Consider the following 115,343-nt stretch of genomic DNA (forward strand, 5'->3'; position numbering starts at 1 on the left):
GGTTAATCGATATGGTCGCTATGCGTTCGCTTACTGTATATAAAACCAGTGGTTCCATCATGCAAATAGGGTTTAGATGATCAAAGATAAGATAAATCCATTCAGGGTACATCGGCAAATTTGATGACGAGCTGTTTTACTTTATGCTGATCCAGTGCCGGTTTAACAGCGTAGCTAAATTCCCTGCTTTCCGGTTTCAAATTTGTATATAACCAGGCACTGTTTCCTTTTATCCATGCAATTGCATAGTTTTTTTTGAGTTTGAACCGGATAATTTTTTTCTGATTCGCCGTGCTGATCTTGTCATAAGTCAAAAAACTTTGCAAGACAAAAAATGCAATTGCAGTAGTAAATAGCAGGCGTTTTTTGAAACGGTACAGTGCTTCTGTAAAACAGACCAAAGTAAGGCAAAGTAGCAGTAGTTCCGTTTTATTTATCCAGATGCCTGAAATACCTGAAAATGGTAAACCGGCAATTTGATTTAAACCGGAATTGGTAAATAGGATGAGCCATTCAAATAAAGGCCCTAAGCCATCTAATCTAAACATCAGGATAAGGATGCCGACATAGATAATTATTGCGACAGGGAGCATGATAAAAAGGTTACTGGCCAAAAAAAAGAGGGGGAACTGGTGAAAATAGTAAATGCTTAAAGGATAGGTAGCCAATTGGGCAGCTATAGACATTGCGGTGGCACTCCAGATCTTATTCAGTAAAGGGTTTTTAACGGCCAGCCAGCCATAAATTTTAGGTTGCAGGTAAATGAGCCCCAAAACGGCCAAAAAAGAAAGCTGAAACCCAATGTCCCAGATCAGAAATGGATGGTACAGCAGCAAACAGAAAGCCGCAAAAGCAAGAATGTTATAACTATTGATGCTTCGGTCAAACAATCTGGCTAAAATGAATACAGAGATCATAATGGCCGACCGGAGTACGGAAGGGGAGAAGCCGGTAAGCAGGGAATAGGCCCAGATCAGGCAAAGGATCAATAAGATTTTTAGTGTTTTTAGAACGAAATTCCGGTCTAAAAAGAAAAGCAGCCAGTTTAACACCAGGTAAATCAACCCAACATGCATTCCTGATACAGAAAGGGCATGGATGGTGCCGGTCTTTGCATATATATCTAGCGTTTCCGCTGTTAAATCTGATCGGTAACCCAGGATCAGGGTAGCCGCTATGGCAAACGCATCATCATTTTTTATGATTTTCCGGTAAATGGCAATTTGTTTTTCCCTTAGCTGCAAAGCATATTTAACCAGCACATGACCTGCATTGCTGTTCAGTTTAATCAGCTCGGCCTGTTTAAAATAGGCTTGCTGATAAATGTTCTGCATGGCAAGCCAGGATTTAAAATCGAAGGATGAAGGAAGTTCAGCTCGTTCAATTTCTGATGTCCTTGCGGGAATAATCAGTTCATCTCCATATTTAAGTACAGTAGGGTTTGAAGTGTCAGGTTTCAGGGCTATCCTTATTTTTCCTGAAGCAGTTCTGGCCGTATGAATCTCTGCTCCACCCTGAAGATGCGCGGTAACATAGCCCTTCGAGACGAAAGCGCTAAACAAAATTAAATTTGGTTTTATTTTTGGTTCATCAATAATTTTTACTTTCAAGTATTTATATTTTTTAAATAAATAATAATCAGTATTTAATGATTGGTTATATAAAGTTGAATGTAAGCATCCTGACAGCAAGAGGAGGGCATGGATCATCATACCTCTGATCCCTTTATAACGGTAAAAGTTTAGCTGCTTATAACTTAAGTTTATGGTAAAAAGGAGCAGGAACAATAGGGTAACCGTCGCTGTAAGCCAATACGTAAGACCGGGTGCCTTCCATTGATATACCGCAACAATGCCCACAGAAAATGGGATCAATAACCTCAGGAAGGCAAGTTCGGCCTTATTTATCGGGAGCGAATGTGCCATCAGAACTGGTAACGCAGCTGAAATTTTACCTCAGCTTTTTGATTTCCTGCAATTTCATCCAGTCCTGAGCCTATCGTATTTGTATGATTGTAAATCGAAATCGCATACCTGGCCCAGATGTCTAAAGGTTTCATCAAACGGTACCTGACGTTTATGAAAGCACGCATACCTTTGCCAGCATACAGACCTGATCCGGCCCCGTAAAGTACATCATCTTCATAGGCATAAATCCTGCTGTTGTAGGATGCGGTATTAAAATAAGCCAGACGCATATTGCCTGCGATGTCCGAAGACATAGGGGCATAATCGATATCCTGGTAGATCAGATATCCGATCTCATTTATTTTTATACCTTTTTGATATTGAGTTATTTCCGTTCGTTGATGAAAGTTGAACTTTCGGTTTGGTTTCCAGTTCCATTCCAGCCTGCAGCTTTGTTTCAAAACCTTGTCCAGGTGATGGTAACTGCTCCCCGCGTCAGGATTTTGCTGCTTTAGTTCCCGCTTAAATCTCAGTGTGGCCTTGAAGATTTTTTTTTTGGTATAAACAAGCTGGCTGAACACTTCATAGCCCGATGAAGCGGAATCAATTCTGTATTTCAACCAGGGAAACTTAAAATAGTCGGCATATACCGACCACGTTAAGTTCTTAACCGGCAGATAATTCAGTCCCAGGTATAGGCCTTTTTCATTATTGGTTTCCGTACCCTCGCCCAGGGCTTTGCTGAAAAAATTGTGATAATCTTTATCATAGCTCCTGTAAAGTAATACTGCTGATGTTTTGGAAGATAAGGTAGCTAAGGCACCATTAACCATTGCCCAGCCAGATTGCAGACTATGGGCCATTTCTCCGTAAAAATAAATATTGTTAAAAGTATAATTGTAATGCAAACCGGTATTGCTTAAGTGTCTACCTGTAAAGCCATAAGCATTGTAAAGCTGGCTGCCAGTTACAAACAGGTGTTGATAAGCCGATCTATAACCTATCAGCCCGATATTCAGGTTGTCGGTAATGTATTGCAGGGCTGCACCATAAACCTGCTGCTTCAGGCTTTTCCTGTTCTTGAGTTCGGTGTCCGTGCGGTGCAGTCCGCTGATATTGATATTGGAAAGGCTTGCAGTTCCGTCTGGCATGAACTTTAAGCTGGCATCCAGCTTTCTGAAGGATATAAAAGGACTAATACTGATGTTTTTACCCAGGTCAAGGGTACCTGATATCCCCCTGAAAAAATAAGCTTCATTGGATGAAGTATAAGGTTTTATGCCCAGATCTTTGGCAGCTACACTGGTTACGTCTGGTCCTTTACCCAAGGCAAAGCCAGACCATAAAGTTAATCCCTGACCAAATTGCAGGCTGTAATCACCAATGACCAGGTTTTTGACCCTTCCCAGTTTATAAAACGCGAAGTGGGCCGAAATGTGATCTATGCCTGTTTTTTTGTTAAAAAGTGATTCTCCGGCATCCTTTTCCATCACCAATGCCGCCGAGATAACTTCAGAAAAATGATACCTATAGCGAAACAATAGCCTTTCCGGGGTACCTAAATACCTGCTGCCGGGCAGATCCCTGAACCCTTTTTGTTGCTGCAGCAGGGTAGTATACCTGAGCATTAGGTCATTTTTACCTTCAGTATGAAGTTGCCTGAGCCTTAATTGTTGATAAGCCGATGACGGCTTAACAGTTACAAAAGGCAGCAGTTTATTGATGGTTTCAGGATCAAAGCCCGGTACCGCCTGTAATTCCAGTACATCCAGCAGTTTATTGCCATTGGCCAGGTAACTGAAAAAGCTGCCGATTTGCAGGGGAGAAAGGAAGATCAGGCTTTTTAACTCCAGGGGATTGGTTTTGTTGAGGTTTATCGGGTGCTTACGAAAAAAATCCAGTCGCTCTGTCCATTCAGACAGATCGTCGCCATCCAATATATTTTCGGCCTGATTTTCCATCAGGTCCCGGATATTTTCGGTTTCCTGCGCCTGGATATAAAAACAACAGAGCAGAAAAAACAGGAAGCACAATATTCTCATGGTGATCGGTATAAATTGGCCCAATCACCGGATTATTAATCGAATTAAAAAATAAATTAATAATTAAATTAAATTTCTTCGTTTAGCTTTAATAAGAAGTCTTTTAGTTTTTCAAGAGAAGCGATGATCTTCTGGTTTTCTTTCACTTCGCCTGTATTGTTTTTAAGGTGTTCTTTTGCACCTTTAAGCGTGAAGCCCTTGTCATCCACCAGGTGGAAAATGATCTTTAGATTTTCGATGTCCTCTGGTGTAAATAAGCGATTTCCCTTCTTGTTCTTTTTAGGCTGTAATACATCAAATTCCTTTTCATAAAAGCGGATCTGAGATGCGTTTACACCAAACATTTCGGTAACTTCTCCCATGGTGTAATACATTTTATTTATTTCCCGTTCTTTGTAAGGCATATTTTAGTATTGATTATGAATTGATTACAGGTTTTATTTAAAGTATTCAAACTTAGGCAAAGTTAAGCAAGTATCAATGAACACTGAAAAAAAAATAATTTTATCTAAGTTTGCTCAAAATAAATCTAGAGAAGGATGACAGCTAAGGAAATCAGACAGGCGTACTTAAAATTTTTCGAATCGAAACAACATCAGATTGTGGCATCGGCACCAATTGTAGTTAAAAATGATCCAACCCTGATGTTTACCAACGCAGGGATGAACCAGTTCAAAGATTTATTTTTAGGGGAGGCACCAATTAAATATCCCCGTGTTGCCGATACACAGCGCTGCCTTCGCGTTTCAGGTAAACACAACGACCTGGAAGAGGTGGGTATTGATACCTATCACCATACCATGTTCGAGATGCTTGGCAACTGGAGTTTTGGCGATTATTTTAAAAAAGAAGCCATTGCCTGGAGCTGGGAACTGCTCACGGAAGTTTATAAGATCCCAAAAGAAATACTTTACGTTTCCATTTTTGAGGGTGATGAAAAAGAAGGGCTGCCAAGAGACACTGAAGCTTATGAGCTCTGGAAGCAATATGTGCCGGAAGATCGCATCATATTAGGAAATAAGAAGGATAATTTCTGGGAGATGGGAGATACAGGCCCCTGTGGACCTTGCTCTGAGATTCACGTAGACTGCCGCCCGGATCATGAGCGCAAAGCTGTACCAGGTAAATCACTTGTAAATGCCGATCATCCGCAGGTCATCGAAATCTGGAACAATGTATTTATGCAGTTTAACCGGCTTAAGGACGGTTCGTTACAGCCTTTACCTGCCCAACATGTGGATACCGGAATGGGCTTTGAACGTTTGGTCCGGGTCCTGCAGCAGAAATCATCCAATTATGATACCGATGTTTTTCAACCGCTCATTCAATTTATCGCTGCAAGGGCAGGTGTTGAGTATGGTACTGATGAAAAAACTGATATTGCGATGCGCGTAATGGCTGATCATATCCGTGCGATCGCTTTTGTGATTGCCGATGGACAGTTGCCTTCGAACAACAAAGCTGGTTATGTGATCCGGCGGATTTTACGTCGTGCGGTACGTTATGCCTATACTTTCTTAAACTTAAAAGATCCTTTCCTGAACGAACTTGTCCCTGTGCTTGCCGGGCAGTTCAAAGGTGTTTTTGAAGAATTGGCCTTGCAGCAGGACTTTGTTCAAAAGGTAGTGCTTGAAGAAGAAATTTCCTTCTTAAGAACTTTAGCTACCGGCATCCAGCGTTTTGATAATTACACTAAAAAGCAAGCCGGATTTCTGATGTCTGAAAATGCCATTGATCCGGAAAAATCATTTGAAGACCAATGGGTATATAGCATTTTGAAAGATCAGATGGTGATTTCCGGCGAGTTTGCTTTTGAGCTGAACGATACCTATGGCTTTCCTATAGATTTAACTGAACTGATGGCCCGCGAAAAGCGCTGGTCTGTCGATATGGAGGAATACAATAAGGCCTTGCTCAAACAAAAGGAACGGTCACGTGCCGCCACAGCTGTAGATACCGGGGACTGGATTCTGGTTAATCCGGATCTGGAAGTTGAATTTGTAGGTTACGATGATGTGGAAGCAGAAACTGAGATTGTCAAATACCGTAAGGTCAGTGCCAAAGGGAAAGAACAGTACCAGATCGTATTGAGTAAAACTCCATTCTATGCAGAAAGTGGGGGCCAGGTTGGAGATACCGGTCGTCTGGAAGACCATAGCCGTCTTTTTTTCGTTGAAATTACAGATACCAAGAAAGAAAACGGGGTAATTGTACATTATGCAGATAATTTACCGGAAGACCTGGAAGGACATTTCTGGGCGGTAATTGACGAAAATAAGCGCGTGCTGTCACAGGATAACCACAGCGCAACACATTTGTTGCATGCGGCTTTAAAAAAGGTACTGGGAAGTCATGTCAACCAGAAAGGCTCATTGGTAAACCCGGATTACCTGCGTTTTGACTTTTCGCATTTCGCAAAAGTTACGGATGAGGAACTGGCCCGGATCGAACACCTGGTCAATCAGAAGGTCAGAGAAAACATTCCTTTAAAAGAACAAAGATATGTTCCTTACGATCAGGCCATTTCAAGTGGCGTAACAGCTTTGTTCGGCGAAAAATATGGAGATTTGGTCAGGATCATCACGTTCGACGACCATTATTCTAAAGAACTCTGTGGTGGTACCCATGTACAGGCTACAGGCCAGATCGGTTACTTTAAAATTATTTCCGAAAGCGCGGTAGCTGCTGGTGTACGGCGCATTGAGGCCATTACTGCCGACAAAGCTGAGGCTTTTGTTTTAGCGCAGAACAAGGAATTGAACGAGCTGAGGGACCTGTTAAAAGGTAATAAAGACTTAACTGCAGCAGTTTCTGCTTTGATTGAAGAAAATAACCGGTTAAAAAAAGAAGCTGAAAAAGCAGTGCTTGAACAATCTGCAAACCTTAAGCATGAAATTGTGCACCACCTTAAAACCATTAACGGAATTAACCTGATTGCAACGCATGTTGACCTGCCCAATGCAGAGGCAGTGAAAAACCTCGCCTTTGCTGTAAAAGACCTCGTAGATGACCTGTTCCTTGTTTTTACCACACTTATCGATGATAAGCCGGGCATTACGGTAATGCTGGCAGAAAACCTGGTACAAGACCGGGGGCTGAATGCCTCAAACATTGTACGGGAACTGGCAAAAGACATCCAGGGTGGCGGTGGCGGACAATCTTTTTATGCTACTGCAGGCGGTAAAAACAAAGCCGGACTGGCCAGCGTACTCCATAAAGCTGAAGCAATGATCGCCTCATAGGTAGCCATGGCCAGACCGGTCCGTGCTTAAAATTCTATTCTGTAATTGAGGGTTGGAATGATGCCGCTCCATTTTGAAGCCTCAATTATCCGTTTGCTCGGATTGTAGTGCATGCCCACAGTATTCTCCCTGTTGAGCAGGTTCTGAATGTCCATAAGGATCATATGACTTGCTTTTTTGCCATTGATGCGGTAACTGGCAGAAAAATCTACACGCATATAAGGATCGGCTGTTAAGGTATTGATCTTGTTTTGGTCGATAACCTCTTCATCAAGCCGCATCGACTCGGCTACCAATACCGGGGTGTAACGTCTTCCACCAGCATATATCAGCTTTCCGTTCAGCCCAAATATATTGTTCCGGCCTGCTTTCCACTCTTTACCCAGCAGTAAATTGCCTACGTAACGCGTATTAAATGCCGTATTGAACTCCTGCTTGCTTAAAGCCTGAAATTTGGAGTCAAAAAACGAAGAGGTAACCATAAAGTAATAGCCCCTGCTCAGCGATTTCTCCAGTGAAAGCTCAATACCGTAATTTTTACCGGTTCCTTTGTTAACCAGTGCGCGGTAAGCAGAAGAGGCTATGGCAGAATTATCGGATACATTGAGCAGGGAGAAATTTACCGCAGGATCAACAGCTACAGGAACATCGTACAAATGCTGGTAATAAACCTCCGTCTTAAATTTCATGCTTCCTCCAAAAAGTTTCTCATACCCTACAACGGCCTGGGCTGATTTTGTAGGTTCCAGCTTATTGCTAAGGCTTGTACCAGGCTGGCCTGTTGGCGCATTGCCTTTGGCAAAATAATAGGACAGGGGTTCCAGGCGGCTATACAACCCCGCTCCGAAAGACAATTGCTGATCAGCAGGAAGTTCCAGGTTTAAGCCCAGACGAGGTTCTATAGTCCAGCTTTTGCTGAGGCTAAAATAATTGGCATGTATCCCGGTATTTAAAGTTAAGCTGCTGTTCAGTTCTGTTTTGTGCTGCACAAAAGCATCATAGCTGCTGGTGCTGCCTTTCTGGTTGATCAATTCTTTCAATGCCTTTAATTCGGTCTGGTATTGCCGGCCATACAGATTGTAACTTAAAAAACTGGCATTGACACCTGCGCGGATCACATTGGCAGGGTTGATGGTATAGTTCATGGTACCGGCATAACGGATGGCCGTGTTGCTGTATAGATTCTGGTGTGTGCGGCTAGCCAGGTAATCGCTGGTAAGGGTGTCCACCTGATTGGAACTGCGGTTCGCCGAAACTGAAACGACATTGTTAAAATAAAGCTTGCTGCTGGCAATGTACAGGTGTTTTAAACCGGCGCTTCCGGCGTTGTAACCGAACCTCAAATCTTGCCCATCCATTCTTTCTTCCCATTTGGTATAATCCCTGTCGGCATCTCTGCTGAGCTTACTCAGGCCACCGATCCCGAAAAGAGAGAAAGTCCCTGCTTTTTTTGTGGGGAATACCAGATTAAAAGAAAGGTCCTGATATTTGGGCACCCCCTCATCCGATACTTTAACTCCTGCTTTTTCCAGCAGGCTCAATGAAGAATAACGGTAGCTGATTAAATAGGACGCATTTCCACCCTTTTTAAATGGACCTTCCAGCGTAGCACCCGCACCCAGGATGCCGATATTAAAAGCATATTCCCGTTTGTCTGTATTGCCTTTCCTGAATTTTAAATCGAATACACCGGAAAGGGCATTGCTGTATTCTGCTGCTAAGCCCCCGGTATAAAAGTCGGAAGTACTTAAAACTGTAGTGTTGATCATGCTTACGGCCCCACCAGAAGCCCCTTCACTGCCAAAATGGTTAGGATTGATGATTTCGATCCCTTCTAAGCGCCATTGCAGGCTTTTTGGTGAATTGCCTCTTACGATGATTTCATTATCGTCGCCTCCGGCAACTACACCTGCAAAGCTCTGGGCCATTCTGGCAGGGTCAAAAAAAGCACCAGCATAACGGTTGGTCTCTTCCGGCGAAAAGGAGCGTCCACTGGTCAATGCCATTTGGTTCAGGGGTTTTTTACCTGAGTTTGCATTTACCACTACTTCGTTCAGGTTATTGGCCTGTGCTTCCATTTCCAGGTTAAAAACAGGTTCTTTACCACTGGTCACCAGAACTTCTGAAAGGGTAACTGTCCCATAGCCAGTCAGGCTGGCCTGTAATACCTGGCGTCCCAGTGGAACGCCGGTTAGCTTGAAAACACCTTCGGCATCAGTACTTACCGGTTTCACGCTGGAGTTGGACAAGAGCTTAACCGTAACACCGGCCAGCGGCAATTTGCTGCCCTTATCTGTAAGTGTTCCTTTGATGGTCTGTGAGAATTGAGGCTTATTCCGGTTTAGTGAATCTTTGTGTTGTGCCTTAAGATTTAGATATTGCAGACTAAAGCATGCAATGAGGAGAAAGAGAGATTTTATATTCATTATGGGTTTGTTTCTACTGAGACACCCGGTTTTCAGTTTACCCCTATGTGATGCGTAAATTTTTTAATACGGGGCTGGTTAAGCCCATATGAATTTTTAACCAACATGGATCAGGCATTGCAATAAAACAAAAATATTTAATTAACATTGGGACATATATTAAGTAGCTTTATTAAGAATACAACCGCAATGATTTCCTGTGATACACTTAGCGATAGTGAACTAGCTGCCTTGTTAAAACAAGCAGATAAAGCCGCTTATACAGAAATTTACAAGCGTTACTGGAAAAAAATGTTGCTGGTGGCCTGGAACCATTGTAAAGATAAAGCACAATCGGAAGATATTGTGCATGAAGTTTTTATATCCCTGTGGAACAGAAGGGAGGAGCTGGTGATCGCGAATGTTCCTGCATTTTTAACCACTGCGGTAAAATTTAATATTTTTAAACATTACCAGAAATTACAATACCGTAAACAGCTTGCCCGGCAAAACTATCAGTTTACCGAAAAGGTTTATGATGAAGATAAGCTGGACGCATTGTTCCTTAAAGAATACATCGGTGGAATAGTTGAACAGTTGCCCGAAAAATGCAGGTTAACCTTTAAATACAGCAGGGAAGAAGGCCTGAGCAATGCCGAAATCTCTGAACTGATGAATATTTCTGAGAAAGGTGTAGAGGCAAATTTAACCCGTGCATTGAAAACGATCAGGGGCGGACTTAAAGATTCAGGGCTGCTGTTACTCCTGTCTTCGGCAGTCTGGAAAAATTTATTTTAACAGGTATATAGGGTATTCTGCTTTTCATCGTACATCCGTACAATAACCCATAAATAAAACACATGCGGATGGAGCAGGAACAGGTCAACGGCTTAATAGAGAAATATATTGCAGGAAAGGCAAGCGATGCAGAACTGCTGCAATTAAACGATTGGTACCGTAGTATTGCTTACAGGGACGCCGAATATCCCGACATGGAGCTACTCGTGCAACAACGGATGCTGAGCCGGCTGGAGCAGGAAATTAAGCCGGTAAGGAAAATAAAAATTTCAATGCGCAGGCTGGCTGTAGCCGCTTCCGTTTTATGCTGTCTGGGGTTGGCCGTTTATTTTTACAAAGCCTGGTATAAACCATCAGACAGGGGAACAACCCTAACTTCCAATGACATTGAGCCGGGCGGTAACAAGGCTGTATTGACACTTGCCGGTGGAAAGAAGATAGATTTAAGTGGTACTAAAAGCGGTATAGTGATCAATGTTGCCGATTTACACTATAACGACGGAACCAAAGTTGGGCCGGGCTTAACGAGGCTTCCGGCCCAAAAAGAAATGCTGCTGAGCACACCTGAAGGTGGTACTTACCAGGTTATTTTACCCGATAGCACAAGGGTATGGTTAAACGCAGCCTCCAGTTTAAAATTTCCCGCTACATTTTCTGGTCTGGACAGCAGAAAAGTGGAGCTTAACGGTGAAGCTTATTTTGAAGTAGCTAAACTGGTACGCCGGTCAAAAACATCAGGAGAAACCCGCGTACCCTTCTTTGTAATCAGTAAAGGCCAGGAAGTAGAGGTATTGGGTACACATTTTAACATCAATGCCTATTCAGACCAGGCCAGCACAAAAACAAGTTTACTGGAAGGGCTTGTCCGTATAAAAAGTGAAAACGGAAATGCCCTGCTTAAACCTGGCCAGCAGGCCATCAGTATGGCCAGCGGGATTGAACTGCTGAGTGGAGATGCAGAAGATGCGATCGCCTGGAAAAACGGTTATTTCATGTTTGACAATGAAGATCTGGCCAGTGTGATGCAAAAACTTTGCCGGTGGTATGGTGTAAAAGTTAACTATGAAGAGGAAGCGGTTAAAAATGTAAAGTATTATGGTACAATCAGCCGTTTTGAAAAAATATCAAAAGTATTGACCAAACTCGAAACTACGGGTAATCTGAAATTTGAAGTAAAAGGAAAAACCGTAAACGTATCCCTGAAATGATTTAACCCTGCAATTCAAAATAACCAATTAAATAACCAGCTAAACAACAACGAAATGAAAAATCCAGAAAAAAAAACCTGACAGCAGGTACTGAGGGCTATAAAGAAAGGAGTGCGGAAAACACCCCTTTCTAAATCTGCTACCATTCCGGTAATACCGGCCGAACAATTGATAATTATTCATGATTCATTGCGGATGCTACTGAGGTCTTAAATCAAACAGCAAGCCGCATTAACACAGACCATCAAATGTATAAAAATTATACTAAAATTCTATGTATGCCATCTGGCTGCATAGCTAAACTGCTATTAATTATGAGGTTGACCACTGTCATATTAATCACCACCTTGCTGCAGGTTAGTGCTGCCTCTTTCGGGCAAAGAATAACTTTAGAGCGGAAAAGCATTACACTTCAGCGTATTTTTAAGGAGATCAGGAAACAGACGGGTTACGATGTGCTGTTGTCTACCAACGGCATCAGGATCAACTCGGTTATCGACGTCAGTTTCAGCAATGCTGCGCTGGATGAGGTTATGAAAAAGGTAATCCTGGGCAGGGGACTAACCTATTCCATAGAGGATAAAACCATCCTGATCAAACAGGAAAACTCATTAATAGATAAATTACTGTTTGCATTTAACGCCATAGATGTGCGTGGCAGGGTAACAGACGATAAGGGAAATGCGTTGCCGGGTGCTGCTGTTAATGTAAAGGGAACCAAAACAACAGTGGTTACCAATAATAACGGTGAGTTCTTTTTACAAGGAATAGCAGATAATGCTGTTTTAAGTGTGTCTTATCTCGGCTTTATCACCAATGAGATGAGGATAGACCGCCAGACAGTGATCACTGTAGTTTTAAAAGAAGATCAGACTGGCCTTAATGAAGTTGTGGTGGTCGGCTTCGGAACCCAAAAGAAAAGCAATCTTACCGGCTCTGTGAGTACGATTTCTGCTAAGGATCTGGCTGGAAGACCAATTACTTCAGTATCAAGCGGACTTCAGGGCTTACTGCCAGGCTTGACGGCCGTAGGGCAAAGCGGAATGCCGGGTTCGTCCGGGGCAATGCTGCGCATCCGCGGACTAACATCTTTGAACAATTCGGAGCCTTTCATATTGATTGATGGGATTCCCCAGGATCTGAACAGCATTAATCCGGAAGATATTGAAAGTGTTTCTCTTTTAAAAGATGCCGCTTCCACATCGATATACGGAACACGGGCAGCCAATGGGGTCATTCTGATCACGACCAAGTCTGGCACGTTAAACCAAAAGATCAGCATCAATTATAATGGTTATTACGGAATTCAAAAGCCAACGGCATTGCCGAAAATGCTGGGCTCAGCCCAATACATGGAACTGCTGAATGAGGCCCAGTCTAATTCTGGGATACCGCCATCTTTTACACCCGCGCAGATAGAAACGGCAAGGAATGGGTCAGATCCAAATTACTTTGCGAATACCAATTGGTTTGATGAGATCTATAAAAATAATGCACCTCAGCAAAACCATACGATCAGTTTTAACGGAGGCTCCTCAGACATGAAATATTATATGTCGTACGGACGACAGCACCAGAAAGGTTTAGCTGTAGGAGATCAGTTTGGCACAGTCAGGAACAATGCCAGGATCAGGCTCAATGCGGCAAAAATTCTTGACGTACTCGATATAGATGCCAATCTGGGTTATATCGATCGTGACATCAACCAGTCTTCTGCTGCAACCAGCCAGAACGGAGGCGTATTCTATACCGGTCTGACGATCTCTCCTTTAAGTCCGGTCAGATTTACCAATGGTTTGTGGGGCTATGGGGGTGGTTCCAGTAATCCCGTTGCCATTGCAACCGAGGGTGGTTTTGACCTGGCCAAAACGCAGCAGTTTACCGGAAGTATATCAGCTACGCTTCATTTGCTGAAAGACCTGGAGTTACAGGCGCAATACGGGCTGGATATGCACAACCAGAACAGGAATATTTTCTCGCGCAGGATAGATTATCTTTATCCGGAAACCGGTGCCATCTGGTATACCTCCAATCCAAATAATACCCTGGATGAACGTCAGTACATCAATAAGATCCAGACCTTTTCTACCCAGTTAAATTACCGTTTAAATGTAGATCAGCACCATTTCAAGGCGCTGGCCGGAACCCAGCTGGAATGGCGCCGGAATGATTACTGGCGCGCTGTTAAAACAAACTTTTTAAGTGATAATGTACCAGTTTTAAATTTAGGCACTGCCAATCCAACCAATTACGGTGATTCTTTTCAGTATGCCCTGAGGGGATATTTTGGCAGGGTTAACTATGATTTTGCAGATAAATACCTGTTTGAAGCCAATTTAAGATACGATGGAACTTCAACTTATGCGCCGGAGTCGCGCTATGGCTTATTCCCTTCTGCATCTGCAGGATGGCGATTTACACAGGAAAATTTTATAAAGAACAGCACTGCCTTAACCTGGTTAAGTGAAGGAAAGATCCGGATGTCCTACGGTTTACTGGGCAATCAGTACAATGCAGATGCTGCTGGTTATGGCGAATATTATCCGTACATACCCTCCATACTTTCTGTTGCAACTATGCCAATAGGCAATGTACTTACACAGGGCTTTGCACAAACTGTTTTAGCAAATAACGCATTAGAATGGGAAAAAGTACGGATGTTTAATATAGCCCTGGATCTGGCCTTCTTCAAGAACCGCCTGACATTTACCGGAGAATGGTATAACCGTGAAACCAGGGACATACAGCTTAAAGTTGCCCAACCCGCGGTAATCGGTGTTTCCGTTTCCGATCAGAATGCCGGTTCTGTCTCCAATAAGGGATGGGAATTAAATCTGGGATGGAGCGACCGGATCAAAGACCTGAGATATGGCTTTAGCGCACAGCTTTCTGATGTGAAGAATAAAGTGATCAACCTGGGTGGGGTAGCGCCAACCATCGCCAATAACATTCGTCTGGTAGGGTTTCCGATCAACGCTTATTATGGTTACCGGACTGCAGGCCTGGCACAGACAGCTGATTTTACAAAAGATGAAACAACCGGAAAGCTCAATCCCAATTTTCCAATATTTCCTGTAGATGCCGGTAAAGTAGCGCCGGGAGACCTGAAATTTGTAGACCTCGACGGGGATGGGATCATCTCAGCAGATAAGGACCGTACTGTAATTGGCGACCCTTTTCCACATTATACCTATTCCTTCAGGGGCAACCTTGGTTTTAAACAGGTCGATTTTTCATTTTTTCTTCAGGGGGTAGGTAAAGCTAACGGATACATCTCCGGGCCTGCCATACATCCTTTTTATGCCGATGCCGCTTTTCCCCAGGAAATGCACCTCGACCACTGGACAGCGGATAACACTGCTGCCTGGTATCCACGCCTACTCTTTAAAGATACCAGGAACACCACCAGGCAACTGGCAGAATACTGGCTTCAGGATGCTTCCTACCTGCGGTTAAAGAATGTACAGCTCGGTTATACCATTCCAGACAAGTGGATCAGTAAATGGAGGGTTGATCAGTTCAGGATCTTCATTTCAGCTGATAACCTCTTAACCAGCACAGATTTCTTTAGTGCTTATGATCCCGAGACGATAGTTCCGGGAGAGGCCAGCGGCGATAAGATCAGCAACGGCGGATTTTATCCCCAGGTTAAAACGATCATTTTTGGTATCAATTTAAGATTAAAATAATAGTCATGAAAAAAGAAAATACACCATATAAAAACCGCAGGTCATTTTTACGTGAGGCCACATCTTACGGACTGTCCTCCATAATCGCAATGCCAGCACTTTCTGCGCTGTTAAGCGGCTGTTCAAAAGATTTTTTAGACCGTCAGCCGCTTGATGCCATTACCGATGTTAGTTTCTGGGAAACAGAGGAACAACTGAAGTTAGCCGTAAACGGTTGCTATGCATATTTAAAAGGTAAAAGTGAAACTTTGCAGGACAGTTTTGTTGACCTGGAACGCTGCGGGGACAACATCATTTATCCGCCACTTTCGGATTACCTCTCCATTTCTACTGGTAATTTTGATTATAACCTTTCGGTGATCAATAACGAATGGGTAAAACAATATGCCGGAATTCGCAGGTGCAACCATTTTCTGCAAAATTACGAGAAAGCAAAAGGGGTAAAACCGGAGCTCTTAGCCCGTTATGCTGCGGAGGTAAGATTTTTACGTGCCCATTATTACAGTTTTCTGATCCTGTTTTTCGGCGATGTGCCTTTAATTACCAAAACCTTAAATATAGGGGATCCGGAACTTATGGCCGTGCAAACGCCAAGGGCCGAAGTGCTCAATTTCGTGCTGCAGGAACTGGACGCAGCAGCCCCCTCGCTGCCACCAACCTATACTGCTGTGGATTCTGGCAGGATTACAAGGGGTGCGGCCCTGGGCTGGAAAGCCAAAATAGCTTTATTTTTTCAAAAATGGGATGTAGCTGAGGTCGCTGCAAAGGCAGTGATGAACCTGGGGGTGTATAGTTTATATTCCAATGGAAATACAGCTACAAGCTATAAAGAACTTTTCACCTACAAAGGTAAAATTACCAATACCGCAAACAAAGAGACCATCCTGGCCAGGCCATATCTTGCCAATGTATCAGAACATAACCTCAGCAGGGAAAGCTGGGTACCCGATCAGGTTTCCCGCTTTAGCATTACCAAATCTCTGGTAGATACTTATTTATGCAGTGATGGAAAACCAATTGATAAATCTGCTTTGTATAGTGAAAACACCTATGCGGCCATTTTTCAGAACCGGGACCCGCGGATGATCCAGACGGTGCTCAGTCCGGGTACTGCATGGGAAGGCAAAGATGATGGCGATCAGGATTCAAATCCGAATGCCATTTTCAATTTACCAAAATGGGATGCCGATAAAAAGGGAACCGTAACCGGTACAGGTTATTATAACCTTAAATATGTAGAACCAACTGCAGTCGGTGTTTACAACAAAGACGCCAATGACATCCATTTACTGAGGTATGCCGAAGTCTTGCTCACTTATGCAGAAGCACGGATGGAACAGGGTACTTTAACCCAGGCTGATCTGGACGATACCATCAATAAATTAAGGACCAGGGTGGGGATGGTCCAGATGAAGATTACCGACCTCAATGTCTGGGGTATGGACCTTCGTACCGAGATCAGGAGAGAGCGCAGGGTTGAACTGGCACTTGAGGGGCACCGTTATTTTGACATGCTGCGCTGGCAACAAGGAAATTTACTTGCTGAGGATGTAAAAGGAATCAAGAAAAGCCTGGTGCCTGCTTATAACCAGGTTTATATCGCCACTATCCCAACCGATGCGCAGGGTTACCTCATCATCAATTCAGGTCGGAAATTTACTGCACCTAAAAATTACCTGTGGCCTGTACCCTTGCCACAAAAGGATTTAAACCCCAACCTGATACAGCCAGAGGGCTGGAAATAGTCTATTTTTTATTGCTTGCAGCGGTAAATAATTACCGCTGCAAGTTCTGTACATCAATCAAATGTCTTATGAAACAAACAGCGCCTGTCAAATGCTTTTTACCAGCCATTTTTTTACTACTGATGTTATCTTGCAGTAAGGGAAAGGGCGATGGAAAAGCGGAACAACCAGATCCGCCCAAGGAGGTTAAGGGTACAAAGGTTAAAGTGATGACTTATAACATTCACATTGGCAATCCACCCTCAAAACCTGCCGGTACCGTTGATCTGCCCGCTATTGCTGCGGTAATAAAGGCCCAGGACCCGGACCTGGTTGCACTACAGGAAGTAGATGTAAACACCAACCGTTCAGGGGCAAGCCTTGACGAAGCTAAAGAACTGGCCAGACTTACCGGGATGAACTATTTTTATACCAGAGCAATTGATTATGACGGGGGTCAGTTTGGTGATGCCGTGCTTTCCCGTTTCCCCATATTGGAAAGCCAGCGTTATGAACTGCCGGTAACTGCAAAACTTGGAGGTGAAACAAGGTCTGTAGCCCTGATCACCGTGGAGAAAGAAGGACAACGTTTTTTGTTTGCCTCTACCCATCTGGACCATCTGACCGCAGAGGATAACCGGGTTTTACAGGCCACAGAACTGGTTAAAATTGTGAAGACCCTTACCTTGCCACTGATCATTGCCGGCGATTTTAATGCGATACCGCTATCCAACCCGCTTACGATCTTAAGACAGGAACTTAGCTGGGGATGTAAATCTTCCTGCCCCTTAACTTTCTCTGCACAAAAACCCGCTTCAACAATTGACTATGTCATGATGCGCCCCGCAGAAAAATTCAATGTGCTGAGCTATGTGGCGGTGAACGAAACTTATGCCTCAGATCACCTGCCACTGGTGAGCGAGATACAACTGGTTAAATAATCAGCGATTCATCAAAAAAGCAGGATTAGCGCTGCTTAGATTAAAAAAAATGTTATGAAAAAAAATAATGTTACCGCAATAATGTTTGCTTCAGCCGTGTTTTTGGCCAGCTCCTGTTATAAAGCAGAATTAAAGCCCGGAAATGAAGCAGTACAGAACTATGGGGCAGCTCAAAGTAATTTGACCCCATTAACAACCCTGGCAGGAACTTCCATTAAAGATAGCTGGGTAGCTGTACTGGATATCACCAGTGACAAGATCAATGTTTACGATTGTTATGCCGCAAACTGGACAGCGGCGGCGTTAAAGATGAGCTGGAGCCCTACTACGGCAAGATTGTACAGTGCGACAGAGGTAAGTGCCTGGGGAGATCCAAGAGATGTAAGGATACGGCAGAGTCCCTGGGGTGGTGCATGGGCCGCTGTTGGAGGTAACCTGGCCACCATTGCGATTCAAAGCACCGGAAAAAGACAGTGGGCATTGAACCTGGGGGCAGGCGCCACGCCACATGGAGTGGAGCTTTTGGCCAACGGGAATATTGTAGTGGCAGCAAAGGATGGGAACTGGGTACGGGTGTATACTTCCTCTCAAGGTGGGAGCAGTACCAGTTATGCGCAGTTTAACATTACTGCACCCACGGCAGTGCTTTGGGACCCTGTAAATAACGTGATCCGGGTAACCGGAACAATCGCCGGAACTTCTGTCTTGGCCGCCTTAACCATTAGCGGCACTGCTGCAGCACCTACACTTACCGAAAATGTTTCTTTACGAAGTACATTGCCAACAGCAGGGGGACAGGATGTGACAGATTTTGCCGGAGATCCCAATAAATTATGGGTATGCAGCAGTACAGGTGTATATACTTACAACAAGACCAGCAAAGCATTTACTGCAATTGGAAATTATGCTTTCAGAAGTGGTGTGAAATCCTGTGTCAACCAGATCTCGGGCAGACTGATCCAGGCAGACCCGTCAAATGCTGCACATATTGATTTTTGTGCAAGCAGTGGCGTATGGCACCAATGGCAAAACCTGGCAGGCACATCAAATTACAGGGCAAGGATCTGGAAATACGATTACAGCATTGCTGCCCAGTCTGAAGAAATTACACTCATGACGTATAACATTCAGCTGGCAGGGAGTGGCTTGCAGACCATCGCAAATGTAATTACTGCACAAAATCCAGATTTGGTCTGTTTACAGGAGGTAGATAAATATACCAACCGTTCCGGTACTTCCATTAACCAGGCCGAAGAGCTGGGTAAATTAACCGGAATGTATTATTATTTCTCAAAAGCCATGGACTTTGACGGAGGTGAATATGGTGATGCCATACTCTCTAAATGGCCTTTGTATGAAATTACACGTTATGTGCTGCCTGCCGGAACGGGAGAGCCCAGACAGATGGCTGTGGTCAGGACAGAGAAAAATGGGGTCATGTTTAATTTTGCCGGTACACACCTTGACCATTTGGGTCCCGCGGCAGGGAACAGTTTATTGCAGGCAACGGCCATTAACAACATCGTAACAGGCATTAGTTATCCCTTTGTTCTGGGTGGCGATTTTAATGAAGTGCCCAGCTCTGTAACCATTGCCAAGATGAAGGAAAAGTTTAGCTTAGGGTGTATAAGCAGCTGTTCGGTAACACATCCTGCTAATGCACCAACCCGTAGTATTGATTATTTTATGTACAGACCCGGAGGTTTTAATATATTGAGCTATGGAACAATAAATACACAGGTGTCCGATCATCTTCCTGTTGTAGCCACAGTAACACTTCAATAACACCAAAAACAATTTATTTATTCAAAAAACCTTTGCATTTTGCAAGGGTTTTTTGTTTACAGCTTTATATTTGCCGCTCGAAATTTAAATGAAGATGTATTTAAAAGCTATTGTTTTGCTGGTACTATTGCGCTCTGCCATCCTTCCTGCCTATGCACAACAGGAAAAACCACTTTCATCAAGTCAGGATACTGTTCATAAACTGAACGAAGTCCTGGTAAAAGAAAACAGGATCCAATTGCCACTATCCCTACAAAACAGGAACATCTGGATCATTGACCGGGAAAAGATCAAAAACCTGCCAGCCAGGTCCGTTACAGAGCTCCTTAGTTATGTGTCCGGTATAGATGTTCGCCAGCGCGGCCCCGGAGGTCTGCAGGCAGATATCAGTATCGACGGTGGGACCTTTGACCAGTCACTGGTACTGATCAACGGCATCAAGGTTTCAGATCCGCAAACAGGCCACAACATGATGAACCTGCCCATCAGTATGGATGATATCGATCACATTGAAGTATTGCGCGGATCAGCATCCAGGGTTTATGGGATCAACGCCTTAACCGGGGCCATCAATATCGTCATGCGCAGTGCACAGCAAACGGGTATTTCGGCAAATGTATTTTCAGGCAGCAGCCTTAAAGACCATGATTCAGGCGGTAAATATTATAATTACGGCCTTCGCGCCAGCGGAAGCCTGGTATTTAAAGGGTCAAATCACCTGTTTTCTGCCGGACAGGAGGCAGGTAACGGGTACCGTTACAATACGGCTTTTAATAACCAGAAAATCTATTACCAGGGAAAATACGCCGCCGGAAAAACCGATGCCATCGAGGTTATGGCAGGTTATATCCACAATAACTTTGGTGCCAATGCCTTCTATTCCTCTCCGGGAGATAAGGAAGCAGAAGAGACCGTTAAAACCGCACTGGCGGCAGTTTCCTACACCACAAAATTTAGCGAAAACTCGACCGTTGTACCCAGGATAAGTTACCGGAATACGGTTGATGATTACCTCTATATTAAACAGACACCTGATAAGTTTCATAACCACCACCAAACCAATGTGTTTGATGCAGAGCTGAACAATATCCTGCAAACTGCCATAGGTACTTTTGGATTAGGGCTGGAAGCCAGAACCGAAAGCATCAATAGCAGCAACCTGGGAAAAAGGAACCGTAACAATGCAGGCCTGTTTGCCGAATATAGATTTGAACCTTTAAAACATCTGCTGGTTAACCTGGGCTCTTATACCAATTACAATTCAGATTATGGATGGCAGAGCTTTCCCGGTTTGGATCTTGGTTATAATTTTTACGGCAACTGGAGGGCATTTGCCAATCTTGGAACCGGACAACGCCTGCCCACTTATACAGACCTTTATTACAAAGGGCCTACCAATATTGGGAATGACCAGCTGAAACCGGAAAAATCCAGGTATGCGGAAGCTGGAATTAAGTTTAATGACGAAAATCTGGCTTTGAATGCCAGTTACTTTATACGCCGCATTGATCATTTTATCGACTGGGTTAAAAGCCTGCAAACCGAGCCATGGCAACCACAAAACTTCAGCCAGGTCAATACAAATGGATTTACCCTTAGTGCAGATTATAGCAGGAAATTAACAAGCGGAATGTTGAACACCATCAGGATTGGCGCTTCCTACACCCATCTGGATCCAAGCTTTAAAAAGACTTCAGCAACTGCGAATTTCTCCAGGTATGCCCTGGAAAGCTTAAGGAACCAGTTGAGCAGTAGCCTAAGCACTGATTTTTGCCAGCTGTTTTCCTTTAGCCTGACCACCCGGTACAACGAACGGATCAATTATAAAGATTATATGGTAATGGATGCAAGAATTGCTTTTAAGCAACAGCGTTACAGCATTTATGCGGATGCCGCCAACCTGTTTAACATACAGTATATAGAAGCAGGAGCGGTGCCCATGCCGGGCCGCTGGTTTACCATGGGGTTAAAAACTGCTTTTTAGCCCAATCGCTCTATTTCGTCGGAATCATAGGTAAATACGCCTGCCAACGGCTGGAGCGATTGTTTTAACATGGCTGATGCTACCTTTTCTATTTTAATGCTGCGGTATTTTTTTAAGCCTCCGATAAGTAACGGATTTAGCAACCGCATCAGCCCAATCATGATTCCTTCCGCGCTGCGGTGTTCCTTGCGGTCGCCGTCCAGCAGTGAAGGCCGGTAAATGTGCAGTGCTTTAAATGGAATGGTCTTCAGGTCACGTTCCACTTCGCCTTTCAGTTTGGAATAGAAGATGGCTGAACCTGGATTTGCACCCAGCGCCGATACCAGGTGATATTGTGATGCCCCGTTCTGCAGGGCAATAAATGCAATATCAAGTGGATACTGATAATCTATTTTCCGATACTGTTCCTGGTCCGGAGTTTTACTTTTCGTGGTGCCCAGGGCACAAAATACCACATCACCTTTGATGTGTTCCTGGTGATTTTCCAATCGCTCAAAATCCACTACCAATTGTTCCAGTTTTGGGTGTTGCCTGGCTATTTCTGTTCTTACAATGGCCAGAACCCTGGTATATGCCGGATGGTCCAGCAGCTGGTTCAGTAAATCAGCACCTATTAAACCAGTGGCACCTGCGATGATTGCTTCCATTCTTTTAAAGATATCATTTTTTTTTGCTAATTTATTGCCGTAAATCAGCTTTTAGCTGTTATTTGTTTTATTATTAAACCATAAAGCGGCTTTATGGTTTTTATTTGGTAGCTATTGAAAAAACGATGGATGAAAAAACGATACCTTTTTATAAACGCAGGGAATTCAAATACCTGGCCATAGCCTGCATCGCTTTAATTGTTACGGCTGTAGGCGCAAATTTTTACAACAAACACCCCAGGCCGGTAAAGCAGAAAAGAAACCGGGTTGTTAAAGAAGAACCTGTACCGTCTGGTCCAAAAGCCACAGTTATTAGGGCGGATAGCATCAGTTACCAGGCTGAAGATTCGCTGCGCATGGCCCCTGATACCACCTTAAGGTGACATACAAATGAACATAGCATCCAGATATACCGTATAAAATGGTTATGTTTGTATGTAAAATACATCAAGAACTAAGAAAATTATTGCCTATAAATGAGTACGAAAACCCCAGTTTCTCCATCAGAATTCGAATTGGTATCTGGTTTAGAGATCCACGTACAACTCCATACACAATCTAAGATATTTTCGTCCGATAGTGCAGCTTTCGGCGCCAAACCCAATGCGCACATTTCAGCTGTTTCCCTGGCCTTGCCCGGTGCACTGCCTAAATTGAACAGGGAAGTAGTGGCAAAAGCCGCCCGGATGGGGCTGGCATTAAACTGTACCATCAACCAGTACAATTATTTCGACAGAAAAAATTATTTCTATGCCGATCTGCCAAAAGGTTATCAGATCACCCAAGACAATAAACCGATCTGTCAGAATGGCTTTATCAATGTTACCCTGAGCACCGGAGAAGAAAAACGGATTGGCATCAACCGCATCCACCTGGAAGAAGATGCCGGTAAAAGTTTACACGACCAGGATGAAAAATATTCTTATGTGGATTTAAACAGGGCAGGTGTGCCTTTGATAGAAATTGTTACAGAACCTGATATCCGCAGTGCGGAAGAAGCCTCACTTTTACTCACCGAGATCAGAAAGCTGGTCCGCCATCTGGATGTGAGCGATGGAAATATGGAAGAGGGCAGTTTACGCTGTGATGCCAATATCTCCATCCGAAAACTGGGGGCGCTTGAATATGGTACCCGCTGTGAAGTGAAGAACTTAAACTCTATAAGAAATGTACGCAGGGCCATTGATTTTGAGTTTGGCCGGCAAGCGGAAGTCTTGCTGAGCGGGGGAAGCATTGTGCAGAGCACGCTTACTTTTGATGCAGAACAGGGCACTACCGCCCCAATGCGGACCAAGGAAGAAGCCAACGATTACCGCTATTTTCCTGATCCGGATCTGGCACCGGTACATATCTCTGATGAATGGCTGGCACAGCTTAAATTTGATATGCCTGCTTTACCGCAGGAAATTGCTAAAAAGCTGGTATCCGATTATGGGGTAAGTGCAGCTGAAGCGACGATGCTTTCGGAAGATCATGATCTTTTGCAGTACTTTAATGAAGCACTGAACCACGTCAATAACAAAAAGAACCTGGTAAACTGGCTTACAGGGCCGGTACGGGCATTGCTGAACGAAGGAGAAATTGGCATTGCTGATTTTAAAGTTATCCCGGAGCAGCTGGCTGATGTGATCAATATGGTTGAAGATAAAAAAATCACGCAGCAGGTCGCTTTGCAGCAATTGTTGCCCGAATTGCTTAAGGCACCGGCAGATGATGTTATGGAGCTGGCAGCTGAGCTGAACCTCCTGATAGAAGAAAATGGCAATGAATTGTCCGCTTTTGTAGATGAGGTGCTGGCTAAATACCAGGCCCAGGTGGAGGCGTATAAAAAAGGTAAAAAAGGGGTGCTCGGACTGTTTGTTGGCGATGTCATGAAACTGGCCAAAGGAAAAGCAGACCCTCAGAAAATAAATCAATTGTTACAGGACAAGTTAAAATAATAGGAATATGATGAAGAGAATTGGCTATGTAGTGATGCTTTGCATCGCATTTGCAGCATGTAAGGACAAAAGCAATTTTACAGTTGAAGGAACATTTAAAAATGCGGCAGCAGGGAGTAAAGTATACCTGTTCGGTTTGCAGAAAGACCAGGCTAAGCCCCTGGATTCCACCGTTTTTTCGGACAAAGGTGAATTTAAATTTAGCCACAGCACACCGGCAGTAGATTTTTTCAGGATCTCTGCAGGACACAGCGAGTACATGATCATCGCCAAAAATGGTGATCAGATTAAGATCGAAGCCGATCTGGCCGATAAAAACCTGAGTTATAGCATTTCCGGTGCTGCAGAAGCAGATAAACTGGAAGAGCTGAACAAAACTAAAAACCAGTACATGGTTAAAATAGGCGAGATCCAGCATAAGTTTGATGAGGCCGTAACTGCACAGCCCGATAAAAGGGATGTGATCATGGAGCAGATGAGGCCTGCTTACACCCAGGAAATTAATGGTTTAAATACAGCAGTACTGAAATTTGCACAAAACAATACCAGCTCACTGGCCGGTTTTTATGCCGTAAACCTGTTGAACCCTGCGGAGTATGAAAAAGAACTCGTCGATTATGCAGCTAAAATTAAAAGCAGCTTTAACGACAATGCAGCAGTAACCGAATTCCTGGTAAGAATGGCGAAGCTGAAATCCGTACAGGTAGGGCAGCCGGCCCCGGAATTTACCATTAACAGCGTGGAAGGCAAGCCTGTTAAATTATCAGATTTTAAGGGGAAATACGTCATGCTCGATTTCTGGGCTTCCTGGTGCATGCCCTGCAGACAGGAGAACCCCAATGTAGTTAAGGCTTATCATACCTATAAAGACAAGAATTTTACCATTTTAGGGATTTCCCTGGATAAAGACGCAGAAGCCTGGAAAAAGGCCATCGCTGCTGATAACTTAACCTGGGCACATGCCAGCGACCTGAGGGATTTTGAAAGTCCGACCGCCATGTTATATTCCATAGATGCCATTCCAAGTTCTTTTATTGTCGATCCGAATGGAAAAATAGTGGCTAAAAACCTTCGTGGTGCCGAACTGGATGCTTTTTTAAATAAAACTTTACGCTAACCCTAAATTCATGTTAATATACAGGGTGTAATTAACAATTTGTTAACTTGCGTTTAACGCTATATTATAATTGATTACCTAATTTCGTAACAAATAATTAAAGCTATGAGCACCGTAAAACAGAAGATACTGATTGTTGATGATGAACCTGATATTTTAGAGTTAATAGAGTATAATTTAAAAAAAGAAGGTTACCAGGTTTACCTGGCCGGGAATGGACAGGAAGGAATTACGATTGCTAAAAAGGTGCATCCCGATCTGATCATCCTGGATATCATGATGCCTAAAATGGATGGTATTGAAGCCTGCAGGTTAATGCGTGCCATTCCTGAATTTAAAAATACATTTATGGTATTCCTTACTGCCCGCAGTGAAGAGTATTCTGAAATAGCCGGATTTAATGTAGGTGCTGATGATTACATTGCCAAGCCAATCAAGCCGCGTGCACTGGTAAGCCGCATCAATGCCATCCTGAGAAGAAATTCAAGTACCGACGAGGTATCTGACAACAAGGTAGAAATCGGAGATCTGGTGATCGACAGGGAAGCTTACCTGGTTTACCAGAGCGGACAAAAAGTGGTATTGGCCAAAAAAGAATTTGAACTGCTGTATCTTTTGGCTTCCAAGCCCGGAAAGGTATATACCAGGGAGTCGATCTTAAAGAACATCTGGGAAGACTCTGTGGTAGTAACCAATCGTACCATTGATGTACACATTCGCAAATTGCGCGAAAAACTGGGCGAAACTTATGTAGCTACCGTAAAAGGAGTGGGGTATAAGTTCGAGTTGTCTTAGACAATAACACAAAGAATCCGTACTTTTGTACTTTACATAAAATTACCGAGTGAAGTACCCAAATTTCAAAGACCTCATCCTTTTCGAAAACGATGATTATATCGTAGTAAATAAACCGCCATTCGTAGCATCGTTAGATGAACGTGGCGGTTCCGGAGAAGTGAACATCCTGCGCCTTGCAAAGCAATATTCAGCTGATGCACAGGTATGCCACCGTTTAGACAAGGAAACCTCTGGCGCTATCATTATTGCCAAAACACCCGAAGCCTACCGAAATGTTGCCATTCAGTTTGAGAAACGTAAAATCAACAAGACCTATCATGCAGTTGTTGACGGGCAGTTTACTTTCAAAGAACTGTTCATTGACCTGCCGATTTTAAATGACGGCAATAAAAGTGTGACCATAGACCGCAAAGAAGGCAAACGTGCGGAAACCATTTTTAACACCATCAAACATTACCGGCATTATACACTGGTAGAATGCAAGCCCATTACCGGTCGCATGCACCAGATCAGGATCCACCTGGCTACCCAGCGTGCGGCGATTGCAGGTGATGACATGTACAGGGGGAAACCTGTATTCCTTTCGAGCCTGAAAAAAGGTTACCGTTTGGCAAAGGACGAAGAAGAGCAACCGATTATGAAGCGCTTTGCCCTTCATGCCAGGCATGTGGTATTTAAAGGGCTTGATGAAAAGGATATTGTCATCGAAGCCCCTTATCCTAAAGATTTTGCGACATTGATTAAATTACTGGACAAGTTTGACGCTTAGAATAAAAAATGACCATTCTCTTCAAGAGCTGCATTAATCGCTAAAAAAGCGAAGAACGCTGAGGCTCTTTCTGAGAAGGTAAGGTTTTGTTATCTAATTAAGATCTTTTTATTCTACGACTCTTTTTAGTCCAAACTTCTCTATTTTACTATATAAATGACTCCGTTGGATTTCAATGTCATCAGCTGTTTTTGATACATTCCAGTTGTTCTTCTCCAGTTTAAATTTGATGAACTCTCTTTCTGCGTGGTCTTTGTAATCCTGAAAGTTACTGAACTTATCGTAATCAACAGCAGCGCCTAAATTTGATGCATGGCCATTATTTGTGCCCGAAGCACCAATATTGGTTCCTCCGCCCGGATTGGCAAAAGCAATGACATCATTTTCAGTAATGGTTTTATCACTTAAAATGATCAGCCGTTCAATCATATTGTGCAGCTCACGAACGTTACCCGTCCAGGGTAAACCCTGCAGCGCAGTCATTGCAGCATCACTGATCTTTTTTACCGGCATTCCATAATCCTTGCAAATCTCGTCAAGGAAGTTCATTGCAATTTCAGGGATGTCTTCTGTACGTTCTGTTAAATGCGGAACGTGGATGTTGATCACATTCAGGCGGTGGTATAAATCCATCCGGAAATTACCGGATTCAATTTCTTTCAATAAATCTTTATTGGTTGCGGCAAGTACACGGACGTTCACTTCCAGTTCTTTCTCGCCACCCACACGGGTTATTTTATGCTCCTGCAGCGCACGAAGTACTTTTGCCTGTGCGGAAAGGCTCATGTCGCCAATCTCATCCAGAAACAAGGTGCCGCCATTGGCCAGTTCGAACTTACCAATACGCTGTTTTACTGCAGAAGTAAATGAACCTTTTTCATGACCAAATAATTCACTTTCAATTAATTCTGAAGGGATAGCTGCACAGTTTACTTCAATTAACGGACTTTCCGCACGTTGCGATTTTTCGTGGAGCCAGCGGGCCACCAGTTCTTTACCGCTACCATTTGCACCGGTAATCAATACCCTGGCTTCGGTAGGGGCAACACGTTCAATGGTTTCCTTAATTTTACCAATATTTTCTGAACTGCCAAGGATATCCCTTGTTTTGCTTACTTTTCTTTTTAATACCTTGGTTTCTGTCACCAAAGTACCCCTGTCCAGTGCATTTCTGACGGTAATCAGCAGTCTGTTCAGGTCTGGTGGTTTGGATATGAAATCAAATGCCCCTTTTTTACTGGCTTCAATAGCGGTCTCCACGGTGCCATGGCCAGATATCATGATAAAGGGCAGGTCAGGACTGTGGGCAAGGGCTTGTTCCAGCACTTCCATCCCGTCCATTTTATTCATTTTGATGTCACAGAGCACCAGATCAAATTTCTTTTTTTTGATCAGTTCCAGCCCATCAATGCCGTTGTCAATATCTTCAACCTCGTAATTTTCGTATTCTAAAATCTCACGGAGCGTACTTCTTATTGCTCTTTCATCATCAATTATCAATAATTTTGCCATAGGTATGCTTTCATTTTGTGTCGGGCTACTAATATAATTTTAATAACCCATTTATAAAATAAAAAATGCAAGCCTGTAAGCCGGGTTCTGTCCCCAATAAATTGGGCTTCTATCATTAATCTACTATAAATGTTGCCATTTATCTCTAACGACCTACCCACTAACATCGGACGGGCAGCCCTACATGCGTTAGCCTATTTGGTCTTTCAACTCCCGGGGTTTACCAATCCTGCCATCACTGGCAAAAATCGTGAGCCCTTACCTCACGTTTTCAACCTTACCTGTGCTTCAAAGCCATCGGCGGTATATTTTCTGTGGCACTTTCCATAATTCAGGTGTTCATTCCTGAACCTCTTCCCGTTAGGAAGCGGGATGCCCTGTGTTGCCCGGACTTTCCTCTTTCCCGACGGATCGGAACAGCGATAGAACGGCTTGCATTTTGTGCAAAGATACCATTTCTTTAATACAGATTGTTTGCCGAACTGATAAGAAGGAAATAAATCTCATCCCTATTTAGCATAACAGCTTTATATCAGGTCCATAACGGGTTCGCCTCGGCTAAAGCCGGTTAAGTGCTGATATTTGGCCGTTATGATACTATTTTTGTAGCTTTATAAATATACTAACTGGAACTTAACATTGGCTAATGTCCTTATTAACCGATATTGAGTTTATTATTCAATTAAACTGAAAACATGGCAAGAATGAAAAACGGGCCATATGGTCCTATTGTTGGAAAACTAGGAAATACCGTAGGCTACATCAGACTGGGGCAACCGGTGATCAGGATGATCAAACATCCGGCAACGAAACCAGCAACACCGAAACAGGAAGCGGCCCGCGCAAGGCTCAGGCTCGTATCGGGCTATATCAAAACAATCAATTATTTTACAAACATCAGTTTCAAGCCTTTTTCCAGAAACTTCATTGGAAAAACTGCCCAGAATATGGCCATCTCTGCCAATTTACATTCGGCGGTGGCGGGCGAATACCCGGACTATGTGCTGGATGGCAGTAAACTGATCCTGAGCCGGGGAGGGATGCCGCTCCCAGAGCAATGTACTGTAGAACTTGCCGGTGAAAACCTGAGGTTCAGCTGGCTGGGGGGCGAGGAGATTGGTTTTCCTTATTCGACGGAACAGGTGATGATGCTGGCCTATTTTCCGGAAAGCGGCAGGTCTGTATATTTGGCCGGAGGGGCAAGAAGAACAGCCGGTGAGGATTTTCTTGCCCTGCAAGCGGGATTTAATGATACTGGTACCGCTGAAACCTATGTTGAGGCTTATATCGCGTTTGTTTCCAATGACAGGACAGCGGTATCGGATAGCCTTTACCTTGGGCCTGTAGCGCTGATATAGTTTTCAGGAACGGGCTTAACCCGGAGAAATAATTTCTTTAAAACTTTATTTGGACTTAATCTAAATAAGACTATATTTGCGGTGATAAAAAAAGCCACACGGTTCGGACCCGTGCGGCTAATCCCGGGAAAACCCGGTTCACCTTTAATCGTAGTTAAAAGTAATGCAAATTAAGAAATTTTTGCTATTGGGTATAGTATGTACCAAAGTTTTTTTAGCAAATGCCCAGACAAAACCAGCAGGCATCAGCGGAAAATTAAAAAACAGTGCAGGCCAGCCAGTGGCCGCCGCGACAATCAGGCTCCAGCATTCGTCCTATGGGGCAGTATCTGATGCCAATGGAAATTACAGTATCGCTAACGTAAAGGCCGGCAATTATCTATTGACGGTTACTGCTATTGGTTTTAAATCGCAGAAGAAAAGTGTTAAACTGGATGCCGGACAACAGCATGGCCTGGATTTCAGCCTGGAAGAAGCGACCAACACTATGGAAACGGTAAATGTAATTGGCCGTACCAAAGTGCAGGAGGTAAACCGGCAGGCTTTTAATGTGACCGCCGTTGATGCAACAAAATTATACAATACGACTTTAGACATTTCCGGTGCACTGGATAGGGTGGCGGGTGTTCGTGTGAGAGAAACAGGTGGTGTCGGATCAAGTTTTAATGTTTCGTTAAATGGTTTCTCCGGCAGGCACATCCGTTATTTTATTGATGGGATACCGATGGATAATTTTGGTTCTTCTTTCCAGATCAACAACATTCCAATCAATGTTGCTGAACGTGTAGAAGTATACAAGGGGGTTGTGCCGATGTGGCTGGGTTCTGATGCCTTAGGCGGTGCAGTAAACATCGTTACGGGCAACAGGCACCGCAATTACCTGGACGCTTCTTATGCTTTCGGTTCGTTCAATACACACCGTACTGTAGTCAATGCGGCTGCGACTTCGAAAGCCGGGTTGACGGTACAACTGAGTGCCTTCCAGAATTATTCAGACAACAGCTATCCTACTGAACTGCCCCTGCGCTTGCAGGCCAAGCTGGAGGGTACGACAAAAACTTCCTTGAAAAGGTTTAATGATACTTATCACAACGAAACCCTGATCGCCAATGTGGGGCTGGTCGATAAGTCTTTTGCAGACAACCTGTTGTTCGGGATTACTTTAGGTCAGAACTATAAGGAGATACAGACTGGCGCACGTCCTGACGCTGTTTTTGGACAGTTGCACAGACGCGGGACCATCATAATGCCCTCGCTGAAGTATAAGAAAACAGACCTGGTAAAGGGCCTGGATGTTACCCTGAATGCAAATTATAACCTGGGCTATGAAAAGACCATAGATACGGCAAGGGCTGCTTATGACTGGGATGGCATACGTGATCCCAAGGCAACATTTGGCGAGCGGGAAGGTGGACAGCTCAATAAATATAAGAACAACAATGGCCTGGCCACAGCCATGCTGAGCTATAAAGTTGCCGAACATCACGGGGTGGCGGTCAATAACGTGTTTTCTACATTCAACAGGAAAACAGATGACCTGTTGACGCCTTCCAATAATGCAATGGACCCTGCAAAAAGGATAGATAAAAATGTACTGGGCTTTGGCTATAGCTATGATGTGAACAATAAATGGAGTGTCAACCTTTTTGGAAAGTACATCTATCAGAATAATGTGATAGGAAGCAGGAATATATCGGCATCTACCAAAAAAACGGGTTATGGTATGGCCGCTGCGTACTATTTTACACCTAACCTGCAACTGAGAACATCTTACGAGCTGACCAACCGGATGCCGGAAGCTACAGAGATATTTGGTGACCTTGAAAACCAGGAGGCCAACCCTGCATTGCGTCCGGAGAAGAGTGACAATTTTAACCTGGGCCTGATCTATGGCTTTGAGTTCAATAAGGTTAACCGTTTTTCTGTAACTGCCAACGCGGTTTACAGGTATTCGGCAGATTTTATTTATAACCGTTTAAATAACAACCAGACCAAAACTGTTGCCGACAACAGGGAAGGGGTGCGTACGCTTGGCGCGGATGCGGAGATCAGGTATTCTTATAAAAGCTGGCTGAGTGCCGGTACCACCATAACTTATCAGTATCTGCAAAACCTGCAGGAATATGAACCGGGTTATAATGGCGTAAGCCCGGTCTATTTAGACCAGATGCCAAACATTCCCTATCTTTTTGGCAACACCGATGTAAGCGCTTCGTTCAAAAATGTCGGAAAAAAGGGGAACCACCTTACTGTTGGCTATAACCTGTTGTATGTAAATTCTTTCTGGTTGTACTGGCCAAGTCTGGGCAGTAAAGACAGCTCATCCGAAAAAAAGGGCATCCCTACCCAGCTGGCCCACGACATCAACCTGGTGTACAGCATACACAACGGAAAATATAACATTTCTTTCGAGGCAAAAAACCTGACGGATAAACCGATGTTCGACAATTTCAGTCTGCAAAAACCCGGCCGTGGCTTTTATTTAAACCTCAGGTACTTTCTGAATAAATCCAATAACAATTAACATATTTTATAAAAAATAACATGAAAACAACGATTACCAAAACGCTCGCCGCGCTGGCCTTGTCTGCTGCATTTATATCTTGTAAAAAGAGTAAAAATGACGTGCCTGAAAACCCCGGAAACTTTGTGCTGGCAGTAACGCCCGTAGCATCTACCGGTGTGGCAGATTACCTGCTTACTGCAGGCAGTCTGGACAATGGTACGGTATCTATTATTGGAAATGGTGTGGAACAAGATGGCACTTATCGCTATTATGTAACTTCCGGGAACAAGTTTTTCAGTCTGCTTTACGGTCAGGGCAATCCAGGTGCAGTAACGGTCTATGATGTTCAGGCAGGTAAATTAAATAAGCTGAATGATTTCACTGCCGCAACTGTACACGCTTTTGCTCCTGTAGACAAAGACATTTTAATGGTCAGAAACCCACGTGCTTATGCAGCTGCAGGAAGTACACTTGCCAACTGGTACATTGTAAATACAGAAAACAATAAACAAACTGCTGAAGGAACATTTGATGCAGTTGTACCTACAGGAAATGGTGAAATTGCGCATTTAAGCTGGATCAAACAGGTAGGAAATAAAGTATTTGCGCCTTTCTTCTCTATTTACAACAGCAGGTTCTGGACCAAATTTCCTGATGAAGCATGGATTGCTGTGTATACTTACCCTACGATGCAACTGGAAAAAGTGATCAAAGACAACAGGACAAGCTTTATCGGAAGGTACTTTACAGATGGTCTGGGACTGGTTGAAAACGGAGATGTGTATGCATTCTCGACCGCGGTAGCTGTAGATGACAATACGGCCACAACAGACGTACTGACCGATTCTAAATTAACTTCTACTAAACCCTCATCGATTACCCGCATCAAAGCTGGTACTACTGAATTCGATCAGTCTTACCTGATGAATTTTGAAACTGCTTCCAATGGCTATGTAATTACCAACTGGTTATATATTGGTCAAAATAAGTTCGTTGCCAACATGGAACCTAAGGCCACTAAAGGTGCTTATGTGGTAGGTAAGCGATTGGCAGTTGTAGATGTGCTGAACAAAACCGTGTCGCCGGTAAGCGGATTCCCTGATGTAGCTGCTATCGCAAGTGTAACCACAAACAATTACAGTCCTAAAGACGGAAGAACCGGCTATATAGGGGTAAACCTGACAGATGGTACGACCTGGGTTTATAAAATTGATGCCGCCAATAATACAGCTGCTAAAGGCCTTAAGGTTGAAGGGGGATTGATTACCGCAATTCAGCACGTAAAATAATACACTGGGTATATAATTACTGGTTTGTTAATGGCAGAAAATGAATGGTAATGGCATTAACAAACCGGTAATTAAACCTTTGCAAACTAAGATTGTAATTATTTGGAATAATTATAAATAAGTGTTGCACTTTTGGCGGCATTTGCTTTACTTTGCGACTTAATTATAATAAGTCTAAATAAATGATAAGAAAATTACTGTATATCCTTGTTGCGTTATTCTTTGGGACAAACCTCTATGCCCAACAGTCCGGAACTGTTAAAGGGAGGATCACCACAGCCGACGGAAGCCTTGCGGGCTATGTTTCTGTTCAAATAAAAGGTACGGTTTACGGTGCCATAACCAATGAAGACGGTGAATATAACATCAAAAAGGTACCTGCCGGGGATTACACTATTGTGGTATCTGCCATAGGCCTTTATCCAAAAGAAAAACAGATAACAGTAGCCAAAGGTACTGTTGTTGCAGATTTCTCCCTTAAAGAAAATCTTTCCCAATTAGCTATGGTGAACATCTCGGGAGCCAGAAAAAAGTTTAAAGCAGATAAGGTTTCTCCCTCTTTACGTTTGCAGTCACCATTGATTGAGGTCCCACAGAACATCCGTATTGTGACTGGCGCTGTATTGGCAGACCAGCAGGTATTTGATATTGTAGATGGTGTAACCCGTAACGTTTCAGGTACCGTACGGACAGGTCACTGGGATGCACAATACGCGAATATCTCTACCCGCGGTACTTCAATCCCTGCCTTCAGGAACGGTATGAACTTAAAAACCCCCTGGGGCCCTTTGGCGGATGATGCTGCAACGATTGAGCGCATTGAGTTTATAAAAGGCCCTTCAGGTTTTATGATGGCCAATGGCGAACCTGGTGGTATCTATAACATCGTAACGAAAAAGCCTACTGGTGAAAACCGTAGTGCTGTTACATTTGCAGCGGGAGGCTTCGGCCTGGGGCGTGCAGCAATAGACCTGGATGGTAAATTGTCTAAAGACGGAAAACTATTGTACAGATTGAATGTGGCGGCACAAGCTAAAAATAGCTACAACAAATACAACTATACAGACAAATATGTCATTGCGCCAGTAATTAGCTATGAGATCGATAGCAATACCAAATTTACATTAGAGTATACGACACAGCATGTTGAAGCTTTGGCTTTAGGTACTTATGGATTTTCTCCTAAGGGTTATGGTGATACAGATCCCAGCTTCTTCCTGGGCGACCCATCTCTGGATCCGTCTAAGTTATCCGACCATAACGTAACACTTTATTTCAATCACCGTCTGGACAATACCTGGAAAATAAATGGGCAGATTGCTTACCTTAACTATGGATTAAAAGGCGGTTCTCCATGGCCGTCAACGATCGCTGCGAACGGCGATATGCGTCGCTACCTCAACATCAGTGAAGAACTGGCGATCAATAAGAATGCTCAGTTCAGCATAACAGGTGACGTAAAAACCGGTCAGGTTATCCACAGGTTAATGGGGGGGCTGGATATGGGCTTACTGAAAACATGGGGTGATTTCTCCAGTGTTACACATCCGGATCTGCAATTGGATAAAAATGCTACCTTCAATATTTATAATCCTATTTATGGCATTCCTACAGCGAATATCCCGGTGTTCGACCGCTCTAAAAGTATAAGGGTCCGTTCCGGAAGCAATACCTATGCAACTGAATTGGCTTATACTGGTGCTTATTTGCAGGACGAAGCCCGTTTCTTTGATGAAAAATTACGTTTAACTGGAGCTGTGAGATTTACTCATGCTGTAACTGTAGGAAAAACCAACAAGACTCAGGTTTCCGATAATGTATTTAGTCCAAGAGTGGGATTGAGCTATTCCATATTTAAAGATTTCTCTGCTTACACTTTATATGATCAAAGCTTCCTGCCAACGGCCGGGCAAACCTTTGAAGGTGAACCGTTCAAACCAATCAGAGGTAATAATATTGAATTTGGCCTGAAGAAAGATTTCTTTGATGGCAAATGGAATGCGACTACTGCAGTATATAAGATCACTAAAAAGAATGTGCTGACCCCTGATCCAAGAATCGGACTGGATGCAGTGGCTCCAGACGGAACAACAGTTAAGGTTCCTACCGGTACCAACGTTCAGTTGGGTGAACAGGAATTCAAAGGTTTTGAACTGGACATTACCGGCGAGATCTTCAGCGGATTGAATGTGATCCTGAACTATGCTTACACAGACGCCAGGACCACTAAAGACCTTAACCCAGATCCTGTTGCAAATCAAACTGGTGCGTATGTAGGGAATTCTGTTAGACACATCACCAACGGCTGGTTGTCTTATCGCCTTAGAAGGCCAGGATTTTTCCTGAACGGCTTTGGGCTGACCGGTGGGTATCAGCTGCACCTGGATCGTTTTTCCGGAAGAAGTGCGAGAACAGCAAACTTACCTGACTATATTCGTTTTGATGCCGGTGCATCCTACGAAAGAGGCAAGTTCTCCCTGTCAGTACTTGTTAATAACCTGCTTGACCGCAGGTTGCTTACCCAGGGCTCTTATACTGATTTAGGCACTAAGGCTACCGCTACTTCGGTTTCTTATTATACGTACATCTACGATATGCCAAGAAATGCAAGGGTGTCTTTAACCTATAGATTTAAATAGCAATCCTGATACCACAAAATAGGTAGTTTATCATCCAAACCAATTGAGACCATGATACCGGCAACTAAAAATACACCAGCAAAAAAGAAGCGTAAAGATTCGCTCTTTTCCCGCATTAACAAATGGCTCCATCTTTGGCTGGGGCTTGCTTCAGGCATCATTGTGTTCATTGTTTGTCTTACCGGTTGTATCTGGGTATTTAACGAAGAGATCAATGGCTTGCTGGAGCCTGAAACAAAGATGGAAAGACAAGATAAGCCCGTAATTACCCCAGGGCAATTATCAGCTATTGTTGCCCGTGATTATCCAGATAAACTACCGGCTTATGCCAATTACCAGCAGGGCCGGACCATCAATCTGAATCTAAGAGATAAGGTTGAAAAAAAGGAAAAAGGAGCGCGTGGTGGAAGAAGAGGTGGTGGAGTTACCCTTAAGATTAACCCTTATACCGGGGAAATCGTGAGCAAAGAGGTCCGGAAAAAAGATGAAACGGATTTCTTCAGGTTTATTTTAAACGGCCACCGTTTTTTATGGATGCCTTACGAAATAGGACGGCCGATTGTAAACTATGGTACCTTGGTTTTTGTGGTGCTCCTCATTACAGGACTGATCTGGTGGTATCCGAGAAAATGGAACAAATCTACAACAGATAAAAGTTTCAAAATTAAATGGGGCGCCTCATTTAAGCGTGTAAACCTCGATCTGCATAATGTCCTGGGCTTTTATTCACTACTATTTTTGCTGGCTATAGCACTAACCGGTATGGTTTATGGAATAAAGTGGTACAGTGAAGGCTTATATTGGGTAACTTCAGGTGGAGAACAACTGGCTGAATTTAAACGTCTGGAATCAGATTCTTTACAAACCGGGAAATTCTATACACCAGAAAAGGCTATGGACCTCGCCTGGAATAAGGTGATTACCAGGCATCCAAAATCACAGGGCTTTTATTATAATTTTCCTGATACCTCGAAAGCTAAAGCCACGATAGGGATCACCGTGTATCCAAATACCGGGCAATTTTATAACAGTAAAGGCTACACATTTGATCAGCATACGCTGGCAGAATTGAAAAGGGAAGATGTATATAGCCGCGATTATGAGACCGCCGGCTTCCCGACCAAATTGCGTAAAATGAATTATGATATTCATGTGGGCAGTATTTTAGGCTTTCCTGGAAAAGTACTGGCTTTCCTGGCTTCCCTGATCGGGGCAAGCTTACCAATTACTGGTTTTCTGGTTTGGTATGGCCGGAAATTTAAAAAGAAGAAAAAGCAAGCATCGGGCTCAAGCGGGCCTGCGGTAAAGACCGGGATAAAAAAAGAAGCTGAAGCTGTTGCTTTAGTAGAGTAGGAATATGGCGATAGCAACGTAGCCGGATTGCGCTGGAAAGCTAGAACTTACAGTTTTTAAGATCACCTGCCACCTGTTCTGTAGTATACATACCCTGATTGTTACCAAATGAATTCGTAATGTAAACCATTACCTGCGCAATATCGATATCATATAACTCCGGAAAGGCAGGCATGGTACCTTCATATTCCTGTCCGTTTACTGTAATGGGCGATTTAATGCCATTTTTGACAAAGCAGGCCAGTTTTTGTTTGTTTTCCTTTAAAAAGACAGTATCGGTAAGCGGCGGGGTCAGTGTGCCAAGACCTTCACCCTTACTGCCATGGCAGTTCTGGCAATGTTTGATGTAGAGGTCGCGGCCGTTAACATAATAAACATCCTGTTTAACCTGGGCTGCATTCTGACAAGAATAAATAATTGTTGCTAATACACATGAAAAGACGGTAGCGATCAGGTATTTACGCATGGCTTACTGCTTATCTTCTGCCAGTAAAACAGGAATATCCTTCATCAGTTGCGCTACTTGCCTGGTATCTGTACCGTCGTAAGCACCACGTATACGTTTCTGTTTGTCTATTAATACCAGCCATCCCTGGTGTATGTACCCATCTTTTTGAGTGGAATCTTCAATAACAGCTACCAGATAATCTTTTTCTGCAATTTTATAAACACTGTCTTTGCTGCCGTAAACAAACTGCCATCTGCCATCATCTACTCCTAGTTTTTGGGCATATTTCTTTAATACCGCCGGTTTGTCGTATTTGAAATCAATGGTATGTGACAGATACATTACATCCGGATTGTCTTTGTATTGATCAAAGATCGCTTTCATGTTGCGGTGCATGGTAGGGCAGATGCTGGTACAGGAAGTAAAAAAGAAATCGGCAATATAAATTTTGTCCTTGAATTTATCATTGGTAATGGTCACCGAATCCTGGTTTAAAAAACTGAAAGCAGGAATGGTTTTGTATACCGTATCGGTGCTGCTGCTGCCATCAGTATTTTTAACCGTTTCTGCAGATCTTGGTCCGAGTATCGGAAGCCTTTTATTATCCTGGCAGGCAGAAAGGAGTAAAACGGCAAATAAAAAAGAAGAGGGAATAAAAAACTTTGACTTCATCATAGACTCTTGTTGGAAGGTATGCAAAGGTATTAAAACTTTGTGGAAGATGATATTTATCATCATGGTTGTCTCTAATAATTGCTAATATTGTTGAAATTATCAGCTATGCAGTACACGGTTCTAATTATAGATGACGAAAAGAAGATCTGCAGCCTTTTGGCGCGTATTATCGAACTGGAGGGTTTTAAGGTTTTTCAGGCGGGTACCGGAAAGGAAGGCCTGAAAATTTTGGCAAACCAGGACGTATACGTAGTGATCAGCGACGTGAAGCTGCCCGATATAAATGGTGTTGAGCTGGTTAAGGAGATTAAAAAAGTAAAACCTTATGCTGAGGTGATTAACCTGACGGCTTTTGGTACGATAGCCGATGGTGTGATGGCGATGCGGAACGGTGCGTTTGATTACATTACCAAGGGGGATGATAACGATAAGATCATTCCATTGGTGTACAAAGCCCTGGATAAGGCAAAGCTCCAATACCGGGTCAATGAACTGGAAAATAAGGTGGTCAGAAAATATAGTTTTGAGGGCATACTGGGGCAATCGAAAGCCATTGCCTCGGCTGTAACATTGGCCCGAAAAGTGGCTGCGACAGATACTACTGTGCTGCTGCTGGGCGAAACGGGGACGGGCAAGGAAGTATTTGCACAGGCCATACATTATGAGAGCCCCAGGAAACTGAAACCTTTTCTGGCCTTAAATTGTAGTGGCTTTAATCCTGAGCTGCTGGAAAGTGAATTGTTTGGTCACAAACTGGGTGCCTTTACAGGAGCTGTTAAGGATAAAAAGGGGCTGCTGGAAGAAGCCAATGAAGGCACCCTGTTTTTAGATGAGATAGGAGAAATGCACCTGGAACTGCAGGCAAAACTATTGCGGGTATTGGAAAATCAGACTTTCATCAAGGTTGGAGATACCCAGACCACAAAAGTAAACGTTCGGATTATCGCAGCTACCAACAGGGATTTGAAAGCCGAAGCTGAGGCCGGCAGGTTCAGGCTGGATCTTTATTACCGGCTTTCTGTCTTTTATATCGAGCTGCCCTCCTTGTCGCAACGCAAAGGGGATATTTTACTGCTTGCCAGACACTATTTAAAGGAGTTTGCCAATAAGGTGAACAAAGCTGATTTTAAGATGGAAGATGCTTTTGAGGCCTTGTTACTGAAACATTCCTGGAAGGGTAACATCAGGGAGTTGAAAAATGTGATGGAGCGGGTGGTGATCCTGTCGGATGGGCAGCAGTTGAATGCAAGCCTGCTGCCTTATGAATTTCATGAACCTGCTCAAACGACAGCAACTGACCTGATGAAAATGGAAAGCATCGAGAAACAGCACATCATTAAAGTGCTGAAACATACGCAGGGCAATAAAACCGAAACTGCAAAACTGCTTGGAATAGGACTGACCACGCTATACAGAAAGATAGACGAATTAAAAATCATTCTTTAATCCCAATGATCTTCATTTCGGTTAGCCAGGCAAAGCATTGATCCATCCATTTGTCGGTTCTGCTGGCATTGTTCATGCCGAATCCATGTCCGCCTGTTGCGTAAACATGCATTTCGGCTTTAATCCCGTTCTTTTTTAAGGCTTCGTAATACTGAACGGTGTTCTGCACCGGTACTACTTTGTCATCGCTGCAATGTATTAAAAAGGCTGGTGGCGTATTTTTGTTCACCTGCAGTTCATTGGAATATTGCCTTGTCTTTTCAACACCTGCATCTTCACCGATCAATGCTTTTTTAGAACCTTTGTGCAAAATGCTGTCCTGGAAACTAATTACCGGGTAGATCAGTAAGGAGAAATCGGGACGTAAATTGGTGTGGTTTGGATTCTCTATCACCACATTTGTATACTGTGTGGAGGCTGTTGAGGCCAAATGTCCACCGGCAGAAAACCCCATGATGCCCACTTTGTTCGTATCGATGTTCCAGTCATTGAACCGTTCTCTGACCATTTTTATGGCTTGTTCAGCGTCCTGCAGGGGCCCTATAGTCCTGTCTTTCATGATCAGGTCGCTTGGCAAACGGTATTTTAGTACAAAAGCAGCAATGCCCTTTTTGTTGAGTGCTTTTGCTACCTCCGTGCCTTCATTATTGATCACCAGGTAGGAGTAGCCTCCTCCCGGACAAATGACAACAGCAGGCGTTTTAATATTGCTTTTTTCTGGCAGGAAAACAGTAATGCCGGGTTCTGTTACGTTCCTGGTAAGCAAACGGCCGTTTTTTGTACTATCTGTTTTTTCCCTGATTTCGGCGGCAATAGAATTTGGAACTTTTTTATACAATTTGATGATATCCTGAGCTTGTAATTTCGGCTGGGATGCAATGGCAATGAGGAGCAGTGTGGTCAGTAGCTGTTTCATAATTCAAGTTTACCAAAGCTACAGAATTTTATTTTTATGTACTACATAAAGTTTTATTGTAAAATAGTCAGAACATTTAGACCATACAAATGTTAGCATAGGAGTTTAAAAATACTAAATTCTATTACTATGAACAGCATCAATCAAAATCAACCTGAAGATACCACTGAAAACCTACGCCAGGAAGAGGCATTAAAGAAAATCAAGACACTTATCGGACAATCAGAAACCTGTTTTTTTTGTACCGAAGCTGCCACCGGGCCTTCTAAAGGCGTCAGGCCGATGACCATCCAGGAAGTGGATGATGAAGGTAACTTATGGATATTGAGTGCGAACGACAGTCATGTAAATGCAGAGATTGCCCTCGATTCCAGAGTGAAGTTATATTTTCAAGGATCAAAACATTCCGATTATCTTTATTTAACGGCCGAAGCTACCATTCACGAGGATAAGGACAAGATCAAAGCACTCTGGACGCCCTTTTTAAAAGTATGGTTTACCGAAGGGGAAAACGATCCCCGCATCTCCTTATTAAAAATTGTGCCCTCGATGGGATATTACTGGGACAACAAACACGGTAACCTGGTGGCCGGTGTGAAAATGATGATCGGCGCCGCAATCGGCAAAACGCTGGACGATTCCGTAGAAGGGCAGATCAGGGTATAAGATCGTAAAATCAGATCCGTGTATCAGAATAGTTTTTTTTAAGTTACCTTTGCGGGGATAAGTTCTTTAATTATTTCTTCATCAACCGGTAATGGTTTTACTTAATTGTAGATTAATAGGGAATCGTGTGCAAATCACGAACTGTCGCGCAACTGTAAGTAACACAAAGAGTTTTTACCCTTAGGATATCCACTTTTCCTTAAAGGAATGGGAAGGATGGTAAAAATGTTACAAGTCAGGAGACCTGCCTTTATCGAATTGACAATGCTTTCGCGGTATGAAGCAGGGGTTAGGTTTGATGCATTTTGCGTACATACATGTTCAGGCGTGCCTGTGGCTATGCATTTCTATTTTTCTCTTCTTATCGCAACAGCATTGAGATTTCAGCAAAGAGCTTTTAATAGATTTTTTCATCATTAAAAAGCAAGAAAATGCTAACAAACAATCTGGGCTACCCGCGAATTGGTAGCAAAAGAGAACTCAAAAAAGCCTGCGAGCAATATTGGTCAGGCAATGCTGATCTGCAAAGTCTGGTACAAACCGGCAGGGACATCCGCAAGCACAACTGGGAGTTGCAAAAGGCAGCAGGGATCGATCTTGTCCCCTCCAATGATTTTTCCTTCTATGACCAGGTACTGGACCATTCCCTTACCGTTGGTGCCATTCCTAAGCGTTACCATGAAGTGATCTTAAACAAAGGAAATTCAGAACTTGACCTTTATTTTGCCATGGCCAGGGGATATCAGAAAGATGGGCTGGACATTACCGCAATGGAGATGACCAAATGGTTTGATACCAATTATCATTACATTGTGCCTGAGTTTTTAAAAGATCAGCAATTTAAGTTGTTTTCTACCAAGATCTTAGATGAATACAACGAGAGCAAGCGCCTTGGAGTTAAAACAAAGCCCGTTTTGATAGGGCCTGTTTCTTATTTATTACTGGGCAAGGAAAAGGAAGCTGGTTTTGACAGGATAGACCTGGTTAAAAGTTTGCTGCCCGTATACATAGATATCCTTAAAAAACTGGAAGAACAGCATGTAGAATGGGTACAGTTCGATGAGCCCTTTCTGGCCATGGACTTAACAGCAAAAGATAAGGCCGCTTTTAAATATGTGTATGGGGAAATAAAAAAGCATTTTCCGGGATTAAAAACCTTACTGACTACTTATTTCGGCGCTTTACAGGACAATAAAGACCTGACGCTGTCTTTACCTGTGAACGCCTTACACATTGATCTGGTACGTAGTCCGGAACAATTAGCAGCGATTTTGGCTGGCATTCCTGCGCATATGACCTTGTCATTAGGGTTGGTTGACGGCCGTAACATCTGGAAGAATGATTTTGACGCTGCTTTGTCTTTAATCAAAACCGCCCTTGATAAATTAGGCGCAGACAAACTGATGGTTGCGCCCTCTTGCTCCTTAATCCATTCGCCCTGCGACCTGGATATGGAAACCAATGAAGCCGTTTTAAGTGTAGATATTAAACAATGGTTATCGTTTGCGCGGCAAAAGATTGATGAAGTGGTTGTTTTAAAACAGCTGGCGCTTAACGAAGAAACTGCAGTGCCGGATTTAAAAGCCAACCAATCGGCCAATGCGCTTAGAAGAACATCTGCTTTGATCCATAATGAGGCTGTAAAACAACGTGTAGCAGCAATTTCGGTTAAAGATGACCAGCGGGGAAAACCTTTTGCCAGCCGCCAGGAACTACAGCATGAGGCCCTGAACCTTCCGTTGTTTCCGACCACTACTATAGGTTCTTTCCCGCAAACGCCGGAAGTGCGCAGCTGGAGGGCGAAATATAAAAAAGGTGATTTAAGCCTTGCTGAATATGATGCGCTGATCGAAAAGGAAACTGAAGAAACGATCCGTTTTCAGGAAGATGCGGGCATTGATGTACTGGTACATGGTGAATTTGAGCGCAACGACATGGTCGAGTACTTTGGCGAACAGCTGGCCGGTTTTACCTTTACCAAAAATGGCTGGGTACAAAGCTATGGCAGCCGTTGTGTAAAACCACCTGTAATTTACGGCGATGTTTACCGCCCTGAGCCTATGACGGTAAAGTGGTCTGCCTATGCGCAGTCTCTCAGTAAAAAATGGGTAAAAGGGATGTTAACAGGCCCCGTAACTATATTGCAATGGTCCTTTGTGCGCAACGACCAGCCCCGTTCAGTAACCTGCAACCAGATTGCTTTTGCCATCAGGGATGAGGTGGCCGACCTGGAAAAGGCAGGGATCAGGATCATCCAGATTGATGAACCTGCCATACGTGAAGGCTTACCTTTGCGCAAGGCCGATTGGCAGGAATACCTGCAATGGGCTGTTAAGGCCTTTCGCATTTCGGCAAGTGGGGTAAAAGATGACACCCAGATCCATACACACATGTGCTATTCGGAGTTTAACGACATCATTGGGCACATTGCAGCCATGGATGCTGATGTGATCACCATAGAATGCTCACGATCGCAAATGGAACTACTGGATGCTTTTGCCGATTTTAAATATCCAAATGAAATAGGGCCAGGGGTTTACGACATTCATTCGCCCCGTGTACCTGCAAAAGAAGAAATGGTACTGCTGCTGGAAAAGGCCAGGACTGTTATTCCGGCAGCACAACTTTGGGTAAATCCTGACTGCGGTTTAAAGACCAGGCACTGGGAAGAAACAAAAAAAGCACTGGTAGAAATGGTAGCTGCTGCAAAAGTACTGCGGGAATCTGTAGAAGAAGCTGTAACTTTGTAAAAAAAGAAGGCAGGTTTTTGCGCCTGCCTCTTTTACAGAATTACGTACGCACAAATGAGAATAAGGAAAAATGCGGTAATTACCGCGGTTGGAGGTTATGTTCCAGATACGGTTTTAAGTAACCATGACCTCGAAAAAATGGTGGATACCAATAATGAATGGATTATTGCCAGAACAGGGATAAAGGAGAGAAGGATTGTAAATGACCCGGAAATTGCTACTTCAGACATGGCAACTTATGCGCTTAAAAGACTGATGGAAGAAGGCAATGTAGCACCTGATGAGATTGATTGCGTGATCGTATCTACTTCAACACCAGATTATGTAATGGTAAGTACAGGGAGCATGGTATGCGAAAAAGCAGGACTTAAAAATGCCTGGGGTATTGACACCAATGCTGCTTGCAGTGGTTTTTTGTACGCGCTGACCCTGGGGGCCAGCATGATCGAAAGCGGACGCTGTAAAAAAGTAGTGGTTATTGGTGCTGATAAAAATAGCGCCATTGTTAATTATACAGACCGCAACACCTGTATCCTGTTTGGTGATGGTGCCGGTGCAGTGTTGTTGGAGCAAACGGAAGAACCTGTTGGTTTAATGGATAGTTTTTTCAGAACTGATGGTTCGGGTAAAGAAAACCTGATCGTAACAGCAGGTGGTTCTAAGTTCCCGGCTTCGCAGCAAACGCTTGATGAACAGCTGCATTACGTGCGTCAGGATGGTCGTGTGGTATTTAAAGCTGCCATCCAGGGAATGACAGATACCTGCAATGAAGTGTTAAAATCCAATGACCTGGTCAGCTCACAGATAGATTACCTGATCCCACACCAGGCCAATTTGAGGATCATCCAGTCTGTAGGGGAGTACCTGGGTTTATCTGCAGAACAGGTAAAAGTAAATATTGACCGTTATGGAAATACAACAGCTGCAACCATTCCTTTGTGTTTATGGGATTTTAAAGACGATTTTAAATACGGTGATAAAATGATATTGACTGCATTTGGTGCAGGTTTCTCCTGGGGCGCAACTTATTTGAAGTGGGGAAAACTGAGAAATTAACTTTCTCTTCTGAGGCTGCATAATTTTAGTTTTTTCTTTGAAAAAACTAAAAAGACGCCAGGCCTCTTCAGAGAAAGTTAATTTCTATTCATTACAACATGGCATGAGCATTCCTTTTTTATTGATAGCGTGAGCCATTCTGTGATTATTGTATAACAGGGTGTATTTTTTGTTTATTGCTAGGTGGTGTGTTTTCTTGTTTATTGCTAGGTTGTTTGTTTCCTGTGTATGCGCTGTGGATGGATTCCTTTTGCCAGGTAATAGCTGATATCCGTAAATTTAGTTTAAATGACAATAGAAGATAAAATACAGGCATCGGAAACCCGGATTTTTAAGGCGGTATTTCCCAATACTACCAATCATTATGATACCTTATTCGGTGGTACCGCTATGCACATGATGGATGAAGTGGCTTTTATTACCGCTACCCGTTTTAGCAGACAGCGCATGGTTACCGTAAGTAGCGACAGGATTGATTTTAACAGACCCATCCCGGCAGGAACCATTGTTGAACTGATCGGAAGGGTAAGTCATATTGGTAACACCAGCTTAAAAGTAAGGGTAGAGATCTACATCGAACAGATGTATACGGAAGAAAGAGAAAAAGCGGTAACCGGAGAATTTTCATTTGTAGCCATAGATGAAAACAAGAAGCCGGTTCCGGTTTTTAAAGGCTGAGATCTGCGCATTTCCGGATGATGGTTATAGCCGCTCTATTATACATGGAGCGGCTTTTTTGTGGAAATTTTTATTGAAGCAATTTTTAGTAAATATTTGAAAATTAATTGGATGATTATTTCATAAGGGTTAATTGTTTTGTATATTTATCCTGTTAATTACCTGTTGAATAGGTTTTTGATGGTATTTATTGCAAATTAAGAATAGGGAACAATATCGTTATGAGAAAAATCACGTCCAAAAATATTGTGTTTGTTACGGGTGCATTTGTAACCAATGCCTGTTGGGATGAATGGAGTGCTTATTTCGAGATCAATGGCTATAAAACCATAGCCCCGGCCTGGCCTTTTAAGGATGGCTCGGCCGCCGAACTGCGGCACAGACAGCCTGAAGATACCGGTCTGGCTGCTTTAACCTTGCCGGAATTGATAGATTATTATGCCGGTATTGTAAGCAGCATGGCAGAGAAACCCATCGTTATCGGACATTCCTTAGGCGGCCTGATTACCCAGGTTCTTGTAAACCGCGATCTTGCGGATGCAGGGGTAGCCATACATTCTGTGCCAACACTTGGTGTATTCCCTTATGAGTACTCCTTTCTGAAAGCCGGCTGGAAGTCTCTTGGCTTATTTACCTCACTTAAAAAAACATACTTAATGTCATTTAAAGACTGGCAATATGCATTTGTAAATGAAATGTCACTGGAGGAACAAAATACCGCCTATCAGAAATTTACCATTCCCGAATCCAAGAGAGTAGCCAGAGGTGGGCTTACGACAGCTGCAAGAGTGGATTATAAAAAGGAGCACGCACCGCTTTTATTCACTTCCGGTGGTATAGACAACATCATACCTGCGCATCTAAATTACCGCAATTATAAAAAATACGCAAAAAATAATTCCGTTCTGGCTTACAGAGAGTTTCCCGGACGTAACCACTTTGTTTTAGGGCAGTCCGGGTGGAAGAACAATGCAGAACATATCTTAAACTGGTTAAAAACAACCTGAAATATTTCATTTTTATTTTAAATCTTTTGCTTTTATAAGGAATCTCATTGATGATGCTTACATTTGCAGCAAATGCTGTTGAAACCACTTTCCATATTGCTTTTATTCAGTTTGCTAACGGCAAATTGCAGCAATTTGTTTGTCTACCTGGGTTTTGAAGTCAACCAGAATTACATTGCCAAAGAACTTTGCATCAACCGGGATAAACCGGAAATGAATTGTAATGGTAAGTGCTATTTAATGAAAAAACTAAAGCAGGCAGAAGAAAAGGAACAGAAACAGGAACGTCAGTCGCAGAAAGTCCAGATACAGGATGCGCTGGTTACACAGAAACTGGTTTGTGTTTCGCCGGTCAGGCATCTTAAACCTTCAAGGGCAGTAGAAATCCCTTTTGCTTTGCCAAGACACTCTTCTGCGATATTTCACCCGCCACAGGAAAATTGACCGTTCTCTTCTGAGGCTGCATAATTTTAGTTTTTTCTGAGGAAAAAACTAAAAAGACGCTATGCCTCTTCTGAGAAGGTAAATTTTCAATTCAGTAACATGGCAGGTGTGATAGGGGTTTACTTTTTTGGGTATTTTTAGGTGTATTTTTTTTTGTTTTTGTATACATGACCCATGCCCTACCATATTGATTTGTTGTGTTTCTGGTTACCAATAATTTAATTTTCCTGGAATTATTATTTATCCCCATGCATTTCTTTTTTTCAGAATGCAATGGTATGGATATATCAATTTGATCAATGAACTTATTTAAATATTATATTTTATGTATAGGGCCATTGCTGTTCTTTTCAGCAGCCAATGCCCAGAACCTGCCTGTTAAAGGCCATATTTACGATTCCCAGACCCGTCAGCCGCTTGCTGGGGTAGTACTGATTAATGCAGATAACCAACAGCTTAGAAGATCTGATACCAGGGGTTATTTTGAAATCGCTGCTGTACAGCCCGATGGTTGGGTTAAAGCGGTGCTGCCGGGATATAAAACGCAGCGCATCAAAATCAATACTGCCGAAACTGAGCTTAATGTACAATTGGAAGCCGACGGGCTCAGCCTGAATGAAGTCCGGATTGCCGGTTATAATGGCAATAAAACCAATAAGGAAAGCCCGGGAGCTGTTGCCCTGATCACCGCAAAAGACATCAATCGCGGAAGTGCCCTGTCGTTACAGCCCGCGTTAAATGCGATTCCTGGTGTGCGGATGGATCAGAGTACACTTTCAGAGGCCAGGATCTCTATCCGTGGCAATGGTGTCCGTGCAGCTTATGGCATCCGTAGTGTAAAGATCTATGTGAATGAAATCCCGGTTACTGAGGCCGACGGTACCACAAGGATTGAAGCACTGGATGTGAACAGTATTGGTCGTGCCGAAGTAATTAAGGGCCCTGCATCCAGTATTTATGGAGCAGGTACGGCCGGGGTCATCAACTTTCAACTGCAACGCGCTCCTTACCAGGAGCAAAGCATGGAAGTAGCGGGCTTAGCTGGTTCCTATGGTTTGCAGCGTTTGGCCGCCACCTACCGCAGTGGTGGAGACAAACTAAACAGCTATGTGTCTTACGGCTGGCAGGAATATGAAGGCTACCGGAAACACAGCAAGGACATGCGCAGGTTTCTTACCGGAAACTTTCAGCTTTTTCCGGGTAACAAACGCATCATCACGCTGATGCTGAACAGGACAACCCAGCATTCGCAGATTCCCGGATCATTAACCGCCGGTCAGGTAGTTGCCGATCCGGTGCAGGCCAATGCCACAAACCTGGATAAACAGGCCGGCAGATACCAGACATGGACACGCATTGGCTTAGGACAACAGTACCGTTTCAACGATCAGTTTTCAAATTCCAGTAGTGTGTTTACCTATTTCTACGACCTGGACCATCCACTTCCATATGCTTACATCAGGAATTTTTACCAGAGCTATGGGGGAAGGACCCGCTTTGCCTATGATCCGGGATTTGCCATTTTACCTACCCGCTTTACCTTGGGGGCAGAGTTTAATGAAGGGCTCACCAAAGGTAACCAATACGTAAACAACCAGGGTAAAGAGGGGGTAATCAATGCAAATATTGATTACCAGAACAGTCAATATTCCTTGTTCTACCAGTCGGAAACCACTCTGGGGCCACAAACTTCTTTAACCCTGGGACTAAGCTATAACAGTATGCGTTATGAGGTGCGTGACTATTTAAAACAGCAGCAAAGCGGGATTAAAAAGTTTGATCCCCAGGCTACACCCCGGATTGCACTCAGCCATACATTCGGCGAGGCATTGAGTTTGCACGCGAGTGTGAGTTCTGGTTTTTCTCCGCCATCCAGTTCAGAGATCAAGCAAGTTGATGGTACGATCAATCCGGTTTTACAAGCTGAAAAGGCCCTCAACTATGAGCTGAATGCCAAGGGGAATTTGCTGCAGTCCAGGCTGGCGTATGACCTGGCCCTGTTTAAAATGGATATGAAAGGAGAACTGATCGCGCAATCCGTACAGCAAGGCATTACCGTTTACAACAATGCCGGAAAAACAAGCCACAATGGTGTGGAACTCGCCTTATCTTACCAGTTGTTAAAAGCTGATGATGCACGTGAAATAATCAGCCTGCGGCCTTTTGCAGCAATAACTTATGCTGATTTTAAGTTTAAAGATTACAAAACGCTTGATGCACAGGGGGTGGTTACCGCAACCTATGACCACAATGAGCTAACCGGCATTGCACCATGGGTAATCAATGCAGGTGTAGATCTGGAAACCAAAACAGGCATTTACTTTTACGGGAATTACTTTTATAGTGATCGTTTGCCTTTAAATGATGCCAATTCGGCCTACAACCCAGCATACCAGGTGTTAAATGCAAAAATAGGCTATAAAAAGCAGCTGGTTAAATTCCTGGAGGTAAATGTATATGCAGGCCTGGACAACATCGGGAATAAAAGCTACAGTTCTATAGTATCTTTAAACGCAGTTGGATATGGCGGAGCAGAACCTGCCTACTTTAATCCCTCCCCAAAAAGAAATGCCTATGGCGGCCTGCACCTTAAATACTTACTATAACAATCCGTAATAATGAAGAAAATAACATATATCGTATTCACTTTTTTGGCAGGCCTGGCTGCCTGTAACAAGAAAGCCGGACCAGCGCTGCCACAGGTTTTAAATACCGGAAGCAACGAAGCTGTTGCGCCATATTTTACCAGGGACAGCAAGCAAAACCCAGTGCTTTGCTGGACTGAAAAAGACCGTGCAGATTCCACTTACCGTTTAAAATATGCCGTATATAATGCCGGGACCAGGCAGTTCGATAGTCCCATTACTGTTCCCGCTTCGGCGGGATGCAGTAACGCTGCTGAAAGTATGGCTAAGGTGGCATTTAAAGCAGACGGAACGGTGCTGGCCATTTTCGCCCGGCGTTTTCCAAACGAAAAGAACCCTTATGCAGGTGCCATATACTACAGCATTTCGGCAGATCATGGCTTAAACTGGTCTGATGCACGCTTTTTACATACGGATACGGCGCATACTTATGGACGTAGTTTCTTCGATGTGGCCAGGTTAAAAGATGGAGAACTTGGCGCCATTTGGCTCGATGGACGTTATGGTAAAAATATCAGAGGCTCAGCATTGTTTTTTGCGCGTACCACAGCAGGTAAAGGTTTTGCAACAGATACCTGCATTGCTAAAGGAACCTGCGAATGTTGCCGTACTGCCATTTTCTCTGACGATTCCGGCAATATCCACCTGGCTTACAGGAACATTAACTTTCCATCTGCACTTTCAGCTAAGCAAGTGCGGGATATGGCCTATCAGCTGTCTTCAGATCATGGTAAAACCTTCAGCGTGCCCAGCACCATCAGCCATGACAACTGGGAAATAACCGGCTGTCCGCATTCCGGACCTTCAGTCGCAGTAACCAAAGCTGGCGTCCAGGCCGTATGGTTTACCGCCGGGGGAGGTGCCGGTTTGTACCATACTGCTTCAGCTGGTTTAGGTGGTGATTTTCGCCAGCGTAACCTGATCACTGCGTCCGGCCGGCATCCCCAGCTGATTTCCCTGAAAAATGATCAACTGCTGATGGTTTGTGAAGAAGCGGTAAGTGCAGCCATGGAAAAACCGATGGAGATGAACCATTCGCACAGTGAAATGAAAATGAGCCATACGGCAGCCGGCACAGCAAAAATTATGTTGACCAGGTTACCTGCCGGCCCTAACCAAAAAAACATCGAGGTAACTGATGGTACAGCCGCCGATAACCATGCCGTTTTAACTTCAGTTGGCGACGATGTACTGATCGCATGGGTCAGGGAAGAAAAATCCGGCTCAAAAATATATTATAGCAGGATAGCATTAACAGAATAACGAACAAAATAAAAACAGATGAAAACGTCAATTGGAATTTTGCTGATCAGTATTATAGCAGCCTGCAAGCCAGGTGTGGATTATAAAACCGTCCGTGATGAGGTGATGAAGTTTCACGATATCGTGATGGCCGACCAGGGGGTAGTTGTAAATAACCAGATGAAACTGGATACTTTATTAAAAGATATGAAAGACCTGAAAACCAGGTTTCCGGCAATAGATACCGGGAAAGAAAAGGAAACCATAAACGCCCTGATGGCGGATCTTACCAAAGCGGAAAATAGCATGAACGACTGGATGCACAAATTTGAACCCGATGTCAGCGGCAAATCAAATGAAGCTGCGGTCCAGTATTTTAAAGCAGAAATGGCAAAAATTGTGGCCGTAGACAGCCTCTATAAGCAAGAAATCAAATCTTCAGGTGCTTACCTCCATAAATTCGGAAAATAATGAGAACAATCCTATTTGGCGGATTACTGCTGGCCTTATGCGGGAGCAGCTGTAAGGACAAGCCCAAACGCCTGCCATTTCTACAAATGGAGGTCAATGAAAAACAGCTGGACGGCAAAACGGTTAGCGATACCGTTTTCAGGACCATACCGGCATTTAAACTGTGGAACCAGGACAGTGTAGCGGTAACAGAGCAGGATTTTGACGGGCACATTTACGTAGCCGATTTTTTCTTTACCTCTTGTCCAACCATTTGCCCTACGATGCACCGTAACTTATTAAAGGTCTATCAAAAGTATCTGGGTAACCCCGAAGTTAAGCTGGCTTCACATACCATTGATGTGAAATATGATACCCCGTCAAGGTTAAAAGCGTATGCTGCAAAACTTGGTATACAGGGTACGCAGTGGGAATACCTGTGGGGTAGCCGGGATGAGATCTATGCCCTGGCCGAGCGCAATTACCTGGTTTCGGCCCAGGCAGATAAAAATGCCCCTGGTGGTTTTATACACCAGGGATACCTGGTACTGGTTGATAAAGAAAAACGCATCCGGGGTGCTTATGACGGTACGCAGGATAAAGATGTAGCCCAGCTGATGCAGGACATGGATGTACTGCTGGCCGAGTATCCCCAAAAATAAATGCCTTATACTTTGCAGGTCTCCAGCTGCTGCTCGGCCAGCAGCAGCTGATTGTAGACGTCATTTATAGAAATGCTGGTCTCTTGTTTAAGTACTGGCAGCAATTGTTTATAATAGGCAATACCCTGCTGCAGCTGTTCCTTAAATTTGCCAAAGTATTTTGTTTTCTTCGTACTCAGGCCGGCCACTTGCAGGGACAGGTCTTTTCTTAAATAATCAATATAGAGGTTCAATTCATTGATGAACAGGTTTGGACGGTTTACTGAAGCCAGCAAATTTGTTTGTCCGTAAATGTGCTGCACCATCTCTTTCAAACTGTATTTTCCAGAAAAATAGGCCAGGTTGGGGCCCGGGCAAATGCTCACTGCTTTCTGCTCCTTCGGTTTTAACATCCCGTTCTTTAAGTAAACAGATGCACATAAGCCTTCACAAAGACAAATTTTTTCTGTTATCGCATCAAATTGCAACTGGTAAGCTGCTTCAGGTAAATCCTGTCTTTGCAGTTCTTTGAGTTTTGCATGCTGGTATTCCCTCGAAGCCGTGCAAATGGGCAATGCGGTAAACTCTGTATTCGAACACAGAAATTTCTTGGTGCAGGGGCTTCCGGGCCTGCCTTTTGCAATGCGTTCCAGTCGCTGCTGTTCCATGCTGTTTTTTCTAAAACTGTTAAAAAGCACGCCCAAAGGCGAGGAATTGCTTAGGTAAAAGTCGCTTTGCTCCGCATGTACCAGGTCAGTGAGGGTATCATCATCCACATTTGTTGCTTCAGGTACCAATAAAAAGGGGCTTCCCCAGCCGGCAGCATCCAGCTGATAATAATTGAGCAAAAAACGGTGTTCTTCAGCAGTTCCGATTCCACCCTGTGCGGTAATCCGCTGCAGAGGTTTACAGGCCGCAGTTCTATTTTTTGCAGCCAGGGCAGCAGTGTACATCGCATACAACTCTTCCATCAATAACCCGCGTTTCTCCTTAAATTCTTCCAGTATCGGCCCCAGTAAAAAACCTTCTGTGGCAAAAGCATGCCCCCCGCAGTTCAGTCCTGACTCTACCCGGAACTCAGTTACCCAAAGACCTTTTTTTGCCAGCATCTTTGCCTGGACCATGGCTGAACGAAAGTCGCTGACCTTCAGGATGATCTGCTTATTTAGATTGCCCGAAGGATCAGGATAAAAATCAGCACATTGCTCCATATAACTATACAATCTTGGATTCAGACCAGCAGAAATGATCACGGCAGCCCGAAGCCTGCTGTTGGCAAAACCACGCATTGCAGCCAGGGCATCCGTATAATCGTCTCCCAGGTACTCATCATGGCTGTTGTAATTGGCTTTATCTACCTTCGACATGATGTTTACATCAATTGAGCCTGGTTTCATTTTAGGCCTTAAGACCGAAAGTGCAATTTTCTTCGACCCCCTGTCGTTTATTTTCAGCATCTCCTGATATTCCAGCTTTAAAGCAGAATCCTCGGGTAATAGTTCGAAGTATTTATGGAAATCTGCTCCCGGCTCAGCGTTTTCATTGAGCAGGGTTTCAAATTGCCGGCTTACCAGTTGATCCAGCAGGTTCAGGTAGGCCGTTATTCTTAAAGCCCTGCTATCGGCAGTTTTTTTATCGATTGGCACATAATCTTCATGGTGTGCCAATGCATGAAACTTGCGCATGCGTTCTGTCAGCTCATCATCTACTATAGAAACAACTGAGGAAATCCCGTATCTGGCTACTTTTAATGGGGTGTCGATAGAATAGCCCAGGCCAAGAACAGGAATATGAAAGGTATGGTACATGGAATTCACATAAGGTTTAGTTTACAAAATAGCGTACTATTTTCAGGTTAAAACATGACGGCCGTCACTTTTAAATATGACTGAGGTGATAAATCAGAGACCGGCAAAATTTATATATTTGTGAAACACGAAACCCAGGTTATGGAGCAAGTCCGATTATTAGAAGCCATCATTGAAACCGCAATAGATGGGATCATTACCATCGATAACAGAGGGCGTATCGAAAGCCTGAATCCTGCGGCACTTGCCCTTTTTGGCTATAGCCTGGAAGAAGTAAAGGGCAGAAATATCAATATGCTGATGCCCGAGCCCGATAAAAGCGGACATGATGGTTACCTGCACCGCTACCAGACCACCCGGGAAAAAAGGATCATCGGAAAAGGACGGGAAGTCAGGGGCTTAAGAAAAAACGGGAGCACTTTTCCTTTTCGCCTGGCAGTAAGTGAAGTGCAATATGACGATCGCATCATCTACACCGGTTTTATACATGACCTTTCTAAAGAGAAAGAAGCCGAAGAACGCCTGCGGGAATATGCTGCCGAGCTGGAAGAACTGGTAGAAGAACGTACCAAATCTTTGAGAAAAACAGTACGTGCCTTAAGTGAGGCGAAAGAGGAAGTGAGTTTGTCGCTGGAAAAAGAAAAGGAACTCAACCAGATGAAAAGCAGGTTTGTTTCTATGGCTTCGCATGAGTTCAGAACACCGCTCAGCTCGGTGCAGCTTTCTTCTTCACTCATAGAAAAATATGCCCAGCCCTATAACAATAAAAATATCACCAAACATGTTGGTAAAATAAAAAACGCTGTAGGAAATCTGACTACGATCCTAAACGATTTTTTATCACTGGAGCGCCTGGAAGCAGGTATTGTTGAACCGGCCTTTGTTGCTTTTGACCTGGTGAAGCTGTCTGAAGAAGTCACAGAGGAAATGCAGATGATCGCGAAACAGGAACAGCACATCATTTACCAGCATACCGGACTGGAAAGTGTGGTTAACCTGGATCAGAACCTGATCAGGAACTGTATGATCAACCTGATCTCCAATTCCATCAAATACTCAGGCGAACATACCTTCATAGAATTTAATACCGAGATCAGTGACCAGCAGTGCATTATTACCATAAAAGACAATGGGATAGGCATTCCCGAATCTGATCAGAAATATCTGTTTCAGCCCTTTTTCAGGGCAAACAATACCGGTAATATTCCTGGTACCGGTCTCGGCCTGAACATTGTGCTCCGTTATGCTACACTCATGAACGGAACGCTACATTTCGAAAGTGTAATCAATAAGGAAACGACCTTTAAACTTTCTTTTAACAAATAGATGAAGAGAACAAGCATACTGATCATAGAGGATAACGAAGACATTAGAGAAAGTACTGCAGAGATACTTGAACTGGCTAATTATGAGGTGATACAGGCTCAGAACGGACGAGTGGGGGTTGAACTGGCAACCAGACATTTTCCAGACCTGATCCTTTGTGATATCATGATGCCCGAGCTGGACGGTTACGGTGTTTTATACCTGTTAAATAAAAACCCCAAAACAGCCGCAACCCCTTTTATTTTTTTAACCGCGAAAGCGGAACGGATTGACATGCGCAAAGGCATGGAAATGGGCGCGGATGATTACCTGACCAAGCCTTTTGATGATGTAGAGCTGTTGAACGCCATTGAAAGCAGGTTGAGTAAAAAAGAGAAACAGGAATTATTTTACAGCCAGTCCTTAGACAAACTCAGTCACCTGTTGGGTTCCACATCTGGCATGACCGAACTTCACAAGATGATCGCCGACCGTAAAGTGCGGAATGTGAAAAAGAAACAGGTCATCTATTATGAAGGTGATGCAGTTCAGGGCATCTACCTGGTATTGACCGGGAAAGTGAAAACCATTAAACTAAGTGAAGATGGCCGGGAACTGCTTACCGGCTTATATGCTGCCGAAGCGTATTTTGGTATTCCGGCGCTGTTAAGCCATGAACCCTATGCGGAAACTGCGGAGGCATTGGAAGACACCACAATATGCCTGTTGCCAAAAGAAATGGTGGACGAACTGCTGAACAAATATCCTGATGTAGCAAAGGAATTTATCCGGATCCTTTCCAATAACCTGCTCAGCAAGGAAGAACAGTTGATACAGCTGGCTTACCACTCAGTAAGGAAACGCATGGCAGAAGTACTGCTGCGGTTGTACAGACCAGAGAAAGAAGGAACTGCTTTAAACTTGAAGATCTCCAGGGATAACCTGGCATCCATGGCCGGTATGGCTACAGAAACCGTAAGCCGGATATTAAGTGATTTCAGGGATGAAGGAATTATAGAAAAGAAGGGGAGCCAGATCATCATCATAGATGAATCAAAACTGCGCAATATGAAAAACTGATCAATATCACATTTCTGTCTGACTAAACTCATTCTTTGGGGCCTGCCGAACTGTTAATTTTGATGATCAATAATCATTATGCATGAAAGTAGTAGCCTACAGTATCAGGTCATTCGAAAAAGAACCCCTGGCAATTGCCAATCATAAAAAGCATGAGATCACGCTGATCTCTAATGTACTTAGTGCTGATACGGTAAGCTATGCAGCAGGAAAGGAAGCGGTGATTGTATTTGAAGACGATGATGTGTCGGCAGATGTCATCCGCAAACTGGCCGGTCTCGGTGTCAGGTACATTGCAACACGATCTGTTTCTACAGCACATATTGACCAGAATGCGGCAGCAGAAAATGGCATACGGATCGCAAGCGTACCAGCCATGGCGCTGGGTAAACTCAGTGCTTCCGATTTGTCTATGGCACTCGCAGAGGAGACTATCTCGAATCTCGATAAATGGCAGCAAAAACGTTGCCTGGGCGAGGCCTGCGTTTGTTCGAAAGCCTGCGATAAGGTAACTCAAACCTATTCAGCTCACCCTAGCGCGCCTGTTAAATGAACACTACGGATCTTAAACAAAAGTACCATATCGCTGCACCCCGTTATACCAGTTATCCTACAGTACCTTACTGGAATGACGCTGATTTTAAGGTAACGGAATGGATGCGTGCTGTGGTACATTCATTTGAGGACAGCAATGCCAGTGAAGGCATCAGCTTGTATATTCACCTGCCATTTTGCGAAAGCCTGTGCACCTATTGTGGCTGTAATACCAGGATCACTAAAAATCATGGAGTAGAAAAACCTTATATTGATACCCTGCTTAAAGAATGGAAACTTTATTTAAGCCTGTTTACCAGTAAACCGGTCATCCGGGAATTACATCTTGGCGGTGGTACACCTACTTTTTTTGACCCTGAGAATCTGGAATTGCTGATCAGCGGCATATTAAAAGAGGCTGTTGTGCATAAAGATGCTGCATTCAGTTTTGAAGCACATCCCGCGAATACAACAGCTGCACATCTGATCAGCTTAAATAAGTTAGGTTTCAGCCGCTTAAGTCTGGGTATCCAGGATTTTGATCCAAGGGTACAGTTGATCATCAATAGGGTGCAAACCGTAGCGCAGGTTGCAGAAGTTTCTGCTCTGGCCCGTCAAAATGGCTATCATTCCATAAATTACGACCTCATCTACGGCTTGCCACATCAAACTTTTTCCGGCCTTGCCGATACCATAGCTGAAGTATTGAAACTCAAACCAGACCGTATTGCTTTTTACAGTTATGCCCATGTGCCCTGGGTTAAGCCCGGACAATGCCGCTATACAGAAAATGATCTCCCTTCAGCAGCATCCAAAGAAAAATTGTACAAACTGGGCAGGAAATTACTGAAAGAAGCCGGCTATATAGAAATCGGTATGGATCATTTTACCTTATCTACCGATAGCCTTTACCAGGCAGAAAAGCGAGGAACCCTGCACCGCAATTTTATGGGCTATACGGACCAGTACAGCAGGTTGATGATTGGTTTGGGAGTATCCGCTATCAGTGACAGCTGGAATGCTTTCGCCCAAAATGTAAAAACCCTTGAAACCTATACTGAAATGGTAAACCAGGGTGAATTTCCGGTGTTCAAGGGGCATATTTTAACGGAAACGGATCTGTTGATCCGTAAACATATTTTGAATATCATGTGCCGTGGATATACTTCGTGGACCTTAGCAGAAGAGAAAAACGAAGCCCTGGCTGAAGGACTGATGAGAATGCGCTGGCTCGCTCAGGACGGGTTGGTGTATTTATCAGCCGGTGAAATGCGTGTCACCGGGTTTGGTAAACGTTTCCTGAGAAATATTTGTATGATGCTGGATGCCCGGTTGTGGGACAAACAACCTGAAAAGCAGGTATTCAGTATGGCAGATTAATGCTCACAGGTCGGTCGTAAGACCGACCTGTTTTATTTACAGTCCGTTATGCCCTGCTGCATGGCCGGCGGGCTCAGGTAGGGGATATCCAATGCCAGCCCCCTCAGGATGAACCACAGTCCTATCCCGAGCATCAGGTAAGGCACCGCGCTGTTGATTCTTCTCCTCCAGATTATGCCGCTGAACCCCAAGCCTAAGGTAGCTGTAAACATTAAGGGCAGTGTGCCCAGTCCAAACCAGAACATATAGCTTACTGCATTCTGCAAACCATTGGTATTTAATGCGCCGGCAAGTGCCAGGTAAACAAAACCACAAGGTAAAAAGCCATTGATATAACCGATAATCAGATGATTTGCCTTGTGCTTTAGAGCGTAATTAAAAACCCTGTTAAAAGGACCAAGCATAAATGAAGATCGTTTTTTGATCACGCTAAATTTAAATAACCTGGAACAGGCGGCCATTACAATCAGTGCCCCGCTTAAAATGCTGATACCCTGCTGCAGACCGGCCAGCCAGATCTGCTGCCCGATAAGGCCAATAACTACACCCAATGTGCAATAGGCTGCAACCCTTCCAAGCTGGTAAAGTAATTTATCTGCTACCAGGAATAACCAGCCCTGCTTTAAAGAAGGAACCGCAAAAGCCAAAGGCCCGCACATGCCTATGCAATGCAGGCTGCCCAGTAAGCCAATCATGAAGGCCAGTTTTTCTGTACTCATTTTATCACGATCTCCTGTTCATATAAATATGCTTTTCCACCGCTTACCCAGGACAATATGATTCGCCATTGTCCCTTTGCCAGTTTATCCAGCGGAAATTTTACCTGGTTGGCCGGATCCGTTTTCAGTGCTGCTTTTTGATCCATCCGCTGGTCCGCATTCCGTACCAGTTTGACCTCACCTTCGGCTGCTGCCCTGAAGGTTATCACCAGTTCAGTTGCGGAAACACTGATGTCCGGCGCTGCATCATCGGTTTTTACCTGCTCCTTGCGGTTATAGTCCTGATCATAATCCAGGCCCTTTTCATAATAATCCTTATCTACCAGCGCGTCATTTTTGCTGTTAAACATCAGTACCCCCAGAACTACAATAAAGCTCATAAAGCAAAGCATACCGGTCATTAATTTTGTTCCCCAGTTCCATTTCATAGGTTAATTGTTAGGCGCTGCAATAAATGTGGTTTCAAAACGGTCCAGAACCTGACCATCTTTTGATACCAGTTTAAATTTCAGTGCTGATTTATATTGGTCGATTGCTGCCTGCGGCAGGATTACAAAGAAGGTGAGTTTTACTACCCCGCCATAGGTAATACTGTCCTGTTGCTGAATGTACTGGATTTTGGCTCCCGGAAATTCCGGAACCAGTTTAAAGCGAACTGTGCCATTGGTTTTGTTGATGAGTTCTGCATTGTATAAATTGCTTACAGCCTGATCTTTATCCCTTAACTGGTATAGCGTTCCTCCAGCCCTTAAAATGGTTGTTTTTACTGCAGTCCTGGTAAGCAGCAGGTAAGACAATACGCCAACGAGGATCAGTAAAACAGCAGCATAGGCATAAATGCGTTTGCTGAGCTGAAAAGGCTGTTTGCTCCGAATTTCTTCTTCAGATTTAAATCCGATCAGCCGGACAGGGCGGTTGATTTTTTCCATTACCATATCGCAGGCATCAATACAGGCTGTACAGTTTACACATTCCATTTGTGTGCCATTACGGATGTCTATACCTGTAGGGCAAACCTCAACACATAACTTACAATCTATGCAATCCCCATTGTAATTTTCCTGTTCTTTTATCCGTTTTGCCCTGGGCTCTCCGCGTTCGTAATCATAAGCCACAATAATGCTCTGGTTATCCAGCAGTACACCCTGCAAGCGTCCGTAAGGGCAAACGACCGTACACACCAATTCCCGTATTCTTGAAAACACCAGGTAAAACACCAGGGTGAAAATGCAAATGGAAATGAAACCTGAAAGGTGTAAAGTAAGGGGTTCCGTCATGATTTTGACCAGCGCAGCCGAGCCAATCAGGTAAGCCAGGAAAATATTGGCGATAAAAAAAGAAATACACAGATAGATGGTATGCTTTAAGGTCTTTTTAAAGATTTTCTCCCCGCTCAGCGGGCCTTCGTCCAGTTTTTTCCTTTTCAGCTGGTCGCCCTCTATCCAGATCTCAATTTTCCGGAATACCATTTCCAGGAATATCGTCTGCGGGCAGGCCCATCCGCAAAATACGCGCCCAAATACTACCGTAAACAATACAATGAACACCATAAAGGTAAGCAGGGCCAGTACAAACAGGTAAAAATCCTGGGGCCAGAAAATTACCCCAAAAAAAACGAATTTCCGCTCCAGTACATTCAATAATACCAGCTGCTCCCCGTTTAACTTAAGGAAGGGAGCCGCAAAAAGCAAGGCCAGAAAAAAATAACTGAGCCATGACCTGTATTGGTATAATTTCCCCTTTACCACGCGCGGGTATATCCGGTTTTTTGACATCTTATTCTTCTTTCTTACCCTGAGGTGCCTTTGCGCCAGCCGGGTTACTGCCTTTTAAGGATAGGATATAATTGGTAATGTCTGAGATCTGTTTTGGTTTCATCTGTTTCTCCCAGGCCACCATGCCTTTTTCAGGAATACCATATTTAATGGTCTTAAAGATGTCTTTCACCTTTCCGCCATGCAGCCAGTAATCATCTGTAAGGTTTGGTCCAACGGCGCCTTCAGCATGTTCACCATGGCAGGGGGTACAGGCCGTTTTGAACAAGGCTGCACCTGCCTGAAGAACTGCCTGATCTGTTGAAGCTTCCACATTACTTTCATTGATCTTATTGGCGCCACCGGCGCCCGGTTTCTGTAAAAATGCAATCCGGTCTTCGTCCGCCTGCTGCAATTCTGCTGCATATTCCTGTTCCTGGGATTTGCCCCAGCCAATGACATGGTAATTTAGCATATAGGCGATGGCAAAGAAGATCGTTCCATAAAACAATACCATAAACCAGGCAGGGGTAGGGTTGTCCAGTTCGGTAATGCCATCAAATTCATGCTCCATCACCAGCGCTTTCTCTTCCGAAAGTGCATGGAGCCCCAGCAGTTTTGTCCATATCGTCTTTTTCTGTGGTTTTTCAACCTCTGGTTTTTCCTGCTCCAGCCGGTACCGCTCTTTTTCTTCAGGGCTGGTCAGCTTTGAAGGATATAAGCTTTGCTGAATATAGATCCTGATCACCTTTAAAACCAGCAACGAAACGATCAATATGCTTACTGAAACAAACAGTAAGGCCCAAATTAAGATCTCACTCATTTTTCATCATCTTTTAAAGGGAGTTCACTCATATATTTAACTTCCTCTTTTTTCATGGTGGCCAGCAAAATGGCTACACCAATAAAAAAGAGCATAAAGATGGCCAGGGAACTGAGCAGGTAACCCTGGTTTCCGGTAGCCTGGTCTAAAAATTGCTTAAACATATTCTTTTCATTTACTGTTTTAATTTGCTTTAATATCCGTTCCCAATCGCTGTAAATAAGCAATCAGGGCGATGATTTCCTTATCGCTTTTTACTTTGACGTTGTTTTTCTGTAAATCTGCCGCGATCTCTTTGGCCTGTTTGTCCAGGTCAGCATTGGCTTTGTGCTCATACCCTTCCTCATACGGCACACCCAAGGTCCGCATGGCGCGGATCTTGCTGCGGGTAGTGGTGGTGTCCAGCGTTTGGCTGATCAGCCATTCATAAGGCGGCATAATGCTGCCAGGCGACATGGTCTGTGGGTCCAGCATGTGGTTAAAATGCCATACATTACCATATTTGCCACCTTCCCGCTGCAAATCAGGTCCGGTGCGCTTAGAGCCCCATAAATGCGGGTGGTCATATACAAATTCCCCGGCCTTGCTGTATTCGCCATAGCGCTCAGTTTCGGAACGGAAGGGCCTGATCATTTGCGAGTGACAGCTCACACAGCCCTCTTTAATGTACAGGTCGCGTCCCTGTAATTCTAAAGGTGTATAAGGTTTTACACTGCTGATGGTCGGGATATTGGATTTGATGGTAAAGGTTGGCATCATCTCTACCATACCCCCGATCAGGATCACGATCAGCGAAAGTACCAGGAATACCATGGGTTTGCGTTCCAGCACGCGGTGCAGTTTTTTATCTGATCCCAGTGGCTCGTAGGTTTCCGGTAGTGCAGCTGCTTCAGCCGGCTCATTGGCCAGCAGTTTGCCTGTACCAACAGTTTTGATCAGGTTATAGGTCATGACAATTACACCGATCAGGTATAATGCGCCACCTATAGCCCTCAAGATGTACATGGGAATAATCTGCAGCACAGTTTCCAGGAAGTTAGGATACCTCAGCATGCCTTCTTCGGTGAACTCTTTCCACATCAGGCCTTGGGTAAAGCCCGCGAAATACAGGGGCACCGCGTAAAAAATAATACCCAACGTACCGATCCAGAAATGGAAGGAAGCCAGTTTTTTAGAATATAACGGGGTTCTGTAAATTCTTGGGATCAGCCAGTATAAAATACCGAAAGTGAGGAAACCATTCCAGCCCAATGCGCCAACATGTACGTGGGCTACAATCCAGTCTGTATAATGTGCAATGGCATTGATCTGCTTTAAGGCCAGCATCGGGCCTTCAAATGTAGCCATACCATAGGCTGTAAGGCCAACCACCATAAATTTAAGCGTAGCATCTTCCCGCACCTTGTCCCAGGCGCCGCGCAGGGTAAGCAACCCATTGATCATACCTCCCCAGCTTGGGGCAATCAGCATGATGGAAAAGGCTACGCCTAAGGATTGTGCCCAGCCCGGAAGTGAAGTATACAGCAAATGGTGCGGGCCCGCCCAGATGTAAATGAAAATAAGCGACCAAAAGTGCAGGATACTTAGTTTATAGGAGTAGATCGGGCGCTGGGCCATTTTAGGCAGAAAATAATACATCATGCCCAGGTAGGGTGTAGTCAGAAAGAATGCAACCGCATTGTGACCATACCACCACTGTACCAGTGCATCCTGTACCCCGGCATACAGGTAATAGCTTTTAAAAGCAGATACCGGCAGCTGAAAAGAATTCACGATATGCAGCACCGCTACCGTAACAAAAGTGGCAATGTAAAACCAGATGGCCACATACATGTGCTTTTCGCGGCGTTTAATGATCGTGCCAAACATATTTACCCCAAATACCACCCATACCAGGGTAATGGCAATGTCAATAGGCCATTCCAGTTCGGCATATTCATGCGAAGAGCTTAGGCCAAGCGGAAGGGTGATTACAGCAGCAATGATAATGAGCTGCCAGCCCCAGAAATGTATTTTACTCAGCACATCACTAAACATCCGCGCTTTTAGCAAACGCTGCAAAGAATAGTAAACCCCCATAAATATGGCATTGCCTACAAAGGCGAAAATAACTGCATTGGTATGCAGCGGACGGATCCGGCCAAAAGTAGTGTACTGTGAGCCCATGTTTAATGCGGGTTTAAACAACTGCATGGCGATGAGCAATCCGACCGTCATGCCAATAATACCCCATACTATGGTGGCAATGGCAAAGTTTCTGACGATCTTGTTGTCGTAGTAAAATTTTTCAGTCATGAGAAATAATGAATTTTTATAGGTGTAAAATTACCTGGGTGTTCCCGGCTAGGGAATGATAGCTGTTCGTATTAAAAGTGATCTTCGTCAATTTTTTCCGGAATTTTCTGCTCTGGCAGTTCATAGTCAAAAAGGATCCGTACAGCTGGTGTATAAGTATCGTCATGCTGCCCGGTTTTGCTGGCCCAGAAAAAAGCCGCAAGGAATATAAGTGCAAGTAAAATACTGCAGCCAATCAAAAAATAGATCATGTTCATAACAATTTGTTTTTACGGGCGCAGTACCTTGCAGCTATACTGGTGAATAAAATGATGCTTACGGTACTTACCGGCATCAGGATGGCGGCAAACAACGGGGATAACAATCCCTGAACCGCAAAGTATAATCCTATCAGATTGTAAGTCAGGGATATTGCAAAGCTGAGCTGGATGATCTTTACCGCATCTTTTGCCTGTTTAATAAATTGTGGAAGCAGGTGGAAAGCAGCACCGTCGAGTATGGCATCACAATCCGGGGAGAAATTATTGATGTTGTCGGTAACTGCCAGTCCTACATTGCTTTGTCTTAATGCCCCTGCATCATTCAGGCCATCACCAAGCATCAGTACTTTTTTGCCCAGACTTTGCAGCTGGCTGATATAATCCAGTTTATTCTGCGGGCTCTGCCCAAAATGCAGCTGCTGTGCCCGTGGGAAAAAAGGAATGAGGCTTTGCTTGTCATGGTTCTGGTCGCCGGAAAGCAAATGCAGGTCGGCAAATTTTCCCAGTTTAAAGGTCAGCTCCTTAAAGCCGGCTCTCCATTGCTGCCGAAAAACAACATGGCCCAGGTATTTCTTATCGATCATCAGGTGAATATGGCTGCCCATCGGAGCGTTGATCAGCGGCAGACCAATAAAAGCGGAACTTCCCAATTTTACTTCATATCCATTGATCCGGCCACTGATCCCTCTTCCGATTTTTTCCACGTAATCATCCACCGGAAAAATTTTATTCCGGTTCAATACTTTAACCAGCTCCCGGCTTAAGGGATGCCCCGAGTTACTGGCGAGGTCGTATAACAGTTGTTTCTCCACTTCAGTGATCTGCCCATGAAAACTGAAACCCGCTGCTTCCGGATTGGTAATGGTGCCTGTTTTGTCAAATACAAAGGTGTCAATGCGGGCCAGCTCTTCTACAACGGCCGTACTTTTCAGGTAGAACCTGTTCCTGTCAAATATGCTCAGTACAGCAGCCAGGGTAAATGGAGAGCTCAAGGCCAATGCGCAGGGGCAGGCGATGATCAGGACCGCAGTAAATGATGCCACTGCCCTCGTGGTATCACCTGCTGTCAGCATCCAGAAAGCAGCCGAGCCTATGGCGATCAGCAACAGGACCACACTGAAGTACTTGCTGGCAGTATGGCTAAAAGTTTTAATATGGTCTTTTTTCGTATAAAACGCTTCATTGTTCCAAAGCCGGGTCAGGTAGCTCTGTGAAACCGGTTTAACCACCTCCAGTTCTATGGCGCCGGATAACTGACGTCCACCAGCATAAACTACCTCGCCATATACTTTTTTTACCGGAACCGATTCCCCGGTAACAAAACTGAAATCCAGTTCTGCCTCACCTTTTAATAAAATGGCATCGGCCGGGATGATCTCATTGCTCCGGATCAGTATCCTGTGGCCTGGTGCCAGTTCATTTAGTGGTAAAGGTTTTTCCTTTCCCGCTTTGATCAGCGTTACGGCAACGGGGAAATAGGAACGGTAGTCCCGCTCAAAAGAAAGGTGATGATAAGTCCGCTGCTGCATCCATTTTCCGATCAGCAGGAAAAATACGAGTCCGCATAGCGTATCCACAAATCCAGCTCCTGTATTTCCTGTGATTTCAACCAGCGAACGGATAAACATCACTGCAATACCCAGTGCCAAGGGAAAATCCAGGTTTAACACTCCATTTTTAAGGTTCTGGTAAGCCGCTGTAAAATAGCCCCGGCCACAATAAAATACCACGGGTATCGCAAAAGCCAGGTTTAGCCAGCCAAAAAAGGATTTAAACTGTTGTTCCAGGTCTGAAAGACCGAAATATTCCGGAAAGCTGAGCAGCATTACATTTCCAAAGCAAAAGCCAGCAACCGCAATTTTCATCACCAGGTCCCGCGCCGAAAAATCAGCCTGCTGCTTTTTAACCATATCCTGCAAACTGATCTGTGGTTCATAGCCGATAGCAACCAGCAGTTCCACAACCTTTCTTAACGAGGTTTCCTGGTTTTTGAAGGTAAGCGTTAGCTGCTTTTTCAGAAAGTCAATTCTCGATTGCGCAATAGCGGGGTTTAATTTGTACAGGTTTTCGAGCAGCCAGATACAGGAACTGCAGTGCACCGCTGGCACATATAAGGTAATAGCCGTAATTTTTTCATCTGTATAATCGATCAGGTCAGCTGCAATTTTTGGTTCGTCCAGGTATTCAAAATGCCCGGCCTGTTGTTTTTGCGTCTGTCCCGGTACCTCATTGTACGCATAGTAATTGCCTAAATTGTGGCTCGACAGGATCTGATACACACTTTTGCAGCCGGCACAGCAAAAATTTCTGTCATCCAGCAGGTAGGGTGCTGCAGGTAAATCGTCTCCGCAGTGGTAGCATTGGGTTTCAGTGTCTACGGTCTTTTGTTCAAACATGATCCAAATCAATATCGGTCAAAGGTCGGGGCACTGTTCAATTCTCCACATGACTCCGGTCAGGAACAAATGTGATATAGATCAATTTATTTGATTTAAAAATTAAAACCCGCATATTTATAGCATGAACTCGATAGATCAGACTGTATTCAGTTCTGGTTTCTAATAAATATATATCAGATGCAGTACCGGGAAATATTAGACCAACTTCGCAGTCATGTTGCCAGCTTGTTCCATGTGCATAACGATGCACGATTTACTTACCATAACCTGCAACATACAGAACAGGTAGTAGAAAATACCGTCAAAATTGCCAGTCATTACCAGCTGTCCGATCAGGATTTTTTTATTGTGACCGCTGCCAGCTGGTTCCACGATCTGGGCTACCTGTTTGATTGTCGTCAGCATGAAACCAGGGGCGAACGTCTGGCTGCCGAATTTTTAACAGAAAAAGGTGTAGAACAAGCGGTAATTGACCAGGTCAGTGGCTGTATCCTGGCCACCAGAATGCCCCAGAATCCGGAAGGCCTGCTGCAGCAGATTGTTTGCGATGCGGACCTGTTCCACCTGGGCAGCGATAGTTTTAAAGAACGCAATAAACTGATGCGTAAAGAGGCCGGATCATTTTGCAACAAGGAAATTAATAAGAAAGAGTGGAGGATCAAAACTATAGCCCTGTTTAAAGCACACCACTACCATACCGATTTTTGCCAGCAACTGCTCAATGCAAAAAAAGCACAGAACCTGGCCGAAATGGAACACAAGCTCATAACCCAACCCAACGTGGAAACAACAGCAATTGTTAAAGAAGAAAAAAAGAAAAAAAGCGACAGACCGGAAAGAGGGGTAGAAACCATGTTCAGGATCTCCTCTACCAATCACCAGCGCTTAAGTGATATGGCCGATAACAAGGCGCACATCATGATATCGACCAATTCCATCATCCTTTCCGTTATACTCAGTTTACTGCTGCGGAAACTGGAAGACAACCCACACCTCATCATCCCTACGCTGCTGCTGCTCATCATTTGCGTAGTCACGATGGTATTTTCTATTCTCGCAACCAGACCTTCTATTCCCGAAGGGGTATTTACACCCGAAGACATCAGCCAGAAAAGGGTAAACCTGCTTTTCTTTGGTAATTTTTACCGCATGAGCCTGCCGGATTACCAGGATGGAATGCTTAAAATGATGGAAGACCGGGATTTTCTTTACGGAAGTTTAATCAAGGATGTATATGCCCAGGGTGTAGTACTTGGCCGAAAATACCGCCTGTTAAGAATCGCCTATAGTGTGTTTATGTTTGGCATTATTGCAGCGGTACTGGCATTTATTGCAGCTGCTGCCTGGGTAACCCTATAATCCTTTTATGGAAAAAACTGTTTTTTATAACAGAGACCTGAGCTGGCTCAGCTTTAACCGGCGTGTGCTTTCCGAGGCTGCATCAGCAAAGGTGCCTTTATTGGAACGCATTAAATTCCTTTCCATTTACTCTTCCAATCTGGATGAGTTTTACAGGGTAAGGATTCCTGTTTTAATGGTCGTTAGTGAACACGCAACAACTGCGGATGAACCTGATCCCTATGAACTGGCCAAAGCCGAGATCAATGGGCAGCAACAGCAGTTTGGCAGCATCATCAGCACACAGATCCTGCCTGAACTGGAAAAACATCAGGTTCACTGGATTTATAACCGGGCAATTCCGGAAAATATCTCAGCCAAAGTTGCAGCGGTATTTTTTACAGAAGTGCTGGCCTACATTTATCCCGTTTGTATAGACAACGACCTGACCAGTTTTTTCGCAGAGAACAATAAACTCTACCAGCTTGTTGTTCTGGAAGATAAAAACGGAAAGGAACGCCTCGAACTGATCAGCGTTCCATCAGAGATCCTGCCCAGGCTATACGCCATCAAAGCAGATGAGGCTACCTATATTGTTTTTCTGGATGATATCCTCAAGCATAACATGGCCTATTTGTTTCCTGACGATGCGATAAAAGGAATTTTTAACCTGAAGATCACCCGTGATGCGGAACTGAAAATCGAAGAGGTTCCTGAAGAAGATTTTACCGAAGCCCTGGAGCGCCAGCTGGAGACCCGTGACCTTGGCTTTGCCACCCGTTTTTTATGCGAGCCCGGTATCCCCTTAAGGAACCTGTACAGGGTCATTTACGCCTTAAAACTACACAGGGCTGCAGTAGTGGAAGGAGGTGCATACCATAACCTGAAGGACCTCAGCAGCTTTCCGCTCTCCGGGGCTGAATTCAGTTATCCCCAATGGCCGGCCTCAGCAGCTGTTGTCCTGGCAGAAAAGGAAACCTTGTTCAACCTCATCTTAAAAAAAGACGTTTTGATCAATGTGCCTTACCAAAGTTACGATCCGGTGCTTCGTTTTTTCAACGAAGCCGCCAACGATCGCTATACCGAAGAAATTTATACTACACTTTACCGGGTGGCCAGCAATTCCAGGATCGTCAGCGCGCTCATGACCGCCGCCAGAAACGGAAAGAAAGTTGTTGCCCTGGTTGAATTAAAGGCGAGGTTTGATGAAGCAAACAACATCAAATGGGCCAAGCAGATGAAAGCAGCAGGGGTAAGGATCATTTACAGCAGCATAGACCTTAAAGTACATGCAAAAGTAGCCCTGGTTAAAAGAAAAGTAAATGACGAAAGCCAATACCTCGGGCTTTTGGCCACAGGGAACCTGAACGAAAACACAGCCAGGTTTTATACCGACCAGATCCTGCTGACCGCACATCAGCCCATGCTCCTTGAGCTGGAAGGCCTGTTCGGGTTTTTAAGTAAAAGCAAAAAAGCCCCTTCAGATGAAGATATGATCAATTTTGAACACCTGCTGGTGGCCCAGTTTAATCTGCAGCAGCGGTTTCTGGCCCTGATAGATGGGGAAATTGAACATGCCCGAAATGGCGGGAAAGCAGGCATTACGATAAAATTAAACAACCTGGAAGAACGCATACTGATTATGAAACTTTATGAAGCTGCCCAGGCCGGAGTCCGGATCAGGTTGATCGTCAGGGGCATCTGCTGCCTCCTTCCGGGAGTACCGGGTTTAAGCGAGAACATCAGTGTAACGAGGATTGTTGGCCGTTTCCTGGAACATGGCCGGATATTTATCTTTGAAAACAATGGCCGGCAGGAGGTGTATATGGGCTCTGCCGATTGGATGAACCGCAACATCTATAGCAGGATAGAGGTCTGCTTTCCTGTTTATGAACCAGCGCTCAAACAATTGCTGATCAAAATCATTAATTTGCAGCTAAATGATCATGTTCAGGAGTCAATTTATTTATTTTTGCAAAAGCATACCATGAACCAAAACTAATATGAAAGCTTTTTATCCGAACTTCCTGTATGTTGTGTTGCTGTTCTCCATTCTGGGAACAAGCGCGTGTAAAAACCCGCGTAACAAATATACAAGCCCGGCAGGTTACGATTTCAGTAAACCCGATAAATTTAATATGCCCTCCAGTTTGCTGGAAATCTCTGGTATCGCTTTTAATGTAGGCAATAGCGATACGGTTTACAGCATTCAGGATGAGGATGGTAAGCTGTTCCGGCAGCATTGGGATGTTAAGAAGCAAAGGCATATGAAGTTTGCAGCTAAAGGTGATTTCGAAGACCTGGCCATTTTTAACGAAATGGCGTTTGTGCTGAAAAGTAATGGAGCCTTATTTTCTTTTCCCCTATCAGAAGCCGTAAAAGAGGAGTCGGATCAGGTAAAAGAAAGAAAACGCCTCGTTCCAAAAGGAGAATACGAGGGTTTGTATGCCGATCCGCTGAACAACAGGATCTATATCTTATGTAAAAGCTGTCCGGCAGACAAAAAAACAAAAAAACTGACGGGTTATGTGTTTGATTACAAGAAGGAAACAGATAGTCTGACTGCCCTGGGTAATTTTCAGCTTGACCTGAACCAGATCAAGACCTTAAACACTAAACTGAAAGCAAGTTTAAGCCCTGCAGCCCTGGCCAGAAACCCCAAAACAGCCGAGTGGTACATCCTGTCCTCTACCAATAAACTCTTATTGGTAGCCGATTCCAGCTGGAACATTAAAGCAGCACACCGCCTAAATTCATCAACATTTAACCAGCCCGAAGGAATTGCTTTTGATAAAGATCAGAACCTTTATATAGCTAATGAAGGAGATGAAGTTAACGATGGCAACATTATAAAATTCAGATATTTACCATCTGTTAAGAAATAATTACCTTCGTTTTACTAAATATGCCGATACAGGTGGTAAATTTGGAGCGTAGCTGCCAGGCTTCCTAAACAAAACATATAAATGCAAGCAATAACGCTAGATCTGAATAAGAGCATCAATGAATCGGGACAACATATTGTTGGTGCGGATATCAAACTCTCTTTGCGCCCATTTATAGAATATCTTGAAAGAAGAACGGAAGTCGAAAAAACAGTAAAAGTAAATTTCTACAAGTATATACTCGGACAATTTAATGCCTATCCTGAACTCAAAGATCCCATACCTCCCGAGAATATATACAAGTATACGGAACTTTTTGAACTCATCTACACTGCTTTATCCCCGGTAATAACTGAAGAAAGAGAGCAGTACTGGGCTTTAAGTACACCCATTTCTCCTTGCTTTCATTACGGTACCGATGCTTTTTACAGCGTTCTGATGGACGAGGGCAAATGTAACCTGAAAGCTGATCTTGCGCTGCCTTCTAAAAAAGAAATGGAGAAAAACCTGCTTTCTGCATTCTATAATATTGTAATGGAGCGTTTTTATAACTTCTCCTTAACCGGCAACCAGCTCATCATCCATTCCATTATAGATCCGGAAACCCATTTGCTCAAGTATTACCGCCTGAATGTAGATACCCGTTTTCTTGACGTGACAACCAATGCCAAGCTACCTGAGTACAATTTAAAAGACGTTAAAGACTATATAAAGGATGAAAGGAATACCCTGAAGATCCTGACCAAGCTCATCCCGCCCGAATTGTTCCGCATTGAAGGCATATCCATTGTTACTTTAACAGATGTGACCGGGGAATATGCACTGGAAACGGTTAAAAACCTGGTCATCCAGCACAATGAATCGCAGCAGGGCCTGCATACCAAAGAAATTGCTACCGCATTAAAAACTCTCGTAGGTACAGATCAGATTGATTTTGGGATGATTCCTTATATCAAACTGAACAACAAGCTGCAGATCAATGAACTTTCAGGTTTCAACAGCATATTGGTGCAGCTGGCCAGGGAACAGGGGCAGACTGAAAGCGAATACAACCACCTTATTGACGATTATATCGGTGCTCCAAGAACACTGATCTTTCCGGAAATAACCGAAGAAGAATACCTTACCTATCCCATGCTGAAGCTGCTGGGAACTGTGGGTATTAAATCCTACGCCTTGTTCCCTTTATATTATAACGCCAAACTGGTAGGTTGCCTGGAGTTATACACTAAAGATTCGAGCTTGTTCAACGGACATACCCTCAGCAAAATTGAAGCTGCATTCCCGTTGCTGGCACAATTGTTCCAGAGTGTGATCGTCGATTTCAACAACGACATACAGGATGTGATCATGGATAAGTTTACGGCTTTACAGCCCTCTGTGCAGTGGCGTTTCCATGAAGCTGCCTATAACTATATCCAATCAGGGGCAAGGGACAGGAATTTTCCTATCGAACCGGTGTTTTTTAAAGATGTCTATCCTTTTTATGCGGCAATAGACATCCGGAATTCCAGTATACAGCGTAATGCAGCAATCCGGCGGGACCTGTATGCCCATTTCGAGATCCTGGAAAGTACACTTCATTCCATAAGGGAAAAAGCCAGTAACTGTACGGAAAATGAAATCCCAAAAAGCGCGGCGGTATGGAACTACAAACACCTGGATGAACTTTCAGACCGGGAGATCTTTAAAACTGAAGATTACCTGCAGCGCCAGATCCCCAATGCGCTGCAGCACTTAAAAGATACGTATCCGGAACTCGAAGATGTGGTAAATGGTTATTATCAGCTGACGGGAAATAAGGGGAAGATCTTTGAAAACAGGGAGCGTTATGAAAAGAGCATGCAAATGATCAATGTGGCCGTAACCAGGCACCTGGACGAATTTAATGCTGAACTGCAGAGCATCTATCCCTGTTATTTTGAGAAGTTCCGTACAGACGGGGTAGAGTTCGATCTGTATCTGGGACAGTCAATTGCACCTGGCATAGCCTTTCCGGCAGGTATTCTCCAGGACTTCCGACTAAGGCAATTGCGTGTACTGGCCGAAATCGCCCGCACCACCAATAACCTCGGACCTTATTTTTCTACACCGCTGGAAACCACCCAGCTGATCTTTGTGTATGAAAAGCTGATCGACATCAGTTTCAGGATAGATGAACAGCGCTTTGATGTAGAGGGCAGTTACAACATCCGCTACCAGATGGTAAAAAAACGCATTGATAAGGCCTTCATCAAGGATACTACAGAACGGCTTACACAACCGGGCAAAATAGCCATTGTATATTTTAACAGCAGCGAAGCCAAAGAATATATCGGCTATATCAAAAAGCTGCAGGCAAAACGCTTGCTGAATGATGACCTGGAACACCTTGAACTGGAGGAACTGCAGGGCGTAGAAGGATTAAAAGCCCTTAGAATAGGGGTGAAATATTAATAGCAAAATTAACATGCATTTGAAAAAGACTCTGTTTGCCTTATTGCTGTCTGGTCCGGTTTTTATCGCTGCCTGTTCAGATGCCAAAGCACAGCAACAGGCCTCAAAAGATTCCATTACCATAGCTGTAGCACCCGAATACAATAGCGTAGGCGCTTTTCACCGGTTCTGGCTGGGCGAGAGCTACCGTAAGGTATGGGCCACACCGGTAAAAATGCGTGTCATTGATCTTCAGAAAGAAAAAGGAGGCCTGAAAATAGTAAAGCTGGGCGGTGGCATGCAAACCCGCTCCCTAAGGCTTGCAGATCCTACAGGCAAAGAATGGGCATTACGTACCGTTCAAAAATACCCGGAACAGGGTATGGCGGAAAATCTCAGGGGTACTATTGCCAAAGATATTGCCCAGGACCAGGTCTCTACCAACCATCCCTTCGCCTCCTTAGTGGTGCCTACTTTGGCCGCGGCCCTCAGTATACCACATTCCAAGCCGGAAATTGTCTACGTTGGTGATGATCCTGGCTTAGGGGAATACCGTAAGGATTTTGCCAATGCCGTTTATTTAATTGAAGAAAGAAGTCCCTTTGAAAAAGAAACCGACAATACAGAAAAGGTACAGCGTAAAATCCAGCAGAACAACGACAACAAGGCCGATCAAAAACTTACTTTAAGGGCGAGGATGCTTGATTTTCTGCTGGGCGACTGGGACAGGCATGAAGACAACTGGCGCTGGCTGGCAGAGAAAGACAAGGATAAAGGAGAAGCGGCCTATATCCCTGTACCCCGCGACAGGGACAAGGTTTTTTACAAAACCACAGGTGTGTTTCCCTGGGTACTTACCCACCAATGGCTGAAAACCCATTTGCAGCCTTACAGCGGGAACATCAGGGATGTAGACCACTGGAGCTTTAATGAACGGTATTTTGACCGGTATTTCTTAAATGAACTGAACCAGCAGGACTGGAAGGACGCGGCAAGCTATGTACAGCAAAAGTTGAGTAGCGAGGTCATCCTTCAGGCTTTCCAACAAATGCCCGACACGGTTTTTAAATTGGACGGACAGGAACTGATCCGTAATTTTACCTCCAGAAGGGATAAACTGGATTCGCTTACCCAGCATTATTACCGTTTCCTGTCCATTCATGTAGATGTGCCTGCTTCTGAAAAAAAGGAGCTGATTAAAGTCAGCAACCTGGATAATGGTGATGTTGAAGTACAGGTCCATAACATCAATAAAGCAGGAAAGCAAGGTCGTCTGGTATACAAAAGAACTTTTGACCGGCACATCACCAAAGAGGTCAGGATTTTCGGGATAAGCGGGGAAGATACTTTTTTTGTGGAGGGGGCTGCGCGATCAGCCATCCGGGTACGCCTGATCGGCGGGCCGCTTGCCAACCGGTATGAGGTTGCTGCAGGTGTGAGGAACAAGCCCTTTATCTACGATCAGCCAGATACCTCCAATCATTTTCCTGCAAGGGCACTGGCTAAATTCAGGTTGGCCGGGGATACCCTGGTGAACCGCTTTGACAAGAATAGTTTCTTATACGACCGTTCGGGAGTGCTTTTTAATGGTGGCTATAACATCGACCAGGGCATACAGATCGGCCTGGGCTATGTGATTGAAAAACAAGGTTTCAGAAAAGACCCTTATGCCCGTAAACATGAATTCTGGGTAAATTACAACAGCGGAAGGCGTTCTTTTATCCTGGATTATGTATCGGATTTTAAAAAGGCTATCGGCAACAACGACCTTACCATTCATGCCAACCTGCTGGGACCCAATAACCTGAGTAACTTTTTCGGGCTGGGCAACAATACCGAGAACATTGATCATGATTTTGAGGAGGATAATGGCGATCCTGACCGGGAAGATGGCATCTCTTATTACAGGAACCGCTACAATTACCTCAATGCCGACATCAGGCTGGGCAGGCAGCTGGCCGGACATCTAAGGGCAGATGCGGGTCTGCTGCTTTCCTATTATAGCAGCAGCGCCTCGGGAAACGATGAAAGGTTCTTTACAGATTTTAATGCAGCCTATCCCGAACAGGAAATTTTCTCTAACAAGCTATATGGTGGTTTGGTTGCAGGCCTGGTATATGACAGCAGGGATAATATTTCAGTTCCTAAAAAGGGGGTTTTCTGGAAAGCGAACCTTGTTGCCCAGCACAAACTGCATCAGGGTAGCGATAAATATGGCGCAGCAACAGCCGAGTTTCGTTTTTACCTTAACCCCGGCAAGTCCGGTCTGGTGATTGCGAACAGAACCGGCGGGGGGACGACAATTGGCAACCCCACCTTTTTCCAGCGCATGCAGCTCGGCGGAGTAAACAGTTTAAGGGGCTTTAACAGCAAACGTTTTACCGGTACATCGATGTTTTACAACAACCTGGACCTGCGGCTCAAGCTGTTCAATTTCACCTCTTACCTGGTTCCGGGTACTGTGGGGATGATTGGTTTTACCGATGTAGGCAGGGTTTGGGAAAAAGGGGAGCATTCCAACAGGTGGCACCAGGGCTATGGTGGCGGTCTGTATGTGATGCCGGGAGAAGTAATCCTCTTGCAGGCCAGTGTAGGTGCTTCTAAAGAGGCTAGCATGTTATACCTGTCTGTAGGTTTTAACTTTTAAGTCCGATCCTTAAGCTGGTTCCCGGCTACAGGTATTCGAAATCAGCTGTTTTGGGGAATTTATTAAGCCCTTCCAATATAGCCTCCGGTACGGGTCTGGCAAGTTTTCTTTTAACTGTATCTATCCAGCTGCCCTCCACTTTGATCAGCGCATGCAGTTTGCCTTCTTCAGAAAGAAATTCATGCTGAATGATCCATCGTGAGCCATCCTTTTTCATTTTCAGCAGACTGGTCAGGATGTGGATCTTCGAGTCGAGATGGATCTCCCTTCTGAACTCACATTCTTCCTTAAACAGGACCGGCCCCACGTTTTCTGTTTTCATCAAATGAATGGTGATGCCATACTCATCTAAAATATCAATCCTTTCCTGCGCTGCAAGATCGTAATAACTGCTGTGCCGAAGGTGAAAATTAGGGTCCAGATCGGCCCATCTCAGGTTAATATGCTTCATACCAGATGAATTTTTTAGGAATAAAATAACCTTACAAATATAGGTAAAAGAGATATTGTAATTTTTACAATATCTCTTTTGAAATCCTGTAAATAACTCCTACTTTGTTGCCTGATTTTTAAACACATTTAAACCAACACACCTAACCACCTTTAACAACCATGAATAGACGAGAAGCGCTTAAAAACACCGCTATCTGGCTAGGAACTGCAATTTCAGCCAGTACATTCGGTGTTTTATTTGAAAGCTTTACCCTTCCGGAAAATGAGAAAAATACAGTCTCCTTCTCCGCCGACCAGGAAAAGATCCTGGCCGAACTTGCAGATGTCATCATTCCCAGCACCAAAGATGCAGCCGGTGCAAAAGCCGCAGGCCTTGGTAGTTTTATTCCGATGATGGTGAAAGATTGCTTTCCTGCAAAAACGCAACAGGCCTTTGCCGAAGGTTTAACCGCACTGGAAGCCAGGTCGCTCAAAGATTTTAACAAAGATTTCTTATCGCTCAGCCAGCAAGAACGTGAACAGTTTGTAGCTACGCTCAGAACCGAAACCATTGCGCAGCAAAAGGCGGATAAAGCCGCTAAAAAAAGCGCAGCTTATTTCTTCGTGATCGTGCGGGACCTGACCATTCTGGGTTATTTTGCTTCAGAGATCGGTTGTACACAGTCGCGTGAATACCTGGCCATACCGGGGCGTTATGACGGCTCGGCTGAGCTGAAACCCGGACAAAAGTCATGGGCTACTTAATGTTTAAAAATAAGGAATCACACATCATGAACATCAATACGGATTTAAAGAAAGAAAATACATACGATGCGATTGTCATCGGATCGGGGATCAGTGGCGGCTGGGCTGCAAAGGAATTAACAGAAAAAGGCCTTCGGGTACTGATGCTGGAGCGTGGCATGAATATAGAGCATGTAAAAGACTACGACTCTGCCATGAAAGATCCATGGGAATTTGCGCATGCTGGTAAACTCACTGAGGAACAAAAGAGAACGCATCCCGTGCAAAAAAGGGATTACCCTTACCAGGAAGCCAACGAAAAATGGTGGGTAAATGACCTGGAATGTCCATATACGGAAGATAAACGCTTCGATTGGTACCGCGGCTTTCATGTTGGGGGCAAATCCCTGATGTGGGGCCGCCAGAGCTATCGTTTCAGCGATCATAACTTTGAAGACAATGCCAAGGACGGACATGGCAACGACTGGCCAATCCGCTATAAGGACCTGCAGTCCTGGTACGATTATGCGGAACGATTTGCAGGGATCAGCGGACAGGCCGAAAACTGGCCTTTATTGCCGGACGGACAATTCCTGCCGCCAATGGATTTAAACTGTGTAGAGAAATCTGTTAAAAAACGCATAGAGGAGCATTACAAAAGAACCCGGATCATGACCATCGGTCGGGTAGCCAATTTAACGGTTCCGCACAAGGGCAGGGGCAATTGCCAGTACCGCAATTTATGTAGTCGTGGCTGTCCATTTGGCGCTTATTTCAGCACACAGTCTTCTACCTTGCCAGCTGCCGAAGCTACCGGAAGGCTGACCTTACGTCCATATTCGATCGTGAACCATATCATTTACGATAAAAACACCAAAAAAGCGAAAGGGGTGATGGTCATAGATGCGGAAACGCAGAAAACCATGGAGTTCTATGCGAAAATCGTTTTTGTAAACGGTTCTACACTTGGTTCTACCTTTATCCTGCTCAACTCTACTTCTGAGGCACATCCTAACGGCCTGGGAAATGGCAGCGGACAATTGGGACATAACCTGATGGACCACCATTTCCGTTGCGGGGCATCGGGTGAAGCGCCTGGTTTTGAAGATAAATATACCTTTGGCCGCCGTGCAAACGGAATTTATGTGCCAAGGTACCGTAACGTAGGCAGCGATAAACGCGATTATGTACGTGGTTTCGGTTACCAGGGCGGTGCCAGCCGGAAAAACTGGCAAAGCGATATCGCCGAACTGGCCATCGGTGCTGATTTTAAAGAGAAAATGAGCAGGCCTGGGGCATGGACGATGGGCTTAGGTGGTTTCGGAGAGATGTTGCCTTATTATGAAAACAAGGTGTACATCGATAAAACCAAGAAAGACAAATGGGGACAGCCGGTACTGGCTATCGATTGCGAATACAAGGAGAACGAGAAAAAGATGCGCATTGACATGATGAACGATGCTGCCGAAATGCTGGAAGCAGCAGGTATGAAAAACATCAAAACCTATGATAACGGTTGTTATCCTGGAATGGCTATCCACGAAATGGGAACAGCCAGAATGGGGAACGATCCGAAAACATCGGTACTGAACAAATGGAACCAGATGCATGAGGTCAGCAATGTATTCGTTACTGATGGTTCTTGTATGCCATCTATTGCTTGTCAGAACCCATCTTTAACCTTTATGGCACTAACTGCCCGTGCATCAGATTATGCGGTTAAGGAGCTAAAGAAGGGAAATATTTAAAGTATTTAATTGCAGGGGGTAATTATGTAAGAAAGTAAAAAAGCTGTACTGTTCTGAGGCGGGAATAAATTGATTTTCTCCCGATGGAGAAAATCAAATGAATCCTATGCCTCTTCACAGTAAGCATTTTTACTTTCATAGCATGATGATGCTTAGGCTGACTGCCTAAATTGGTCCATAGACTGAATTTAGCACACCCCACTTATACATCATGCTAAGACAGAAAAATATACCTGCTATGAATTGGCCTAGGCGCAGTTTCACAGCTTTGTTAAAAAGCTGGGGAGCAGATGCCAGACAATGAATAGTATGGTTTATTTTTCTGTTACTAAATTTTAAACTGTATTGTGTAAGCTATTATTCAGCTTCGTGGTCAACAAGAATCCTGATCTCATGGTCAGTAACCGTGATCAGCCTGTCTTTATACAAACCGCCAATTGCCTTTTTAAAAGCACTTTTGCTGATCTTAAAACGCTGGTAAATATCCTCCGGAGAACTTTTGTCGCCCAATGCAATTACTCCGCCACTGTCTTTAAGTTCTTCCAGCAATACATCCTTGGTTTCCAGGATATGCCCATAACCCATGGATTGCAGGCTCAGGTCAATTTTGCCTTCTACACGGATCTTCTTGATCCAGCCTTTTCGGGTTTCTCCTGGATTTAATTCGTCAAATAACTCATTGGTATACAGGAGTCCAATGTATTTGTTGTCAATAATTGCATTATATCCCATATCCGAGCGGTCAACGATCAATAAACTCACTTCATCACCCTCTTCAAGGTCTATATCCTCTTCCTCTACAAAGTTCAGCAGTTTGGAAGAAGCCAGCATACGGTCGTTACTCTCATCCAGAAAAACATAGACCACATGCTTGTCGCCTTTGAACATCGGGCGCTTTTGTTCCCGTTTAGGAACGTAAATGTCCTTACCCAAACCAATGTTCATAAAAGCACCACCATCCTCCGTTTCATCAACAACAGTCAGATACGCAAAATCACCGACACAGGCCAAAGGTTTTTTAGTCGTTGCCTGTAACCTGCCATCCTTTTGCATAAACACAAAAACATTCAGGTTATCCCCAATTTCAGCAGCGGCAGGCACATCTATATAAGGCAGAATGACCTCTTTTTCCCCTTCAGTTAAAATCAGGCCCTCTTCTGTTTTTTTTATAATCCTCAGATCGTTGTATTGTCCTATCGCTATCATGATACAAAGGTAGCATTATGTTGTTGATTTCGCTATACCCGATCCATTGTTGCAGCTACAATTGCAGTATAAATTTCCCCTTTGAATGTTTGCTTCATCAGGTTCATGGCAATTTTGCTCCGCGTACCCACCGAACAGCAGAAAACGATTTTTTCATGATGAAGCAATCCGGAAAGGTGCCGGCTTAAATCATAGAGTGGGATATTCAGGCCACCCATATTGTATTCCTCATATTCATAAACTTCCCTCACATCAATCAGCTGATAGGCAATGTTGTCTTTTTTCCATTGCGACAATACCGCTAAGCTGAGCTGTGCTGGATCCTGATCCGATGTCTTGGCCAGGGGGATCTCAGTGGCGCTTTCCAGTGGGATTTCGACAGGGCCATCAATCCGCCCGGGCTTTGTTTTAGCCGGGCTATTAAAATTAAACAGCTGCGTGTCATTGTTCAATGCGTTGTAGATCAGTAGCTTGCCGGACAGCGGTTCCCCAAAGCCAGCAATCAGCTTGATCGCCTCATTCGCCATCATACTGCCAATAATTCCCGGTAAAGTGCCTATTACCCCGGCTTCCCCGCAATTCGGTACCTCATCCGGTAAAGGAGGTTCAGGATAAAGTGCCCGGTAATCAGGGCCGCCCCGATCATTAAAAACCGAAACCTGGCCTTCGAACTGAAATATGGAACCAAATACCGATGTTTTATCTAATTGTACACAAGTATCGTTTACCAGGTAACGCGTAGGGAAATTATCAGCGCCATCTATCACCAGGTCATATTGACCGATCAGCTCAGCGGCATTATCCGCTGTTAACCGGAAAGCGTATGCCCTAAGCTCAACATCCGGATTTAAGAGGCCCAGCCTGGCTGCCGCTATTTCAGCCTTTGGTTTCCCGATATCTGCCATCTGGTATAAAACCTGCCTGTGGAGGTTGCTTTCGGCTACCACATCATGATCCACTATGCCGAGGCAACCCAGGCCCGCGCCGGCAAGGTACAGCAGCACAGGGCAGCCAAGGCCACCTGCGCCGATGACCAGAACCTTCGCAGCCGCAAGTTTCTGTTGCCCGTTCCATCCAATTTCCGGGAGAATGATTTGTCTTTCGTAACGTTTCACAGTTAAAGTATTTTATGGTGTCCGGCTAAAGTATTGTCCCAGTCTTTCCAAACAGCTTCATAACCTTGACGGGCGATCATTGCCGCTATTTCTGCAGCAGTACGTTCATCCGAGATCTCAAACTGCTCCAGAGAAGCCGGTTCTACCACGTAGCCACCAGGGTTGGTTTTGGAACCTGCGCTCATCGCGGTAATGCCCAGTTTCATGATGTTGTCGCGGAATACCTGCGATTCCCTTGTCGAGATCGAAAGCTCTACCTCTTCATTAAACAGGCGGTAGGCACAGATCAGCTGTACCAGCTCCCTGTCGCTCATGGCTACTTTGGGCTCCAGTCCACCGCTAAAAGGCCGCAGTCTTGGAAATGAGATGCTGTATTTGCTTTGCCAGTACCTGTTTTCCAGGTAATCCAGGTGCATCGCAGTAAAAAAGGAATCCGTACGCCAGTCTTCCAGCCCGATCAGAACTCCCAGGCCCATTTTATGAATGCCCGCCTGGCCCAGCCTGTCGGGTGTTTCCAGCCGGTATTGAAAATTTGATTTTTTACCTTTGGGATGGTGCTTCTTATAATCCTCCTGGTGATAAGTTTCCTGGTACACCAGTACCGTATTTAAGCCATAAGGCCGGAGTGTTTCATAATCAGTCAACTCCAAAGGCTGTACCTCCATAGAGATCTGTGCAAAATGCGGACGGATGAGCTCCAGTACCTTTTTGAAATAATCCATATGCACCGACTGGTTCGCTTCACCGGTAACCAGGAGCACATGGTCGAAACCCATTTCTTTAATTGCGGCAACTTCCTGCATGAGCTCAATGGCAGACAGGGTTTTACGCCTCACCTTATTATCGTAGCTAAAGCCACAATAGGTACAAATGTTGTTGCACTCATTAGAAAGGTATAAGGGTACGTACAATTGTACCACCCGGCCAAAACGCTTCAGGGTGAGCTTTTGGCTGATTACGGCCATCTGCTCCAGGTAAGGTGCGGCTGCAGGGGAGATCAGTGCTTTAAAATCTTCCAGCGTTCGCTTTCCGGCCCTTAAGGCATGCTCCACATCCGCAGTTGTTTTTGCATAAATGCTGTTGCTGGTTTCCGCCCAGCTGCAGCTTTCAAAAATATGATTAAAACTAGCCATATCGCCTGTGTTTAAAAGGAATAGTCATCTAAAAAGGAGGTAAGGGGGCTGCTGGCTACAGCCTGTGTATCTGCCGCTACAGCGCCTAGTCTGGCCTCAAAAGCCATCCGGCCTGCCACAACCGCCATTTTAAAGGCTTCCGCCATCAGTACAGGGTTTCCAGCTACAGCGATAGCCGTATTCACCAGTACCGCATCCGCCCCGATTTCCATGGCTTTGGCAGCGTCAGAAGGTGCACCTATTCCTGCATCCACAATCACCGGCACCTTGCTCTGCGCAATAATAATCTCCAGGAAATCAATGGTTTTGAGCCCTTTATTGCTGCCGATAGGTGATCCTAAGGGCATCACAGCAGCGGTACCTGCATCTTCCAGCCGTTTGCACAATACCGGGTCGGCATGGATATAAGGCAACACGATAAAACCCAGTTTGGCCAGTTCTTCTGTGGCTTTTAAAGTTTCTATAGGATCTGGCATCAGGTATTTAGGGTCGGGGTGGATCTCCAGCTTTACCCAATTGGTTTCCAGCGCCTCTCTGGCCATCTGTGCGGCAAAAACCGCTTCCTTTGTCGTTCTTACGCCTGAAGTATTGGGCAATAGACTGATGTGCGGATGTTTCAGGTGCATTAAGATATCATCCTCTGTTGCCTTCAGGTCAAGCCTTTTTAAAGCTACGGTAACCAGTTCCGATCCGGAAGCCATCAATGCAGCTTCCATTTTTAAAGCGGAGCTGAACTTTCCCGTACCGGTAAACAGCCGGGAATTAAATATTTTGTCTGCTATTTTTAACATGTTCCATTTTTTAATTGATGAACAGCTGGATTTGCTACCTGTTGCATTTCATTCAGGATGGAGGCCGTACCCCCGGGAATGCTCATTGCTCCCGAAACCGCTACGCCATGTAAACCGGCTTGCATTAGTAAAGGAATATCTGCGGCTGTAATTCCCCCGATGGCGATCAGCGGAATGCTGATCCCCGCTTCTTTAACCTGGTCCATTAGCCTTATATAACCGGACAGTCCAATCACAGGACTTAGATTCTCTTTGGTCCTGGTAAAACGATAGGGGCCAAGGCCGATGTAATCTGCACCTTCGGAAACCCTTAGCAGGATGTCTGCAAAAGTATTGGCCGTGCCTCCGATGATCCTGCCGGGACCAACAATAACCCTTGCTGCAGCAACAGGCATATCGTTTAAGCCCAGGTGTACCCCGTCAGCGTCTGCTTTTACGGCTACCAGGGGATCATCGTTGACAATCAGTCTGGCCCCATATTTTTTACATAAAGCTGCCGCTGCTATGGCCAGTGTTAATACCACTTTTTCAGGTTCATTTTTAACCCTCAGCTGTATCCATTTTCCGCCAGCCTGCAGTACCCGCTCAATGGCCTCCAGATGTCCGCCATGGCCAGCCTGAGAAATATAATGTAATCGATCAATCATAATTGTGATAGCCCAGCAGGCTCTTGTTACTGTTTAAAAATTTTTCAGTGTATTTTTTTGCCGATAGGCAGGCATCCAGCAGGCTTTCGCCTTTTGCCAGTTGCGCCGTTATTGCTGCGGACAGCACGCAACCCGATCCATGTTTCTGATAAATACTATCCACCTCCGGTCGCAGTTCATGTCTATCTGCTCCTTCAAATAAGTAATCCCAGCCTTTGTTTTCATGCTGGTGCCCGCCTTTCAGCAGCACCGGGCAATAAGCCGCCCAGCGCTTTGCTGTTAGCAATACTTCATTTTGGGCACCCATGCTCCGCATTTCCGGGTAATTGGGCGTAATCAGATCCAGCTGCCTCAATACAGGCTCCAGCTTTTTCAAACTATTTTCCCAGTCGTGAAAAGCGTAACCTGCACTGGCTTTCAATACCGGGTCCAGGATAATTTGGATGTCCGGTGCATGCTGCCTTAAATAACTGACCACTTCCAGTAAGATCCTGCTGTTCTTGATCAGGCCAATCTTGCAGGCCTTTATGTCAAACTTCAGCAAAAGCACCGCAAGTTGATCAATGATCTGTTCTGCATCAAGCCATTGATTTTTCAGAAAATGACTGTCTGTTTGTACCGTTAAAGCGCTGCAGACCCCAAAACCATAAATCTGGTGTTGTTCAAAGCATTTGATGTCGGCCAAAAGACCAGCGCCGGCACTGGGGTCAAAACCCGCTATGCTCATTGCATAAGGTCTGTTGCGCTGCTGCAGTTCATCCGCCAGTAGCTTGAAATTCTGCAAAACCAGCGTTTTATCTGCCCATATAGCACCCAGTACCGCCATGCCTGCAAAACCCATCGCTTTTACAGTGGCCATCTTACCCGCTGCTATGCCGCCAAGGGCGATGAGCGGAACTTCTAACGAGGATGCTGGTAGCCTAAAATCCGCTGCAGCGATTCCCCGGTATCCGGGCTTGGACAAACTGTCGAACACCGGTCCATAAAAGGTATAGTCAAAGTCCGCCAGATCCTGCAGGGCATCCAGCTCATGAACCGAGCTGCTTAAAACATAACCCTCCAAAGGAAAGGCCTGATAGGTATCCATCATTGCCTTCCTCTGTGCTTCGGGGTAATGCAGCCGCTTTATCCCTGGGAATTCCCTGGTCAGCTCATGAAACTGGTGCAGGGCTATCCGGTCCAGAAAACGCGGCTCGATTTCCCCGATCAGCCTGGCATAATCCATCCTGCCGGAGCCCGGTTTTCTCAAATGAAAAACAGCCAGACCTGCTTCAAAAAGCTGGTTGATCAGCGGGCCTTCGCCTTCAAAATAAAGCGGGTCAGAAATGACGATCAGTTTCATATTTTTAGATTATAAATCATTCATTTACAGGTATATTTCACTGCCTTTCTCTGTAAATTCTTTAGCTTTATCAGCCATGCCTTTTGCCAGTGCTTCCTGTTCATCCACACCTTGTTTGGCTGCATATTCCCTAACGTCCTGCGTAATTTTCATGGAGCAGAAATTAGGACCGCACATGGAACAGAAATGAGCGATCTTGGCCCCATCAGCTGGCAGGGTCTCATCATGGAATTCCTTTGCTGTATCCGGGTCCAGTGATAAATTAAACTGGTCTTCCCACCTGAATTCAAACCGGGCCTTGCTCAGGGCATTGTCCCTGTACTGTGCGCCCGGATGTCCTTTGGCCAGGTCGGCCGCATGGGCTGCGATCTTATAGGTAATCACTCCATCCTTCACATCCTTTTTATTCGGCAGGCCCAGGTGTTCTTTAGGCGTTACGTAACACAGCATGGCCGTGCCAAACCAGCCGATCATGGCAGCGCCGATTGCCGAAGTGATGTGGTCGTAACCCGGGGCAATATCCGTTGTTAGGGGCCCCAGCGTATAAAAAGGTGCTTCTGAACAATGTTCCAGCTGCTTCTCCATGTTCTCTTTGATCAGGTGCATCGGCACATGGCCCGGGCCTTCTATAATGGTCTGCACGTCATGTTTCCAGGCAATTTTAGTCAGTTCACCCAAGGTTTCCAGTTCTCCGAACTGTGCCGCATCGTTCGCATCGGCAATACAGCCGGGCCTCAGGCCATCCCCTAAAGAAAAAGCTACGTCATAAGCCTTCATGATCTCGCAGATTTCCTCAAAATGGGTATACAGGAAATTCTCTTTATGATGCGCCAGGCACCATTTGGCCATGATAGAGCCTCCCCTGGATACAATTCCTGTTACGCGTTTAGCCGTTAAAGGCACGTAGCGCAGCAATACTCCGGCATGGATGGTAAAATAATCCACGCCCTGCTCGGCCTGCTCGATCAGGGTATCCCTGAACAGTTCCCAGGTAAGGTCTTCGGCTTTGCCATTTACTTTTTCCAATGCCTGGTAAATCGGCACTGTACCGATCGGGACAGGGGAGTTCCTGATGATCCATTCCCGGGTTTCATGAATGTTTTTACCCGTAGAGAGGTCCATAATGGTATCTGCACCCCAACGGCAGGCCCAAACTGCTTTTTCTACTTCCTCTTCAATAGAAGAAGTGACTGCTGAATTCCCGATATTGGCATTGATCTTTACCAGGAAATTCCGGCCAATGATCATCGGCTCCAGTTCCGGATGGTTGATGTTACAGGGGATTACCGCCCGGCCCGCCGCCACTTCAGCACGCACAAATTCCGGAGTGATGTAACCTTTAGGTGTATTGGCGCCAAAGCTATGCCCTTTATGTTGGTGGCCCATCACTTCATACTGCGCCCCCAGCTGTTCGCTGAGCAGGTCTATGCGCTGGTTCTCCCTGATGGCGATGTACTCCATTTCAGCTGTGATGATGCCTTTTTTTGCATAATGCATCTGCGAAACATTGGCGCCTTTGACAGCCCTGTAGGGCTTGTTCAGGTGTGAAAACCTCAGCACATCCAGTTTGCTGTCGGCCAGGCGCTGCTGTCCGTAATCGGAAGAGATCTTTTCCAGCTGCTCCACATCCTGTCTGCCGGTGATCCATTTTTCCCTTAGCCTGGGCAAACCTTCCTTTACATCAATGGCTGCATCCGGGTCGGTATAGGCCCCGCTGGTATCGTAAACCGTAACTGGAGGATTGGGCTCAGTTAAACCAAAGCCATTGTGGATCTTTGTGTCGCTTAAGGTAATTTCGCGCATGGCCACCTCAATATCGTGCAGCTGGCCTTTTACGTAAACCTTACGGGATGCCGGAAAGGGGTTGCGGCTGAGCACTTCTGCGCCGGGTGTTTTTTCTGCTTTCATATGTATCGTTTTTTGATGAAATCTATTGGATTAACCGCCCTGGGTGGCTTTGATGAGCATTACCTGGTCGCCATGCTTCAAGGCATGCAGCGGCCAGTCGGCTTTTGTGATGATAGTCTGGTTGATAGCCACGGCAATGCCCTGGGCCGGTGCATGCACAAAGCTTAGCATTTGTTCAACAGAACAGGGGGCATGGAGTTGGTAATGTTGCTGATTTACAGTGATGTCCATATCGTTTTTAATTTTTAATCTATTAAAAACTATAGGAATAGCCCATTACAGGAATGGTAAAAGAACAACAAGAGGGTTGCTCTTACTTTTCCCTTCGGCAGTACTAACTGCATCAGGTTCAAAGGGTATATCTCAGCGCAAGGCACCCCTAAAGTTTTTCGTAAAGCTAGGTTATTTTTTATGAAATGCAAATTATCTGGGCAATTGAAAATCTTATAAATTTTAATAATCGTTCATCGATCCCAGCAAATGAATTGCTAAATTTGCAGCGCAATTACTAGGTGATGATCTCCAACACAAAACACCGTTTCTTTTTAAGTCTTTTCTTTTTCATGTCGGGCTTAAGCTTTTCAACCTGGGCCTCCCGGATTCCGACCATTAAAACCACGTTTGATTTTAATGAAGCGGAACTGGGCAGTATTTTACTGGCTTTGCCCATAGGTTCTTTACTTGGCTTGCCCATTTCGGGCTGGCTGGTATCCAAATACAACAGCCGGGTACCCTTAACGGTAGGTTATGGCCTCAATGCCTTTTCGCTGGCCCTGATCGGCTTTGCCCACAATACTTTTAGCCTGATCATATCAGTGGTCATATTTGCTTTTACCACTAGGATCTTTAATATTTCCGTAAATACACAGGCCATCACACTCCAAAAGCGCTTCGATAAAAAGATCATGGGCTCTTTCCATGGTTACTGGAGTATGGGAGGGATAGGCGGAATCTTATTGTCCACGCTTTTATTGGGCTTAAACGTACCCATACAGCAGCATTTCATAGCTGTGGCAATAGCTATGCTGATCGTAACCTTGTATTCTTATCAGTTCCTGTTAAAAGGTGACCGTTCTGAAACAGGTAATAAGCTGGTTTTAAGTAAGCCAGACCCCTATATTTTTTACCTGGGTATGGTCGTTTTTCTGTGCGCCATCTGCGAAGGGGGGATGTTCGACTGGAGTGGTATTTATTTCCAGGAGATCATTAAGGTGGAGATCTTTACTTACGGCTATCTGATCTTTATGACCTTTATGGCTGTTTCAAGATTTTTATCTGACTTAATTGTGGCCCGCTTCGGTATGCCTAAAACCTATATTATGAGTGCAGTATGTATTGTTTCCGGCATCTGCCTGGCTATTATTTTTCCGTATTTCTGGACGGCGATGCTCGGTTTTTCCCTGGTCGGTTTTGGGACAGCAGCCGTGATCCCTATGTCTTATGCCTTAGCAGGTGCTTCAAAAAAATATTCAGCCGGAATGGCCATATCTATTATCGCTACCTATTCCATCACAGGGATGTTGCTAGGACCACCACTCATTGGTTACCTGGCCCATGCTTTCAATTTAAGGGTATCCTTTGTCATTTTTGCTTTATGTGGAATTTTGCTGATCCCAATTACACAGCTTTTTTTTAAACATCAAAGGCTTTCAGATCAAAAAGCCTGAGCAATTTGAACCGAAAGCCCCTGGGGCTTAAAGGTTATGCTCCATTAAGCCTGGCCCGATAAAATTAAATGGTCTGTATATCGTCGTTTAAATCATCAGCACTACGCTTGATGCCCGCTTTTGCTTTATCTGCTTCTGCTGTTCTGAATTCCTTAAATTCCTCCGAAACTGCGTTAGCCTTGTTTTTTACATTGTCAACCATTCGGTCTTTTAACCCGAGCAGGTCATCTTTTCCGGCATGCAAACGGTCTTTTACAGATTGATAGCCATCTTTTACGTTATCTGTCAGGTCTAATGCCTTATCAGAAATTCTTTCTCTGGTTTTTTTTCCGCTGTCTGGCGCAAATAATACACCCAGCACTGCGCCAACAGCTAATCCGGTTAACAGGGCTACTACAGCACCGGTGGTGTCTGTTGGCCGGTGTGACATGCTTGACAAGCGGCTTGATATTAGTTTCTTATAATTCATAATGCTCTCCTTAATGAGTAAATAAAACAGTACTACATTCAACTAAACAATCATCGGGCAAAAGTGTTTTAAAAGAAGACCTATACTTGGTGAATTGTTCGGGCTTTATACCGAAGAGCGCAGGACCAGTTGGTGCTGCTGGCATATGGAACGCAGTCAAAAAAAGCACAAAGAATTTTGTATGGTGTAAAACGAATGGACAGGGCAGCGGTATCTAAAAATTACCTTTTAAAGACGAAAGCGTAGTATTTTATTGGTTACTTTGTATCGTGTATTTTTTACACTAACTACGGTACAAAAAATGAAAAAAAGCTTACTCACCTTAACCCTTGGCGGACTGGGAATCGGCATCACCGAATTTGTGATGATGGGACTGCTGCCTGATATTGCAAAAGACTTGTCCATCAGCATTCCGCAGGCAGGTCACCTCATTTCGGCTTATGCCCTAGGTGTGGTTATTGGTGCGCCTTTATTGGTAGCTATTGCCGGCAGCTATCCTCCAAAAAAGATCCTCATCGCCCTGATGATGATGTTTGTGGCTTTTAATGCGCTGTCTGCTTTTTCTCCGGATTATACCACCATGTTTATCGCCCGCTTACTGGCCGGTTTGCCGCATGGGGCCTTTTTTGGAGTGGGCTCGGTAGTGGCCAGCCGCATTGCGGATAAAGGAAAGGAGGCCTCTGCAGTATCACTTATGTTTGCAGGCTTAACCGTTGCCAATGTAATTGGGGTGCCACTGGGTACTTTTATAGGCCACAACTATTCCTGGCGTTATACTTTCGTGATCATTGTTATTGTAGGTTTAATTACCCTGTTGAGCCTGAAATTATGGATGCCGTCCCTGCCTGCAACTAAAAACAGGGATTTGAAAAAGGAACTGGGTTTCTTTAAACTTCCTGAAGCATGGCTGATCATTCTGATGATTGCCATTGGTACCGGCGGTCTGTTTTCCTGGTATAGCTATATTGCTCCACTGCTTACCGACGTTTCTGGTTTTTCTGCCGATTCCATTACCTACATACTGGTGCTGGCGGGTCTGGGTATGCTGGTGGGTAATTTTATAGGAGGTAAGCTGGCTGATCAGTTTTCACCTGCAAAAGCATCTGTTTCTTTGTTAATTGCCATGGCAGTTGCGCTTTTTATCGTACACTATATCTCTACCAACCAGGTGCTTTCGCTGGTAATGACCTTTATAACCGGGGCAGTGGCCTTTGCTTTAGCAGCACCCATCCAGATGCTGATGATCAAGACCGCTAAAGGATCAGAGATGCTGGCTGCATCTGTCAGCCAGGCCAGTTTTAACATTGGGAATGCCCTGGGTGCCTTTTTAGGGGGATTGCCTTTGGCTGCAGGTTATGATTATACATCGCCGGTATGGGTAGGTACTTTGATGGCCTTAACCGGGGCTTTGTTTGCCTGGATGCTGATTGCCAGGAACAAAAGAATGGCATTAGCCGCTTAGTATGCCGGCTTGCAACTGGCCGGCCTAAGTATTTTGATATCTTAAAGTTTTTGGCTATTTTGGGGTTTCAACCAATCTATAATTACCCATGTCTCAGCTCGTTATTTCCCCGGAACTCATTCATAAATATATTAGAGGGGGCTGTAGTCCTGACGAAAGGAATGCGGTGGAACAATGGTACCATTCTTTGAAAGAGCGATCAGGTTCGGCAATGGAAATGGAACTGAAACATCAGCTAGAGTCAAAAATGTGGCTGTTGGGCAGGATCAGGACTAATATGAAGAATTCAAGTACGGAAAACAGGAACAGGCGGATGAAAGTTCTTTTATATTGCTGGCTGGTTTGCCTGGTGGCGGTTTCGCTGTTCTTGTTCTGGGGCCTGTCTAAGACCTAAGGCATCGCGTAGCGGAAAAAGGGGGATTTTGACGGTTATTTTATTGTAAAATTACCTCTCTTTTGTGTTTCCGTAAAGCATATTGAAAAAGCTTATGCATAGCTTTACAAGGATTAAAACCGGAGTGTAAATGACCATAATTGTAGCAACTGATTTTTCTGAAGTGGCAGAGAATGCAGTGGAATATGCGGCAGCAGCCGCAAAACACAGCAATGCCCGGCTTATCCTTTTTAATGCTTTTGAGATCCCTATACATGCTGCGAATACACTGCTGCCTGCATCCAGCATTCAAAAGTTATTGACAGATAACGAAATCAGGCTGATAGAACGCTCCCTCGCGCTTTCTCTGGACTACGATATTGAAGTGGGCCATGAAACGGCATTTTCCTTTGTGGAAGATGAGCTGAATCAGCTCCTGGTCAAATATGAGGCCAGTCTGGTGGTATTGGGCATGACGGCCAAAACCCTGGAGCAGGACCTTTGGGGAAACACCACTACTTCAGCCATTAAAAAATTGAAGTTCCCGGTATTGGCTGTGCCGTTGGGGGCAAGATTTGAGGGTACGAAGAAAGTGCTTTTTGCCTGTGATGTACTGAGCGGAGTGTCTGAAAAAGTTTTGCTGCAGATTAAGGACCTCGCTTTGAGTTTAACCGCTGAGGTAGAGGTTTTTAATGTGAGTAAACTCTTGCAGGAACTGCGGACCGAAGGCAAAGACCTGTTGGCTACCCATGCCATTGACGAAGGCCTCGAAGGGATTACCTATTATTACAAAAATGTGAAATCCAACGCAGTCATAGAAGAAATAGAAAAAGAAATAGAGATATTTGGGGCAGATATGCTGATCATGATGCCCAAGAAATACGGTTTCTGGGCCTCTCTGGTACACAGGAGTAAAACAAGGGTCATGGCATCCGGTTTGCATATCCCATTGCTTTCTATACCTATTTAACCCTAAAATGCTGCCTTATGAAGCACTTTGTAAAGAATGGACTGCTTGTACTGATCCTGTTACCCCCATTATTTACTGAAGCTCAATTAAAAAATACCGTACAAAAACCTGTAATGACTTATCCTGAAACTAAAAAGACGGCAACAAAAGACGATTATTTTGGTACCGAAGTAGCTGATCCTTATCGCTGGCTGGAAGATGACCGCTCGGCAGAGACCAAACAGTGGGTAAATGCCCAGAATGTGCTTACCCAAAAGTACATGGGACAGATCCCTTACCGTAACCAGATCAAAACGCGTTTAACACAGTTGATGAATTATGAAAAGTATTCTCAGCCATTTAAGGAAGGAGATTACACGTATTTCTATAAAAATACCGGTTTGCAGAACCAGAGTGTGCTGTACCGGCAGAAAGATGGTGGAGAACAGGAAGTGTTTCTGGATCCGAACACCTTTTCCAAAGATGCGACAACTTCAATGGCAGGCGTCCATTTTTGTAAAGACGGCAGCCTGCTGGCCTACCAGTTATCGGAGGGCGGATCTGACTGGAGGAAAGTGGTGGTGTTAAAAGCCTCGGATAAAAGTGTACTGGGTGATACCCTGATTGATGTAAAGTTTTCGGGCATTGCCTGGAAAGGCACGGAAGGTTTTTACTACAGCAGTTACGATAAGCCAAAGGATGGCAGCCAGCTTTCGGGTATGACCGATCAGCACAAATTGTATTACCACAAGCTAGGCACTCCGCAAACGGCTGATAAACTTATTTTTGGCGGAAGCCAGACGCCAAGAAGATATGTTGGTGCAGGTTTAACCGAAGATGAGCGTTACCTGGTGATTTCTGCTGCAAATTCAACTTCCGGCAATGAACTATATATCCAGGACCTTTCCGTTCCTGATGCAGCCATTGTCAATGTGGTCGCTAATTTTGAGAAAGACCATGAAATTATCTGCAATGTGGGCAGTAAACTGTATATTTTTACCAGTTTAGATGCACCTAACGGTCGCATCGTTACGGTTGATGCGGCTGATCCCGTCCCGGAAAACTGGTGGGTGCTGATCAAAGAAACGGAAAATGTATTGCGGCCATCTACAGGTGGTGGTAAACTGTTTGCCAATTACATCAGGGATGCGGTATCCATGGTCTTGCAGTATACCATGGAAGGCAAACTGGAGCATGAAGTGAAGCTTCCGGGTATTGGTACAGCCAGTGGTTTTTCGGGCAAGATAGCAGACAAGGCGCTTTATTATACTTTTACTTCCTATGTTTATCCGGCTACGATCTTTAAATACGCTGTGGCTGATGGAAAATCTGAAGTGTATAGAAAATCGGGGGTTGATTTTAATCCCGAAAACTATGAATCGACACAGGTGTTTTATACTTCTAAGGATGGGACTAAGGTGCCGATGATCCTTACTTATAAAAAAGGGCTGGTTTTAAACGGCAAAAATCCTACGGTATTGTATGGTTACGGAGGTTTTAATGTGAGTTTAACCCCGGCATTCAGTACTTCCAACATCATTTTACTGGACCATGGCGGGATATATGCGGTAGCCAATTTAAGGGGGGGTGGCGAATATGGCGAGCAATGGCATCTGGCAGGTACAAAGTTACAGAAGCAAAACGTATTTGATGACTTTATCGCTGCTGCTGAATACCTGATTTCCCATAAATATACGGCTGCAGCTTACCTGGCATGTATGGGTGGCTCGAACGGAGGACTGCTGGTTGGTGCGGCAATGACGCAGCGGCCCGAGCTGTTTAAGGTTGCTTTTCCAGCTGTTGGGGTAATGGACATGTTGCGTTACCATAAATTTACGGCTGGTGCCGGATGGAGTTTTGATTATGGCACTTCGGCAGATTCAAAAGAGATGTTCGGGTATCTTTACAAATATTCTCCTGTACATGCTTTGAGAGCTGGAGTAAAATATCCGGCAACACTGGTCACCACGGCAGACCATGACGACAGGGTGGTGCCGGCGCATTCTTTTAAATTTGCGGCGACGCTGCAGGAAAAACAGGCTGGAACAGCGCCGGTGCTGATCAGTATACAGACTAATGCAGGGCACGGTGCCGGGAAGCCAACCGACAAGGCAATTGAGGAAATAGCCGACAGGTGGGCATTTCTGTTTTACAATATGGGCCTGGATTATAAACCTTAATTATCCCTATATTAGCCTGGCTAAACTTAAAGCTATGAAACGGACCATCATTTTATTTACATTTACCATTATGAGTTTACTTGCCTCGGCACAATCAAAAGACGAAACTAAAATTGCAGAATTAACTGAAAAACTACGCGTATCCATGATCAGCGGGAATAAGGCAGATCTGGAAAGCCTGGTTACCGATAACCTGACATATGGGCATTCTAACGGGCATATCGAAGATAAAGCTGCTTTTGTAAAGGCACTTTCTTCTAAGGCCTCAGATTTTAAAACCATTGAACTGTCGGACCAGTCTATTACCGTTGCCGGCAATACCGCTATTGTACGCCATCATTTAAGGGGAAATACGAATGACGGTGGCATTCCTGCAAAAGTTAACCTGGGTGTGGTACTGATCTGGGAAAAACAAGGGGATACCTGGAAATTACTGGCCAGACGCTCATTTAAGATCAGCTACTAATTATTTGCCGGCTATCCGGCTAAAAAACCTGGGTACATCCCTTTCATCACTTGAATAAAATTCCAGCTTTTTATCTTTTCCATAAAGGTAAAGGGCTGGATATTGTTTTGGATGGAAAAGCGGGATAAACACATGGTCCTTATCCTGCAATACACTTACATTTTTCATGGTCTTTAAGTTTTTGCCAAAATTATCCATGAAATAGTTGATGGAACGGAATTCATCCTGTGAAATGAGGTACAGGTTAACCTGCTTTAATTCGGTATTTCTTTTAGAAATGTTGGCAGCTACTTTCTGGCAATGTTCGCAGGTGGCATCAAAAAGCATAAGCAAAGATCTGCTGTCTTTGCCAATTTGATCGGTATTAAAGGTCTTGCCATCGGCTTTATAAAAAATAGCCTTCGGCATATCCGTGCCTTTAAGCGGGGCTTGCGCAAAAACTGTGATCGAAAGTATACTGAATAATAATAAGGCAAGAAATAATCGGTTCATCATCAATTTTTAAATAAAGAAACTAATATCTGATTCTATTTGAAGATTATGGTCATTTAAATTCAAAAAAACTTTATTTAATTCTTGTAAGCTGTATAGTTGAGTTTTCAAATTTTTCACACTTTTTGCGCTGAAATTTGTTGTACTTTAAATGAGTATTTGAATTAATGTAATCATCTTATGAAGACAAAATTAGTTTTAGCAGCATGTCTGCTTTTTTCAAGTTTAGGCTATGCACAGGATATAGCGGTTAAAGATGTTCCGGCAGCAGTAATGAATGCGTTTAACAGGGCTTTCCCGAAAGCGGTAAAAGTGGAATGGGAAATGAAAGGTGACCTCTACAATGCCGATTTTGATGTAGAAAGGAGAGACCATGAAGTATGGCTGAACAATAAAGGGGCAATTGTTAAGCACAAACAGGAGCTCAGGTCAAGAGAGCTTCCGGCAGTCGTGAGCCAAAGCCTGAAAAAGAATTTTAAAGGATTCTGGATTGATGATGTGGACAAGTATGAAGTAGCCAAACAATTCTTTTATAAAGTGGAGCTCAAAACCATGAGCCAGGAAAAAAATGTCGTGCTGGACAGCAAAGGCCAGACGGTTAACCGAATTTTGTAAACAGCAGTTTAAAGCTGCTCCCTTTTTGCAGCGTTGAACTTACTTTAATGTCGATACCATGATAGGCGGCAATGCTTTTTACAATAGAAAGGCCAAGGCCATAACCTACATTTTCTTTGAGGTTTGTTTTCCTGAAGCGGTCGAAAATATAAGGCAGTTCTTCCGTTGCAATACCAATGCCTGTGTCTTGTATCGTGATTAAGTAGCTATTTGGACTCAATAACTGGTCTTTGATGAGAATGCTGCCAGCCCGTACGTTGTATTTGATGGCATTGTTGATCAGGTTATAAAACAACTGAAACAGGAGGTCGTGGTTGACATCCTTCAAAATTACCCGGGCATGGAGCTGAACCGAAATGTCGAGGCTTTTTTCTTCCAGGCGGTGGCTGATCTCATCAAGCACTTCGGCGATCAGCGCTTCCGGTTTTACCTGGTCTGTTTTAACAAACTGCTCATTTTCGATCCGGGAGATGAGGAGCAGGGAACTGGAAATTTTCTTTAACCTGTTGAGCGTTTTCATCATGTCCACAATTTTAATCACTGCTTCCTCATTTAAGCGCTCGTCACCGATCAGGTTTTCCATCTTATTTTGCAGGATGCTGATGGGGGTCATGAGCTCATGGGAAGCATTGGCCGTAAATTCACGTTCTTTCTCGAAAGCCTCGTTGATTTGCTCCATCAGCAGGACTAAGGACTCGTCCAGGTATTTAAAGTCGTAAGTAGAAGTTCGGACAGGTGCTGAATGTTGTTTAAAAGGAAATTTTCTGTCGGTCAGCCTGGACCTGATGATTTTTCCGAGTGGCCTGATCAGTGACCGGGTAAAGAGCAGATCGAACAGTAAGCTGAAGGCAATGAGGCCCATGAGCACATACAGGGCAATCCTTTGCAGTGGCTTGTTGTACTGGTTGATGCTGGCTGTGGTTTTTCCAATTTCCAGCAGGTAGTTTTTTCCTTCGTAATTAAAGGTATGCATCAGGATCCTGTAATTGAGTGTATCCCTTTCCACCACACGTTTGGCTGTTTTGATGGTATCAATGCGGAGCTGAGCGGCCGAAGGCTCGAGGGCAATGTATTCTTCCTTGAGCATGGTGTAACTTCCGTAGCTATTGTCGCCCTGCAGGTAATAATTGACGCCGTTTTTATGGACAATGCGGATCACTTTGTCTTGCTGCTGGCGCAAAGAATAACTAATGTATTCTGATACGATACCGTTGACCAGGAAGGGCAGGGAAACGACAAACAGCAAGACTACGGCCAGCTTTGAGCCGGTAATGAACAGGATTAATTTGGCAGATAATTTCAATTATTTCTTTATTCTATAGCCTACGCCACGCACAGTTTCCAGGAAGCTTGTTGGCGCATAGCTGTTTAATTTTTTCCGGATATTTTTGATGTGGGCGTCAATATAATTGGAATCGTAATCGTCATCGGCGAAGGTGCCCCAGATGTGCTCACTCAGCTGCATCCTGGTGAGTACCCGGTTGCTGTGCAGGAACAGGTAGCTGAGGATATCAAATTCCTTTCTGGACAGTTCAATTTGCTGTATTTTAAAAAAGACGAGCCTTTTTTGCAGGTCAAGTTTAAAATCGCCTAAAGGCAGTAATTCTTCTTTAACATTAAATTTGCGGCGGGCAATGGCCTGCATCCTGGACTGCAGCTCAAGCAGGGAAAATGGCTTGGGCAGGTAATCGTCGGCACCCAGGTCAAGGCCGGCGATGCGGTCTTCCAGGTTTCCCCTTGCGGTGAGGATGATATAAGCTGCATCAGGATTGTGTTTTTTTGCTTTTGGCAGTAGTGAGAGGCCATCTCCGTCTGGCAGCCCCAGATCAAGGAGGATAAAGTCATAACTATTGACCTCTATTTTTTCCAGGCCATCGCTGATGTTATGGGCCAGATCGCATATGTAGAAGGCTTTTTTAAGAAAGTCTTCCATTTCAAAAGCCAGTGTTTTTTCATCTTCTACAATCAGAACTTTCATAGTAGCAGCTTAATTGTCTCTTTTTTTATCCTTTGGCTTTTCTTTTTTGTCGGGTTTTACTTCTTCCGGTTTTCCCTGTTTTCTGGATTGTGGAACTTCTTTAACTTCCTGTTTTTTATTTTCTTTTCCGCGTTCCTGTTTTTTATCTTTTCTGTCCTGCCAGGTTATTTTGTTGGAAATTAAGGAAGTAGCGCGCTTGTTGCTGGCCGGAGAAGCGAGGGGGAGCCAGGTGATGGCCAGGGCTACAATAAGTGTACGGAAGAAAATAGCTGTGCTCATCGGGTAAATATAAAGAAAGTTTGCCTCTTGCGAGGCAAACTAACATCTCTCAACTTAAACATTGTGTGTTATAATTATCCGCGCCCAGATAATTACTGATACGAAGATGCAGACCGAACATGAAATTAAGATGAAAAAGAAAAAAAAATAATAATTCTGAAATTTCATGTTCATTTCATGTTCGGTACGGAGATTTGATTCAACAACACACAAATGAAACATTAAATAATTGGTTTATGAAAAGGTTAGTCATCTTAGGAATGCTTGGAATGATGGGATGGATGCCCTCCCAGGCTACAGCACAGGTTAGTATTAGTGTAAACATTGGCGCACAACCATTATGGGGCCCGGTGGGTTATGATTACGTAGACAGCTATTACCTGCCGGATATTGAATGTTATTACAGTGTGCCCAGACGCCAGTTCATTTACATGGAGGGCAGCAGGTGGAGATTTTCGGCTTCCCTGCCATCCAGGTACAGGGGATACGACCTCTATCATGGGTATAAGGTAGTGGTAGGGGATGGCTACCGGAATTTTGACCGTCACCGGGTAATGTATTCCAGGTACAGGAATGTGAGAAATCAGCCAGTAATCAGGTATAGTGACAATTCCAGGTATTATTCAGTAAAAGGCCATCCGCATGGAATGCCTCCGGGACAGGCAAAAAAATACTACTCAAGGGGTAATGACAGACATGACAACTGGGGAGGCCGGGATAGAAGAGACAATGACAGGGGAAGGGATCGTGGACATGACAGGGGTCATGGCAGGGGAAGACACTAACCACCAAACATACACACACAATTAAATCAAAAGGGCGCTATACTTTGTATATGCGCCCTTTTAAATGGTATAATTAATTTCTTATTGATTGGTAATGATCTGGCCGGTGAAAGTTTGCTCGATATCCGAAGGTACAAGTAGACCTGATGCGATAATGGTATATGATCTGCCTGCTTTAAATTCGGTACTGGCCAGTTCTTTTTTTACTGCCCCTGTTGCTTTATCTTTAATCACAAAAATATAGGTTTTTGCTTCGGTTTCTGTAAATGTGCTGCTTGCTTTATAGGCTTTATCAGCGATAAGGGTAGCTCCATCTTTAACCGCAAGGTCTAAGGCGAGGGCATCTGGTGAAAGGTTGATGAACCTGATGAATGCTTTATCTGAGGCGATGCTGCCGAGTTCGTCTTTCGTAACCAGGTAATCCAAAGCCCCGCTTTTACCGATCAGGAATAAAGAATGTGCCGTATTGGCCTCCAGTTTTACATCTTTATTAAACACACTTTCCGTATTGCTGGTGGTAGTGAATTTCACGTTGATTGTGCCCGGCACGTATTGTCCATAAGTAACATTGCCACCAAATCCAAGTGCTGCAGGATTTACCTTGTTTGCACCAGCATATACGTTATAGGAAGCCAGTGTAGGAGAAGCATTCGTAATGTTTAAAAAGGAAAACTCCTGTGCTGGGGCCGGGTCTTTGGAACAGGAATTGAACAATACGGTACCACCGGCCAAAATGGTAATTGCAGCTAACTTTGAAAGTCTGGAGGAAAGGGATCTGGTAAAAAGGTTCATAATCATATTTTAGAATTTGTGAATGTAAGTGTTATTTAAACGAAGCGTGTCATAGAAACGCTACAATAAAATTAAAAAAAATTGGATACATTAGCCATTTTATTAAATAGAAAACGTGATGTACAGCGGTGCAGAAACCGAAGGGGGAGCACATGAAATCATCAAAAAAATATATGCTCATGAAAGTCGTTATAGGTTCAGATCACGCAGGTTTTAACTACAAAAATATATTGGCTGCTGCTTTAACGGCCGCAGGTTATGAGGTGCTGGATGTGGGGACGGATACCATGGCCGCAACAGATTACCCGGACCATGCTGCAGATGTAGCGAGGGCCATTCTGGAAAAAAAAGGCGAAAGGGGTATCCTGGTTTGCGGAAGCGCAGTTGGGGTAAGTATTGCTGCCAATAAATTTAAAGGGATCAGGGCAGGTGTATGCCATGATACCTACTCTGCACACCAGTCGGTAGAACATGATGATGTGAATATTTTGTGCATGGGCGAACGGGTGATCGGCATTGAACTGACAAAGGATATTGTCTTTGCTTTTTTAAAAGCGAATTTTACCCATGAAGAACGTCATATAAAAAGACTGGCTAAAATAACTGCGATAGAGAATAAGGAATTGTAAGCCCTTTATGAAATTATATATTTATATTTTTTTGGTACTGTTTGTTTTTACACTGTACCAATGTCAGACTTATAAAAAAACGACGACAACTGATCAGAAAGTGATACCCGATACCACAGGTTCTCCGGTTATCCCTGCCGCTGCCGCAATTAACCTGATGAAGATAGAAGCGGGATTTGAAGTGGAACTGGTAGCTGCTGAACCACTGGTAACTGCCCCGGTAGCCATGACTTTTGATGCTAAAGGAAGGATTTGGGTGGTAGAGATGGTAGGTTATATGCCGGATGTTTATGGTAAAGGTGAGGATAAGCCCAACGGTAAAATTGTAATCCTTGAAGACAAGAACGGGGATGGACTGGCGGATGACAGAAAGGTCTTTTTGGATTCACTGGTTTTGCCCAGAGCCATCTGTCTTATAGATGGAGGGATATTGGTGGCAGAATCGCCAAACATTTGGTATTATGAAATCAAGGACGATAAACCTGGTAAGCGTATACTGGTTGACGGCAAATACGCAGTTGAGGGGAATGTAGAACATCAGCCAAATGGTTTGCTCAGGGCGATGGACAATTGGATCTATAATGCCAAATCGACCAAACGCTACCGCAAAATCGGGGACAAATGGATCATAGAAGAAACTCATTTCAGGGGTCAATGGGGAATTAGCCAGGATAATTATGGCAGGTTGTATTATAATGACAATTCTACCAACCTGATGAGTGATTATTTCGCTCCTGGTTATGGTGCAGGTAATCCCGACCAGCATGGTGTGGATGGTTATGCGGAGCGAACAGTCAGGGACAACAGGGTTTATCCGGCCAGGCCGACACCAGGAGTAAACAGGGGATATATGCCCGGGACACTGGACGACAGCTTGCGCCTGACAAATTTTACAGCTGCATGCGGGCCGGTAATTTACCGGGGGCATTTATTTGGGGATGCTTATGATTTCAATGCTTTTGTTGCCGAGCCATCGGCCAATTTAATTAAACGGAATGTGCTTAGGGAGAAGGGATACGAAGTGACCGGAAAACAGGCATATCAGGGAAAGGAGTTTCTGGCGAGTATAGATGAGCGTTTCAGGCCGGTAAGTTTATACAACGGACCAGAAGGGGCATTGTATCTGGTTGACATGTACCGGGGAATTATACAGCATAAAACTTATGTTACGCCTTATTTAAAAAATATCATAGCCGAAAGGAAGCTTTCCCAGCCTTTGGGATGTGGCAGGATTTATAAAATCGTACCTAAAGGGAAACAGGCCACTGCGCCGAAATTACCTTCCGATCCGAAGGGGCTGGTTGAATTGCTGGGCCACGAAAATGGCTTTGTCAGGGATATGGCACAACAATTATTGATTGATGGCAGGTACAAGTCGGCAATTCCTTATTTAAGGGCTGCGCTTGCTGACCCTGAACGACCCTTGAAGACGATCCATGCCCTATGGACACTGGAGGGCTTAGCTGCTTTGCAGACCAATGAAGTGCTGGCGCTTTTACAATCGCCGCAATGGCCGGTCAAAGCGCAGGCACTTAGTGTGCTGCCATCGGCTATCAACAGTAGTTCTTATCATTACTTTACTGAAGCATTGATGAAAATGGTACAGGCAGATGATCAGATGGCTGCGCCATATGTCGCTTTTTCTGCAAATTATATCAGGCCATTTGATGCGGGAGCAGCTGATAAACTATTGATGGACCTGGTCAGAAAATATCCTGGCAATGCCTATGTATCTGCTGCTGTGATCAGTAACCTTGCGTTCAGGGAGGAACGTTTTGCCAGCGATATCGAACGATTTGTACCTGATGTAAACCTGGCCATTAAAAAACAGCTGAAAAACGTGATCACCGGTGTAAACAATTCACAAAAGAACAGGGACCCTTCGCTGCTGATCAGGGATTTTCCCAAAGGAGCTGCATTGTTTGCTTCTACCTGTCAGACCTGTCATGCTCCCGATGGGAACGGAATTAAATCCCTGGCACCACCATTAAATAAGTCGGAATGGGTTACAGGGAATAAGGAGAAGCTGATTTCCATTGTTTTATATGGTTTGACTGGCCCTATAAAGATCAATGGGCATGTCTATGAAGCGCCTGAAATTTCTGCTGATATGCCAGGTATTGCACATAGCGATGAGATCTCTGACGATGATGTAGCCCAGGTATTGAGTTTTATCAGGGGTTCCTGGGAAAACAACGCCGGAAAGGTGAGCATTGATGAGATCGCCAACATCAGAAAGCGATATAAAGACAGGGAAAAGGCCTTTACTATAGCAGAACTGGAGGGTAAATAGCCCTATTGTGTATAAGCTGTTGAAAAGCTGTTGGGAACCTGTTAAAAACTTGTTAATAAAAACCTTAAAATATATTTGCTTAAAGCAGCAATTCGCCGTATATTAGATCTATCAATTACGGAGTACTTTGACAGCCTGAAGAAAAATCCAAAAAGAAATACTTAGCCCCCGGGCAAAAGGTTCTGGAATTTTCGAAGGATCAGTAAAAGGATCGGATTCAAAGGAGACAGCGAAGAAGACCTTGAATAAACAGGAGCCGAGAGGCAAATGAATATAAACTGACACCAGAACAGGCAAACAGACAAATGCAGATTTCTAAGGGAATGGCATATGGATGATTTATAAACGGATTTCAAAGTTCGCAAGAACTAAAGCAAATCACGAATTGTTAAGTAATAAACGAATTGATGCTTTTTTTATGACTACGGTCATAGGAGAGGTGAAAACGGAGAACCCAAATCGAAAGAAGCGGACTCCGTTTTCTTTTTTTACGGTTAATTCCTGGCAGATACCCCCTGATTGCCTTTATGTATTATTTTCGTTTCACGATATTGTTTTTTTGATTGGATCGTACCAGACGGTTGGTTTTATCATTTGTCTTAATGATGTTACAGATTTTGGTAAAATAATATTTGATTATGATCAGGTAATCCCTTTATCTTAGGGATAACACATAAACAAATACACAAATGAAAAAACAAATTTTAACTGCTATTGCAGTAATGGCATCGCTATGCGGTTATGCCCAGACCAAAGGAACCAGTGCGCTGGGTTTTGGGGTTAATGTAAGTACAAATAAAAGTGAATCTAACAGTTTAACAGGAGTTGATCAGGAAAACAAGACCAGAAATTTTTCTTTAGGCTATGGTTTTTTTGTAAAAGACAATGCCAAATTGGGTATTGAATTAAATTATGGCAATACTGATAATAGCTATGCTGGTGGTTCGCAAACGGAATCGAAATCTTATGGGGCTAATGTAACTTATCAGCAGTATTATCCGCTAATTAAAACATTGTATGCCTATGCAGGTGGAAGGGCTGGTTACGGACAAACAAAACAGGAGTCTTTTGATGAGCCGACCAGTAATAATGTAAAAGGCAGTCAGTATACCGCCGGGGTTTACGGTGGTATCACCTGGTTTATTTCCAAAAGATTTGCTTTTGAGACCAGCTTATTGTCTGCAAACGCTTCTTATTCTACTTATGAGCAGAAAATATCAAATGCTGTTGTTTATGAAAATAAGCAAACTAACTTTAACCTGAGCAGCGATGGTTTTATCAATAACCTTGGTTTTAAAATATACCTTTTATTCTAAGCATTAATTTACTCCCTGATTAATACCAATGTTAAGGCACCTCTAGGGGTGCTTTAATTGTTTTTAAACCTCAGGATACAAATCTTTTCTTTATTTTTATACATCATGAGTAAAGCAGCTAAACATTCCTTTATAGAAAAAAAGATCTTCGTACTAGATACCTCGGTGATCCTTTATGATCACAATGCCTTTAATAACTTCCAGGAACATGATGTGGCCATTCCCATTCAGGTGCTGGAAGAACTGGACAACATGAAAAACGGAAATGAAACCCGCAATGCCGAAGCAAGGAGTTTTATCCGCTTGATGGATGGTGCCTCCGGCGATCGGATCATGAACCAGTGGATTCCGCTGAACGGGCTTAAAAGTGGTCGTTTCAGGGTAGTGATGGACAATGTCCCCAAACAGATTGACGCCGAAACTGTATTTGGAAAGGGTAAGTTTGACCACCGCATATTAAACGCGGCACTGGGATTGAAGCAGGAGTTTCCTGAGAAAAAGGTGATTTTGGTATCTAAGGACATTTGCCTGCGCTTAAAAGCAAAATCGCTGGAACTGTATGCGGAGGATTATGAAACCGGGAAGATCAAGAATGTAGATGAACTGTATACCGGTAAAGCAGTACTGAACAACGTGCCGGATGATTTGTTCAAGCTGCTGAAAGCCGGGGAAAGTATAGCGGCCTCCGGATTGGATCTGCAGGACCGGGCAGCCAATCATTTCTGCATTTTAAAAGGAAAACGCAAAACGGCTGCGACCTGGTACAATTCCGGTTCAGGTCGCCTTTACCCGGTTGGAAAGCGCAGCATATTTAATATCTCACCACGTAATGACGAGCAGTCGTTTGCAATTAATGCCTTGCTTAACCCGGATATTAAACTTGTGACCATACAGGGGAAAGCTGGAACGGGAAAAACCCTGCTGGCCATTGCCGGCGCGCTGGAACAGCGTAAAGATTACCGGCAGATTTATGTAACACGGCCTATTGTGGCCCTGAGCAACAAAGATATTGGCTTTTTGCCGGGTGATGTAAAGTCGAAAATTGATCCTTATATGGCGCCGATCTGGGATAATTTAAGGTTCATAAAGGAGCAGTTTAATGAAGATCCTAAAATGCAGGGCAGGATTGATGAGTTTGTAAGTACAGAAAAGATTGTGATTACGCCATTGGCCTACATCAGGGGAAGGACCCTGAGCAAGATCTTTTTTATTGTGGATGAAGCCCAGAACTTGACGCCGCATGAGATCAAGACCATTATTTCGAGGGCCGGTGAGGATACTAAGATCATTTTTACAGGAGATATTTACCAGATAGACACCCCATACCTGGACGCGGAAAGTAATGGTTTATCTTACCTGATAGAACATGCAAAAGATCACCCTTTGTATGCCCATGTAACCCTCGATAAAGGCGAGCGGAGTGAGTTGGCCAACCTGGCCAATGACCTGCTATGAGTTTTTCCGTTCGATGACCAGCATATAGCCTGCCCGCCTCACGTTAATGATATTGATCTGTGGATCAGCTTTTAAGTAGGTTCTGAGCCGGCTGATGAATACATCCAGGCTTCTTCCGGTAAAGAAGTTTTCATTGTCCCATAATTCTGTCAGCAGCTCTTTTCTTTTAAGGACCTCGTTTTGATGTTCACATAATTTCCTGAGCAGTTCAGACTCTCTGTAGGACAGCCGGGTTGTTTTGTCATCCAGGTGCAGCAACTGGTTTTTTCCATCAAAGCTGTACCTGCCTATCGTATATTTTTTGCTGCTGTGTTTTTCTGTTTGTCTGAGCTGTAAATGAATTCTTGCAATCAGTTCGTCCATACTGAAGGGTTTTTTTATGTAATCGTTTGCGCCGCTTTCAAAACCTTTCAGCACATCAACAATCTGGCCCCTCGCTGTTAAAAATATAATCGGGGTTTGCTGATCTGTTTCCCTGATCTTTCTGGCCAGGTTAAATCCATCCATTTGGGGCATCATCACATCAAGGATTACGATATCCGGTTTTTGGACGATAAAGCTATTGAGGCCATCCTTGCCGTTTAAACAATGGCGCACAGAAAACCCTTTATATTCAAGGCTGTCTGTCACAATTTTCGCCATTCCTTTTTCGTCTTCAATAAACAGGACATTCATGACATAGCTGTTTTTTTTAAGGGAATGGAAATTGTAAAAGTGCTGCCCTGGTTTTCGCTGCTTTGTAGGGTAATGTTGCCATGGTGAAGGTCTACCACCTGCTTAATATAGGACAGGCCAAGGCCAAAGCCTTTTACCGGATTGATTTCCCCTCTGGGTACCCTGAAAAACCTTTCAAAGATATCCTTTTGGTAAATTTTAGGGATTCCAATTCCATTGTCGCCTACGGCCAGTATCCAGTTCTGGTTTTGAAACTTGCTGCTGATGCTGATCTTTTTTTGTACATCAGAATATTTTATAGCGTTGTCTATCAGGTTTCTAAGTACGTTGCTCATGTGCAGGGGATCAAGGAGTATGGGTGGGATGTGATCGGCATAATTTTGTATGATATCAACCTGTTCGTTAGACAGGGTGTAGTTTTGGATCACTTTCCTGATCATCCCATTTACATGAGTGTATTTTGCAGTGATCTCCATTTTATGCGATTCAACAATGGACTGTTGTAAAATCAGTTCAATCAGTTTGGAAAGGTGATCAAGTTCATTTCTGGATATGCTTAAATACTGCCGGGCTTTATCCTGGTTATCCCACGCGCCAAAATTCCGCATAGCTTCTATAGCTACGGAAACGGTTGCCAATGGTGTTTTAAGCTCATGGGTCATGTTATTGATAAAGTCGCTTTTAGCCAGGGATAACTTTCGCTGCTTGAAAATGGTGACCAATATGAAAATGAAACTGGTTGTGGTAAACAGGATCAATAATATCGAAAGTATTGGTGCCAGATGCGTTGAGGGGGGGTGTTGCCGGTAATAGTGGTAATCTTTATGCAACCAGTATCCCTGGGTAAGGATTATCCCCAGGATACAAAAGATCGTTAAGTATGGAATGTATTTGATGCGTTGTACCATTTTTGGCTGGTTTGTGAACAAATGTAAATGAACCTCAGCGGCTAACCTTGCCCCTTAACCTTATTTAACAATTTGTAACATTCATTAACATTTCGGGCCTTCATATTTGTCAGCATAATCCTATACCATAAAACCAATTATGAAACTGACACCCCAGCACCTGCCGATATTTTTAGTTTGCCTGAGTACACTTTTTATGTCCTGTAAAAATACCGGTAGCATAAACATGGGCGGTGGTGATGAGCTAACCGCAGAGCTGACCGACAGTATTGAAGTCATCGCATCTACTTATTTGCTGGATTCTCTTCCCACATCCGCAACAGGGTCTATTCTTGTAGGTACACTGGAGGATGCAGATATGGGAAAGGTAAATGTCTCTTCCTATATGCAAATAAAAACCGGATTTGTCAGCGGTTTCAGCTTTCCTGAAAAATCAAGGTTCGATTCTTTAAACCTGGTACTCATTTATGGAACCTATAGTTATGGGGATACATTGGCAACACAGCAGCTTTTAGTAAACAGGCTTACCGAACGGATGGTATTGCGCACACCTACAGGTGGAATAGAGGATGAGGAACGCCCGGTTTTTGTAAGTGGAAATGCCCTGTACAGCAGCAGCAGGTTTAATTATGAGCCAGCAGTATTGGGCCAGAGGGATTTCAGACCAAGGCCAAAAAGTAAGGACAGTGTGTGGATTAAACTGAGTAATACCTTAGGGACGGAACTCTTTCAGCTGATCGGCAACAAGGACAAAAGAACAACTGATGCTGATGAATTCCAGGATTATTTCCGGGGAATTGTGCTCAGGTCTGCAAACGGGAAAAGTGTTACGGCTTTTATGGCCGATTCTACCAAGATATTTCTCCATTACAGTTACCAGGGTACAGATGGAATGCGTAAAAGCGATAGGCTGGAATTTACTTTAAATTCTGCTGCTTACCAGTTTAACCATATCGATGTAGACCGCAGTCAAACCAAAATAAGTAGTCTGAATTATAGCAACCGGGAGGTAAAATCAGGACTTACCGAGGAACAGTTATTTTTACAGGGCGGAACTGGTCTGGTGACCAAACTGCAATTGCCTGGCTTACTCGAATTTTTAAAGGAACCGAGGGTAGTGATCAATAAAATGCAGCTCATCGTAGAAACAAAACCCGAAACATATGCTACTTTCAAGCCCCCCTCGTCTCTTATACTTTTTATAGCCAATTCGGCAAACACCCCAAAATCCATTCTTACTGCGTCGTTCTCTGATATAAGCCAGCAGGCATATTTTCAGAAAGGTGATGAGGCCGGATCCAGTGGCAGGTATATTTTTGAGCTTGGTGAGTATGCGAACGACCTGAGAAAGGGTCTGCATCACAACACTTCTTTACTGCTTAGCCTGCCTGTAGGACAACTCACTACCAGTCTGGACAGGCTTCATATGAAAAGTGGGAAGGCCGCGATATCCGTCAAAACAAAACTCATATACACTAAATATTAATACTTGAAAACATGCGTAAAAAACTATTGAACATTTCGTTGATCGCCCTGATGCTGCTGATGGTGGCGGGCTGTAAAAAAGATGAAGATGATGAACCGGATGAGTGGACAGCGGGCTCGGATTTTGAAGGCATTCCACGCAGTGCGGCATCCAGTTTTACCATTGATGGAAGAACTTATATTGTTGGGGGCTTTGACGGAGAAAAGCGTTTAACAGATATGTGGTATTATGACAGCTCAAAATCTAACTGGTTCAGGGTTATTGCTGCTGATTTTCCGGCTAAAGCCAGGAACTATGCAGTTGCTTTTGCCTTGGACGGAAAAGGATATGTTGGGACTGGTGCTGATGGGACTGAGGCCAGAAGTGACTTTTACCAGTTTGATCCGGCTACCAGTAAATGGACGGCCATTGCTGATTTTCCGGGAGAAGCAAGATACGGGGCAGTTGCTTTTAGCGTTAAAGGAAAGGGATTTGTAGGATTGGGTACCAGTACGAATGGCGATTTAAAAGATTTTTACAGCTACAGTCCTGAAACCAATGCCTGGACGCAAACGGCCAGTTTGCCCGGTACCAAAAGAGCAAATGCTTTTACCTTTACCATTGGACAAACGCCTTATATAGGTGGAGGAAGAAATAATGGTATTTACCTGGGTGATTTCTGGAATTATGATGCAGCTTCGGATAAGTGGAACAGACTGAATGACATCTACCGGGATGATGACAGCTATACGTACAACCTTTCCAGAGAATATGCCGCTACCTTTGTATTGCAAGACAAGGGCTATATAGTAGGGGGCAGCAATGGGCAGATTTCGGGTTCTACCTGGGAATATATACCTTCCATAGATGCCTGGGAGGAACACCAGGCACTGTATGGCTCTGCAAGGGAAGCTGCCATAGGCTTTTCAGTTGGTAATCAGGGGTATGTGACCACTGGCCGGAATGGTAGTCTGCGCTTTGACGACATGTGGATATTTACACCTAACAATTGAAATTAATTATTACTTTCGGTAACAATTTAAACATAACCTCATGCTTAAAAAAAATGAAACGATTCATTTTAATTGTTCCTGTTTTGCTGTTATGGGCCTGTCAGCCTAAAGGCAATACCACAGCAGGACTGGAGGAAGGGAGATCGGTTGATCCGCATTCCTTTGCTGATCCTGCTGCTGCTGTTGTGCGGCACCTTGACCTGGATATTGCTGTCGATTTTGTAAGGCAGCAAATTACCGGAAAGGCGAGCTGGACCATTGACAATCATGCTAAAGCGGCTGAGATTATTTTTGACGACAATAAACTCAGCATCTCCAAGATAACCCTTGATGCTGATGAGCAGGAAACCAGCTTTAATTTTGGCACAGAAACGGCCTATCTGGGAAAAGCATTAAAAGTGGCTATTTTGCCGGAAACCAAAATAGTTCATATTTATTATTCGACGGCAAAGGATGCCACTGCGCTGCAATGGCTTAATCCCAGGCAAACAGCAGGCAAAAAAAAGCCATACCTGTTTACCCAGTCGCAAAGTATTGCTGCAAGGAGCTGGATTCCTTGTCAGGATAGTCCGGGCATCAGGTTTACCTATAATGCAAAGCTGAAAGTACCTAAAGATTTGCTGGCGCTGATGAGCGCAGAAAACCCACAGGTAAAAAACAATACGGGTATTTATGAGTTTAGACAGCGGCATGCTATTCCTTCGTATTTAATGGCTCTCGCTGTAGGTGATATTGAATTCAGGGCTGTTGATGGGCGTACGGGCGTTTATGCTGAGCCTGTGGTATTACAAAAAGCGGCCTGGGAATTTGCCGATATGGGTAAAATGGTGCATGCTGCTGAAAAGCTGTACGGTTCTTACCGCTGGGGAAGATACGATTTGCTGGTGCTGCCACCAAGCTTTCCTTTTGGGGGGATGGAAAATCCTAATCTGACCTTTATTACACCTACGATATTGGCGGGAGACCGCTCGCTGGTGAGCATTATATGTCATGAACTGGCACATAGCTGGAGTGGAAACCTGGTCACCAATGCTACCTGGAACGATTTCTGGCTAAATGAAGGCTTTACCAATTATTTTGAACGCCGGATTGATGAAGAGATATTTGGTAAAAAGGAAGCTGAAATGCAGGAAGTATTTGCTAAACATGCTTTAGAAGATGCCATAAAGGATATGGGGGCTGATAGTAAAGACACTCATTTGAAAACAGATTATATCGGTCGTAATCCCGATGAAGGTACAAATGATATCGCTTATGAAAAGGGCTTTTTCTTTTTACGTACTATCGAAGAGGCTGTTGGCAGGAAAAACTTTGATGTTTTTTTACGGGGGTATTTCGAACGCCATGCTTTTACATCCATAACTACCACTCAGTTTCTGGATGATTTGCACAAAAACCTGATTAAAGGGGATAAGCACCTGGAAGAAAAGATCGCTGTAGATAAATGGGTTTACGGGCCAGGTATTCCATCCAATATTGTAGCAGTTGCTGCAGAAAGGTTTAAAACCACTGAGGTTTTGCTGGCTGACTGGCGTAAAAGCGGTGTGCCGACCGGATTAAATAAACAGTTGAAGTCGAGCAATGAAAAACGCTATTTCATTAGCTTGCTGCCTGCAGATTTGACAGCTGATGATATGACATTGCTGGATAAAGAGTTTGATTTTACAGCTTCGAACAATACTGATATACAGCGGGCCTGGTACGTGCTGGCCATCAGGCACCATTATACAACTGCAGATACCCGGATAAAGGCCTATTTGCTGGAAAATGGCAGGATGTGGCACATTATTCCATTGTACAAGGAACTGATGGCAACGCCGGAGGGGCTCAAAAAAGCCAGAGCCATATATCAGGAGGCAAGGCCAAATTATCATCCCATGACTTATCAGGCCATTGATAAACTGCTGAAATAATGGAATGGAAAACCAACAGCCTGGAAAGCGGAAAAGCTTTAAAGATTCCGCTTGCCCTTTGTGAGGGTGGCACCTGCACTGGCAATAACCACCAGGGCAATGGCCAACCATTCATAAAAGGAAAGCATCTCTTTTAGGAAGAGGAGTCCGCATATTGCAGCAACAGCTGGCTCAAGGCTCATTAAAATACTAAAGGTACGGGCCGGTATTTTGCGCAGGGCATTAATTTTTAAGGTGAAGGGAATGGCGCTCGACAATAGCGCCAATGCAATACCGGACAGGAGCATGACCGGACTAAAATGCTGGAGTATGCCACCGGCTAAACCAAATGGCAATACCACTATTGATGCGAAGATCATGCCGATAGCCACAGCCTGGCCGCCGTCCATCAGCTTGGAAATACGGCCACCAAGTACAATATAAGCTGCCCAGAATGCACCTGCAAGTAAGGCAAGTAAAATTCCCAACAGATCAGCCCCTTTTTCATTCCAGGGCGAAATGAAGGCAATTCCAATGGCTGCCAGTAATATCCACAAAAAATCAATGGCGCGTTTTGATCCAGACACAGCGAGGAGTAAAGGACCTATAAATTCCAGAGTTACACCCAGGCCCAGTGGGATCCGTGCTATGGCCAGGTAAAAAATGATATTCATGGCGCCTAGTGACATGCCATAAGCGATTACTGCTTTCCATTGCTGCCGGCTAAGTTGTTTTAAATCCGGCCTGTAAACTGCAAGTAAAATCAAGGCGGAGAAACCGATCCTGACTGAAGCGGTACCGGCCGCACCAAGCAGAGGAAAAAGACCTTTTGCTATGGCCGCACCTCCCTGTACACTGATAATGGCAAGGAGTACGGCTGGCAATGCAGGGATTTTAATTGGTTTCATAGGTAAATTAAAGCTTCGATAATTGACGAACAAAATTAAGCTTTATGATCGGTTATCTGATATCAGCAAGTCAGGCTAAATAAAAGATAGGGGAATTTTGGGGTTTTGTGTTTTTGGCATACTATTTGTATTTAATTAATCGGTTTAGTTTGGTTTAGGTTGATCTGTGGTGGATCGACCTTATAAACGGGAATAGTCTCTCCGACTTTATTCCCGTTTCTCGTTTAAAACCATTTGGTTTTTCTATCCCTTTTATTTAACCCTTTAAAAATCTGCTTTTTAAATGTCTTCATTACGGTTATTCGGTAAAATAGGCCAGATTTTCCGGGTGTCTGTTTTTTGATGCGGTATTCGTCAGTTGATTTCTTTTGAGTACGCTTATTTTACAGTTCAGACTGAAATAACGACAGCTCGTCTTTTATTTGTTTCTCCCTGATAAATATATGTACAGTTTTACAGCGTACAAAACAGCACATTATGTTAAAAGGTTGTCTTTTTGAAAATGGATCAGGAGTCAGGATATCGGCTGAACTATCGGATCTTACTGCCCTGCACTGCACGGTAAGGAAAATTTTAAGTGTTGTGGTCGATTATGAAATGGAAGATACCGATACTTCTAACCTGCTTGTCGATTTTCTGGAAAAAATTGAGCAGGCGTATTTGGGTAAGGAATTAATCATGAAGTCGGTTGTTCAGCACAAGGATGTGGTGCAGTATGGTTTTACCTGTAATTGGATAGAATTGCTGATGATCAACAGCTTGCTGAGGTCTTTGTCTGAATATGCTGTGACAGATGAGCTGGATGATATCAATATGCAACTGCTGGAATACCTGTGCCGGAAAGCAATATCCGGAATCGATAAAGATAACACAACAGGCATCTATCAGTATATAGGAAAACGCTTTGCTTGCCTGAACATCAGGTATTTCATCGCACATTTCAGTTATCCTGATGTTGAATTTAAAGGAGCATCCGACTGGGATTCTTTAAGGAGGATACGGCAATACCTGAGCGTTTATTTTGAAAATACCAAGCAACATCAAGATGGATAGGAACAGGTACACGTTAATTACAGGGGCAAGCGCTGGTCTGGGCCGGGAGTTTGCCGTTCAGTGTGCAGAAATGGGAATGAACATCATTATGATTGCATTGCCCGGCAGCAATACGGCATCACTGGCCAATAGTTTAAGGTTAGCGTATGGAATTAAGATCAGTGTATTTGAGTTTGATATGACCGATAGTATTTTGCTGGTCGAAAACCTGAAATACATTATTGAAAATTTTGAAATCAACTTCCTGATCAACAATGCGGGAATTGGCGGAACAGTAGCAATTATGGAAAGTCCACTGGCAGCTATTGACAGGATATTGCAGGTCAACATCAGAAGTATGGTATTGATTACGCAGATGCTGCTGCCGGGATTGCTGAAACAGGAAGATGGTCATATTATGAACATTTCGAGCATGGCGGCCTTTACGCCAATAGCTTATAAAACCGTATACCCGGCGTCGAAGGCTTTCATCTCTTCTTTTGCCCTGGGATTGAGAGAGGAATTAAGGCATACCTGCTTGTCGGTAAGTGTGGTGTATCCCGGGCCGATCATGACGAATTCCGGGGTGTCGGCGCGGATCATTGAACAGGGGATGAAAGGAAGGATCGGTTTGCTGGCTACCTCCGAAATTGCAAAGATAGCCCTGAAAAAGACCCTGGATGGAAAGGCGGTCATTATTCCTGGTTTATGGAACAAGATCAATCACCGGATCATGGGATTTTTACCGGTAGAAACAAAGCTTAAAATTGTATCAAAGGCGGTTAAAAAGGAGATGGCCATTAAATGAGTTTAACGATAATGAATAAGGTATTGATTACCGGAGGAAATGGTTTTTTAGGTGCCAATGTGGCCAGGGAACTGTACCGGCAGGGCTATGAGGTAAAGTTGATGATGAGGCGTTCTGCTGATGTGCGCATAGTTGACGATATTCCATGCGAAGTGTTTTATGGTGACATCAGTAAGGAAGATGAGGTGTTTAATGCGGTTGAGGGTTGCCATTATGTGGTACATACAGCTTCGGTAACGGCACAATGGGGTGTTGGTTTTAAAGTCTACGAACAGGTTAATGTGAAGGGAACTGTTCATGTGGTTAATGCTTGTTTAAAGTATGGGGTAAAAAAACTGATCCATGTAAGTACCGCAAATACCATTGGCCATGGTAATCAGCATAAACCGGCTACTGAACTCAATTCATTCCGCGTTTCGCATTTAGGTTCAGGGTATATCAGCAGCAAATACATTGCACAACAATACGTTTTGGAGCAGGTAGTAAACAAAGGTTTACCCGCAGTAATTATCAATCCTACATTTATGATCGGGCAGTATGATGCTAAACCCAGCTCCGGGCAGCTCATTTTGCATGGTATCAATAAGCGTATTGTTTTTTATCCCCCTGGCGGAAAGAATTTTGTGCACATTAACGATGTATGCACTGGCATTGCAAATGCGCTTGTGATGGGAAAAAACGGTGATTGCTATTTGTTGGCAGCTGAGAATATGAGTTACGGAGATTTTTTCAGAATGCTGAACAAGGCGTCCGGTCAGCAGCCTATAATGATCCGTATTCCCAGCTTTGTTTTAAAAATAACCGGAATAATAGGTACATTGCTCGGCGTATGGAGCAAAACTTCGTTTAAACTGAATTATTCATCGGCTTATATGCTATGCTTGTACAATTACTATTCGGGTAAAAAATCTGAACGGGAATTGCGGCTGAGGTACACCCCTGTAGAGCGAGCAATCGGCAGCGCGTTGAAATGGTTTAAAGACAATAATTACTGTTAGGTTTTTCGAAATGTGAATT

At 44.2% G+C, this 115,343-nt stretch carries 95 protein-coding genes, 1 other RNA gene and 2 riboswitches (1 of these 98 only partly in view); of the genes, 58 read left to right on the forward strand and 38 right to left on the reverse strand.

Going from position 1 to position 115,343, the window contains the following annotated elements; translation table 11 throughout:
- From R2Q85_RS09480 to R2Q85_RS09495, 4 genes are all read right to left on the reverse strand, one after another.
- On the reverse strand, positions 1 to 61 hold the start of the coding sequence (locus R2Q85_RS09480; RefSeq protein ID WP_316811532.1) for an enoyl-CoA hydratase/isomerase family protein. It extends 719 nt beyond the left edge of the window; only the first 61 of its 780 coding nucleotides appear in the window; its start codon is at positions 59 to 61; its stop codon lies beyond the left edge, outside the window.
- Positions 62 to 101: 40 nt separating this feature from the next.
- Entirely contained in the window at positions 102 to 1,925 is a 1,824-nt protein-coding gene (locus R2Q85_RS09485; RefSeq protein ID WP_316811533.1) for a ComEC/Rec2 family competence protein, read from the reverse strand.
- Positions 1,925 to 3,949, reverse strand: coding sequence for a type II secretion system protein GspK (locus tag R2Q85_RS09490; protein WP_316811534.1), 2,025 nt, complete (start codon positions 3,947 to 3,949; stop codon positions 1,925 to 1,927). The genes R2Q85_RS09485 and R2Q85_RS09490 overlap by 1 nt, the downstream gene beginning before the upstream one ends.
- 68 nt (positions 3,950 to 4,017) lie before the next feature.
- A complete protein-coding gene (locus R2Q85_RS09495) occupies positions 4,018 to 4,353 on the reverse strand; it encodes a MerR family transcriptional regulator (protein ID WP_015808352.1) in 336 nt (111 codons plus the stop codon).
- 135 nt (positions 4,354 to 4,488) lie between these two features.
- Between R2Q85_RS09495 and alaS the strand changes: the two genes are divergently transcribed.
- The gene (gene alaS / locus R2Q85_RS09500) at positions 4,489 to 7,191 is read left to right on the forward strand and encodes an alanine--tRNA ligase (RefSeq protein WP_316811535.1); all 2,703 of its coding nucleotides are present in this window, start codon (positions 4,489 to 4,491) and stop codon (positions 7,189 to 7,191) included.
- A gap of 26 nt (positions 7,192 to 7,217) precedes the next feature.
- On the opposite strand, the gene R2Q85_RS09505 is transcribed toward alaS, so the two are convergent.
- Positions 7,218 to 9,617 (reverse strand): TonB-dependent receptor, encoded by a 2,400-nt coding sequence (locus R2Q85_RS09505; RefSeq protein ID WP_316811536.1) that lies wholly within the window; start codon positions 9,615 to 9,617, stop codon positions 7,218 to 7,220.
- A gap of 189 nt (positions 9,618 to 9,806) precedes the next feature.
- Between R2Q85_RS09505 and R2Q85_RS09510 the strand changes: the two genes are divergently transcribed.
- The 7 genes from R2Q85_RS09510 (at position 9,807) to R2Q85_RS09540 (ending at position 21,725) form a co-directional block, all read left to right on the forward strand.
- Positions 9,807 to 10,394, forward strand: a complete 588-nt coding sequence (locus tag R2Q85_RS09510) for a sigma-70 family RNA polymerase sigma factor (RefSeq protein WP_316811537.1) — start codon at positions 9,807 to 9,809, stop codon at positions 10,392 to 10,394.
- A 68-nt stretch (positions 10,395 to 10,462) separates the two neighbouring features.
- Positions 10,463 to 11,602 (forward strand): FecR family protein, encoded by a 1,140-nt coding sequence (locus tag R2Q85_RS09515; protein ID WP_316811538.1) that lies wholly within the window; start codon positions 10,463 to 10,465, stop codon positions 11,600 to 11,602.
- 314 nt (positions 11,603 to 11,916) lie between these two features.
- The gene (locus R2Q85_RS09520; protein WP_316811539.1) at positions 11,917 to 15,291 is read left to right on the forward strand and encodes a TonB-dependent receptor; all 3,375 of its coding nucleotides are present in this window, start codon (positions 11,917 to 11,919) and stop codon (positions 15,289 to 15,291) included.
- Positions 15,292 to 15,296: 5 nt separating this feature from the next.
- Positions 15,297 to 17,036: a RagB/SusD family nutrient uptake outer membrane protein gene (locus tag R2Q85_RS09525; RefSeq protein ID WP_316811540.1), complete on the forward strand. Its 1,740-nt coding sequence runs from the start codon at positions 15,297 to 15,299 to the stop codon at positions 17,034 to 17,036.
- A 68-nt stretch (positions 17,037 to 17,104) separates the two neighbouring features.
- Positions 17,105 to 17,956, forward strand: a complete 852-nt coding sequence (locus tag R2Q85_RS09530; protein ID WP_316811541.1) for an endonuclease/exonuclease/phosphatase family protein — start codon at positions 17,105 to 17,107, stop codon at positions 17,954 to 17,956.
- 54 nt (positions 17,957 to 18,010) lie between these two features.
- Positions 18,011 to 19,741 (forward strand): DUF6528 family protein, encoded by a 1,731-nt coding sequence (locus R2Q85_RS09535; protein WP_316811542.1) that lies wholly within the window; start codon positions 18,011 to 18,013, stop codon positions 19,739 to 19,741.
- Positions 19,742 to 19,829: 88 nt separating this feature from the next.
- Positions 19,830 to 21,725, forward strand: a complete 1,896-nt coding sequence (locus R2Q85_RS09540; RefSeq protein WP_316811543.1) for a TonB-dependent receptor plug domain-containing protein — start codon at positions 19,830 to 19,832, stop codon at positions 21,723 to 21,725.
- On the opposite strand, the gene R2Q85_RS09545 is transcribed toward R2Q85_RS09540, so the two are convergent.
- A complete protein-coding gene (locus tag R2Q85_RS09545; protein ID WP_316811544.1) occupies positions 21,722 to 22,372 on the reverse strand; it encodes an oxidoreductase in 651 nt (216 codons plus the stop codon). The two genes, R2Q85_RS09540 and R2Q85_RS09545, sit on opposite strands and share 4 nt — an antisense overlap.
- A 125-nt stretch (positions 22,373 to 22,497) precedes the next feature.
- Here R2Q85_RS09545 and R2Q85_RS09550 point away from each other — a divergent pair, with 125 nt between their 5' ends.
- The 5 genes from R2Q85_RS09550 (at position 22,498) to R2Q85_RS09570 (ending at position 26,996) form a co-directional block, all read left to right on the forward strand.
- Complete coding sequence (locus tag R2Q85_RS09550) at positions 22,498 to 22,755, forward strand: hypothetical protein (protein ID WP_316811545.1); 258 nt, start codon at positions 22,498 to 22,500, stop codon at positions 22,753 to 22,755.
- A gap of 93 nt (positions 22,756 to 22,848) precedes the next feature.
- Positions 22,849 to 24,312: an Asp-tRNA(Asn)/Glu-tRNA(Gln) amidotransferase subunit GatB gene (gene gatB / locus R2Q85_RS09555; protein WP_316811546.1), complete on the forward strand. Its 1,464-nt coding sequence runs from the start codon at positions 22,849 to 22,851 to the stop codon at positions 24,310 to 24,312.
- 7 nt (positions 24,313 to 24,319) lie between these two features.
- Positions 24,320 to 25,429 carry a TlpA disulfide reductase family protein gene (locus tag R2Q85_RS09560; protein ID WP_316811547.1) on the forward strand — a complete coding sequence of 370 codons (1,110 nt, stop codon included), beginning with the start codon at positions 24,320 to 24,322 and terminating at the stop codon, positions 25,427 to 25,429.
- Positions 25,430 to 25,534: 105 nt separating this feature from the next.
- A complete protein-coding gene (locus R2Q85_RS09565; protein WP_316811548.1) occupies positions 25,535 to 26,224 on the forward strand; it encodes a response regulator transcription factor in 690 nt (229 codons plus the stop codon).
- Between the two features lie 49 nt (positions 26,225 to 26,273).
- Positions 26,274 to 26,996, forward strand: coding sequence for an RluA family pseudouridine synthase (locus R2Q85_RS09570; protein WP_316811549.1), 723 nt, complete (start codon positions 26,274 to 26,276; stop codon positions 26,994 to 26,996).
- A 108-nt stretch (positions 26,997 to 27,104) separates the two neighbouring features.
- On the opposite strand, the gene R2Q85_RS09575 is transcribed toward R2Q85_RS09570, so the two are convergent.
- Positions 27,105 to 28,508 (reverse strand): sigma-54 dependent transcriptional regulator, encoded by a 1,404-nt coding sequence (locus R2Q85_RS09575; protein ID WP_316811550.1) that lies wholly within the window; start codon positions 28,506 to 28,508, stop codon positions 27,105 to 27,107.
- A gap of 60 nt (positions 28,509 to 28,568) precedes the next feature.
- Positions 28,569 to 28,947: RNase P RNA component class A (gene rnpB, locus R2Q85_RS09580), an RNA gene on the reverse strand.
- A gap of 256 nt (positions 28,948 to 29,203) precedes the next feature.
- On the opposite strand from rnpB, the gene R2Q85_RS09585 reads away from it, so the two are divergent.
- From R2Q85_RS09585 to R2Q85_RS09605, 5 genes are all read left to right on the forward strand, one after another.
- Positions 29,204 to 29,866, forward strand: coding sequence for a DUF6266 family protein (locus tag R2Q85_RS09585; protein ID WP_316811551.1), 663 nt, complete (start codon positions 29,204 to 29,206; stop codon positions 29,864 to 29,866).
- Between the two features lie 163 nt (positions 29,867 to 30,029).
- Positions 30,030 to 32,390 carry a TonB-dependent receptor gene (locus tag R2Q85_RS09590; RefSeq protein WP_316811552.1) on the forward strand — a complete coding sequence of 787 codons (2,361 nt, stop codon included), beginning with the start codon at positions 30,030 to 30,032 and terminating at the stop codon, positions 32,388 to 32,390.
- A 20-nt stretch (positions 32,391 to 32,410) separates the two neighbouring features.
- Entirely contained in the window at positions 32,411 to 33,661 is a 1,251-nt protein-coding gene (locus R2Q85_RS09595) for a DUF4374 domain-containing protein (RefSeq protein ID WP_316811553.1), read from the forward strand.
- Between the two features lie 182 nt (positions 33,662 to 33,843).
- Positions 33,844 to 36,300 carry a TonB-dependent receptor gene (locus R2Q85_RS09600; protein ID WP_316811554.1) on the forward strand — a complete coding sequence of 819 codons (2,457 nt, stop codon included), beginning with the start codon at positions 33,844 to 33,846 and terminating at the stop codon, positions 36,298 to 36,300.
- 51 nt (positions 36,301 to 36,351) lie between these two features.
- The gene (locus R2Q85_RS09605) at positions 36,352 to 37,653 is read left to right on the forward strand and encodes a PepSY-associated TM helix domain-containing protein (RefSeq protein WP_316811555.1); all 1,302 of its coding nucleotides are present in this window, start codon (positions 36,352 to 36,354) and stop codon (positions 37,651 to 37,653) included.
- Positions 37,654 to 37,693: 40 nt separating this feature from the next.
- On the opposite strand, the gene R2Q85_RS09610 is transcribed toward R2Q85_RS09605, so the two are convergent.
- A complete protein-coding gene (locus tag R2Q85_RS09610; protein WP_316811556.1) occupies positions 37,694 to 38,119 on the reverse strand; it encodes a cytochrome c in 426 nt (141 codons plus the stop codon).
- Between the two features lie 3 nt (positions 38,120 to 38,122).
- Entirely contained in the window at positions 38,123 to 38,776 is a 654-nt protein-coding gene (locus R2Q85_RS09615; RefSeq protein ID WP_410478870.1) for an SCO family protein, read from the reverse strand.
- A gap of 105 nt (positions 38,777 to 38,881) precedes the next feature.
- On the opposite strand from R2Q85_RS09615, the gene R2Q85_RS09620 reads away from it, so the two are divergent.
- Positions 38,882 to 40,222 carry a sigma-54 dependent transcriptional regulator gene (locus R2Q85_RS09620; protein WP_316811557.1) on the forward strand — a complete coding sequence of 447 codons (1,341 nt, stop codon included), beginning with the start codon at positions 38,882 to 38,884 and terminating at the stop codon, positions 40,220 to 40,222.
- On the opposite strand, the gene R2Q85_RS09625 is transcribed toward R2Q85_RS09620, so the two are convergent.
- Positions 40,212 to 41,138 (reverse strand): alpha/beta hydrolase, encoded by a 927-nt coding sequence (locus R2Q85_RS09625; RefSeq protein WP_316811558.1) that lies wholly within the window; start codon positions 41,136 to 41,138, stop codon positions 40,212 to 40,214. The two genes, R2Q85_RS09620 and R2Q85_RS09625, sit on opposite strands and share 11 nt — an antisense overlap.
- A 129-nt stretch (positions 41,139 to 41,267) precedes the next feature.
- Between R2Q85_RS09625 and R2Q85_RS09630 the strand changes: the two genes are divergently transcribed.
- From R2Q85_RS09630 to R2Q85_RS09675, 10 genes are all read left to right on the forward strand, one after another.
- Complete coding sequence (locus tag R2Q85_RS09630) at positions 41,268 to 41,804, forward strand: pyridoxamine 5'-phosphate oxidase family protein (RefSeq protein WP_316811559.1); 537 nt, start codon at positions 41,268 to 41,270, stop codon at positions 41,802 to 41,804.
- 75 nt (positions 41,805 to 41,879) lie between these two features.
- Positions 41,880 to 42,071: riboswitch (cobalamin riboswitch) on the forward strand.
- A 164-nt stretch (positions 42,072 to 42,235) separates the two neighbouring features.
- On the forward strand, positions 42,236 to 44,554 hold the full coding sequence (gene metE / locus R2Q85_RS09635) for a 5-methyltetrahydropteroyltriglutamate--homocysteine S-methyltransferase (RefSeq protein ID WP_316811560.1): 2,319 nt from the start codon (positions 42,236 to 42,238) through the stop codon (positions 44,552 to 44,554).
- A 54-nt stretch (positions 44,555 to 44,608) separates the two neighbouring features.
- Positions 44,609 to 45,610 carry a beta-ketoacyl-ACP synthase III gene (locus R2Q85_RS09640; RefSeq protein WP_316811561.1) on the forward strand — a complete coding sequence of 334 codons (1,002 nt, stop codon included), beginning with the start codon at positions 44,609 to 44,611 and terminating at the stop codon, positions 45,608 to 45,610.
- Positions 45,611 to 45,898: 288 nt separating this feature from the next.
- Positions 45,899 to 46,288 carry an acyl-CoA thioesterase gene (locus tag R2Q85_RS09645; protein WP_316811562.1) on the forward strand — a complete coding sequence of 130 codons (390 nt, stop codon included), beginning with the start codon at positions 45,899 to 45,901 and terminating at the stop codon, positions 46,286 to 46,288.
- A gap of 221 nt (positions 46,289 to 46,509) precedes the next feature.
- Entirely contained in the window at positions 46,510 to 47,295 is a 786-nt protein-coding gene (locus R2Q85_RS09650) for an alpha/beta hydrolase (RefSeq protein ID WP_316811563.1), read from the forward strand.
- 72 nt (positions 47,296 to 47,367) lie between these two features.
- Positions 47,368 to 47,739 (forward strand): hypothetical protein, encoded by a 372-nt coding sequence (locus R2Q85_RS09655; protein ID WP_316811564.1) that lies wholly within the window; start codon positions 47,368 to 47,370, stop codon positions 47,737 to 47,739.
- A gap of 299 nt (positions 47,740 to 48,038) precedes the next feature.
- Positions 48,039 to 50,345: a TonB-dependent receptor gene (locus R2Q85_RS09660; RefSeq protein ID WP_316811565.1), complete on the forward strand. Its 2,307-nt coding sequence runs from the start codon at positions 48,039 to 48,041 to the stop codon at positions 50,343 to 50,345.
- Positions 50,346 to 50,357: 12 nt separating this feature from the next.
- Complete coding sequence (locus R2Q85_RS09665; protein WP_316811566.1) at positions 50,358 to 51,647, forward strand: sialidase family protein; 1,290 nt, start codon at positions 50,358 to 50,360, stop codon at positions 51,645 to 51,647.
- Between the two features lie 18 nt (positions 51,648 to 51,665).
- The gene (locus R2Q85_RS09670; RefSeq protein WP_316811567.1) at positions 51,666 to 52,097 is read left to right on the forward strand and encodes a hypothetical protein; all 432 of its coding nucleotides are present in this window, start codon (positions 51,666 to 51,668) and stop codon (positions 52,095 to 52,097) included.
- The gene (locus R2Q85_RS09675) at positions 52,097 to 52,738 is read left to right on the forward strand and encodes an SCO family protein (RefSeq protein ID WP_316811568.1); all 642 of its coding nucleotides are present in this window, start codon (positions 52,097 to 52,099) and stop codon (positions 52,736 to 52,738) included. Before R2Q85_RS09670 ends, R2Q85_RS09675 begins: the two co-directional genes overlap by 1 nt.
- A 5-nt stretch (positions 52,739 to 52,743) precedes the next feature.
- Here the strand turns inward: R2Q85_RS09675 and R2Q85_RS09680 are convergent, their stop codons facing one another.
- Positions 52,744 to 54,525: a hypothetical protein gene (locus tag R2Q85_RS09680; protein ID WP_316811569.1), complete on the reverse strand. Its 1,782-nt coding sequence runs from the start codon at positions 54,523 to 54,525 to the stop codon at positions 52,744 to 52,746.
- A 141-nt stretch (positions 54,526 to 54,666) separates the two neighbouring features.
- On the opposite strand from R2Q85_RS09680, the gene R2Q85_RS09685 reads away from it, so the two are divergent.
- From R2Q85_RS09685 to hemN, 4 genes are all read left to right on the forward strand, one after another.
- Entirely contained in the window at positions 54,667 to 55,851 is a 1,185-nt protein-coding gene (locus tag R2Q85_RS09685; RefSeq protein ID WP_316811801.1) for a PAS domain-containing sensor histidine kinase, read from the forward strand.
- A complete protein-coding gene (locus R2Q85_RS09690) occupies positions 55,852 to 56,910 on the forward strand; it encodes a response regulator (protein ID WP_316811570.1) in 1,059 nt (352 codons plus the stop codon).
- A gap of 82 nt (positions 56,911 to 56,992) precedes the next feature.
- Positions 56,993 to 57,463: a lactate dehydrogenase gene (locus tag R2Q85_RS09695; protein WP_316811571.1), complete on the forward strand. Its 471-nt coding sequence runs from the start codon at positions 56,993 to 56,995 to the stop codon at positions 57,461 to 57,463.
- Positions 57,460 to 58,824 (forward strand): oxygen-independent coproporphyrinogen III oxidase, encoded by a 1,365-nt coding sequence (gene hemN / locus R2Q85_RS09700; RefSeq protein ID WP_316811572.1) that lies wholly within the window; start codon positions 57,460 to 57,462, stop codon positions 58,822 to 58,824. Before R2Q85_RS09695 ends, hemN begins: the two co-directional genes overlap by 4 nt.
- 32 nt (positions 58,825 to 58,856) lie before the next feature.
- Here hemN and R2Q85_RS09705 read toward each other — a convergent pair whose 3' ends face one another.
- From R2Q85_RS09705 to R2Q85_RS09740, 8 genes are all read right to left on the reverse strand, one after another.
- The gene (locus R2Q85_RS09705) at positions 58,857 to 59,543 is read right to left on the reverse strand and encodes a sulfite exporter TauE/SafE family protein (protein ID WP_316811573.1); all 687 of its coding nucleotides are present in this window, start codon (positions 59,541 to 59,543) and stop codon (positions 58,857 to 58,859) included.
- On the reverse strand, positions 59,540 to 59,971 hold the full coding sequence (locus R2Q85_RS09710; protein ID WP_316811574.1) for a FixH family protein: 432 nt from the start codon (positions 59,969 to 59,971) through the stop codon (positions 59,540 to 59,542). Before R2Q85_RS09710 ends, R2Q85_RS09705 begins: the two co-directional genes overlap by 4 nt.
- A 3-nt stretch (positions 59,972 to 59,974) precedes the next feature.
- A complete protein-coding gene (ccoG, locus tag R2Q85_RS09715) occupies positions 59,975 to 61,318 on the reverse strand; it encodes a cytochrome c oxidase accessory protein CcoG (protein WP_316811575.1) in 1,344 nt (447 codons plus the stop codon).
- A gap of 1 nt (position 61,319) precedes the next feature.
- A complete protein-coding gene (locus R2Q85_RS09720) occupies positions 61,320 to 62,120 on the reverse strand; it encodes a cbb3-type cytochrome c oxidase N-terminal domain-containing protein (protein WP_316811576.1) in 801 nt (266 codons plus the stop codon).
- Positions 62,117 to 62,284 carry a hypothetical protein gene (locus tag R2Q85_RS09725; protein ID WP_316811577.1) on the reverse strand — a complete coding sequence of 56 codons (168 nt, stop codon included), beginning with the start codon at positions 62,282 to 62,284 and terminating at the stop codon, positions 62,117 to 62,119. Before R2Q85_RS09725 ends, R2Q85_RS09720 begins: the two co-directional genes overlap by 4 nt.
- 19 nt (positions 62,285 to 62,303) lie before the next feature.
- Positions 62,304 to 64,415, reverse strand: a complete 2,112-nt coding sequence (gene ccoN / locus R2Q85_RS09730; RefSeq protein WP_316811578.1) for a cytochrome-c oxidase, cbb3-type subunit I — start codon at positions 64,413 to 64,415, stop codon at positions 62,304 to 62,306.
- A 71-nt stretch (positions 64,416 to 64,486) separates the two neighbouring features.
- Positions 64,487 to 64,672, reverse strand: a complete 186-nt coding sequence (ccoS, locus tag R2Q85_RS09735) for a cbb3-type cytochrome oxidase assembly protein CcoS (protein WP_316811579.1) — start codon at positions 64,670 to 64,672, stop codon at positions 64,487 to 64,489.
- Positions 64,669 to 67,071, reverse strand: coding sequence for a heavy metal translocating P-type ATPase (locus R2Q85_RS09740; protein WP_316811580.1), 2,403 nt, complete (start codon positions 67,069 to 67,071; stop codon positions 64,669 to 64,671). Before R2Q85_RS09740 ends, ccoS begins: the two co-directional genes overlap by 4 nt.
- Positions 67,072 to 67,251: 180 nt before the next feature.
- On the opposite strand from R2Q85_RS09740, the gene R2Q85_RS09745 reads away from it, so the two are divergent.
- The 5 genes from R2Q85_RS09745 to R2Q85_RS09765 all read left to right on the forward strand — a co-directional run bounded on the left by R2Q85_RS09745 (position 67,252) and on the right by R2Q85_RS09765 (position 76,359).
- Entirely contained in the window at positions 67,252 to 68,433 is a 1,182-nt protein-coding gene (locus R2Q85_RS09745; protein ID WP_316811581.1) for a Pycsar system effector family protein, read from the forward strand.
- Positions 68,434 to 68,440: 7 nt separating this feature from the next.
- Positions 68,441 to 70,414 carry a polyphosphate kinase 1 gene (gene ppk1, locus R2Q85_RS09750; RefSeq protein ID WP_316811582.1) on the forward strand — a complete coding sequence of 658 codons (1,974 nt, stop codon included), beginning with the start codon at positions 68,441 to 68,443 and terminating at the stop codon, positions 70,412 to 70,414.
- A 1-nt stretch (position 70,415) separates the two neighbouring features.
- Positions 70,416 to 71,297, forward strand: a complete 882-nt coding sequence (locus tag R2Q85_RS09755; RefSeq protein ID WP_316811583.1) for an SdiA-regulated domain-containing protein — start codon at positions 70,416 to 70,418, stop codon at positions 71,295 to 71,297.
- Positions 71,298 to 71,378: 81 nt separating this feature from the next.
- Complete coding sequence (locus tag R2Q85_RS09760) at positions 71,379 to 73,733, forward strand: GAF domain-containing protein (protein ID WP_316811584.1); 2,355 nt, start codon at positions 71,379 to 71,381, stop codon at positions 73,731 to 73,733.
- Positions 73,734 to 73,746: 13 nt separating this feature from the next.
- On the forward strand, positions 73,747 to 76,359 hold the full coding sequence (locus tag R2Q85_RS09765) for a BamA/TamA family outer membrane protein (RefSeq protein ID WP_316811585.1): 2,613 nt from the start codon (positions 73,747 to 73,749) through the stop codon (positions 76,357 to 76,359).
- Between the two features lie 25 nt (positions 76,360 to 76,384).
- Here the strand turns inward: R2Q85_RS09765 and R2Q85_RS09770 are convergent, their stop codons facing one another.
- The gene (locus tag R2Q85_RS09770) at positions 76,385 to 76,810 is read right to left on the reverse strand and encodes a thioesterase family protein (protein WP_316811586.1); all 426 of its coding nucleotides are present in this window, start codon (positions 76,808 to 76,810) and stop codon (positions 76,385 to 76,387) included.
- A gap of 161 nt (positions 76,811 to 76,971) precedes the next feature.
- On the opposite strand from R2Q85_RS09770, the gene R2Q85_RS09775 reads away from it, so the two are divergent.
- Positions 76,972 to 77,556 carry a gluconate 2-dehydrogenase subunit 3 family protein gene (locus tag R2Q85_RS09775; RefSeq protein WP_316811587.1) on the forward strand — a complete coding sequence of 195 codons (585 nt, stop codon included), beginning with the start codon at positions 76,972 to 76,974 and terminating at the stop codon, positions 77,554 to 77,556.
- Positions 77,557 to 77,582: 26 nt separating this feature from the next.
- On the forward strand, positions 77,583 to 79,283 hold the full coding sequence (locus R2Q85_RS09780; protein WP_316811802.1) for a GMC family oxidoreductase: 1,701 nt from the start codon (positions 77,583 to 77,585) through the stop codon (positions 79,281 to 79,283).
- A gap of 357 nt (positions 79,284 to 79,640) precedes the next feature.
- On the opposite strand, the gene R2Q85_RS09785 is transcribed toward R2Q85_RS09780, so the two are convergent.
- The 8 genes from R2Q85_RS09785 to thiS are packed head-to-tail and all read right to left on the reverse strand — an operon-like array spanning position 79,641 to position 87,656.
- Positions 79,641 to 80,489 (reverse strand): S1 RNA-binding domain-containing protein, encoded by an 849-nt coding sequence (locus R2Q85_RS09785; RefSeq protein WP_316811588.1) that lies wholly within the window; start codon positions 80,487 to 80,489, stop codon positions 79,641 to 79,643.
- A gap of 32 nt (positions 80,490 to 80,521) precedes the next feature.
- Positions 80,522 to 81,604 (reverse strand): HesA/MoeB/ThiF family protein, encoded by a 1,083-nt coding sequence (locus tag R2Q85_RS09790; RefSeq protein WP_316811589.1) that lies wholly within the window; start codon positions 81,602 to 81,604, stop codon positions 80,522 to 80,524.
- Positions 81,605 to 81,606: 2 nt separating this feature from the next.
- Positions 81,607 to 82,737, reverse strand: coding sequence for a 2-iminoacetate synthase ThiH (gene thiH, locus R2Q85_RS09795; protein ID WP_316811590.1), 1,131 nt, complete (start codon positions 82,735 to 82,737; stop codon positions 81,607 to 81,609).
- 11 nt (positions 82,738 to 82,748) lie between these two features.
- The gene (locus tag R2Q85_RS09800; protein WP_316811591.1) at positions 82,749 to 83,528 is read right to left on the reverse strand and encodes a thiazole synthase; all 780 of its coding nucleotides are present in this window, start codon (positions 83,526 to 83,528) and stop codon (positions 82,749 to 82,751) included.
- Complete coding sequence (locus R2Q85_RS09805; RefSeq protein WP_316811592.1) at positions 83,522 to 84,175, reverse strand: thiamine phosphate synthase; 654 nt, start codon at positions 84,173 to 84,175, stop codon at positions 83,522 to 83,524. The genes R2Q85_RS09800 and R2Q85_RS09805 overlap by 7 nt, the downstream gene beginning before the upstream one ends.
- Positions 84,168 to 85,517 (reverse strand): bifunctional hydroxymethylpyrimidine kinase/phosphomethylpyrimidine kinase, encoded by a 1,350-nt coding sequence (locus tag R2Q85_RS09810; protein ID WP_316811593.1) that lies wholly within the window; start codon positions 85,515 to 85,517, stop codon positions 84,168 to 84,170. Before R2Q85_RS09810 ends, R2Q85_RS09805 begins: the two co-directional genes overlap by 8 nt.
- Positions 85,518 to 85,541: 24 nt before the next feature.
- Positions 85,542 to 87,425, reverse strand: a complete 1,884-nt coding sequence (thiC, locus tag R2Q85_RS09815; protein ID WP_316811594.1) for a phosphomethylpyrimidine synthase ThiC — start codon at positions 87,423 to 87,425, stop codon at positions 85,542 to 85,544.
- 30 nt (positions 87,426 to 87,455) lie between these two features.
- Positions 87,456 to 87,656, reverse strand: a complete 201-nt coding sequence (gene thiS, locus R2Q85_RS09820) for a sulfur carrier protein ThiS (RefSeq protein ID WP_316811595.1) — start codon at positions 87,654 to 87,656, stop codon at positions 87,456 to 87,458.
- Positions 87,657 to 87,728: 72 nt separating this feature from the next.
- Positions 87,729 to 87,816, reverse strand: a riboswitch (TPP riboswitch).
- Positions 87,817 to 87,940: 124 nt separating this feature from the next.
- Between thiS and R2Q85_RS09825 the strand changes: the two genes are divergently transcribed.
- Complete coding sequence (locus R2Q85_RS09825) at positions 87,941 to 89,092, forward strand: MFS transporter (RefSeq protein ID WP_316811596.1); 1,152 nt, start codon at positions 87,941 to 87,943, stop codon at positions 89,090 to 89,092.
- Between the two features lie 64 nt (positions 89,093 to 89,156).
- On the opposite strand, the gene R2Q85_RS09830 is transcribed toward R2Q85_RS09825, so the two are convergent.
- A complete protein-coding gene (locus tag R2Q85_RS09830; RefSeq protein ID WP_316811597.1) occupies positions 89,157 to 89,561 on the reverse strand; it encodes a YtxH domain-containing protein in 405 nt (134 codons plus the stop codon).
- Positions 89,562 to 89,862: 301 nt separating this feature from the next.
- Between R2Q85_RS09830 and R2Q85_RS09835 the strand changes: the two genes are divergently transcribed.
- From R2Q85_RS09835 to R2Q85_RS09855, 5 genes are all read left to right on the forward strand, one after another.
- Positions 89,863 to 91,023, forward strand: a complete 1,161-nt coding sequence (locus tag R2Q85_RS09835; RefSeq protein ID WP_410478871.1) for an MFS transporter — start codon at positions 89,863 to 89,865, stop codon at positions 91,021 to 91,023.
- Between the two features lie 88 nt (positions 91,024 to 91,111).
- Positions 91,112 to 91,417, forward strand: a complete 306-nt coding sequence (locus R2Q85_RS09840) for a hypothetical protein (RefSeq protein ID WP_316811599.1) — start codon at positions 91,112 to 91,114, stop codon at positions 91,415 to 91,417.
- Positions 91,418 to 91,547: 130 nt separating this feature from the next.
- Complete coding sequence (locus R2Q85_RS09845) at positions 91,548 to 92,366, forward strand: universal stress protein (RefSeq protein ID WP_316811600.1); 819 nt, start codon at positions 91,548 to 91,550, stop codon at positions 92,364 to 92,366.
- Positions 92,367 to 92,383: 17 nt separating this feature from the next.
- Entirely contained in the window at positions 92,384 to 94,525 is a 2,142-nt protein-coding gene (locus R2Q85_RS09850; RefSeq protein ID WP_410478873.1) for a prolyl oligopeptidase family serine peptidase, read from the forward strand.
- Positions 94,526 to 94,559: 34 nt separating this feature from the next.
- The gene (locus R2Q85_RS09855) at positions 94,560 to 94,991 is read left to right on the forward strand and encodes a nuclear transport factor 2 family protein (RefSeq protein ID WP_316811601.1); all 432 of its coding nucleotides are present in this window, start codon (positions 94,560 to 94,562) and stop codon (positions 94,989 to 94,991) included.
- Here R2Q85_RS09855 and R2Q85_RS09860 read toward each other — a convergent pair whose 3' ends face one another.
- Positions 94,992 to 95,486, reverse strand: a complete 495-nt coding sequence (locus R2Q85_RS09860; RefSeq protein ID WP_316811602.1) for a redoxin domain-containing protein — start codon at positions 95,484 to 95,486, stop codon at positions 94,992 to 94,994.
- Positions 95,487 to 95,663: 177 nt separating this feature from the next.
- Between R2Q85_RS09860 and R2Q85_RS09865 the strand changes: the two genes are divergently transcribed.
- Positions 95,664 to 96,098, forward strand: coding sequence for a PepSY-like domain-containing protein (locus R2Q85_RS09865; protein ID WP_316811603.1), 435 nt, complete (start codon positions 95,664 to 95,666; stop codon positions 96,096 to 96,098).
- On the opposite strand, the gene R2Q85_RS09870 is transcribed toward R2Q85_RS09865, so the two are convergent.
- The 3 genes from R2Q85_RS09870 to R2Q85_RS09880 are packed head-to-tail and all read right to left on the reverse strand — an operon-like array spanning position 96,082 to position 98,355.
- The gene (locus tag R2Q85_RS09870) at positions 96,082 to 97,401 is read right to left on the reverse strand and encodes a HAMP domain-containing sensor histidine kinase (RefSeq protein ID WP_316811604.1); all 1,320 of its coding nucleotides are present in this window, start codon (positions 97,399 to 97,401) and stop codon (positions 96,082 to 96,084) included. The two genes, R2Q85_RS09865 and R2Q85_RS09870, sit on opposite strands and share 17 nt — an antisense overlap.
- A complete protein-coding gene (locus R2Q85_RS09875) occupies positions 97,402 to 98,076 on the reverse strand; it encodes a response regulator transcription factor (RefSeq protein WP_316811605.1) in 675 nt (224 codons plus the stop codon).
- A 9-nt stretch (positions 98,077 to 98,085) separates the two neighbouring features.
- A complete protein-coding gene (locus tag R2Q85_RS09880; RefSeq protein ID WP_316811606.1) occupies positions 98,086 to 98,355 on the reverse strand; it encodes a hypothetical protein in 270 nt (89 codons plus the stop codon).
- Between the two features lie 236 nt (positions 98,356 to 98,591).
- Between R2Q85_RS09880 and R2Q85_RS09885 the strand changes: the two genes are divergently transcribed.
- Positions 98,592 to 99,140 carry a hypothetical protein gene (locus tag R2Q85_RS09885; protein ID WP_316811607.1) on the forward strand — a complete coding sequence of 183 codons (549 nt, stop codon included), beginning with the start codon at positions 98,592 to 98,594 and terminating at the stop codon, positions 99,138 to 99,140.
- 81 nt (positions 99,141 to 99,221) lie between these two features.
- Here R2Q85_RS09885 and R2Q85_RS09890 read toward each other — a convergent pair whose 3' ends face one another.
- Positions 99,222 to 99,932, reverse strand: coding sequence for a DUF4397 domain-containing protein (locus R2Q85_RS09890; RefSeq protein ID WP_316811608.1), 711 nt, complete (start codon positions 99,930 to 99,932; stop codon positions 99,222 to 99,224).
- A gap of 179 nt (positions 99,933 to 100,111) precedes the next feature.
- Here R2Q85_RS09890 and rpiB point away from each other — a divergent pair, with 179 nt between their 5' ends.
- The 4 genes from rpiB (at position 100,112) to R2Q85_RS09910 (ending at position 105,625) form a co-directional block, all read left to right on the forward strand.
- Positions 100,112 to 100,561, forward strand: a complete 450-nt coding sequence (gene rpiB, locus R2Q85_RS09895; RefSeq protein WP_316811609.1) for a ribose 5-phosphate isomerase B — start codon at positions 100,112 to 100,114, stop codon at positions 100,559 to 100,561.
- Positions 100,562 to 100,568: 7 nt separating this feature from the next.
- Positions 100,569 to 102,854: a c-type cytochrome gene (locus R2Q85_RS09900; protein WP_316811610.1), complete on the forward strand. Its 2,286-nt coding sequence runs from the start codon at positions 100,569 to 100,571 to the stop codon at positions 102,852 to 102,854.
- Positions 102,855 to 103,543: 689 nt separating this feature from the next.
- Positions 103,544 to 104,170, forward strand: a complete 627-nt coding sequence (locus R2Q85_RS09905; RefSeq protein WP_316811611.1) for an outer membrane beta-barrel protein — start codon at positions 103,544 to 103,546, stop codon at positions 104,168 to 104,170.
- 105 nt (positions 104,171 to 104,275) lie between these two features.
- On the forward strand, positions 104,276 to 105,625 hold the full coding sequence (locus R2Q85_RS09910; protein ID WP_316811612.1) for a PhoH family protein: 1,350 nt from the start codon (positions 104,276 to 104,278) through the stop codon (positions 105,623 to 105,625).
- Here R2Q85_RS09910 and R2Q85_RS09915 read toward each other — a convergent pair.
- Both R2Q85_RS09915 and R2Q85_RS09920 read right to left on the reverse strand, forming a co-directional pair.
- Positions 105,620 to 106,300, reverse strand: coding sequence for a response regulator transcription factor (locus R2Q85_RS09915; protein WP_316811613.1), 681 nt, complete (start codon positions 106,298 to 106,300; stop codon positions 105,620 to 105,622). The two genes, R2Q85_RS09910 and R2Q85_RS09915, sit on opposite strands and share 6 nt — an antisense overlap.
- Positions 106,297 to 107,208, reverse strand: coding sequence for a HAMP domain-containing sensor histidine kinase (locus tag R2Q85_RS09920; protein WP_316811614.1), 912 nt, complete (start codon positions 107,206 to 107,208; stop codon positions 106,297 to 106,299). Before R2Q85_RS09920 ends, R2Q85_RS09915 begins: the two co-directional genes overlap by 4 nt.
- Before the next feature lie 139 nt (positions 107,209 to 107,347).
- On the opposite strand from R2Q85_RS09920, the gene R2Q85_RS09925 reads away from it, so the two are divergent.
- Genes R2Q85_RS09925 through R2Q85_RS09935 form a run of 3 tightly spaced genes read left to right on the forward strand, consistent with a single transcriptional unit; the run spans position 107,348 to position 111,599 of the window.
- A complete protein-coding gene (locus tag R2Q85_RS09925; protein WP_316811615.1) occupies positions 107,348 to 108,694 on the forward strand; it encodes a DUF4270 family protein in 1,347 nt (448 codons plus the stop codon).
- 11 nt (positions 108,695 to 108,705) lie between these two features.
- Entirely contained in the window at positions 108,706 to 109,686 is a 981-nt protein-coding gene (locus R2Q85_RS09930; protein ID WP_316811616.1) for a Kelch repeat-containing protein, read from the forward strand.
- Between the two features lie 53 nt (positions 109,687 to 109,739).
- Positions 109,740 to 111,599 (forward strand): M1 family metallopeptidase, encoded by a 1,860-nt coding sequence (locus R2Q85_RS09935; protein WP_316811617.1) that lies wholly within the window; start codon positions 109,740 to 109,742, stop codon positions 111,597 to 111,599.
- 38 nt (positions 111,600 to 111,637) lie between these two features.
- Here R2Q85_RS09935 and R2Q85_RS09940 read toward each other — a convergent pair whose 3' ends face one another.
- Positions 111,638 to 112,486 (reverse strand): EamA family transporter, encoded by an 849-nt coding sequence (locus tag R2Q85_RS09940; protein ID WP_316811618.1) that lies wholly within the window; start codon positions 112,484 to 112,486, stop codon positions 111,638 to 111,640.
- A 477-nt stretch (positions 112,487 to 112,963) separates the two neighbouring features.
- Here R2Q85_RS09940 and R2Q85_RS09945 point away from each other — a divergent pair, with 477 nt between their 5' ends.
- The 3 genes from R2Q85_RS09945 to R2Q85_RS09955 are packed head-to-tail and all read left to right on the forward strand — an operon-like array spanning position 112,964 to position 115,324.
- Positions 112,964 to 113,539, forward strand: coding sequence for a DUF6904 family protein (locus tag R2Q85_RS09945; protein ID WP_316811619.1), 576 nt, complete (start codon positions 112,964 to 112,966; stop codon positions 113,537 to 113,539).
- On the forward strand, positions 113,532 to 114,326 hold the full coding sequence (locus R2Q85_RS09950) for an SDR family NAD(P)-dependent oxidoreductase (RefSeq protein ID WP_316811620.1): 795 nt from the start codon (positions 113,532 to 113,534) through the stop codon (positions 114,324 to 114,326). Before R2Q85_RS09945 ends, R2Q85_RS09950 begins: the two co-directional genes overlap by 8 nt.
- On the forward strand, positions 114,323 to 115,324 hold the full coding sequence (locus R2Q85_RS09955) for an NAD-dependent epimerase/dehydratase family protein (RefSeq protein ID WP_316811621.1): 1,002 nt from the start codon (positions 114,323 to 114,325) through the stop codon (positions 115,322 to 115,324). Before R2Q85_RS09950 ends, R2Q85_RS09955 begins: the two co-directional genes overlap by 4 nt.
- The last annotated feature ends 19 nt before the right edge of the window (positions 115,325 to 115,343 follow it).

The organism is Pedobacter heparinus, from assembly GCF_032678725.1.
Taxonomy (GTDB): Bacteria; Bacteroidota; Bacteroidia; order Sphingobacteriales; family Sphingobacteriaceae; genus Pedobacter; species Pedobacter heparinus_A.

Coding starts and splice junctions, on each gene's coding strand:
- R2Q85_RS09485 (WP_316811533.1), bottom strand. CDS start 1,925: ATGGCACATTCGCTCCCGATAAATAAGGCCGAACTTGCCTTCCTGAGG.
- R2Q85_RS09490 (WP_316811534.1), bottom strand. CDS start 3,949: ATGAGAATATTGTGCTTCCTGTTTTTTCTGCTCTGTTGTTTTTATATC.
- R2Q85_RS09495 (WP_015808352.1), bottom strand. CDS start 4,353: ATGCCTTACAAAGAACGGGAAATAAATAAAATGTATTACACCATGGGA.
- alaS (WP_316811535.1), top strand. CDS start 4,489: ATGACAGCTAAGGAAATCAGACAGGCGTACTTAAAATTTTTCGAATCG.
- R2Q85_RS09505 (WP_316811536.1), bottom strand. CDS start 9,617: ATGAATATAAAATCTCTCTTTCTCCTCATTGCATGCTTTAGTCTGCAA.
- R2Q85_RS09510 (WP_316811537.1), top strand. CDS start 9,807: ATGATTTCCTGTGATACACTTAGCGATAGTGAACTAGCTGCCTTGTTA.
- R2Q85_RS09515 (WP_316811538.1), top strand. CDS start 10,463: ATGGAGCAGGAACAGGTCAACGGCTTAATAGAGAAATATATTGCAGGA.
- R2Q85_RS09520 (WP_316811539.1), top strand. CDS start 11,917: ATGAGGTTGACCACTGTCATATTAATCACCACCTTGCTGCAGGTTAGT.
- R2Q85_RS09525 (WP_316811540.1), top strand. CDS start 15,297: ATGAAAAAAGAAAATACACCATATAAAAACCGCAGGTCATTTTTACGT.
- R2Q85_RS09530 (WP_316811541.1), top strand. CDS start 17,105: ATGAAACAAACAGCGCCTGTCAAATGCTTTTTACCAGCCATTTTTTTA.
- R2Q85_RS09535 (WP_316811542.1), top strand. CDS start 18,011: ATGAAAAAAAATAATGTTACCGCAATAATGTTTGCTTCAGCCGTGTTT.
- R2Q85_RS09540 (WP_316811543.1), top strand. CDS start 19,830: ATGAAGATGTATTTAAAAGCTATTGTTTTGCTGGTACTATTGCGCTCT.
- R2Q85_RS09545 (WP_316811544.1), bottom strand. CDS start 22,372: ATGGAAGCAATCATCGCAGGTGCCACTGGTTTAATAGGTGCTGATTTA.
- R2Q85_RS09550 (WP_316811545.1), top strand. CDS start 22,498: ATGGATGAAAAAACGATACCTTTTTATAAACGCAGGGAATTCAAATAC.
- gatB (WP_316811546.1), top strand. CDS start 22,849: ATGAGTACGAAAACCCCAGTTTCTCCATCAGAATTCGAATTGGTATCT.
- R2Q85_RS09560 (WP_316811547.1), top strand. CDS start 24,320: ATGATGAAGAGAATTGGCTATGTAGTGATGCTTTGCATCGCATTTGCA.
- R2Q85_RS09565 (WP_316811548.1), top strand. CDS start 25,535: ATGAGCACCGTAAAACAGAAGATACTGATTGTTGATGATGAACCTGAT.
- R2Q85_RS09575 (WP_316811550.1), bottom strand. CDS start 28,508: ATGGCAAAATTATTGATAATTGATGATGAAAGAGCAATAAGAAGTACG.
- R2Q85_RS09585 (WP_316811551.1), top strand. CDS start 29,204: ATGGCAAGAATGAAAAACGGGCCATATGGTCCTATTGTTGGAAAACTA.
- R2Q85_RS09590 (WP_316811552.1), top strand. CDS start 30,030: ATGCAAATTAAGAAATTTTTGCTATTGGGTATAGTATGTACCAAAGTT.
- R2Q85_RS09595 (WP_316811553.1), top strand. CDS start 32,411: ATGAAAACAACGATTACCAAAACGCTCGCCGCGCTGGCCTTGTCTGCT.
- R2Q85_RS09600 (WP_316811554.1), top strand. CDS start 33,844: ATGATAAGAAAATTACTGTATATCCTTGTTGCGTTATTCTTTGGGACA.
- R2Q85_RS09605 (WP_316811555.1), top strand. CDS start 36,352: ATGATACCGGCAACTAAAAATACACCAGCAAAAAAGAAGCGTAAAGAT.
- R2Q85_RS09610 (WP_316811556.1), bottom strand. CDS start 38,119: ATGCGTAAATACCTGATCGCTACCGTCTTTTCATGTGTATTAGCAACA.
- R2Q85_RS09615 (WP_410478870.1), bottom strand. CDS start 38,776: ATGATGAAGTCAAAGTTTTTTATTCCCTCTTCTTTTTTATTTGCCGTT.
- R2Q85_RS09620 (WP_316811557.1), top strand. CDS start 38,882: ATGCAGTACACGGTTCTAATTATAGATGACGAAAAGAAGATCTGCAGC.
- R2Q85_RS09625 (WP_316811558.1), bottom strand. CDS start 41,138: ATGAAACAGCTACTGACCACACTGCTCCTCATTGCCATTGCATCCCAG.
- R2Q85_RS09630 (WP_316811559.1), top strand. CDS start 41,268: ATGAACAGCATCAATCAAAATCAACCTGAAGATACCACTGAAAACCTA.
- metE (WP_316811560.1), top strand. CDS start 42,236: ATGCTAACAAACAATCTGGGCTACCCGCGAATTGGTAGCAAAAGAGAA.
- R2Q85_RS09640 (WP_316811561.1), top strand. CDS start 44,609: ATGAGAATAAGGAAAAATGCGGTAATTACCGCGGTTGGAGGTTATGTT.
- R2Q85_RS09645 (WP_316811562.1), top strand. CDS start 45,899: ATGACAATAGAAGATAAAATACAGGCATCGGAAACCCGGATTTTTAAG.
- R2Q85_RS09650 (WP_316811563.1), top strand. CDS start 46,510: ATGAGAAAAATCACGTCCAAAAATATTGTGTTTGTTACGGGTGCATTT.
- R2Q85_RS09655 (WP_316811564.1), top strand. CDS start 47,368: ATGCTGTTGAAACCACTTTCCATATTGCTTTTATTCAGTTTGCTAACG.
- R2Q85_RS09660 (WP_316811565.1), top strand. CDS start 48,039: ATGAACTTATTTAAATATTATATTTTATGTATAGGGCCATTGCTGTTC.
- R2Q85_RS09665 (WP_316811566.1), top strand. CDS start 50,358: ATGAAGAAAATAACATATATCGTATTCACTTTTTTGGCAGGCCTGGCT.
- R2Q85_RS09670 (WP_316811567.1), top strand. CDS start 51,666: ATGAAAACGTCAATTGGAATTTTGCTGATCAGTATTATAGCAGCCTGC.
- R2Q85_RS09675 (WP_316811568.1), top strand. CDS start 52,097: ATGAGAACAATCCTATTTGGCGGATTACTGCTGGCCTTATGCGGGAGC.
- R2Q85_RS09680 (WP_316811569.1), bottom strand. CDS start 54,525: ATGTACCATACCTTTCATATTCCTGTTCTTGGCCTGGGCTATTCTATC.
- R2Q85_RS09685 (WP_316811801.1), top strand. CDS start 54,667: ATGGAGCAAGTCCGATTATTAGAAGCCATCATTGAAACCGCAATAGAT.
- R2Q85_RS09690 (WP_316811570.1), top strand. CDS start 55,852: ATGAAGAGAACAAGCATACTGATCATAGAGGATAACGAAGACATTAGA.
- R2Q85_RS09695 (WP_316811571.1), top strand. CDS start 56,993: ATGAAAGTAGTAGCCTACAGTATCAGGTCATTCGAAAAAGAACCCCTG.
- hemN (WP_316811572.1), top strand. CDS start 57,460: ATGAACACTACGGATCTTAAACAAAAGTACCATATCGCTGCACCCCGT.
- R2Q85_RS09705 (WP_316811573.1), bottom strand. CDS start 59,543: ATGAGTACAGAAAAACTGGCCTTCATGATTGGCTTACTGGGCAGCCTG.
- R2Q85_RS09710 (WP_316811574.1), bottom strand. CDS start 59,971: ATGAAATGGAACTGGGGAACAAAATTAATGACCGGTATGCTTTGCTTT.
- ccoG (WP_316811575.1), bottom strand. CDS start 61,318: ATGTCAAAAAACCGGATATACCCGCGCGTGGTAAAGGGGAAATTATAC.
- R2Q85_RS09720 (WP_316811576.1), bottom strand. CDS start 62,120: ATGAGTGAGATCTTAATTTGGGCCTTACTGTTTGTTTCAGTAAGCATA.
- R2Q85_RS09725 (WP_316811577.1), bottom strand. CDS start 62,284: ATGTTTAAGCAATTTTTAGACCAGGCTACCGGAAACCAGGGTTACCTG.
- ccoN (WP_316811578.1), bottom strand. CDS start 64,415: ATGACTGAAAAATTTTACTACGACAACAAGATCGTCAGAAACTTTGCC.
- ccoS (WP_316811579.1), bottom strand. CDS start 64,672: ATGAACATGATCTATTTTTTGATTGGCTGCAGTATTTTACTTGCACTT.
- R2Q85_RS09740 (WP_316811580.1), bottom strand. CDS start 67,071: ATGTTTGAACAAAAGACCGTAGACACTGAAACCCAATGCTACCACTGC.
- R2Q85_RS09745 (WP_316811581.1), top strand. CDS start 67,252: ATGCAGTACCGGGAAATATTAGACCAACTTCGCAGTCATGTTGCCAGC.
- ppk1 (WP_316811582.1), top strand. CDS start 68,441: ATGGAAAAAACTGTTTTTTATAACAGAGACCTGAGCTGGCTCAGCTTT.
- R2Q85_RS09755 (WP_316811583.1), top strand. CDS start 70,416: ATGAAAGCTTTTTATCCGAACTTCCTGTATGTTGTGTTGCTGTTCTCC.
- R2Q85_RS09760 (WP_316811584.1), top strand. CDS start 71,379: ATGCAAGCAATAACGCTAGATCTGAATAAGAGCATCAATGAATCGGGA.
- R2Q85_RS09765 (WP_316811585.1), top strand. CDS start 73,747: ATGCATTTGAAAAAGACTCTGTTTGCCTTATTGCTGTCTGGTCCGGTT.
- R2Q85_RS09770 (WP_316811586.1), bottom strand. CDS start 76,810: ATGAAGCATATTAACCTGAGATGGGCCGATCTGGACCCTAATTTTCAC.
- R2Q85_RS09775 (WP_316811587.1), top strand. CDS start 76,972: ATGAATAGACGAGAAGCGCTTAAAAACACCGCTATCTGGCTAGGAACT.
- R2Q85_RS09780 (WP_316811802.1), top strand. CDS start 77,583: ATGAACATCAATACGGATTTAAAGAAAGAAAATACATACGATGCGATT.
- R2Q85_RS09785 (WP_316811588.1), bottom strand. CDS start 80,489: ATGATAGCGATAGGACAATACAACGATCTGAGGATTATAAAAAAAACA.
- thiH (WP_316811590.1), bottom strand. CDS start 82,737: ATGGCTAGTTTTAATCATATTTTTGAAAGCTGCAGCTGGGCGGAAACC.
- R2Q85_RS09800 (WP_316811591.1), bottom strand. CDS start 83,528: ATGTTAAAAATAGCAGACAAAATATTTAATTCCCGGCTGTTTACCGGT.
- R2Q85_RS09805 (WP_316811592.1), bottom strand. CDS start 84,175: ATGATTGATCGATTACATTATATTTCTCAGGCTGGCCATGGCGGACAT.
- R2Q85_RS09810 (WP_316811593.1), bottom strand. CDS start 85,517: ATGAAACTGATCGTCATTTCTGACCCGCTTTATTTTGAAGGCGAAGGC.
- thiC (WP_316811594.1), bottom strand. CDS start 87,425: ATGAAAGCAGAAAAAACACCCGGCGCAGAAGTGCTCAGCCGCAACCCC.
- thiS (WP_316811595.1), bottom strand. CDS start 87,656: ATGGACATCACTGTAAATCAGCAACATTACCAACTCCATGCCCCCTGT.
- R2Q85_RS09825 (WP_316811596.1), top strand. CDS start 87,941: ATGATCTCCAACACAAAACACCGTTTCTTTTTAAGTCTTTTCTTTTTC.
- R2Q85_RS09830 (WP_316811597.1), bottom strand. CDS start 89,561: ATGAATTATAAGAAACTAATATCAAGCCGCTTGTCAAGCATGTCACAC.
- R2Q85_RS09835 (WP_410478871.1), top strand. CDS start 89,863: ATGAAAAAAAGCTTACTCACCTTAACCCTTGGCGGACTGGGAATCGGC.
- R2Q85_RS09840 (WP_316811599.1), top strand. CDS start 91,112: ATGTCTCAGCTCGTTATTTCCCCGGAACTCATTCATAAATATATTAGA.
- R2Q85_RS09845 (WP_316811600.1), top strand. CDS start 91,548: ATGACCATAATTGTAGCAACTGATTTTTCTGAAGTGGCAGAGAATGCA.
- R2Q85_RS09850 (WP_410478873.1), top strand. CDS start 92,384: ATGAAGCACTTTGTAAAGAATGGACTGCTTGTACTGATCCTGTTACCC.
- R2Q85_RS09855 (WP_316811601.1), top strand. CDS start 94,560: ATGAAACGGACCATCATTTTATTTACATTTACCATTATGAGTTTACTT.
- R2Q85_RS09860 (WP_316811602.1), bottom strand. CDS start 95,486: ATGATGAACCGATTATTTCTTGCCTTATTATTATTCAGTATACTTTCG.
- R2Q85_RS09865 (WP_316811603.1), top strand. CDS start 95,664: ATGAAGACAAAATTAGTTTTAGCAGCATGTCTGCTTTTTTCAAGTTTA.
- R2Q85_RS09875 (WP_316811605.1), bottom strand. CDS start 98,076: ATGAAAGTTCTGATTGTAGAAGATGAAAAAACACTGGCTTTTGAAATG.
- R2Q85_RS09880 (WP_316811606.1), bottom strand. CDS start 98,355: ATGAGCACAGCTATTTTCTTCCGTACACTTATTGTAGCCCTGGCCATC.
- R2Q85_RS09885 (WP_316811607.1), top strand. CDS start 98,592: ATGAAAAGGTTAGTCATCTTAGGAATGCTTGGAATGATGGGATGGATG.
- R2Q85_RS09890 (WP_316811608.1), bottom strand. CDS start 99,932: ATGAACCTTTTTACCAGATCCCTTTCCTCCAGACTTTCAAAGTTAGCT.
- rpiB (WP_316811609.1), top strand. CDS start 100,112: ATGAAAGTCGTTATAGGTTCAGATCACGCAGGTTTTAACTACAAAAAT.
- R2Q85_RS09900 (WP_316811610.1), top strand. CDS start 100,569: ATGAAATTATATATTTATATTTTTTTGGTACTGTTTGTTTTTACACTG.
- R2Q85_RS09905 (WP_316811611.1), top strand. CDS start 103,544: ATGAAAAAACAAATTTTAACTGCTATTGCAGTAATGGCATCGCTATGC.
- R2Q85_RS09910 (WP_316811612.1), top strand. CDS start 104,276: ATGAGTAAAGCAGCTAAACATTCCTTTATAGAAAAAAAGATCTTCGTA.
- R2Q85_RS09915 (WP_316811613.1), bottom strand. CDS start 106,300: ATGAATGTCCTGTTTATTGAAGACGAAAAAGGAATGGCGAAAATTGTG.
- R2Q85_RS09920 (WP_316811614.1), bottom strand. CDS start 107,208: ATGGTACAACGCATCAAATACATTCCATACTTAACGATCTTTTGTATC.
- R2Q85_RS09925 (WP_316811615.1), top strand. CDS start 107,348: ATGAAACTGACACCCCAGCACCTGCCGATATTTTTAGTTTGCCTGAGT.
- R2Q85_RS09930 (WP_316811616.1), top strand. CDS start 108,706: ATGCGTAAAAAACTATTGAACATTTCGTTGATCGCCCTGATGCTGCTG.
- R2Q85_RS09935 (WP_316811617.1), top strand. CDS start 109,740: ATGAAACGATTCATTTTAATTGTTCCTGTTTTGCTGTTATGGGCCTGT.
- R2Q85_RS09940 (WP_316811618.1), bottom strand. CDS start 112,486: ATGAAACCAATTAAAATCCCTGCATTGCCAGCCGTACTCCTTGCCATT.
- R2Q85_RS09945 (WP_316811619.1), top strand. CDS start 112,964: ATGTTAAAAGGTTGTCTTTTTGAAAATGGATCAGGAGTCAGGATATCG.
- R2Q85_RS09950 (WP_316811620.1), top strand. CDS start 113,532: ATGGATAGGAACAGGTACACGTTAATTACAGGGGCAAGCGCTGGTCTG.
- R2Q85_RS09955 (WP_316811621.1), top strand. CDS start 114,323: ATGAGTTTAACGATAATGAATAAGGTATTGATTACCGGAGGAAATGGT.